85 protein-coding genes, 1 tRNA gene and 4 pseudogenes are annotated in these 94,922 nt (G+C 32.8%); 72 read left to right on the top strand and 18 right to left on the bottom strand.

Features of this window, described 5'->3' with window-relative positions:
• The first annotated feature begins 131 nt into the window (after positions 1-131).
• From EJN67_RS06215 to EJN67_RS06240, 6 genes are all read left to right on the top strand, one after another.
• Positions 132-305, top strand: coding sequence for a DUF1540 domain-containing protein (locus tag EJN67_RS06215; RefSeq protein ID WP_129723486.1), 174 nt, complete (start codon positions 132-134; stop codon positions 303-305).
• Positions 306-511: 206 nt separating this feature from the next.
• The gene (locus tag EJN67_RS06220) at positions 512-1,807 is read left to right on the top strand and encodes a phenylacetate--CoA ligase family protein (RefSeq protein WP_129723487.1); all 1,296 of its coding nucleotides are present in this window, start codon (positions 512-514) and stop codon (positions 1,805-1,807) included.
• A gap of 16 nt (positions 1,808-1,823) precedes the next feature.
• Positions 1,824-2,261: an ACT domain-containing protein gene (locus EJN67_RS06225; RefSeq protein WP_129723488.1), complete on the top strand. Its 438-nt coding sequence runs from the start codon at positions 1,824-1,826 to the stop codon at positions 2,259-2,261.
• A 106-nt stretch (positions 2,262-2,367) separates the two neighbouring features.
• A complete protein-coding gene (gene alr, locus EJN67_RS06230; protein ID WP_129723489.1) occupies positions 2,368-3,483 on the top strand; it encodes an alanine racemase in 1,116 nt (371 codons plus the stop codon).
• A gap of 107 nt (positions 3,484-3,590) precedes the next feature.
• Positions 3,591-4,808 (top strand): sensor histidine kinase, encoded by a 1,218-nt coding sequence (locus tag EJN67_RS06235; RefSeq protein ID WP_129723490.1) that lies wholly within the window; start codon positions 3,591-3,593, stop codon positions 4,806-4,808.
• Entirely contained in the window at positions 4,777-5,946 is a 1,170-nt protein-coding gene (locus EJN67_RS06240; RefSeq protein WP_129723491.1) for a response regulator, read from the top strand. The genes EJN67_RS06235 and EJN67_RS06240 overlap by 32 nt, the downstream gene beginning before the upstream one ends.
• 183 nt (positions 5,947-6,129) lie before the next feature.
• Here the strand turns inward: EJN67_RS06240 and EJN67_RS06245 are convergent, their stop codons facing one another.
• Positions 6,130-6,534, bottom strand: coding sequence for a four helix bundle protein (locus EJN67_RS06245; protein WP_129723492.1), 405 nt, complete (start codon positions 6,532-6,534; stop codon positions 6,130-6,132).
• Between the two features lie 546 nt (positions 6,535-7,080).
• On the opposite strand from EJN67_RS06245, the gene EJN67_RS06250 reads away from it, so the two are divergent.
• Positions 7,081-7,989 (top strand): ParM/StbA family protein, encoded by a 909-nt coding sequence (locus EJN67_RS06250; protein ID WP_129723493.1) that lies wholly within the window; start codon positions 7,081-7,083, stop codon positions 7,987-7,989.
• A 4-nt stretch (positions 7,990-7,993) separates the two neighbouring features.
• On the top strand, positions 7,994-8,284 hold the full coding sequence (locus tag EJN67_RS06255; protein ID WP_129723494.1) for a hypothetical protein: 291 nt from the start codon (positions 7,994-7,996) through the stop codon (positions 8,282-8,284).
• Between the two features lie 698 nt (positions 8,285-8,982).
• Here the strand turns inward: EJN67_RS06255 and EJN67_RS06260 are convergent.
• Both EJN67_RS06260 and EJN67_RS06265 read right to left on the bottom strand, forming a co-directional pair.
• The gene (locus EJN67_RS06260) at positions 8,983-9,270 is read right to left on the bottom strand and encodes a hypothetical protein (protein ID WP_129723495.1); all 288 of its coding nucleotides are present in this window, start codon (positions 9,268-9,270) and stop codon (positions 8,983-8,985) included.
• A gap of 240 nt (positions 9,271-9,510) precedes the next feature.
• Positions 9,511-10,341: a helix-turn-helix transcriptional regulator gene (locus tag EJN67_RS06265; protein WP_165000771.1), complete on the bottom strand. Its 831-nt coding sequence runs from the start codon at positions 10,339-10,341 to the stop codon at positions 9,511-9,513.
• 208 nt (positions 10,342-10,549) lie between these two features.
• Between EJN67_RS06265 and EJN67_RS06270 the strand changes: the two genes are divergently transcribed.
• Together EJN67_RS06270 and EJN67_RS06275 are read left to right on the top strand one after the other, a co-directional pair.
• A complete protein-coding gene (locus EJN67_RS06270; protein WP_165000772.1) occupies positions 10,550-12,049 on the top strand; it encodes a toprim domain-containing protein in 1,500 nt (499 codons plus the stop codon).
• Between the two features lie 403 nt (positions 12,050-12,452).
• Entirely contained in the window at positions 12,453-12,740 is a 288-nt protein-coding gene (locus EJN67_RS06275; RefSeq protein ID WP_129723498.1) for a stage V sporulation protein S, read from the top strand.
• Positions 12,741-12,971: 231 nt separating this feature from the next.
• Here EJN67_RS06275 and EJN67_RS06280 read toward each other — a convergent pair whose 3' ends face one another.
• Entirely contained in the window at positions 12,972-13,217 is a 246-nt protein-coding gene (locus tag EJN67_RS06280; protein ID WP_129723499.1) for a helix-turn-helix domain-containing protein, read from the bottom strand.
• A 105-nt stretch (positions 13,218-13,322) separates the two neighbouring features.
• On the opposite strand from EJN67_RS06280, the gene EJN67_RS06285 reads away from it, so the two are divergent.
• The 17 genes from EJN67_RS06285 (at position 13,323) to EJN67_RS06360 (ending at position 36,263) form a co-directional block, all read left to right on the top strand.
• Entirely contained in the window at positions 13,323-14,219 is an 897-nt protein-coding gene (locus tag EJN67_RS06285) for a diguanylate cyclase (protein WP_129723500.1), read from the top strand.
• Between the two features lie 554 nt (positions 14,220-14,773).
• Complete coding sequence (locus EJN67_RS06290; RefSeq protein WP_129723501.1) at positions 14,774-15,274, top strand: hypothetical protein; 501 nt, start codon at positions 14,774-14,776, stop codon at positions 15,272-15,274.
• 354 nt (positions 15,275-15,628) lie between these two features.
• Positions 15,629-16,240 carry a hypothetical protein gene (locus EJN67_RS06295; RefSeq protein ID WP_129723502.1) on the top strand — a complete coding sequence of 204 codons (612 nt, stop codon included), beginning with the start codon at positions 15,629-15,631 and terminating at the stop codon, positions 16,238-16,240.
• Between the two features lie 15 nt (positions 16,241-16,255).
• Positions 16,256-19,462 carry an Eco57I restriction-modification methylase domain-containing protein gene (locus EJN67_RS06300; RefSeq protein WP_129723503.1) on the top strand — a complete coding sequence of 1,069 codons (3,207 nt, stop codon included), beginning with the start codon at positions 16,256-16,258 and terminating at the stop codon, positions 19,460-19,462.
• Positions 19,463-19,519: 57 nt separating this feature from the next.
• On the top strand, positions 19,520-20,275 hold the full coding sequence (locus EJN67_RS06305) for a hypothetical protein (RefSeq protein WP_129723504.1): 756 nt from the start codon (positions 19,520-19,522) through the stop codon (positions 20,273-20,275).
• Positions 20,272-20,730: a hypothetical protein gene (locus EJN67_RS06310; protein ID WP_129723505.1), complete on the top strand. Its 459-nt coding sequence runs from the start codon at positions 20,272-20,274 to the stop codon at positions 20,728-20,730. The genes EJN67_RS06305 and EJN67_RS06310 overlap by 4 nt, the downstream gene beginning before the upstream one ends.
• 16 nt (positions 20,731-20,746) lie before the next feature.
• Complete coding sequence (locus tag EJN67_RS06315; RefSeq protein ID WP_129723506.1) at positions 20,747-24,892, top strand: hypothetical protein; 4,146 nt, start codon at positions 20,747-20,749, stop codon at positions 24,890-24,892.
• Between the two features lie 23 nt (positions 24,893-24,915).
• Positions 24,916-27,390: a PglZ domain-containing protein gene (locus EJN67_RS06320; RefSeq protein ID WP_129723507.1), complete on the top strand. Its 2,475-nt coding sequence runs from the start codon at positions 24,916-24,918 to the stop codon at positions 27,388-27,390.
• Complete coding sequence (gene brxD, locus EJN67_RS06325; RefSeq protein WP_165000773.1) at positions 27,338-28,663, top strand: BREX system ATP-binding protein BrxD; 1,326 nt, start codon at positions 27,338-27,340, stop codon at positions 28,661-28,663. The genes EJN67_RS06320 and brxD overlap by 53 nt, the downstream gene beginning before the upstream one ends.
• An 11-nt stretch (positions 28,664-28,674) precedes the next feature.
• Positions 28,675-30,822, top strand: coding sequence for a DEAD/DEAH box helicase (locus EJN67_RS06330; protein WP_129723509.1), 2,148 nt, complete (start codon positions 28,675-28,677; stop codon positions 30,820-30,822).
• Between the two features lie 15 nt (positions 30,823-30,837).
• A complete protein-coding gene (locus EJN67_RS06335) occupies positions 30,838-31,152 on the top strand; it encodes a hypothetical protein (RefSeq protein WP_129723510.1) in 315 nt (104 codons plus the stop codon).
• 214 nt (positions 31,153-31,366) lie between these two features.
• A complete protein-coding gene (locus EJN67_RS06340; protein WP_129723511.1) occupies positions 31,367-31,663 on the top strand; it encodes a DUF7686 domain-containing protein in 297 nt (98 codons plus the stop codon).
• Between the two features lie 75 nt (positions 31,664-31,738).
• Positions 31,739-31,948, top strand: coding sequence for a DUF7713 domain-containing protein (locus EJN67_RS14590; protein WP_449353842.1), 210 nt, complete (start codon positions 31,739-31,741; stop codon positions 31,946-31,948).
• Between the two features lie 88 nt (positions 31,949-32,036).
• Positions 32,037-32,375, top strand: coding sequence for a hypothetical protein (locus EJN67_RS06345; protein ID WP_129723512.1), 339 nt, complete (start codon positions 32,037-32,039; stop codon positions 32,373-32,375).
• 17 nt (positions 32,376-32,392) lie between these two features.
• Positions 32,393-34,798, top strand: a complete 2,406-nt coding sequence (locus EJN67_RS06350) for a DEAD/DEAH box helicase (protein WP_129723513.1) — start codon at positions 32,393-32,395, stop codon at positions 34,796-34,798.
• 327 nt (positions 34,799-35,125) lie between these two features.
• Positions 35,126-35,854 carry a DUF1444 family protein gene (locus EJN67_RS06355; RefSeq protein WP_165000774.1) on the top strand — a complete coding sequence of 243 codons (729 nt, stop codon included), beginning with the start codon at positions 35,126-35,128 and terminating at the stop codon, positions 35,852-35,854.
• A 142-nt stretch (positions 35,855-35,996) separates the two neighbouring features.
• Positions 35,997-36,263, top strand: coding sequence for a hypothetical protein (locus EJN67_RS06360; protein WP_091729329.1), 267 nt, complete (start codon positions 35,997-35,999; stop codon positions 36,261-36,263).
• 64 nt (positions 36,264-36,327) lie between these two features.
• Here EJN67_RS06360 and EJN67_RS06365 read toward each other — a convergent pair whose 3' ends face one another.
• Positions 36,328-36,624, bottom strand: a complete 297-nt coding sequence (locus EJN67_RS06365; protein ID WP_129723514.1) for a hypothetical protein — start codon at positions 36,622-36,624, stop codon at positions 36,328-36,330.
• A gap of 208 nt (positions 36,625-36,832) precedes the next feature.
• Between EJN67_RS06365 and EJN67_RS06370 the strand changes: the two genes are divergently transcribed.
• From EJN67_RS06370 to EJN67_RS06385, 4 genes are all read left to right on the top strand, one after another.
• Positions 36,833-37,216, top strand: a complete 384-nt coding sequence (locus tag EJN67_RS06370) for a helix-turn-helix domain-containing protein (RefSeq protein ID WP_129723515.1) — start codon at positions 36,833-36,835, stop codon at positions 37,214-37,216.
• Entirely contained in the window at positions 37,210-38,010 is an 801-nt protein-coding gene (locus EJN67_RS06375) for an ImmA/IrrE family metallo-endopeptidase (protein ID WP_243641243.1), read from the top strand. Before EJN67_RS06370 ends, EJN67_RS06375 begins: the two co-directional genes overlap by 7 nt.
• A 1-nt stretch (position 38,011) precedes the next feature.
• Positions 38,012-38,578, top strand: coding sequence for a hypothetical protein (locus EJN67_RS06380; RefSeq protein WP_129723517.1), 567 nt, complete (start codon positions 38,012-38,014; stop codon positions 38,576-38,578).
• A 397-nt stretch (positions 38,579-38,975) separates the two neighbouring features.
• Complete coding sequence (locus EJN67_RS06385; RefSeq protein WP_129723518.1) at positions 38,976-39,254, top strand: hypothetical protein; 279 nt, start codon at positions 38,976-38,978, stop codon at positions 39,252-39,254.
• 10 nt (positions 39,255-39,264) lie between these two features.
• Here EJN67_RS06385 and EJN67_RS06390 read toward each other — a convergent pair whose 3' ends face one another.
• Positions 39,265-39,606, bottom strand: coding sequence for a helix-turn-helix domain-containing protein (locus tag EJN67_RS06390; RefSeq protein ID WP_129723519.1), 342 nt, complete (start codon positions 39,604-39,606; stop codon positions 39,265-39,267).
• Positions 39,607-40,117: 511 nt separating this feature from the next.
• Here EJN67_RS06390 and EJN67_RS06395 point away from each other — a divergent pair.
• The 7 genes from EJN67_RS06395 (at position 40,118) to EJN67_RS06420 (ending at position 47,217) form a co-directional block, all read left to right on the top strand.
• A complete protein-coding gene (locus tag EJN67_RS06395; protein ID WP_129723520.1) occupies positions 40,118-41,599 on the top strand; it encodes an S-layer homology domain-containing protein in 1,482 nt (493 codons plus the stop codon).
• A 176-nt stretch (positions 41,600-41,775) separates the two neighbouring features.
• On the top strand, positions 41,776-42,483 hold the full coding sequence (locus tag EJN67_RS06400; protein WP_129723521.1) for a hypothetical protein: 708 nt from the start codon (positions 41,776-41,778) through the stop codon (positions 42,481-42,483).
• Between the two features lie 17 nt (positions 42,484-42,500).
• On the top strand, positions 42,501-43,535 hold the full coding sequence (locus EJN67_RS06405; RefSeq protein ID WP_129723522.1) for a hypothetical protein: 1,035 nt from the start codon (positions 42,501-42,503) through the stop codon (positions 43,533-43,535).
• A gap of 126 nt (positions 43,536-43,661) precedes the next feature.
• On the top strand, positions 43,662-43,829 hold the full coding sequence (locus EJN67_RS14115; protein WP_207207978.1) for a hypothetical protein: 168 nt from the start codon (positions 43,662-43,664) through the stop codon (positions 43,827-43,829).
• 33 nt (positions 43,830-43,862) lie between these two features.
• Positions 43,863-44,630: a hypothetical protein gene (locus EJN67_RS06410; RefSeq protein WP_129723523.1), complete on the top strand. Its 768-nt coding sequence runs from the start codon at positions 43,863-43,865 to the stop codon at positions 44,628-44,630.
• A 99-nt stretch (positions 44,631-44,729) separates the two neighbouring features.
• Entirely contained in the window at positions 44,730-46,670 is a 1,941-nt protein-coding gene (locus EJN67_RS06415; protein WP_129723524.1) for an S-layer homology domain-containing protein, read from the top strand.
• Between the two features lie 346 nt (positions 46,671-47,016).
• Positions 47,017-47,217 carry a hypothetical protein gene (locus EJN67_RS06420; RefSeq protein WP_207207979.1) on the top strand — a complete coding sequence of 67 codons (201 nt, stop codon included), beginning with the start codon at positions 47,017-47,019 and terminating at the stop codon, positions 47,215-47,217.
• A 104-nt stretch (positions 47,218-47,321) separates the two neighbouring features.
• On the opposite strand, the gene EJN67_RS06425 is transcribed toward EJN67_RS06420, so the two are convergent.
• From EJN67_RS06425 to EJN67_RS06435, 3 genes are all read right to left on the bottom strand, one after another.
• The gene (locus tag EJN67_RS06425; RefSeq protein WP_165000775.1) at positions 47,322-48,218 is read right to left on the bottom strand and encodes a tyrosine-type recombinase/integrase; all 897 of its coding nucleotides are present in this window, start codon (positions 48,216-48,218) and stop codon (positions 47,322-47,324) included.
• Between the two features lie 240 nt (positions 48,219-48,458).
• A complete protein-coding gene (locus EJN67_RS06430) occupies positions 48,459-49,280 on the bottom strand; it encodes a sigma-70 family RNA polymerase sigma factor (RefSeq protein ID WP_129723526.1) in 822 nt (273 codons plus the stop codon).
• A 248-nt stretch (positions 49,281-49,528) separates the two neighbouring features.
• A complete protein-coding gene (locus EJN67_RS06435) occupies positions 49,529-51,274 on the bottom strand; it encodes a toprim domain-containing protein (RefSeq protein WP_129723527.1) in 1,746 nt (581 codons plus the stop codon).
• Between the two features lie 516 nt (positions 51,275-51,790).
• Between EJN67_RS06435 and EJN67_RS06440 the strand changes: the two genes are divergently transcribed.
• The 18 genes from EJN67_RS06440 to EJN67_RS06515 all read left to right on the top strand — a co-directional run bounded on the left by EJN67_RS06440 (position 51,791) and on the right by EJN67_RS06515 (position 67,104).
• Positions 51,791-52,264, top strand: coding sequence for a hypothetical protein (locus tag EJN67_RS06440; protein WP_129723528.1), 474 nt, complete (start codon positions 51,791-51,793; stop codon positions 52,262-52,264).
• A gap of 196 nt (positions 52,265-52,460) precedes the next feature.
• Entirely contained in the window at positions 52,461-52,679 is a 219-nt protein-coding gene (locus EJN67_RS06445) for a hypothetical protein (RefSeq protein ID WP_129723529.1), read from the top strand.
• A gap of 23 nt (positions 52,680-52,702) precedes the next feature.
• Positions 52,703-52,912 carry a hypothetical protein gene (locus EJN67_RS06450; RefSeq protein ID WP_129723530.1) on the top strand — a complete coding sequence of 70 codons (210 nt, stop codon included), beginning with the start codon at positions 52,703-52,705 and terminating at the stop codon, positions 52,910-52,912.
• Positions 52,893-53,705 carry a hypothetical protein gene (locus tag EJN67_RS06455; RefSeq protein ID WP_129723531.1) on the top strand — a complete coding sequence of 271 codons (813 nt, stop codon included), beginning with the start codon at positions 52,893-52,895 and terminating at the stop codon, positions 53,703-53,705. Before EJN67_RS06450 ends, EJN67_RS06455 begins: the two co-directional genes overlap by 20 nt.
• A 256-nt stretch (positions 53,706-53,961) precedes the next feature.
• A complete protein-coding gene (locus EJN67_RS06460) occupies positions 53,962-54,402 on the top strand; it encodes a hypothetical protein (RefSeq protein ID WP_129723532.1) in 441 nt (146 codons plus the stop codon).
• A 163-nt stretch (positions 54,403-54,565) separates the two neighbouring features.
• Positions 54,566-55,021: a hypothetical protein gene (locus EJN67_RS14120; RefSeq protein ID WP_207207980.1), complete on the top strand. Its 456-nt coding sequence runs from the start codon at positions 54,566-54,568 to the stop codon at positions 55,019-55,021.
• 439 nt (positions 55,022-55,460) lie between these two features.
• A complete protein-coding gene (locus EJN67_RS14000; RefSeq protein WP_165000776.1) occupies positions 55,461-55,631 on the top strand; it encodes a hypothetical protein in 171 nt (56 codons plus the stop codon).
• A 30-nt stretch (positions 55,632-55,661) separates the two neighbouring features.
• Positions 55,662-56,519, top strand: a complete 858-nt coding sequence (locus EJN67_RS06475) for a TnsA endonuclease C-terminal domain-containing protein (RefSeq protein WP_129723535.1) — start codon at positions 55,662-55,664, stop codon at positions 56,517-56,519.
• Positions 56,506-58,776: a Mu transposase C-terminal domain-containing protein gene (locus EJN67_RS06480; protein ID WP_243641244.1), complete on the top strand. Its 2,271-nt coding sequence runs from the start codon at positions 56,506-56,508 to the stop codon at positions 58,774-58,776. Before EJN67_RS06475 ends, EJN67_RS06480 begins: the two co-directional genes overlap by 14 nt.
• 22 nt (positions 58,777-58,798) lie before the next feature.
• The gene (locus tag EJN67_RS06485) at positions 58,799-60,472 is read left to right on the top strand and encodes an AAA family ATPase (protein WP_243641245.1); all 1,674 of its coding nucleotides are present in this window, start codon (positions 58,799-58,801) and stop codon (positions 60,470-60,472) included.
• A gap of 9 nt (positions 60,473-60,481) precedes the next feature.
• Positions 60,482-62,530, top strand: coding sequence for a TnsD family Tn7-like transposition protein (locus EJN67_RS06490; RefSeq protein WP_129723536.1), 2,049 nt, complete (start codon positions 60,482-60,484; stop codon positions 62,528-62,530).
• A gap of 112 nt (positions 62,531-62,642) precedes the next feature.
• Positions 62,643-62,819, top strand: coding sequence for a hypothetical protein (locus EJN67_RS14005; RefSeq protein WP_165000777.1), 177 nt, complete (start codon positions 62,643-62,645; stop codon positions 62,817-62,819).
• A 97-nt stretch (positions 62,820-62,916) separates the two neighbouring features.
• The gene (locus EJN67_RS06495; RefSeq protein WP_129723537.1) at positions 62,917-63,666 is read left to right on the top strand and encodes a CPBP family intramembrane glutamic endopeptidase; all 750 of its coding nucleotides are present in this window, start codon (positions 62,917-62,919) and stop codon (positions 63,664-63,666) included.
• A gap of 103 nt (positions 63,667-63,769) precedes the next feature.
• Positions 63,770-64,117 (top strand): PadR family transcriptional regulator, encoded by a 348-nt coding sequence (locus tag EJN67_RS06500; RefSeq protein WP_129723538.1) that lies wholly within the window; start codon positions 63,770-63,772, stop codon positions 64,115-64,117.
• Positions 64,104-65,489: an FtsW/RodA/SpoVE family cell cycle protein gene (locus EJN67_RS06505; protein ID WP_129723539.1), complete on the top strand. Its 1,386-nt coding sequence runs from the start codon at positions 64,104-64,106 to the stop codon at positions 65,487-65,489. Before EJN67_RS06500 ends, EJN67_RS06505 begins: the two co-directional genes overlap by 14 nt.
• A gap of 70 nt (positions 65,490-65,559) precedes the next feature.
• Positions 65,560-66,267, top strand: a complete 708-nt coding sequence (locus EJN67_RS06510) for a VanZ family protein (RefSeq protein WP_129723540.1) — start codon at positions 65,560-65,562, stop codon at positions 66,265-66,267.
• 501 nt (positions 66,268-66,768) lie between these two features.
• A complete protein-coding gene (locus EJN67_RS14380) occupies positions 66,769-66,891 on the top strand; it encodes a hypothetical protein (RefSeq protein ID WP_279387721.1) in 123 nt (40 codons plus the stop codon).
• A 6-nt stretch (positions 66,892-66,897) separates the two neighbouring features.
• Positions 66,898-67,104: a hypothetical protein gene (locus tag EJN67_RS06515; RefSeq protein ID WP_129723541.1), complete on the top strand. Its 207-nt coding sequence runs from the start codon at positions 66,898-66,900 to the stop codon at positions 67,102-67,104.
• Here EJN67_RS06515 and EJN67_RS06520 read toward each other — a convergent pair.
• Genes EJN67_RS06520 through EJN67_RS06540 form a run of 5 tightly spaced genes read right to left on the bottom strand, consistent with a single transcriptional unit; the run spans position 67,065 to position 74,572 of the window.
• Positions 67,065-67,574, bottom strand: a complete 510-nt coding sequence (locus EJN67_RS06520) for a GNAT family N-acetyltransferase (protein WP_129723542.1) — start codon at positions 67,572-67,574, stop codon at positions 67,065-67,067. The genes EJN67_RS06515 and EJN67_RS06520 overlap by 40 nt on opposite strands.
• Positions 67,575-67,590: 16 nt before the next feature.
• Positions 67,591-68,571, bottom strand: coding sequence for an ornithine carbamoyltransferase (gene argF, locus EJN67_RS06525; RefSeq protein WP_129723543.1), 981 nt, complete (start codon positions 68,569-68,571; stop codon positions 67,591-67,593).
• A gap of 7 nt (positions 68,572-68,578) precedes the next feature.
• Positions 68,579-71,737 (bottom strand): carbamoyl-phosphate synthase large subunit, encoded by a 3,159-nt coding sequence (carB, locus tag EJN67_RS06530; protein WP_129723544.1) that lies wholly within the window; start codon positions 71,735-71,737, stop codon positions 68,579-68,581.
• Between the two features lie 17 nt (positions 71,738-71,754).
• A complete protein-coding gene (locus EJN67_RS06535) occupies positions 71,755-72,948 on the bottom strand; it encodes an aspartate aminotransferase family protein (protein ID WP_129723545.1) in 1,194 nt (397 codons plus the stop codon).
• Between the two features lie 55 nt (positions 72,949-73,003).
• Positions 73,004-74,572 carry a putative polysaccharide biosynthesis protein gene (locus EJN67_RS06540; RefSeq protein WP_129723546.1) on the bottom strand — a complete coding sequence of 523 codons (1,569 nt, stop codon included), beginning with the start codon at positions 74,570-74,572 and terminating at the stop codon, positions 73,004-73,006.
• A 159-nt stretch (positions 74,573-74,731) separates the two neighbouring features.
• Here EJN67_RS06540 and EJN67_RS06545 point away from each other — a divergent pair.
• From EJN67_RS06545 to EJN67_RS14525, 4 genes and pseudogenes are all read left to right on the top strand, one after another.
• A pseudogene (locus tag EJN67_RS06545) lies at positions 74,732-74,995 on the top strand (hypothetical protein); the annotation flags it as partial.
• Positions 74,996-75,042: 47 nt separating this feature from the next.
• Positions 75,043-75,243 (top strand): IS66 family insertion sequence element accessory protein TnpA, encoded by a 201-nt coding sequence (gene tnpA, locus EJN67_RS06550; protein ID WP_129723548.1) that lies wholly within the window; start codon positions 75,043-75,045, stop codon positions 75,241-75,243.
• A 97-nt stretch (positions 75,244-75,340) separates the two neighbouring features.
• Positions 75,341-76,895: pseudogene (gene tnpC, locus EJN67_RS06555) on the top strand (IS66 family transposase).
• 101 nt (positions 76,896-76,996) lie between these two features.
• A complete protein-coding gene (locus EJN67_RS14525; protein ID WP_394347509.1) occupies positions 76,997-77,149 on the top strand; it encodes a polysaccharide deacetylase family protein in 153 nt (50 codons plus the stop codon).
• Positions 77,150-77,746: 597 nt separating this feature from the next.
• Here EJN67_RS14525 and EJN67_RS06565 read toward each other — a convergent pair.
• The gene (locus tag EJN67_RS06565; RefSeq protein ID WP_129723549.1) at positions 77,747-78,445 is read right to left on the bottom strand and encodes a hypothetical protein; all 699 of its coding nucleotides are present in this window, start codon (positions 78,443-78,445) and stop codon (positions 77,747-77,749) included.
• A gap of 661 nt (positions 78,446-79,106) precedes the next feature.
• Between EJN67_RS06565 and EJN67_RS14595 the strand changes: the two are divergent.
• The 11 genes and pseudogenes from EJN67_RS14595 to uvrA form a co-directional block, all read left to right on the top strand.
• Positions 79,107-79,301, top strand: a pseudogene (locus EJN67_RS14595) (IS66 family transposase); the annotation flags it as partial.
• Between the two features lie 51 nt (positions 79,302-79,352).
• A pseudogene (locus EJN67_RS14600) lies at positions 79,353-79,708 on the top strand (IS66 family transposase); the annotation flags it as partial.
• Between the two features lie 277 nt (positions 79,709-79,985).
• Complete coding sequence (locus EJN67_RS06580) at positions 79,986-81,101, top strand: ABC transporter ATP-binding protein (RefSeq protein ID WP_129723552.1); 1,116 nt, start codon at positions 79,986-79,988, stop codon at positions 81,099-81,101.
• Positions 81,102-81,297: 196 nt separating this feature from the next.
• Positions 81,298-82,383 (top strand): PucR family transcriptional regulator, encoded by a 1,086-nt coding sequence (locus EJN67_RS06585; protein WP_129723553.1) that lies wholly within the window; start codon positions 81,298-81,300, stop codon positions 82,381-82,383.
• Complete coding sequence (gene ftsE / locus EJN67_RS06590; RefSeq protein WP_129723554.1) at positions 82,380-83,066, top strand: cell division ATP-binding protein FtsE; 687 nt, start codon at positions 82,380-82,382, stop codon at positions 83,064-83,066. Before EJN67_RS06585 ends, ftsE begins: the two co-directional genes overlap by 4 nt.
• Positions 83,056-83,964 carry a permease-like cell division protein FtsX gene (gene ftsX / locus EJN67_RS06595; protein WP_165000780.1) on the top strand — a complete coding sequence of 303 codons (909 nt, stop codon included), beginning with the start codon at positions 83,056-83,058 and terminating at the stop codon, positions 83,962-83,964. Before ftsE ends, ftsX begins: the two co-directional genes overlap by 11 nt.
• Before the next feature lie 16 nt (positions 83,965-83,980).
• Positions 83,981-85,222: a murein hydrolase activator EnvC family protein gene (locus tag EJN67_RS06600; RefSeq protein WP_207207981.1), complete on the top strand. Its 1,242-nt coding sequence runs from the start codon at positions 83,981-83,983 to the stop codon at positions 85,220-85,222.
• Positions 85,223-85,373: 151 nt separating this feature from the next.
• Entirely contained in the window at positions 85,374-86,609 is a 1,236-nt protein-coding gene (locus tag EJN67_RS06605; protein WP_129723556.1) for a S41 family peptidase, read from the top strand.
• A 17-nt stretch (positions 86,610-86,626) separates the two neighbouring features.
• Entirely contained in the window at positions 86,627-87,865 is a 1,239-nt protein-coding gene (locus EJN67_RS06610; protein WP_129723557.1) for a PDZ domain-containing protein, read from the top strand.
• A gap of 63 nt (positions 87,866-87,928) precedes the next feature.
• Positions 87,929-89,899: an excinuclease ABC subunit UvrB gene (gene uvrB, locus EJN67_RS06615; RefSeq protein ID WP_129723558.1), complete on the top strand. Its 1,971-nt coding sequence runs from the start codon at positions 87,929-87,931 to the stop codon at positions 89,897-89,899.
• Between the two features lie 6 nt (positions 89,900-89,905).
• Positions 89,906-92,746 (top strand): excinuclease ABC subunit UvrA, encoded by a 2,841-nt coding sequence (gene uvrA, locus EJN67_RS06620; protein WP_129723559.1) that lies wholly within the window; start codon positions 89,906-89,908, stop codon positions 92,744-92,746.
• Between the two features lie 4 nt (positions 92,747-92,750).
• Here uvrA and EJN67_RS06625 read toward each other — a convergent pair whose 3' ends face one another.
• Entirely contained in the window at positions 92,751-93,128 is a 378-nt protein-coding gene (locus EJN67_RS06625) for a DUF4363 family protein (protein ID WP_243641246.1), read from the bottom strand.
• Positions 93,129-93,133: 5 nt separating this feature from the next.
• Positions 93,134-93,814, bottom strand: a complete 681-nt coding sequence (locus EJN67_RS06630; RefSeq protein ID WP_129723561.1) for a DUF421 domain-containing protein — start codon at positions 93,812-93,814, stop codon at positions 93,134-93,136.
• Between the two features lie 166 nt (positions 93,815-93,980).
• Here EJN67_RS06630 and EJN67_RS06635 point away from each other — a divergent pair.
• A tRNA-Val gene (locus EJN67_RS06635) sits at positions 93,981-94,056 on the top strand.
• Positions 94,057-94,115: 59 nt separating this feature from the next.
• On the opposite strand, the gene EJN67_RS06640 is transcribed toward EJN67_RS06635, so the two are convergent.
• Positions 94,116-94,694 (bottom strand): hypothetical protein, encoded by a 579-nt coding sequence (locus EJN67_RS06640; RefSeq protein WP_129723562.1) that lies wholly within the window; start codon positions 94,692-94,694, stop codon positions 94,116-94,118.
• Positions 94,695-94,922: the final 228 nt, after the last annotated feature.

Consider the following 94,922-nt stretch of genomic DNA (forward strand, 5'->3'; position numbering starts at 1 on the left):
AGCCAAAAATGTATTTGATATTTAGATTAGATTGGTTTTGTTTGATGTGATTAACTATTAAATTTGCAGGTTTGATAGTGCTTTCATTCACTGATTAATACAATACTAATTATACAAGGAGGGATTAAAAGATGAAAGGCAGAGTAGAAAAGAATGATGCTCCATTACCTGGTGTAAAATGCGTGGTAAACAGCTGCCATTATTATATGCAAGGAGATTATTGTGGTGCTCAAAAGATAGAAATACAGCCTAGAGATGCTGCTTCAACAGAAGAAACAGATTGTGCAACTTTTATTAAAGAATAATATATGTATAAACCCAACCCCTTTATGTATATCTTTACATAAAGGGGTTTATTTTTTTTTATAAATGCATTATAATCTTCTTTAAGTAGCATGAATTGATATTTCTCTTTTTTGGATTTAATTCATAAAGATGGTATATATAATTAGCATTTCTATATTAAGGCTCAATTAAATATGTAAAAATATTTATGTAAAGGGGAATACAAATGTATTGGAATGGAACATATGAATGTATGGATCGTAATCAGCTTGAGAATCTACAGTCTCAGAAATTAATTAACACTATAGAACGTGTATATTACAATGTACCATATTACCGACATTTAATGCAGGAAAAGGGATTAATGCCTGAAGATATAAGAGGAATTGATGATCTTACTAAACTCCCTTTTACAACAAAACAAGATTTGAGAGATAATTATCCATATGGTTTATTTGCAGTCCCATTAAGTGAAATAGTGCGTATACATGCATCATCGGGTACTACGGGTAAACCCACTGTAGTAGGATATACCCGTAGAGATATAATTACTTGGTCAGAATTAATGGCCAGAACTCTTACGTGTGGAGGGACCAATAAAGAATCTGTTATACAAATAGCTTATGGATATGGACTTTTTACTGGAGGTTTAGGTGTTCATTATGGTGCTGAACGAATAGGTGCCTCTGTCATCCCAATATCCGGTGGAAATACAAAAAGGCAGATAATGCTTATGAGAGATTTTGGTACTACAGTACTTGCTTGTACCCCTTCATATGCTCTTCATATAGCAGAAGTTATGGAAACTATGACTATAGACCTAAAAGAGTTAAAACTAAAATATGGTATATTCGGCGCAGAGCCATGTAGTGATTCCTTAAGAAAAGAGATAGAAAATAGATTACACATATCGGCTATAGATATATATGGGTTAAGTGAAGTAATAGGTCCTGGTGTAGCAAGCGAGTGTCAAGAAAAAAACGGTCTACACATATTTGAAGATTATTTTATTCCTGAAATAATAGATCCTGATACTGGTGAAGTACTACCAGAGGGTAATATAGGAGAATTAGTGTTAACCACTATAAATAAAGAGGGATTACCTGTTATAAGATACAGAACAAGAGATATTACATCATTAAATTATAAGATTTGTACATGCGGCCGGACTCATGTAAGAATGAATAAGTTATTAGGACGCACTGATGATATGCTTGTGATTAGAGGTGTGAATGTATTTCCTTCACAAATAGAAAGTATACTTATGGATATTGGCGATACTGAACCGCATTATTTACTAATAGTTGACAAAAAAAACAATTTAGATAATCTAGAGCTATTAGTAGAAGTATCAAACAAACTATTTTCAGATGAAGTAAGAAAGCTGGAAGATTTAAATAAAAAAATAACTAGAGAAATACATAACATTTTAGGTATTAATGTTAATGTAAAACTTGTTGAACCGAAAACTATAGAACGCAGCACTGAAAAGGCTAAACACGTGATAGATAGAAGAAAATAGAAAGGTTTGGGAAATTATGTTTATTAAGCAAATTTCAATTTTTATAGAAAATAAGAAGGGTAAATTGGCTGAAATAACTAGCATATTGTCTAAAAACAATATAAATATATATGCTATTTCTATAGCTGATACCGCCAATTTTGGTATTTTAAGGATTATAGTAGATAAAATATCAGAAGCAGAGTATCTAATAAAAGAAAAGGGATATACAGTAAGTATAACAGAGGTAATAGCTGTACAAATTTCAGATAAACCTGGAGGACTAAATGAAGTCCTTAACATACTAGATAATCATGATATAAATGTAGAATATCTATATTCTTTTGCTCATCAGCCATCTAGAAATGCTTTTATAATTTTTAGGGTAGAAGACACACAAAAGGAGGAAGCATTAAATATATTAAAAAGCTCAAAGATTAGATTAATCTTACAAGAAGAAATACATCGGTTATGATAAAAACCAGCTGTTAGCTGGTTTTTATCAGGATTTTTAATATTAATAGCTAAAAATTTTGTACAATTTACTTAAATGGCGTTATAATACAAAAAGAGGTGATAATATGAGACCAACAAGAGCAATAATTGATCTAGGTAAACTAGACCATAATATAAAACAGCTAAAATCATTAACAGCAAACAATACAGAATTTATGGCAGTTGTAAAGGCAGATGCTTATGGACATGGCGCTATAGCTATATCAAAACAGTCCATTAAATCAGGAGCATCTTGTCTAGCAGTAGCGATTCCTGAAGAAGGAATACAGCTAAGAGAAGCCGGAATAGATGTGCCTATACTAGTATTAGGTCCTATTGATGAAAGTGAGGCAGAATTAGTTGTACGATATAACTTAGTCCAAACGATATTTAAAGCAGAAACAGCTTTAATATTAGACAAATTAGCCAAAAGATACAACAAAAAAGTAGATATCCATATAAAAATAGATACTGGTATGGGAAGAATAGGCATACGCAGCAAAAGAGAATTGATGGGATTGTGTGATATATTATACAATATGCGAAATATCAATATACAAGGAGTATTTACCCATTTTGCAGTATCTGATATCAAAGATAAAGAATATACATTATATCAATTAAAACAATTTAACGGTATGATTACTTTATTAAAAGATATGGGAATAAATCCAAAGTATATTCATGCTGCTAATAGCGCAGCTATAATAGATTGTCCTTATACCCATTTTAATTTAGTAAGGGGAGGCATTTCCATGTATGGATATTATCCTTCTGAACAAGTACTTAGAAATGCTATTGATATAAACCCAATATTACAATGGGAAACTCGTATAATGCATGTGAAATATATAGAAAAAGGTGAAAGTGTAGGATATGGAAGAAATTTTATTGCAGAACATCCTACAAAAGTAGCTACTATCCCTATTGGATATGCAGATGGATATAACAGATTGTTAAGTAATAGGGGACATGTACTTATAAATGGTCAAAAAGCACCTATTGTAGGGAATATATGCATGGATCAAACTATGATTGATATTTCTAATATAACAAATGCTTCAATAGACGATAAAGTGATATTATTAGGTAAACAAGAAAACGAGGAGATAACAGCTGATGATTTAGCAAAGCTTTGCAACACGATTTCGTATGAAATATTAACTAATATATCTAATAGAGTGCCAAGACTATATAAGTAATCAAAGAATAATTGGACATAATTGGAGGGTTTTTATATATTTATGTCGAATAATCATTGGTTAGATGGAAAATATGTTTCAAATAATCGTGTAAAAGGAGAGCAAAAATGGCAGATAAGGTTATGGACCCTTCCCAATTAGATCAAATTTTAAAATCGACTATTGACTCTCTAGAGAAAGGAAAGGAACAGATTTTTGAAATAGCAGAAGACTCTAGAAATGAATGGGAAAGATTGGAGAATAATTTAAAATGTGTTCAAGAGAAAGTTGTTAGAACAATAGGGGAAACTGAAAAGTTAGAATTTCTAGAACAAGAGAGCAGAAAACATTTGATGGTCGTCAGCAAAAATTTTGATCAATATTCGGAAAATGATATAAAAGATGCCTATGAAACAACTAGAGATCTACAGGTACAGCTGGCCTTAAAAAGAGAACAAGAACAGCAATATATACAACAGAGGACAGAAATTGAACTACAAATTCGCCGCATAAAAAACACTATGGAAAGGGCTGAATACTTAGTTGGTCACGTAGCTGCAGCAATGAATTATCTAAGTAATACGCTAATAAATATAAGTGATACATTACAAGACCTACAAGATAAGGAGATGTTAGGTGTCAAAGTTATTATGGCTCAAGAGGAAGAACGTCAAAGGGTCGCAAGAGATATCCATGACGGTTTGGCACAATCCCTTTCCAATATAGTACTTAGATGTGAAATATGTGAAAAATTATTTACAATGGATATTACTAGAGCAGGCAATGAAATAAAAGAGATTAAACAATTGGTTAGAGATAGTCTTAAGGAAATAAGAAGAATAATATTTGATCTAAGACCTATGTCGTTAGATGATCTAGGATTAGTACACACACTGCAACAGTATGTAGATAATTATTCTAGAGAATCAGAGATTAAAGTTATTGTAGACTGTTATGATGAAGAGCAACATATAGATTCAGTCATTGAAGTAGCAGTTTTTCGCATAATACAGGAAGCCTTGAATAATATACAAAAATATTCTCAGGCAACTAGAGCTATCATTAAGCTAGTTATTCAGGACAATATGCTAGTTGGCACCATTGTTGATAACGGTACGGGATTCGATGTCCCTAGTGTTCTCAAAATGCGTCCTCAAAATGCATATGAAGGCGGATTTGGTATAATCGGCATGAAGCAACGGGCTCAACTTTTAAAAGGAAAACTAGATATAGAATCTCAGCCGAATAAAGGCACTATAATAACTTTTGAGATTCCATTATTGCCGATTAAAAAACAAGAAAAGGAGGATACTAATGAAGAAGATAACAGTAATGATAGCAGATGATCATTCACTTATAAGAAAGGGTTTGACACAGATTTTAGAGTTAGAAGAAGATATTGAAGTAGTAGGACAGGCTTGTAATGGTAAAGAAGCAGTCGAACAAGGAATAAAGTTAAATCCTGATGTCATATTGATGGACATAAATATGCCAATACAAAATGGAATGGCTGCTATTAAAATGTTAAAAGAAAAAGAACAAAAAAACAATCTGACTAAAAAACATAGTTTAAAACAAAAAATAGATGATTTGAATAATTCAATACACGATGAAAAAAGAAAGATTAAAGAAGAGAAAATAAATAAGCAGGATTTAGAAGAAAAACTGCAATTATTAAATAATTGCGAATCTAAAATCAATATTCTAAAGGATTTTGCTAATGAAATTGAAGTAAATGGCGTTTACATCGAAAATAACACTTCTTTAACCAAGATTAGGAATTTTATACAAACAATATTAGATGAAGTTTTAATATTTACTGATAAAGTTAACAATGCTATACAGCAAAAAGAAGATAACAAAAAATTAGAACAATTAAAGCAACAAATTGATTTAAAGAAAAAACAAAAGGAGAAGTGTATACATGTAGTTGGTATTTTAAATAGCCTAAAACCGTCTTCGCAATATGCTGAGGAATTTATTAGGGAAAATATTAGTGATATAAGTGATTTATTTATAAGCCTGCATTCACCAAGAGAGTTTGACAAACTTGATTTGAATGAAAAAGAGGAAATTGTTGGGTATAGAAATATAAATAATGTTGAAGTTGAAGTGCCTATTTACCTAATGAGTGCAGGTCAGAGAACGGCGGTTGTATTATCCATCTTTTTTAAGATGCATATAAGTATGAAAACTGCACCTAAATTTATACTTCTTGATGAACCTGTTTCAAATATTGATGATTTAAATATCCTTGGATTATTAGATTTTTTAAGGGAAATGGCTATATCAAATGGAACCCAAATATTTTTCACTACTGCAAATTATAGTGTGGCCAAATTATTTAAAAGAAAATTTAGTTTTCTTAGAGATAAATTTTATGAATTTAAATTCATACGGTATGGTAATACAAAATCAAGAATACGAAGATATACTTATAATGAATATGAAGATGGAAAAGTAAAAGATGCAATTATTTCATAAATCCTTCTTTTTTATACTATGATAATAAACTTCGCCCTATAAAAATGAAGTTCGTTCCAATACCTCGCGGTAGATGCAAGGGAAATCTTGATTGCTGCAGGGTTCGCTTTTTTATTAGGGAGAAGGAATAAGACATAAAGGGTTAAAGTACAAATGGAAACCTTAACCCTTGTTGTACCATTATTAGGAGTCACTAAAATCCGAATCATTACCTATCTCCAGTTTCAACCTTTTTATGTAACCATAAAGCATTTTGATAATCTCGGTTGTTTTATTATCCAGAATCTCATATTGTTCTTTTGAAATATAATTATTCTGCAAAGCAGTAAGAAGATGATTTCTTACTTCTCCTGCACTGCCAAGGGCAGCATTTGCATGGAATAGTTCTCTTTTAATAAATAATTGGGTGTTTCCTTCTGCAAGATTTGCCCCTATACTCCTAACAGCCCGTACTAACTGGTCTGTAACCCTATATTGCTCACAATTTGGAAATCCTTTAACCAATTCCCTTATCTCCTGCTCAAGAACATTCGCCTTCTGCCATACTTTTAGGCTCTTAAAATCTTTTATATACAAATTTTCACTCATAGAATTCATCCTTTCAAAATTTGATTTTTAACATTATACGGAAGAGCAGGGATAAGTCAAATTTTAATGCTAGAATTTATGTAAAGAAATAACTAAAAAGGTATAAGGGTTAAGGCGTTGTAGTAAAAGTTAATATAGCGCATATATTTGTTCCTTAACCCAATAAACCTTTTTCCTAATATACCCTAAACTAGTTTTTGTCGCTTAAAAACTTCTACGAATGCCGTAAATTAAAGGGCTTGAAGAAATTTACTAAATACATAATATATAAAAGGGATTTAGGTAAAAGGAAATAAGGAAAAAGTTAAAAAAGTAGAAATTAGACTTGACTTTGTGGAGAATGATTTATTATAAAATATATGTTTACGTTTATGAAGGCATTTTACAATGTTAATGAAATAACCTCCGTATTATTTTATTTTGTATGCTTACCTAGTTTGCTGGGTGGGCAATTTTTTTTGCAGAAATACTTGAAATTATAAAAAATCATCGACTATAAAGAACGATAAGGAACTTAAATTTTATTAAAGAAATGGAGGAATTACTATGGGAAACAGGATTTTATTGGGACTTGATAATGGAAACAAATGTACAAAAACAAGTGAGGGCTATATTGTTGAGTCAGGATTTACTAAATCTAATAGTGAGCCAATTTCAACGAGCAACTTGTTAATTCATGAAGGTAAGTTTTATAGCATCGGAGGTAATAGATTGAGTGTCCAGATGGATAAGACAGTTAATCAGGATACTTTCATTATGTCTTTACCTGCAATTGCAGATGCTGTGGATAGAGCAGGAATAGAAGGTAAATCAGATGTAATTCTGGGAGTAGGGCTACCTATTGTGAATTATGGGACATTGAAGAAAAAGTTTCGTGAATACTTTTTAAGGCGGAATATAGAATTTAATTTTAACAAAAAAGGTTATGCAATTAATATTATTGATTGTAGGGTGTATCCACAGGGGTATGCTTCGCTTATTACGGTATTTAACAGTTATAAGGATATATTATGTAATGTTATAGATATTGGCGGTTATACTGTAGATATTTTTAGAGTGGAGAACGGGATAATTGACACTGCATCGTGTTACTCACTCCCTGACGGAATTATTACGCTAATTGCGAATATACAGCAGGAACTCTTAAAAACAAATATTAGGCTGACTGAAACTCAAATACAAGATATTATATTAGGAAGAGAACCTGTTATTTTTGAAGCAGATGTTAAAGAGATAATTAAAATAATGACGAATGAGTATGTAGAAAACATATTGGCCAAAATTGAGGAATATGGGTTCGAATTCCGTAACCCTACTGTTTTCACAGGTGGTGGAAGTATGTTGCTTCGGAAATATATTGAAGAATCCACAAAAGTAAGGTATGCGGATTTTCTTGACCAGTTTGCTAATGCACGAGGGTTCAAAATTTTGCTTGAACAAGAATTAAGAAGGTGATGCTATGGTAACAAAACGAATAAACCTGTCTTTTTCTATGGATAGAGAGGAAGATGTTAAGGTATATAACATACTTTCTGCACAGAAATATAAAACGGATTACGTTATTAAGGCAGTATTAAGTTTTACGGGGAAAAATGATAAGGATTTTGATAAGGAGAAAATAAAGGAGGCTTTAAAGGAAGCGATAGCGGAATGTGGAGGATTTACTATAGGGAACAGTAAAAAAGATAATGATGATTATGCTCAGCCTGTATTGTCTGATGACATATTCAGCATGTTTGATAGTCTATAGCCATTATGAGCAGTGAAGTTTAGAACTTCCTGCTTTTTTCTTGGATAATATATATGATAAGTATACAATAAGCCACAAATTTCATTAGGATATTTTTTTACCCCATATCCCTTATATCCTTACTATGGGGTTCCTAAATGAACTGGAATAAAAAGTTAGGTACTAAAAGGAACCAGGACTCTATCTCTAGGGAATAAAGGGATAAAACTCTTTACAATCAACATCTAATATGTTACTTTTAATGCAGACATTCTAGGGAGTGTTAGTAAGCGGACAAGATGGAGGAAATGGTTGCTCTGTAGCAATTTATTTCCTCTGTTTTGTTTTTATATTAAAATATTTTGCATTTTAAGGGGCGAAACTCGATTTTAGAATTGCTTTCCTTAATAAGAAGATAAATAAGAATGAATTATTAGAAAGCAGCCTTTTTATATAGGAAACGGAGCAATTTGATAGGTATTATATGCTTTGGCTAAGGGAAAAGGGTTAGAAATGGTTTTTAAGGATTAGGGGATAAAAAGGTGATTCTAAAATATAATTAGAATAGGTGGAGGAAGGTTATAAGGTAAAGGGAATAGGCGTCATGGAATATAGCGTAACGCAAATAATAACAGTTCGTTCTTTCTTACCCATCATCTTATAAAAAATCTATATAAAAAAGGCTTCCCAGTAATATACTGAAAAGCCTTTTAAATTTGCTAGTCTGTTAGATTGTTATTGAGATATTGAATCATCTCGTTTATACTTTGATAGTTTTCCTTAAACTGCTCTGGTTTCAGTTCAGGGATTTCTTTTGAGAGTTTCAAAAGCAAATTCTTCAATTCTTCCAATAAATCTTTTTCGGTATCGTAATTATATTCATATACGGTAACTAGAACATCAAGATAATAGTCTAAATTCTGATAAGATAAGGAATTCCGACCAAAGGATGTTTCTACAAGGTTAAATAATTCCTTGATTTCTGCTTTTAATTGTTTTAGTTTCATGAGCATCATCTCCTTTTGATTTTTGATAGTTTAGAAGATGATGTATACTAATGTCAAATAAAAATATTTTTTATGCATATTTATTTTTGTCGCATAAAGGAGGTTTCGAACTCTTTATTAATAAGTATCTATCCCTTTCTACTATATACGTATATAGTATTAGAACTTTGCGACACCAAGAAAGGAAATCAAACTAAACTATAGTAATAAATTTTCAAATATCATAAAATTAGTATTTCCTTATTTAGTATTGTATTTTGAAGGCAAATGGGTACGAAGTTTTTTAAAAATCCTTGTTTTTAATTGGCGGGAATACTCAGTTGTAATATTTAACTTTGCTGCTATTTCTGCATGGGTATACCCTTGTATAAATAAACCCCATAACTCCCATTCTCTACAAGTCAGTAGACTTTTTATGTCTGATAAAAGGGTTTCTGTGCTCTGAATTTCATTAGTTGAATTATATATATGGTTACTAAATAGAAACCTGTCAAAATAGTTAGGAGAGACACTACTATTACATTCATGCTTTATCTTATCTATGCTAAGTATCTGAAGGGCTAAATCCTTTCTTAGACATCTGCATATGTAATTCCAATAATCATCGCAGAATTTAATAGCGAGATAATAAGAGTATTCATTATTATATTGCCCAATTGATTTTTCAAGTTTTTCTAATGAAATCCTTTCTACAACTTCCCAAAACGGATAAATTAGAGAATAATTCCACGGGTTATTACTATCCCAATACCCAAATTGGTCAATATAATCTTTAAGATATTTTTCACAGGCAACGCTAAAGTTTATTTTAAATTTGTTCATATTAATATTGCTGGAAAAGGACTTCTGCAGGTTATAAAGTTTAGAATATTTTTGTTTTCTCATCTTTGGAGAATATATTTTAGTTATATTCCCTGTTATTGTCCATTTCAAAAGGGGCTCCATTAAATTGTAGAGATTAACTAAAACCTCGTTTTGCTGACTTTTACTTAAGGTGTTTTTACCTTCCCCTAGTTTATATTGATATAAAAGTTCTTTTACTTTCTCATCATCTATAAATGGTTTTTTCATAAACATTCCCCCACGACTGTTTTTGACATTTTAGCCACGGCAGGAAGGAAATCAAATTTTTACCTGAAAAATTATAAAAAATCAGATGAAAATTTGAAACATAACATAGTGAGCAATATAATGCCTCCAATCTGAAACGGAGGCGATGTATATGAAAAATAAATCATTTTCATTTGGTAAGGTAAACGGGATGGATATGCTGGAAATTATGAATATGGAAATTATCCATGCCAATTTTTCAGGTTTGCAGTACCTATGGGGACAATATAAGAGAAGCACGAACAATTTAGTAAAAGAAGAAATTGCAGAATGTTTTAAAACATATGCGGGTGATTATATTATTAGATTTGGAAAACATAAGGGACTAACACTCAAACAAATTGATAAAATAAATAGAAGTTATATAGAAAACTATCTTACCCATAATGATAACGAAGAAATTAGAGTAGTTGTTAAAACATACCTAAAATATCACCCAGAAAAGGTGAAGGATGAATATAATAACTATCAGCAGAAGACATATGCATACTATAATGAATTAAAACAGAAGATTTATGATAGCAGCCAATCAAATATAGAGTATGTAATTAGAACTATGGGGTATATAATAGAAAATGGAAAATTTGAGCACTGCCCCTGGGAGTGTGATATGCACAGCAAAAGATATCAACATGCAATTTTAAAGAAAGGTACAGATGATTCTTATTTCGTTGGCTGTTTTAAATGTGGAGAAAGAAAAAACTTTATTAAGTTTGTATGCGAAAAAAAAGGATATCGTTTTATTGAAGCACTAGAATGGATATCAGGAGTTTTAGGAATTACAGTTACTAATCCCCCTGAAATTAATGCCGAAGAAATAAAAAAGGAATTTATAAATATTGATGAAGAGATTATGCTTGAGAAACGAATTCTTCCAGAGATTAGTCTTAAAGGTTTTGGCTTTAATAAAGGGGTGTATCCTCCTATATTTTTTGAAAGAGGCTTTACAGTAAAGGATGCGGAAGAGATGGAAGTGTATTTTGCAGGAAGAGATTGTACTAATGACTTTAAAAATAGGATATGTTTCTTAGTTAGAGATTTAGAGGATAGGCTTGTAGGCGTTGTCGGTAGAAATAAATATAGCGAGGAAGGGCACTATGATTATTGGGCTAAAAGATTGGGATTAGAAGATATTATGAGCAGAGAAGAACAAATAAAAGAGATTGAGAATCAAAACTGCAAATATAAAAAGTATTATAATTTTGAGGGATTTAAATCAGGGTGCACTTTATATAATGCCAATCGGTTAGTTAATAGTAGTAAAGAAGAAGTTTTTATCGTAGAAGGACCCTTTGATGTAATGAAAATGGTTCTTAAGCATGGCTATAAAAATACGGTTGGGATGTTTGGTCATTCGATAAGCAGGGGACAATTATATCAACTTTATGAATTATGTAAAGATGCAAGAGATAAAATAAAGATATATCTACTTATAGACAACGATGAGGCTGGGTTAAAAAGTTTTGAGAATAACGTCAAGAGTCTTCAGGAGTTAGGGTTTAGATATATTTATAAGATGGTTCTCGAAGAAGCAAAGGATGCAGGGGAGGCCAAAAAAGAGCAGGTAGATAAAGCGTATAAAAGTGCACAACTACAGCCGATAAGATATGATAAAAAAAGAATAGTTGTTAAAGATTATAATACAGGACTGAAAAGTGCTGTAGAATAAAATCAAAAAAACCTTTAAAAAACTTCTAAAAAGTGTCACGTTTTCATTTTTGACGCCAGTATAATATATATAGAAATATAAAACGATTGTTAAATCCTTACAAACAGTTAAACTATGAAGTCTTTTATTTTTTATTATTAAAGTGTTTTTGAAAATATACTATTTAATAAGATAACTTTAATTGTTACTCCTTATCAAACAGTGGTGCAAATATATCTTAATTTGGCAAACACATTGTCACCACTGATTACAAGATAAAACAATAGAGTTCAACTGTTTATAAGAGGCAACAAACAAAGTTTAACTGTTTGCAAAAGATAACTATTTTACTTATTAAACTTGAAGTAAAATGAAATCCCTCTCTATAATGCTTGAAATAAGCATTAAGGAGGGACTTTGTTTTATGAATATACAGGTATTAAGAGTATCTGCAAGCAGTAATATTAACGCTGTTTCAGAGGCTATAATTGAATATGCCTCAAAGGATTCTATTGTTCACATAGATTGTATAGGAGTTAAGGCTGCCTATGTGACAGTAAAAGCACTTATACAAGCAAGTGAGTTTTTAGTAAAAAACAGTTACAAATTTAATCTAAGGCCCTATTATACTAAAGTGGATACATTGACAGAGGAACATGATTCTATCGCTAAAACGGCTATCCGCTGGACTATAATTGCAAAAAAGAAATAGTATAGTTCTTGTATAGCCAACTAAAACATGGTAACATGAAGGCATATTGCTGAAAGGGGCACACCTTTCTTATACTGCATCTAGAGGTATAAGGGGGTGTGCTTTTTGTTTATAAATTAGGTATAGAAGGTAAAAATAAAGGCACAAACAAATATCTGATAATGGCATAGGGGAGGTGGATGAAAGAATAAGTATTAGATTCATAAGAATAGGTGTATATTGAAACGAAACTTATTTATCAAGACCTAAGAGCCAATTGACACTTACTTTTAATACTTGAGATAAGGCTACTAGTTCAATATCGGTTATAATCCTTTTCTTCTGTTCGAGTTTTGAAATACTTGCTCTATCAACATAGACCGCCAATGTCTCAAGTTTTACTGACAGTTCCTGCTGTGTCATATTATTTTTTAACCGTGCAATTTTAACCCTAGAACCTGCTATATTGCGTTCTTCGGAATCTAATATTAATTTCATAATAGACCACCTTTTGTTCTTTATTGGAACGCTTGTATTTTATCCAAGGTTGTGCAACAATATGTTCTAATAAAGAACAAACAGAAAATTTGGGGGCAAATTGTAATGCATGAGGGAAAATGTGGAACTAAGGAGATAATTCGAATTGTTTTGAATCATGAAAACAAGATTCAGTACAGCAGCATTAATAATGGAGAAGCCTATAATTGTCTCCAAAAATTGCATATTTTAGATAGGCTATCTGAAAATTCATATGTTCAATATAGTTATGGCAAGCGTTGGGTGACCATTAGTGAAATTATTATTGCCAACCAAAAGTATTATGTAATTACCATTGATTCAAGTAACAATAAATGCAGTGAATGCAGTAAAGTATTAGTAGATTCAGTTACAGGATTATACAACAGAAACTATTGGAAACAGATTAACGATGGCTCAATATATCATCATCCTTATAGCAAAAAAGATTTCTCCCTAATATTCATCGATATAGATAATTTAAAAGAAATTAATGATTCTTTTGGACATTTAATAGGTGATAAGGCAATTGAAATAGTAGGACAGGCGATTAAAAATAGCATAAGAAAAGAGGATTTAGGGATACGGTATGGGGGCGACGAATTCATAATTTTACTTTTTAAGCAGGATAAAAAGGCAGCAAAAAAAGTAACTGAGAGAATTAGGGGGGAGATTCATAAACTAGCAGTAGAACAAGGGCTGTATATTCAAATTAGTGCAGGAATAGCCTGTACTGATTGTTTAGTAGATTTGGAGGATATGATAAAAATGGCAGATAAAAATTTATATAGAGAAAAGGAAATAAAAAAAGGACGAAAATGGCAGGATACTAGGGTTGATGATTTGCTGGAAGAAGTTATAGCAATAAGGAATGAATTGAATGAGAAGATTACCGAAGGGGACATAGTTACCAGTGCAGAGGTATTAGAATTAAGTCAAAGGTTGGATAATCTTATTGTAAGGCATATGAAGTTCTGGAAGTAAGATGCATGAATAATTATGGGCAAGTACATTTTCGTTTGAACGGAAGTACTTGCTTTTTGGTATTTATGTAATTTCCCCACATCTTTTTTTGTCGCATGAAAACTCACCAAAGCCCTTGCACCATAGGCGTTTACCCTAACTCCACTAATATAAATAATTATAGGGTTAAGGTATTAAGGATAAAGTGTTAAGGGTGTAAAAAATAAACTTGACATAGGGATATTATAGTAATTACAATATAAATCCAAATCCGATATCAGGTTTTGTCATAGTATCTTTTCCTTGAGGAACTGTCTACTTTTTTAGTAGGCAGTTTTTTTAGTACTAAATTAAAAACAGCATGGTTAGCAAAGGGGAAATAAAAATTTCCCCCAATATACAAAAACTAGACTAAAGGCCTATATAAAATCGATTCTACCTATTTTTTTATGTATTATGCTCAAAAATGTAGGGGATAAAAATGCATATAAATAAGTTAAAAGATTCTAGAAAGACTTTGTGAAGTCCCTTTGCTTTTTAAATAACAATTAAATCTCATGAAAGGATGATGAACTATGACCTATTATTATAATTTCAGTAAAAGTTATTTGGAAGAGTGTTTAGCGGAGTATAGGGAACTTCTGAATATTGAGAAGAAATTAGATAATTTATCAAGGAGAAATGAATTTGCAACCAATTATAATGAGTATCAACAATATATGAGAGAAATCCAAAACTATCATTATGATAATAACATTGAATATGCTAGAATTTTTGCTAATACAAAAGAAGAGTTAATAGAGGAAACAAAAAAATACATTAAAGAACTCAATTATTTTGATGAAGAGTGTGATGATGAGGATGAACTATCAGAATATGAAATGGTATTACAAGAAGCAGATATTAGTTTTATAGGGCAAGGATATTATGACATTTATTTAGTTGAAGGAGACCTATCTGTTTGTAGAATAGATGAAATGCTTAGGGATGTGCTTGATGCTGAGATGACTCGAATTCAGAGCATCGATGAGGTGTGGGAATATATTTGTGAACACTTGGATGAGGACGAAGTTTAGTAATTAAGTTTTATCATAAGGTAACTATGGATTATCTAAATAAATTAATTTAAATTGGATTAGAGATGTTATAAGAGCAAAAGTTGTGGATTTTGAAACTATTTTGGTTTATTTGGATGTACTAGATAACTATCAACTAGAAATAGTCTATTTATCAAAGATATAGGTATAAATATAAAGTGCATACCTCAATGGTATGTGCTTTTTTATGGAAAAGTTTAGAGATATAAGAGGATTTTTACTTCCAATAGTCGAATATAAATAAGGGACAAGTACGCATAAAAGTTGATAAGGAATATATAAACAAAATTATAACAAAATTTTAATACAATTTTTTATGGGCAGGTGTGTTTTATGGATATCAGTCATAATAAAGATAAATTTATAGAAATATTAACTGATTTTAAAAGAGATATTTTAAAATCAATTAGTGGTGCAATAACAAGTAGCGCAGAAGATGCTTTATTTTCAAGTGAATATCGTGGGAAGGTTAGTAAGGATAAGATAAAAGAATACATACAATTGAAGATTTCTGTACATATTGTCTTAAAATATATTTTGATTCGCCTAATTGAAGATACAAATAATAAAATTAATTCTAAACTTAATGTTGAAGGTATATCGAGATGGAAAGAGATGAGTAAAAACTTTAGAAATGACTATATAAAATTATTTCAATTTGCATGTGATGATTTAAGAAGAGAAAAAGGGATAGGAGAGGCGTTTGTAGAGACAGCATATGACGATTATTATTCAAGGTTAAAAAGTATTTTCAATACTTCACAAAATAGAAAAAATAACTATTTGGAATTATTAAAGGGTTATGACTTTAGAACATTAGACCCCAATACGGCTATAACAGTTGTTGAAAATATCTACCCTTCTGAAGAGAGGGAGAATCTCCAAAAGTATTTATTACCTTCGCCTGCAATTGACTTTTTGTTAAACAATCTTGGAATAAGGTAAGGAGGTAGAACTAAAATGGAAGCAGTTAGATTTAATAAAGATGCTTTAATAGACGAGTTAAAACAGATTCATAAAGATATGGTTTCTGTGTATATGGAACTTTTTAAGTATAAGTATGATAATAATGAAGAATTTAGGAATTTCATTGAAAAAGAGTATAGAGATAATAGTATAAGTAAGGATGACAAAGATAAGTGGAATGAGAATTTTTGTCATAGAACTTCTTACACGCTTATAAACAAGGTTTTGTTTATAAGGATATGTGAAGACAAAGGATTTATGTTTAATCCTGAAGAAGATTTTATTATGGGAGAACCGAAAGACCCTAACATTGGCAAAAAGTTATCTGCAAGGGGTAGGGATAAGTGGATAAGCCTGATTTCCAACTATACCCTTGGAGAACTATTGAAGTTTGCTTTTGCTGATATGAAGGAATCCTTTAAAAATATTGCTCTTTTCAAAGAGGATAAATATGAGAAATTAAATCCTACCAAACAGGAACTTGAACTAAAGTTCATACTGGATAGCAAGGAATATGGAAAAACACCAGTTTATAGTTATGAGGAAAATGTTGCTAAAATCATAGAAAAACTTGATACATCAAAATTTGACTTTAATGTTCCTACTGAAGGGAATATACTTGGTGATGTTTATGAAAAATTCATGGACAGGGAAACCCGTAAAGCAATTGGACAATTTTATACTCCAGATTTTGTTATTGAATATATTTTAAATAATACGGTTACAGAAGCAGATGTGGTAGAGAACCCTTTTGTTTCCGTTTTAGACCCTGCATGTGGTAGCGGACATTTTCTAATTATGGCGTATGACATATTGAGGAATAAGTTTGAGGAAAACATTGATAAGTTAAGAGGAAAATATGCCGATGCAGATTATATCTATAAAAATGAAAATATAAAGGGTAAGGAATATTGGATAAAGGATAGAATCCATTACCATATTTTAAAACATTGTATTTTTGGTGCAGACATAGATAGTTTTGCTGTTCAGTTAACTACAATTAATCTGCTGCTAAAAGACCTTGATAATTTTATAGATGAATTAAATATAATGGAATGTGATAGTCTGATTAAGTGGGAAGATGATTATGATTGGAAGGATTTAAAACAACAGTTAAAAGATTGTAATAGACTCTATTATACAATTAATTATAAAGATATTGCCGGAATATATAGACAAGATGATTTGAGTTGGAATAAGGCAGATGAGTTAGTAAGACTTTGCGAATTTTGGGCTAGGAAATATGATTATATAGTTGGAAATCCACCATATATTACTGTATTACTTGGAAGGGGGCAGGGAAAAGTTATCGCAGAGAATATTGAGAACTATTATAAGGAAATATATTTTAACTCTGTTCAATATAAGATTAATCTTTTTGCAATTTTTTTAGAAAGAGGCATTATGCTTGCTAAAGAAAAAATAAGTTTCATTGTTCCAAGTAGTATCTTGACTAATTACTATTTTGAAAAGATAAGAAAATATATATTAAATAGCACATGGATTGATAGTATATTTAAACTTAATTATGATGTATTTGAAAGTGCTATAACAGGTGGAAATGTCATACTCAATCTAAAAGTAAATAAAACAGTAAACGGTAATTCGAACTTGATGAAAACTTTTGAAGTAAAAAATTTATGTGACTATTTAACAAGAAATTATAAAATAAGTGAATTTTGTCAGGATGTATTTTTACAAATACCAAGTACTAAATTTTTAATAGATATAGATATTATTAACGTAATATTATCTATACAAAAAGAATCAAGAAGACTAGGAGACATTGCTGTTTTTTATAATGGTATTAAGACAGGAGATAATAAAAGGTTTTTAAGTAAAGAAAAGAAAGGACCTGAATACAAACCAGTAATTAGAGGACGAGATATATTTAAATATCAGGTAAATAATAGCACTATTTATGTTTTGTTTGATAAAGACAAATTATGGAGTAATACGAATGAATCAATGTATCTGGTGAACAAAAAAATTATAGTTAGACAAACTAGTGATTGTGTTATTGCTGCATTAGATGATAAACAGAGATATACTATGGATACGACTCACTTGATAATTCCTGAAAACACAGATGATATATTTTGCTTATTAGGTATTTTAAATTCCAAGTTAATGGACTTTTACTATAAGCAAATTGTTCCAGAATTAGATAAACCTTTTGCAGAAGTGAAAATTGCTAATTTAAAAGAACTACCAATAAAATTAGAAGATAGGTCTAAAATAAATAAAATCACAAATAATGTTAGAATCATCATTGAAAAATACGATTTAATAAATAAATTAGAATTTGATATGAAGAAGTGTATTAAATATATTAAGACAATCGGAGACGTTTTCCCAATTATAGATAAGATAGAAAAGACTCTATTGGATATAAATATTCTGCAGAATATAATAGATAATGAAGTGGTGGAGTTATATGGTATCGATACAAATAACACTAATAAAATTATTCCTTTTTCACTTAGTAAATGCAGAGATTGTAAAAAAAATAATGAATATAAAAAAGTATTTAGTGATTTAGAACAAATAATAAGCCCAAATAAACTTATAGAAGAGCATTCAGCGCTTTATAATAATAAAACTATTGGGATTATTTCGGAAGAATATGGGTTCGAGTATTATGATATTTATCTGCTTCGTAAAAAATATGCTCATGATTATGGAAAAGATGAGCCTTGGGAATTCTATAATTTATCAGATTTGTATATTGGTGTTAATGAATATTTAAAAAACGAAACGATTGAAATATTAAAGCAAAAAAATAAATATATTAGCCTTGATGATATTAGAAACATATTAGAAGAAGAATTATCCAATTTTAATGAACTTATGAACATTATGAGGAAAGATAATCCAACAAAAAAATCAAAAGACATAGTGAAAGAAGCATTAAACGAATTTGCTGATACATGGAATAGATATACAAAAAATATAAATGCAGATAAAGAACCAAAAGAACTTGTAAAATATTATGACAGCAATTATTATGGTTTATCTAAATGGGATGATGAAATTCATAAAGAATATTTTATTGATGCTATTAAGGAATATACAGAGATTAATCCAAACGAGAAAAAAGCAAGAGATATATTGAATTTATTTGAGGAACTTAATATTAAAGACAAAGAAGACTATATAGAAGTTCTTAATGGTCAGATTAAAAAGGTTTTTAGAAGATAGTTTATTTACACAGAACTGAAGGTGATAAGGATGAGCGATTTACGGAGGTTTTTGCCTTTGTCGGAGAGGGTACCTGTAGAAGAAACATTAAGTTGCATAAAATATATAGAACAGGACAGAAATAAAGAATCAGTAAGTCAGTATGTTGAATCAGTGATGCCCTTTGGAGAAAAGACATCACTGAAATACAGAAGAAGATTTTTTGAGCGGTTTATTGAAACTGAAGGGGACGATATAATATATACTCCTTTACTGAAGTATATAAATGAAATAATTAATTACCAGTCTAAAAAAGAAGTACTTTATTATGTTACCTGTACAAAGCATATTTGTGTTGGAGATTGCGTAAAATCATTTGCTAAAGGGGATTTGATGGATGAAATCTCAAGTAAGGATTTACTTGAGTATTTCAGATTAAAAATGCCTGATGCAAAAGAGAGTTCAGTTGAAAAAACTTTTAATGTTGTTGTTAACATACTAAAAGACTTTGGAATCTTAAATACAGTTTGTGATAAAGTTTCGAATGAAAAAAGGTATAGGTTGAATTGGAATATTAGACCTACTAATGAGACGCTTGTTTTTTGCTTATATTATGAGTTTAGAAAAATTAAAGATAATAAGATGCCGAGAGCAGATGTGTTTTTTAATGCAGATGTATTTAAGTATTTTTTAATGAGTGAACCATTAATTAATAAATATTTAAAGTGGATGGTGGATGAAGGGTATATTGAGAACTACATAATGGGAGATAATTCTCAATACCAATTTAAATATGACAACCTTGAACAATTAGTTGAGAAGGTGGTTAAATGATTCAAAAAGAAATTGAAAAGAAAATAAGAAGTATGGATAAAAGAAAGTTGTTGTTTTTATTTGGTGAACATTTGAGTGGTAAAACACGAGCAGCAATTGGTTTTCTTAAAAGTAGATATGAAGATGAATATAGTAAGTATTATATTGATGTTGGCTTATATTTACAACAGAAAATACTGGAAGGCTCCATATCTAAATATAGAATATATCCAGAAGAGTTTTCAGAGGATGCGCAAGACTTTATTGAAGAACTTATAAATGAGAAATTTGTAAATAACCCTAATAGCGTATATGTACTTGACCATCTAGAATTTTTGTTATCTGAAAAAAGTACGGATTGGATTAAGGTTCTTGCTAGAGTAACTTTAAAAAAGCATACGGTTATTGTTATTGTGCCTAATGAATATAGAAATATGATGCCAGTTAAAGCCTATGATTACATAGAGATTGTTTAAAGGGGGATAGGGGATAATGAAAATTAGGGATATTGTTGAAGTTCCGAAGATAGATACCATCGTTAAATTAACAGAAAATATTTCTAAGGGTGCAGATAGAGATAAGATTGAATCTTTATTAAAAGGATACGTTATTACAAACAATGTAGAAGAAAATATTAGCAGATTTTTTTATAAGATTACTCATTTTAAAGACCAGGGACACGGATTCTTAATTTCAGGTCTACCTGGGTGTGGTAAATCCCATTTTATGTCTGTTCTTGGTTTATTAATGAGCAATAATGAATTTTTTGATTTAATGAAAGGAAAAAGTAAGACAATAGATGATGCAAAGGAATATTTTGAAAACAAAAAGATATTTGTAGTTCCAATTATTGCAGAAGAAGGTGGACCCAATATTTCACTTGAAGGAATGTTTTTTAGAACCGCTGAAAATATTTCAGGCTTTCCATTTACCGATGAAAGTTACTACATAGAACAGTTTGAGGATGCTGTTGTATCTAATATAAAATATAAAGAAAAAGTAGATGAATTTGCAAGAACTGATTCTAAAGAAAAGTTTGTAAGTTGGGCTGATTTGAAGGCTAATGTCGGGTCAAGAACGTTAACAAAATTTATAAAGAGATTTATAACAGAATATGACATAAGGTTCTTTAACCCAGATAGAGGAAGAAAGGACAAACAGGATTATTTTTTCAAATGGTTATATGAAGAAGATTATGATGGTGTACTTATTTTGATTGATGAATTATCGGAATATTTGAACGATAGAGGCACAGATGCAAGGGATGATGCACTTTTCTTAAAGGTGTTTTTAGAAAATGCGGAAAAAAGAGAAGAGGATAAAATAATACCAGCATGGCTAGTTGGAGCATTTTTAGAGGATGTTAATGAAGTAAGGGTACCTGGGGTCTATGACCTGATGAAGGATAGATTTCCTTTCGAGAACAGGTTCAAGTTAACAGTAGAGGACATTGAGGATATTATTGACCAGAGGCTTATCATTAAAAAGAATCCTAGTAAGATAGAAGAAATATTTTTTACCCTTGAAGAAAAATATTCTGGATTTAAGAAGTCTGATAAGAATAAGTTTATGAAAATATACCCGTTGCATCCTGATACTTTGGAGGTATTATCAAAATCGCTTCGCTTTTTGTCAAGGCAGAGGTCTATTGTTGACTTCGTTTTAAGTCAAGTTAGGGGTAATATTGAGGAAGGTGGAAATATAAAAGGGGTACTAGATGGAGATTATCTGACTTTAGTTACTCCTGACAAAATATTACATCATTTTAAAGATAGAATAAGAGAATTATCGGATAAAAGGATTTATTTTGATGATATCTATAATTATTTTATGGGAGGGGAAGGAAGAGGAAAGGGCCAATTGGATGTTATTTTTAATGACAACCAGGAAGAAAAAGATATTGCAGTAAAATTGATTAATGTAATGACTATATTAAAAATTAATGATATGGAACAAAATTATACAGTTAGAGACCTGACAAATATGATTCAGTATCCAAAAATGAAAAGAGAGTTTGCAGAACTCAAGGTAGATACAATTCTTTCAAAGATTTATGAACAGGGAAAATATATAGAAAAGCAGGAAAGTAATACAGGTGAAAGTGAAAATATCTATTTCATTAATAAAGACCTAGGAATAAGTTCAAAAATTCGCCAAGATACAAAGAAAGTATTGGATAAACTTGAAGACGAAAATGTATATTCTATTGTTGATGATTTAATGGATGTACTTAATGCAGAGCCTGTTTCGTTGAATTCCTATAAAGAACCTACAGAAGTAAATATTAAATGGAATGATACTAACAGAAAAGGAATTGTTAAGGTATATAACCTAATAAAGAGCGAAACAAAGGATAATGTAAAGAGTGCGCTTACTAATCTTAAGCAATCTGAAATAGACTACTATATAAACATAGGAACGTTTTTCGAAATTGATGAACAAAAAAAGGCATTTGACAGGGAATTGATAGGTTTAAGTGGAGACGGGCAAACTACATTTGCTCTTTTTGCAAATTACAAAGATAATTACACAAAAGATTTAGAGAAACGTATAACAAAATGTATTCTTTACTGGCTACCTTCTGATACACTTGGAAAAGAAGAAGGGATGGAGCAGTTAAATATTTTAAAAGAATATTATGCCCATCTTGAAGTATTGAAGGATTATAAGAGAGAATATGGGATTTCTGCTTCTCCTGATGCATTGCAATTAAAAGAAAAAATTGAAGAAATGATTTATAAGGAAGAAGATGCGGTAAGAGAGATTTTAAAGAACTTATATTTAAACGGTACATTCTATAATATAGACGGGAAGATAGATATAAGTATTGCTGCATATAGCAAGGAATCTTTTTCTAAAATTATTCAGACTGTTGTTAACAAAATATTGAAAGAGGTTTATAAGGATAATCAGTTTATCAAGCCAGACGAGGATATAAGTTTGTCCGATGTCAGTAGCAATAAGTTTATAAGGGATTTCTTATTTAGCAACAAGGATAGGTTGTCCTTAACTTCTACAGATTCTAAAATAATTAATAATGTAATCAAAAAGTTTGGAGATGTTAGTTTTTCTGGAGATAATATTAAATATTCGTTAGATAGTAAAAATAATAAATTAGTAAAATTTGTTATCGATGAAGTAAAGGAAAAATGCGAGATAACCTATAAGGAACTATATGAAAAAGTTAGAAAATCAACTTTTGGACCAGACAAAAATACAGTGGAGATAATTTTTGCCTTAATGATTAAAAAAGGTTATTTGATTCCTATTAAAGGGGATGAAAGATTAAATATAAATCAAATAAAACTACCTTTGAATAGTTCCACACAAAAATTTAGGTTAGGGCAGTTTGTAGATAGTAAGTATTATGAAGGATTAATGAAAGTTTCTAAAATATTTCTAAATAGGAATTTTGAGAAAGAAGATTTGGCTGCCCAGGAAGAATTATGGGAAGATATGCTTAGTTTTAAGAAACAGACTCTAGAAAATATTGAGAAAATAAAATCAGAGTTAAATGAATTTATTAAAAATATGCAAATTGAAGAAAATGATTTTGAAAAAACCTATGAAGTAATAAACCAATTTACAATTATGTTGGATGCGGTTTCTGATGAAAACAACTCAAAGGATGGGCTAGAATATTTTATTGAGTTTAATAAAAAGTTACTTGAAAGAAAAAATGGTAGAGATATTATTGAGGCTTTATATGAGGATTACAATAGGGTTATAAATTGGATAAACGCAGGAGAATTTAACAATTATCCAATAAAACTTAGAAAGGTAAATGTAGAATTAAAAAATGAAAATTTAATTATTCCAGATGACGATTCTTATAAATGGTTAAAAGATAGTTACAATGAGATTCTAAAGAAATTAGAAAGCGGAGACGACTTCATTTTTGAGAACAAGAGTGAAGTTGTTATCAAGGCCTATGAAAATTTTAGAAAAGAGTATAACAAACAATATGTGATTGAGCATCTTGAGCAAAATGAAAAGCCAGAATTTAAAGAATTAGAATCAATATTTGAGGATGATAATTATAAATTCCTTGGCATGATAAGCCAAATTAAAAACATTAATATGGATTATGATTATATAAATATAACGAATGATATCAATAGAGAATTAGAAAAAGTGTGCCATAGGTCACCTTTAACTATATTAGAAAAAGGAGAAGGAGGCTGTGTTTGTGGGTTTAAGTTAGGCACAAAGAAGTACGTTGAAGATAAATCAAAATTTATTAAAGGGATATCTAATGCCATTAATGGATATATTGATGCCTTAAATAGCGAATTTAATAGACAAAAGATTTATAAGCATATGAACTATCTAAGAGAGATTGGCAAAAAACTTGATATGACAGAAAAAGTTGAAAGAATGTATTTGATACCTCTCGATGAAGATAAGGGTTCAAATTATAAGGGCTTTATCAGAGCAAATCCAGATATAATTCATTTTATAAATGAAGCATTAACCGTTAATGTTGATATCGTAATAAGGGATATTAATAAATTTATTGAAATGTTTAAGGATAAGCCAATTTCAAAGGGAGAGTTAATTGATAAATTTATTAAATACATTAATGGCAATGATAAAGTTAGTGATACTCATTATATTAAGTTAACTGACTTAAAATAGGTTTATACGAAAAGAGGGGTATAATGGAGGATACTTATAAGTATTATCTTGGTAGATTTACAGAAAAAAAGACTACATTTTCAAAGCCATTTATGATGTTTCTAGATAAGAATGGTGTTATGGATGGTATTGAGGAGATAAATGTTTATATCTATCCTTATAGGTTAGTACATATTGAAGAAAATGTATTATTTAGGACTAATTATGAACACATAAAACATAAAAGTGAAGATAGATACATCCTTCTCCTTAAGCATGAGGAATTACAAGAAAAACTTCAGGACTTTATTAAGAGAGCAGATGGTGGAAGAGTAAATAATATAGATATTAAAGATGTATTGGATACTGTAGAAGAAGATTTGTCATGGCATGAACGAATAAATCATTATAATGTCTCTGACATTAGGAATATTTTTAATGAACTTATTCATTATAGGAAACAGTTTAAGAAGAATATGATTAACATGGAAGAGATAGATAGGATAATCCTATCTGCCCTATATGACATGGACGCTATATCGATTAATGGAGATGCTGACTGTTATATATTTTATAAAAACATAATAGAATTGCATGGTGGAATTAATCAAGAGAATTATGTGACAAATATAAAAGAACTACTTTGTAAAGTCTTTTATGATAATGGCGGGGAATTCATGCACAGCGTAGTTCATCAAGAGATATTTAATGAATTTGAAAAACTGATGTGGACTTGCTATGTATTAGACTTTTTCAAGAAGTTAAATGGAGATAATATAAAAAAGGTTATAGGGCTAGAATTTATCAAAGTGGAAGTTTTCGAGAAATACTATAATGACTTGGTCACACTGGCTAAGATTATTGAAAAGAAAGACAAAAAATTATTTATATCTATGAAAGATAGAGCGGAAAAATGGGTATTAGATTCAGGAATAGACCTTTATTCTGTAGAACAGAACCATCTGGAGTTTATTAAAGAGAATATTGCTTCTTATATTTGTGTTTTGGATGGGATAAAAAATATTTTAAAAGACTTTAATATTGAAGGGTTTAAAAAAGTGTTTAAATACAACTTGGAAAATCTTTTAGAAGTGAAGGAAACACTAAAAAATATACCCTATGCAACTGAAAACACAAATAAGGTTAAGAGTTTTTTTAATGACTTTTTTGAACTTGTATCTACAATAGAAGAAATTGAAAAAGATTCTGCAAAAATACTAAGTCTAAATCTATATACTGATTGGGTGAAATTGTATAGAGATAAACTTTTAAATTTGCAGTATCTATTGAGTAAAGTGAGATTTTCTGATGAATGGAATATAATAGAAAAGAGTAGATACGCTGCTTTAGATAGGCGAATTAGTAACATTCTAAATAAATATAGAAAATCCTTTGCAGAATTCTATATCAAAAATTATAACTCATGGTTAACAACTGAATATGGACCATCTAGACCCATATTAAATAATGATATTGAAAAGTTAATAGATTTAAAGGATGAGAAGATATTTATTATCATTTTTGATGGAATGAGATATGATGCATGGGATAATGTGGTTTACAAGTATTTTGAAGATATTTTATTAAGTCGTGAAACAAGGATTAAATCATCTTTTTCACTTTTACCGTCTATCACATCGATATCTAGGGAAGCCATATATAAAAATATTATAGATAATAATAAAGCGGATGTTACTTATATGACCAAATCGGAATCCTATTTAAAGCAGGATGATATTAAAGAAAACCTGCTTCTAGATAAAAAGATTAATATTTTTATATATAACATGTTTGATAAAGACGGACACAAGGCTACTGAGGATTTATATTTATTTTACGCTAAACAGGACACAGTTTTTGAAAATAGTATAAAAAACCTCGTTAAAAAGATACCTGATGATGCAAGTATTATAATAGCAGCAGACCACGGCATGATGCGTTTAGATAAATACATAAACGTTAAAGATATAGATGGGTTAACAACTGTAAAATCAAGGTTTTTAGAATTAAAATACCCTAAAGAATTTGAAGATGGTATAACACTTGATAACTATATATTTTCATATACCAATAGAGGCTATTTTACCGGAGGTGGAGAAAAGGATTTTTATAGTCATGGTGGATGTAGTATGGAAGAAGTAATCGTTCCCTTTATATATGCTAGACCATTATCAAATAATCATTTTACTTCATATACAGTAACGAAAACAATCGATGAAAAGGGAGAAACAATAATCTTACATGATGGTAAGAGATTGAAATTACCGTTTAAGGTTAGTGATAAGGAGCAGGTATTTTTAGCCAATTTATATAAATTTAGTACTCTTAATACAACGGATATTGAGAAATTATTTAAAAACCAATTTGGTAGTGCAGGATTGATTGACGGTATGTTGAGAAGATTTATTAGGAAATTACAAAGGGCAGGAATCACAATAATAGATACAACAGCAGCAGGGGAATTTGTTGTTTATAAAATTAATACTGAAAATCTATTTGGAGGTGGATGGCTTGAGTGAAATTCTTAAAGATATAATAAATGCACTTCGTAATGGCACTGTTCCAGCGGAAGGAACGGAAAATATTGCCGTTGGCATCGATGCAGAATTAAAAGAGGTAGAAAGCCAGTTAGAATATGTTAAGAAAGACAAAAGTGCATTTAAGTTTATTATAGGGGATTATGGTTCAGGTAAAACATTTTTTAGTACAGCAGTTAGAGAAATGGCATTTAGCAAAAATTTTGTTGTATCTTCTGTTGTCATATCCTCTGAAGCCCCATTGCATAACTTTGAAGAATTATATAGAAAAATAATGGGGGGATTAAGAACCGTAGATAATAAAAAGGTACCTGCTTTTTCTATAATTCTCGAGGAATGGCTTTTAGATTTAGAAGATAAAGTTTCTGAAATTGAAGGAATATCACCTGAAGATAATGAGGAAGAGTTTAAAACGGCTATGGACAAAAAGATAAATGAGGAGTTGCTCATAGTAGGTTCAATAGCATCTTCATTTGCCAACTCAATACGAGCGTTTTACAATGCAAAATATAAAGGTGATACTATATTAGCACAGGCTGCCGTGGGGTGGTTAAAAGGTGAAAATATTGGCATTGAACTAAAACGAAAAGTAGGAGTAACTGGTTCTGTAAAAAAAGAAAATTCATTTGAGTTTTTTAGGGCATTACTTCATATGATAAAGAGTACAGGTTATGAAGGACTTGTAATAATATTGGATGAGGTAGAAACGGTTCAAAAACTTCCACGAAAAGATATGAGAGACCACGCATATGAAAATTTAAGGCTTTTTATTGATGAGGCAGATAGAGGAGGATTTCCAAATTGCTACTTCCTGTATACTGGTACGGAAGAATTGATGGAAAGTGAGAAAGGTTTTAAAAGTTATGAGCCTATTCATCAAAGAGTAGAAGTGAAAAAAGATGAAGAACATAGAAATTTGAGACAACCAGTAATTTATCTTGAGAAATTTAACAGCGATAAACTAATTCAGGTATCTAAAAAAGTAAAGCAAATACATGGACAAGTTTATAACTGGCAACCAGAATCAAAAATTACAGAGCATTTTATAGAAAAACTTGTGATGGAAGTGAGTTCGGGATTTGGAGGGGAAATCAAGGTAGGACCAAGAGGGTTTTTAAGAATTTTCGTTGATACATTAGATAAGGCTCAGATGTATGATGACTATATACCAGAAGAACAGTTTAAATTTAATGACGAAATAATAAATAGAGCAGTGGAAGTGGAAAAGGAAACTGCACACATAGTTAACTTTTAGGTGGAAGGGATATGAGTAATTTTAAACTTTTATGTGAACCAATTAAGAATGGAATTATAACAAAATTAGGGTGGAGAAATCTAACACCGGTGCAGGAGTTGACAATTCCTGAAATCATAGATGGTAAAAATATTGTTGTTCTTGCACCTACTGCTGGAGGCAAAACAGAAGCCGCTTTTCTTCCAGTTTTAAATGCAATGTATATAGAGAATTTAAAACCTATATCTATTATTTATGTATCACCAATAAAAGCACTATTAAATAATCAGGAAGAAAGGCTTGGAAAACTTTCTTCCTTTGTATATTCAGATGTTTTTAAATGGCACGGTGATGTAGAAAGTAGCGAAAAGCAAAAGTTTTATAAAAACCCGTCTCAAGTTTTGATGATTACACCTGAGTCCCTGGAAGTTATTTTGATGAGTCAAAAAATTGATAAAAAGCAACTTTTGGCAAATATAAGATTTATAGTAATAGATGAAATACATGCATTTGCTGACAGCGAAAGAGGAATACACCTGATGGCTGTGATGGAAAGAATCCAATCATTTTCAAGATTTGACATACAACGTATAGGACTTTCAGCAACGGTAGGAAATCCGCATGAAATTCTAAAATGGATGCACGGAAGCAGTACTAGAGAAGGAATAGTAATTAACCCTCCAAAAGAAAAGAAACCTAAAAAAATTGAAATAAAATATGTGGATGAAGCAAAGGATGATTTTCAGAAGGATATTGCAAAAAGGATTTTTGGTAAAAAGGCACTATTTTTTTCAAATAGCAGAACAGCAGCAGAAGAATTAAAACTGTTTATTGAAGGTAATGGTATAGATTGTCATGTGCATCATTCGTCTATTAATAAATATTTTAGAGAAATTGCAGAAGAAAAATTTAAGGTGGGCAATAATACTGCTATAATAGCAACAAGCACACTGGAACTTGGTATAGATATAGGAGACCTTGATATTGTTTTGCAGTTAGATTCACCTAATTCTGTATCTTCCTTTTTGCAAAGACTTGGTAGAACGGGAAGAAGGGAAAACAGCATTGCACATTTTGTGTTTTTTCCTACAGATAAGGGAAAACTTGTTTTCTCAATTGCAATATTGAATTTAGCAATTAGAGGATGGGTGGAAGATATTTACCTTGTAAGGAATGCTTATGATATTCTGTTTCAACAGATATTGGCAATTACCCTGTCAACTATGGGAACTGATTTAGAATCTATTTATGAATTATTTAAAAAAGTATACTCATTTTCAGAAGTATCTAAAGAGGATTTTATATTTTTAGTTAAGTATATGATTAAGAACAAGTATTTGATGTATGAAAGAGGAAAGGTATTTATCGATACTGAAACAGAGAAAAAGTTTGGAAGTCGAAATTTTATAACTTTATACTCTGCTTTCGATACTAATAAAGAGTTTACAGTTAAATATAAAAATCGTCCTATAGGAAATTTAGAAAGATGGTTTGTAAATGCACTAGGAGATAATTTTCAGTTTGTGCTTGCAGGTAGATGCTGGCAGACGGATAAAATTGATTATGATAGAGGTTTTATACATGTTATTGAAGCCGAATATGCAAAACCTCCAAAATGGATGTCTGAAGGTGGTTTTGTATCATTTGAATTGGCACAAGAGTATTTAAATGTACTAACTTCAAATGAGGCATACAATTTCTTAAATAAGACGGAACTTGATATGTTAAATGAAATTCGTTATGAAGAAAAAAGTTTTGGATTAGAAAGAGGTAAAATACTTATTGAGGAAAGTAAAAACGATTATATTTTTTATACATACGCAGGCAATAGAGTGAATTATACATTAGCAACAACATTATCTTTAATTAATATATACTATGATATTGTTGGATTAACTTGGAAAGGATTTAAACTCCGATGCAGAGATAAAGAATTTAAAATTGATTCTAATATTATATTAGAGGAAATAAAAAAGATTAGAACTAGTCCAAACTACTTTGGGCAAGAAAAAATATCAGAATTAATTGAAAAAGTACCTGATATTAATATATCGAAATTTCAAAAATATTTACCCCAGGAATTAAGGAGAAAACAGTTATTTGACTACATTTATGACATTAAGAAAACAAGAGAATTTATTAGATATAGTGAAATTAAGGTGTTAAAAATCTATTATTAAGCAAGGAGGGTCTCTATGAAAAATATTGAGAAACAATTAAAAGAACTTGAAAAGAAATTTAAAAAAGCAGATGGCCATGCAAGTTTTAATGAATTATTTAATCTGGATTTTATGAGGAAGTATACGGATTTCAGTAGTATAGAAGATTTTTTTGAATTTGGTGGATTTGAAGTAAACACTCAAGAGGATTACGAGAATCTTCTTCAGGAGGAACTTGATAAAATAGTTCGTGAGAAAACAAAATTTAAGACTTGGGAAGAGATGCTTCGCTGTGCTGGAAAAGAAGAAATGTTAAGAAGGTTAAGAATGCAGGGATTTGATGTAAAATAGATTTTGCACCTCTCCTTTTGTCTGTAAGGGTAGAAAAGAAGAATTTGCTGAAAATAAAGATATTCCGAAGCAGAAAGGAAGATTTAGGAAATACTGTTTTAGACTATTTAAAAAGAAGGAATGAGTATTGCTTCTGGAAAATCAGCAGTATTTATTATTGGATTTATGGAAGTGACAGAAAGAGATTGAAGGTTTTTTTAAGGAGATAATTTGCATGAATAGGTGTCAGTGGTGCGGCAAAGACTCTGGCGGGCATGGCATGGTTGTTTTAACTATAAAAGAAGATGAGCCATCTCAATTGATATGCGAAGATTGCTACAATAGATATACGGCAGATATGCTTGGAGTTGAAGACTATAAGGATTTTGAAAAAGAAGCAACCTTTAAAGATTGTGATGGTATAGACCACTGCTTTCAAATAGGAAAGAAGATTCATCCAACAGGTATTTGTTGGGATGCTATAGAATTTATTGAGGAAGATAAAGTAGGATATTCCTTTGAGATACATTAAGAGTTTGAAGAAGATTCAAATGATGCTTTAAAAAGGCTTTATAAAAAGATAAAAAAAGGATTATCGCAAAAGCACATAAAAAGAGAAGTATTCCGGGGACATGAACTTATCTCTTTTAAAGATAATCTAGTAGAAGGGCGTATTGAGTGGGATGATAGGTATGAGACTGATATGCCCAAATTTATTATAGACGGACAGGAATATAGCCTAGAAGAGTTCGGTATAATGATGATGTCCTGCGAAGGATGGAATTTTAAATTAGAAATTATAGAACCTACTGAGTAGGGTGTGATATCTGAATTAAGGGTATCAATGTAAGAAAGTAAAACAATGACTAGGTTAAGGATATTTTTACATAGTGAGGTTGATATACATGGGTAATTCAAAGGAACAAGATAAAATATTACAGGAAATGTTGGAAGCAGAACGGCGTAATATAGAAAATTATAATAATGGCTTGCTTAAAAAATCTAATTCTGTCATTGAAGTAGATACAAAATATGAAGAAAAAAAGTACCTAAAGTCTATATCTTGGCAGTTGCCTGAAATTGATAGAGAAGCAATTGAAGATTTTAAAAGGAGCCATGATTGCACCTACCAAGATATTATTAAGTACGCATTAAGGTATTACTTATCAGAAACAAATTATAATCATGCTAAAGAGATAATTGAACTACGGGAGAAGCATTATATTGAGCATAGGGGTGAATAGGGGGTTAAGTTACTGACATGGAAAAGCCAGAGCAGCAAATGTTACAGGAATATAATAATATAGAAAAAGATATAGAGAATGTTCAGAAAGTTAGTGAATACGTAAGCCTTAATTTTGAATTATATGGCGAGCCTATTGACGATATAGAAACACTTCAAGAATATAGAGAAAGGTTTAAGAAAGCCCGAGATTTTAGAAATAAATATGAAATAGGGTTTAATAAACTTAATAAAAGCATTAAAGAGATTTATTCTAATTGGGATGATATTGCTTTATGGAGTGATAAGGTATTAAGGCTAAAGGAGCAAGCAAGGAAAGAATTATGTAATTTAGATAATGCCTTAGTACAGTGGTATAAAAAAGGCAGCATATCTTCATTAGTTGAGAAGGATGATTTGGATGGATTAACAGTCACATTAGGGTATAAAGTAAAAGATATTCCTCCAGAAATAATTTACGAGACGTTGGAAAAGTGTAAAGAAGAACAGGCTTTTTTACCTAATATGAGAGAATTAACAGACGAAGAAGATATGGAATACTGCTATTTTTTATACTGTTTTGCACTTGCTGAAGAAAAAGAGCAGAAAGCCATTGAAATTCAAGGGTTTATAGATAAAATCTTTGATAATATGCTTGAACATGGGTATTTTAGAAATTATATTTATGGAGAATATAATTTAGAATTAGTTGACAAGGAAAATAAAAAGAGTGGAAAGAAGCAATGTTCCTTTCAAAACTTTAATCCTCGGCAATGGCAGATAGAAGCCTATGAGTTGTGGAATCAAAAAAATCAAGCCCATCATGGCACTTTTTCCGTAGCCACGGGGGCAGGTAAAACATTATTTGCTCTATATTGTTTACAGCAGGAATTAGAAAAAGATAATGATATTCTCACAATCATAATAACGCCTACTAAGGCCATTATGCAAAACTGGTACGAAAGTTTAATAGAAAAGTTTCATGTACATAAAGAAGCAATAGGAAGAAGGGGCGGCGGACATGGTAAATGTCTATGGAACACAAAAAAGTTTATTATTTACATATCTAATACCGCCCAAAAGGAATTAGCAGATTATACTGTAGCCTTTGAAAAAATGAATGAACTAAAAAACAGAGATATCTACCAGTTCTACATATGCGATGAATGTCACCGTTACGCCACTGAAAATAACCTTAAGATGTTTGATGGACTTAAGTACCTTAAAACTAAGCAAGAAGATGATATTGATTACTATTCAGTTGGGCTCTCTGCTACTCCCGAACGAGGCGATGGAAGGGAAGTATACTTTTATCGTGCCATAGGAGATGTGATATACAAATATAATATTTTAGAGGCATTGGCTGATAATGCTGTATCTTCATTTACAATTAAGAATGTTTATTGTAAGTTAACAAAAAAGGAGCGAAAGATACTAAAAGAATTAAACCAAAAAATATTCAGTTTAATAAAACAACTTAATGCCCTTACAAAAACAGTAAAAACAAAATTATTTACCAATACAGGCAATCTCGATACAGAAACAATAATCCGAGAGGCGTATATTATAATAGCCTCAAATAAAAAAGTTATTGATAAAATAAATACAAAAAAGGAAGGCTTCAAGAAAAAGCATGGAAAATTTGCAGAAGGTGCCCTTAATGATTGGCTGAATAAACAGCAAAATAGTGATATGAAAATAATATACCTATGTAATGCGCTTGTTTCTGGGATAAACAAGAGAAAACTATTAATCATGAATTCACACCATCGGAATAAAAAGTGCTTAAAACTGGTAAGGAAAAATATTAATAAGAAAATAATTATATTTTCAGAATTTATAGAATCGGCAGAGGCTATTTATGAGGAACTTGTACTTCAGTATGGAGGGAAAAAGATAAGGAGATATTATTCTTTAAATCCGAAACAAAGACAAAACCAAACGGAAGCCCAAAGAGAAAAAGAGAATATGGAGGCTCTTACAAGTTTTAAAAATGGTGAAGCAAATGTGATTGTAACCGTTAAAGCGTTTGATGAAGGAGTTGATGTCCCGGATGCCGACGTTGGAATTATTTATCAAAGCACTAAAGGAACAAGGCAAGCGATACAAAGGTTAGGAAGAGTTGTAAGAAAGGCTCAAGATGGAGATGAAGAGAAAAATCCAATGTTATATTATTTGTATCATCCAGAATACCAGGCGGAGTTTTTAAAAGGTTACTTTGAAAATCCCTATAAACTATACCGCAATGCATTTGACGATGATTCGGAGGATGATGTAGTAAATAATACAACTGAGGATAACGAAGAGTTAATTAAAGGTAGGGGTTCTTATGAACAGGCTGTGTGCAAGTATAAAGCAGGGCTAGATAAGATAGTATTTATCCCTAAGAATAAATATGATTTTTCTAAATACGATATAAAAAATGATAACAATGACACTATATAATACAAGACCTTCATACAGATTCATGATTCAAGAAACATGATTCTGTACAAAGGTTGCGTATTATTAATAGGTGGTGTGTAAGAAATAGAAAATAGGGATTTAGGGATATGGGATGTATGGCTATAGCGGTGTAAAATGATAAATGAGGATAATGGATAAAATAAACACGTTGCATTTATTAATGGACCAACGTAAAATATAAGCATACGGATGGAGGCATATCTCCTTTACGGCCAGTTTCATAACTGGAATTAAACGTAAAGGAAGGTATGCCTTTTGGTTTATCAAGATTAAGGATTAAGGGAAGATGATTTAAGGAGGGATAATGTGCTTAGAATTGAGGAGTTTACAGAAAAAATTACAAGAGATTTTAAGATGGAATTTCCCGAGGTGGAAGTAAAAGAAAAATATATTCGCTTGGGTACAGGGGTAACCCATGCAGAATTACCGATTGCAAGCATGTATAAAGAGTACCAGGTTACGGGCTACGATAATATAAGGGATTTATATATAAAGGTTGCATACGAGGTATTGAATCAATATAAATTTAAGGTTGATTATAATAATGTATTTCCTTTGCTTAAAAGTAGGGATTTCGGGAAAGGCGAAAAGGATTTAAGGTTTTGTAGGGAGCAAGCCTTTACCGATATAGATACACTATATGTATCAGACGAAGGGGAAGTGTTTAGATTTGTGCTGGAAAGTGATGATGTGGACTTTGATAAAATAAAAAAGAGAGCATGGGAGAACCTAAATAAACTTTCTAATATACTGGTACGACTGGATGATACCCTCAATATATTTTGCTTGCGATATTCTACTGATTATAATGCATCATTTTTACTTAGTGATTCATTACAAAAACAGATAAAAAGGAAAGTAGGACAGGATTATCTCTTTGCAATTCCTTCTTCAACTGCATTAGTTGTGGCTAAATATCAACCTGAATATATAAAAATTATGGAATCACTAATTATGGTAGATAAAGACCCGAATAAGGTCTCAGATAAAGTATATCAATATAAAGATGGGAAATTTGATATTGCATTTGTTTAACAGTATATTAAGAAGTAGAAGGAATAAGGGTTAAGTATAGTTATAGAGGAAATCACAAAGATTTATTCTAATTTGATTTAGAGATAGTAATTTCATATAATATAATAAGATATGTAATATGTGGAAGAGGAGATATGGTAATATGAATAAGGTGATAATTGAATGTGCCGAATTGGTTGATAAATATGAATTAAATAGAGATAGCATCCTGAAACAGTTACAGTCTATGGAAATAGATAAAGGAATAGAGGATTTTATTATTGCATACAATGATGACTTTCGGTATACTTTGATTGGTGAAATCAAGAGCAAACAGGTAGTTTTAACTAATATTGAAAAGGCTATCGCTTTTGAAAAGATGGATAATACGGATTTATACGAATTTATAAAAAAGGGACAAGGGAAATAGGAAAATTAGGACAAAAGAAAAGGCTTTGGGGATAAGGTTAGATATCCTGCAAAGCCTCATGTTTTTAGTATTTTGGGATTTCAGTTTTTACTTTTTCAATAAAGGTTCTAATGGTAGGAATATTATTTATCAGGAGTTGATAATCATCTAAATCTAGGGTTTGCTGAATCTGATTTAGATATTGTTCAATTGTTTGGAGATGGGACAGGGAAAAGGAATCATAGGAAGCAGGGTTAAGAAAACAAGTGACTAATGCTGTGATTGCTTTACCTAATTTCCTCGCATCCATATTTCCTAATATCCTATTCACAATCTGTTGTAGGTAATTTAGTTCCAATCTCAAAACTTCTAGATTTATCATTATTACGCCACCCCTTTACGGAAATTTGAAGCATTATAGCCATAGGTACACGAGAAATCAAATTATTTGAGGTAAAAGTTTTAAAATTAATAAAATAATTCATGGCATATAACTTAATATTATAGTAATAAAATGTTACATGAGTGGATATAATATTGACACATGACAAACAATAATGTAATATAATATTACAAAGGAGGGTTTAAAGATGGCAAAGGATATTCCTATTGGATTAAAAATAAAGGCTATTAGAGAAGCAAGGGGATTAAGTCAGATTGAAGTAGTAGAACGACTTGTTGAAAGAGATGTTAATATGAGCAGAGAAACATTAAGCAAAATAGAAAACGGCAACAGGACTGTATCGGCTGTGGAGTTAAATGCTCTATGCAAAGTTCTGAATATAGATATAAACATCCTTTTTGAAGAAGATGATGATTTGGTTACATTATTCAGGAAGAAAAACTTTTCAGAGAAAACGATTAAAGAAGTAGAAAAACTTCAGGATATGGTAAAGGTGTTTATTTATCAAAAGAAAATATATGCTGGGGAGTTTAAACCACAAGAGAGAAAGCCACTATGGGAGGAGTGTTAAGATTGCCAAAGAATAATTTGAATCTCCCAGAAGAATCTTTCAGGCTACAAATTAAAGACTTAGCAGAAGAAACGAGAATAAAGTTTGCTAGAAAAGGGCTTTCAGATATATTTGACATTCTATCGGAGGCTGCATTTTTGATAAGAAAGCCATTGGATACAGATGAATTATCAGGGTTTAGCACTTATTTTGAGGAACAGTTTATTGTCTATTTAAATAGTAATTTTACTTTGGGACATGAACGTTATACTGGTGCCCATGAATTATATCATCTTATTTATAATGCCGATATCCTGAAAAAAGAAAAGATTCTTTTAGATGATGAAAAGCATAAAGCAGAAGATATGAAAGCAAATGTATTTGCATCTGAATTTTTAATGCCTGAAGACTATGTAAAAGAAGTATTTTATAAAATTGTTAATGTGGATAAGGGCAGTATTTTACCAAGGCATATCGTTAGAATGCACAATTATTTTAAAGTAAGTTATAAGGCTATGTTAAAAAGACTTATCCAACTTGATTTATGCTCTATTAATAAATATGAGGAACTTGTAGATATCTGCTCACTGGAAAACATGGAGCAACTCCAATCTCTAACCAAGCGGGAAGGCTATAGCATTGAACTGATAATTCCATCAAAAGAAACGTATGTACCTACAGAATATATAGAATTTGTAAAGAGTAATTACGAACGAGGGAATATTTCATATAAGAACATGAAAAATAGTCTTGAATTTGTCGGACTGACTCCAGAGCAATTCGGATATGAGTATCCCCTAGAAGAGGATTATTAGAATGAGGTACGTAGGAGCCATTTCTGATGCAGATATTTTAATTAATTTAGCCAGAGTTAACAGATTGGATGTTTTAGAACTTTTATTTGAGGAAATCATCATTCCACAATTTGTGTATGATATTGAAATAAAGAAAAATGCAGGAAAGGGTTATGGTGTAATTAATCAAGCCATTCATAAAGATGGGAGCATATTTAAGGTAGTAGATAGGAAGAAAGATATATCTGTAAATATACTTGCAAGAAGTATTATTGAAGATAAGAAAAAGGTAATCGGTCCAGGAGAAAGTGAATGTGCAGGATATGCTCAGGCGTTGAGAATTCCAATAATAATATCAGATAATTATACTGAATTTAAGTGGCTAGATGAGTTCATTACCCTGACACACAATAATATTTTGGCTTTATGTGTGTATTTTGGCGAGATTACAAAAAGTGAGGCAGAAGATATTTTTAATCAAATTAATGATAATTTAACTCGTCCGACTAGAGATACCTTTGAAGACCAATATGGAAAGGCCTTTATAAGATTTGAGAGAAATGGTTGGAAAAAATATTTGGGTATATAGGGGAAGGTATATGTAATAAGGGATATGGGTTAAAGAATAAGGTTATATTGAAGTAGCAATTGTAAGAATGTAATTGTGTTCTTCCTTAATATGCGCTAAAATATCATTATCAATACAGACGGAGAGCATATTCTCTTTATACAGCCAGGTTCGTTTTGGCAGTAGTTAAGGAGAATATGCTTTTTATTTTTTGGAAGAGAATTTGGAATGATAAAATGTGAGGTAAGAGGTGAGGAATATGAGAAATCCTATTAGATTACTATTGCTTCTATAAACCATATTATTCCTTTGTTATTGTGTACAGTCAATAGGAATTCAGCATTCTATAAAGGATAAATTGGCTAATGCTAGTACTTTGTCGAAATATCCGCTGAAGTTTAATACTGAGGTGAAAAGTATGGGAACAGCATGTCAGGTTAATAATTGTTTTAGTAATTGCTTTAGAGAAAAGTTAATAAATACTGAATTGGGATTTTTAATAAAACAAGAAGGGGTTAAAGAAGGTATAAAGGAGGCAATACTAATACTTTTATTAAAGAAAGCATATACTCTGCCAGACGATATTTATGAAAGTATTATGAATCAGGAAAATCAGAGTGTTTTGATGGAATGGGTAAGACTGGTTTCGGAAACTCAAAATATGGAACAGATAAGAAAAGTAATAAATGCAAAATAAAAATAAGCCTTTACGGCTTATTTTTTTGCCCGCCTTGCTCCTCTAAAACGGCTTTAATCAGTTTTGCAATTAAACGTAAACTATCTTCAGAGCAGTCTTTTAAAAGGTTTGCTATTTCGTCATTTATATATTCTCTTGATTTATATAAAGAATCATAAAGAACAAAATCAGGGGTTATACCGAGGGCATTACAGATACCTACGAGGGTTTTAAGGCTTGCTTTTGCAGACCCGCTTTCAATGTGACTCACATAAACGCTTGAAATTTCAACTGCTTCAGCCAACTGCTCCTGGGTTAGGTTTTTTTTCAGACGTTCTTCCTTTATCCTTTTGCCTAATTGCTTATAGTTCATTTATAATCACCCCTTCATACAATTTAACAATCCTTATGGGCGATACTGAATAAACTATAAGGACATATTGTAATAATAGTTTAAATGTTATAAAATTGTATTGGAATGTTGAGCATGCTTTGGAAATATGACGCAATTAATATAAATGGGGGGATGCTATCAACAAAAGATAAACGGTAAAAGAGAGGGGTTGATATACAGATTAATCATAGTATTTTAAGAATTAGGGATTGAAATATGGATAGCAAGCAGTGTTTAACGAAAATTAGAAACATGTTTACATAGTTTTAACCGATTTGCTTTATTACAAAGAGAGTGATAAAGTAATATGAATTCTTTGTGCGTTATTAAAATATAAATTTATGGCTTATCCATACCTGTGGGATATTTAAAGGTGTGGGTTTATTTATGTAATAAGAAAAAAGCGAATAGTAATTTAGCACTTGCCAAGTAGGGCATACCTTTTAACTAATGACATTAAAATGAGAAAGATAAAGGAGGTATTTTAATTATGAAAAGGTTGATGTTATTTCTAATAGCAGCACTGCTTTTTATTAGTATTCCAGTGAATGCAGTTGCTGGACAAGCATCAACAAAACATCAATTCTCTGATGTAAAAGAGACAGACTGGTTTTATCCGACAGTAGCAAGGTTGGTAGAAAAAGGACATATTGCAGGGTACACCGATGGAACTTTTAAACCACAAAATAATATTAGAGTATCGGAGTTTACTAAGATATTGGTTTCAGCCCTTGATTATCAGATAAGTGTATCAAAAGGCGGGTATTGGGCAGAAGGTTATATAAATCAAGCAAAAGAAATTGGAATTATTCAAGATGGTGAGTTTGATGATTATGACAGGTATATAACCCGTGGTGAAATGGCAAGGATGGTTGTAAGGGCGGGGACAGGAATAAGTGCTAAGGATAAAGGAATTAGTTTCGATATTCCTGAAAACTACAAAGAATATGCATCTCTGATTACTGACTACTCAATTCTTAAACATGAATCACAGGAAATTGCCTTAAAAATATTTGCTTCTGGAATTATATCAGGATTCCCAGACGGAAGTTTCGGGTTTAATAAAAACGCAACGAGAGCCGAAGCATGTGCTATCCTTATTAGGTTTCTTGAAAAAGGCCAAAGAAAAGTACCTGAATTGCCTGAGAAGTTTGATTTAAAAAACGCTATTATAAATCATGTTGAACTAGATGAAACTAAAATAGACGAGGATTATGGAAAACATATTATTAATAATAGCGGTTCGAATGTTACTGTAAAACTTAAGGGATACACTTCTTATGTATATCCTTATATGGGTAGAGAATACGCTCGTGGTCCAGAAGACACCGTTTATTATGCCATTTATTATGATGGTAATGATGAAGCAAAATATGGTGAAATTATTAGACAGGCAGATGGTTTTGTTTTAGAGAGGGTATATCCAGACGGAACCTATGATGAATTTACCCCACCACCACTTACGGAAAAACAAAAACAGGATTTCATTAACAAATATGACCCAGCACAAGTCAAAAAGAGGATACTAGAAGAAGAAAAAGAAATGGCAAGGAAAGTAGATAAGACATACAGCGATTTAATAGAAAAAGACCTTGTAAAACTTACCAAAGGGGACAATTATATTATTTATACGTATACTAAGCCTGATAAAGAAGCATTTAAACTAATTTCAGGAGCAGATATTAATTATGGAAACACTGTTGAAAGAGATTATGATTTTAATGTGGAAAGTATAAAAAGTAATATTGATAAAATATTAAAAAATAACGAAATTAAAATCCATCTAAGAATATATCTTATTCCTTATCAGTGTAAAGATTTTCCCGAAGGTATAATACAATATAGAAATTTCAATAAAGATAAGAGTGAATATGAATTACGTATTTTACTTCTTAACAATGAAACTTCTATGGAAGAACAGTTTAATATTCAGTTTAAAAAATATTTACAAGAAGTTAAAAGGTATAAATAAAAGCCATATAAATAAGGCATATGGATTTTATAAAAAGATAGATGCTTGCTTAAAGTCATATTAGAACTTCGAATTATTAAAATATAAGTTTCAAAGCACTTTATATTTTTAAAGTATTTACTAAATTCATATTCCTGTTTAGATAGAATTTATTTTTTATAGGGGGAAATAATGAAATGCAAAAAAAACATAGAATTTCATATATTTTAATTTGTTTAATTATAATTATTAGTTTAGTAGGATGTTCTGAGAAAATTGAGCCTTTTTCCCATTCACCTGAAAATGATATTAAAATAGATTACATGGAAGATATTATCCAGAACCAGGATAAATATAAAGAAATGTATATGGATTATTCTTCTATGAGAATTGTTGGCACTATGTCAAAAGAATTGGAACAGTTTATTACTGACTTAGAAAAAGAATCTATCGAAACAGTAGGAAAGTTTGCTGATAATGGCGATAAGTTCATTGTTTTTCAAATATCGCTAGATGATTCTAAGGGAGTTATTGAAGAAGGGGCTAAAGCATTAATTGACAATTATTTAAAATATACTCGCCTTGACGATGAGAAAGCAACAGAATTTGGATTATCTTCCGAATTAGAAGCCCAAGACCCTATAGGAAAAGTAAAAAAATATATGGGAGATAAAAATATTAAGATAACAGAAATTGTTCTGCCTCAAGCCTTTGAAAAGGTTGATTATGACCTTTATCCAGTAAAATGTACCTATAGGTATGTTTTAAAAGGTACAGTAGGCAAAAAACCTTTCGAAAAAGAGGTAGTTCAAGATTTCTACATTGGAATTGATTGGAGCAAGGGGAAAGAAAAGGAAAATATGAGAGATACTATTGAGTATATTCGAGATATTTCTCAGAATTAATTTTTAGGAGGTGCCTTATGAGAAAATCAAAACTTGCAAATATATGTCTCTATAGTTCTTTAGTGATTATATTGTTAAATATATTCACTGTTATTTTATTAGCAGCAAAGAAACCAACTAACTTAGTGTTAGTAATTTCAAAGATATATAAACCAATTATAGTATTATCTATTATCGTTTTAATAAGCAGTATAGTATCTATAGTGCGAATTGCAGTTTCAAAAAAACAATTAAAGGGTACAGTAAAATCCATTATCTCGCTGATATTGTCTATAGTAATGTTTTTGGGTGGATTTGCTCAAGGACTATTTGCTGAGGCTGTGAATTCAACAAATGAATTGGGGAATTCTGATAAATTCATATCAACGATTGATGAACAGGCCGAGGGAGGACAGGAAGAGCCAGGATTTGATGAATGGCAAAAACAGAAAGAATTATTTGAAGAGATGTTTAAAAAGAGGATGAGCACATCGACTACTCCTGAAGGTCCTAATGAAATTTTAAAAGGTAAATGGGGGAGTACTGCCGATGAAATAAAGAAGGCAGAAAAGAATAGGGTGGTTGAAAAATCTAATGATAATGGAACACATTGCCTTACCTATGCAGAGCAAATAGATGATGTGTGGCTCTGCGGAAAGTTTTATAATTTTAATGAAGCGGGTGAATTGGATTCGTTATTTATCGAATACAATAATAATATAAGTTACATCAACAATGTTCAAAGTAATGTTGAAAATAATGTGGATGAATGGTCTGCTGAGGGGACCTATAAGCATTATACGGATTTAAAAGAAAAACTACAGAAGATATATGGTGAACCAATTTATGGCTTAACCGGAGAAATTAGATTTGAAAACGATGTGTCAGAGGAAGACAAGCATAATAAAAGTAAATGGGATGAACTAATAGTTACAGGTAAAATGGATTTAGGATGTAGATTTGCTGCAAAGGATACAAGTATTAAGTTATGGGTTATGAGTTTAGGAGCATCTTCAGATATGTTTGCACAAGGACAAGTACATATCAATTGCTTTATAGAGAAAGTTAAGTAGATAAAAAGTGTTTGATTGAGTATTATATCATGAAGAAATTAGTAAAATAGGGAGGATAATAACATTAAAGTAACAGATATTGTTTTACCTCAAACCTTTGAAAAAATTGATTATGACCTTTATCCAATGAAATCCACATATAGGTATATTTTAAAAGGTACAGTAGGTAAAAAACCTTTTGAAAAAGAGGTAGTTCAAGATTTCTGCATTGGGATTGATTGGTCGGAAGGTAAGGAAAAGGAAAATATGAGAGATGTTATTGAATACATCCAAGATGTGAAAGAGGAAATATAGGCAATATGAAATTAAACTAAGGAGTGGAGAAAAATGAAAAAGGTAATATCTTTGTTACTTGTTCTATTATTAGTATTAACAATGGTCACTGGATGTGGTCAAAGTGAAAAGAAACTAGAAACTTCGGGGGAAAAGACAATAGAAACTACTCCTGATGTAAAAACAAATAAAACTGATTCTAAAACTGCAAAAGACAATTCTGGAGATACTGAATTGTTTGGCGTTCCTATGAAAACTGAAGACTATTTTATTCAAGATTTATCAGACCCAAATAATCAATATACATTAAAGTGTATGACTGAAAAAATTTTTGGTATGGATGGATATATAATTAGTGGAGAAGAAGTAAAAGAGGGAGAATACAAGGAAGGTACTAGTTTTCTTGTCTATGCAAAAGACGGGAAGGCTTTAACTATTGAAGATATCACTTATTTAGATGAAACTTATCTTATCTCTTTGAAAGAGGTAGAAAAGGGGACACCTCAAAGCCATGAAAAATTATCTATTGTAACGAAAAAGCCTTTTAAAGACCAAACTATAAAATATGAAGATGGAACAATGGTGAGAAATATTAATCTTTTAGCCGAAGAGGTAGGTATAGAAAGAATTGAAGGAGAATTTCAAAGAGTAGAAGGGGATAAAATTGAGATTATATCAATGTATTCAACCCTTGCAAAAGTCTATGCTATGGATGGAGTAACACCAGAATCATTGGAAGGGTTACAAAAAGATGATACAATTGAATATATGCGTGGTCTTAGGAATGACACAGTTTATGCTATTAGAAAAATAGAAGAATAATATGAAGCAAGAATTAAGTACATAGGGTTTAGGGCTTAGAAAAGATACTTGTATAAATATAGTAGATAAGATTTAATTTGGGTAAAGGAGGTATTTTGTATGAGAAAACTATGTTCCCTCATATTGATTGGAACGATGCTAATTACTGGTCTATTAAATCCAGTTATGGTACATGCAACTTCAGGACTTCAATTTACGGATGTTAAAGAAAGTGATTGGTTTTACAAAGATGTAATGGAATTAACAAAAAGAGGGTTGATTTCAGGATATCCTGATAAGACATTCAAGCCAAATGCTCAAATTCATGTGGACGAGTTTACTAAAATTCTAATTTCTTCCGTGGATGCAAATATTGAACCTTCTAAAGGTGGTTATTGGGCAAACAACTATATCGAGAAGGCTAAAGAACTAAGTATTATTCAAAATGGAGAATTTCAAAATTATACCCGATATATTACCCGTGGTGAAATGGCAAGGATGATTGTAAGGGCTGGGGCGGGAACAAGTGCTAAGGGAAAAGGGATAAACCTTGATGTTCCCGAGAACTACAAAGAATATTCTTCCCTTATTACTGACTACTTGACTCTTAACTCTGAATCTCAAGATGTTGCCTTAAAAGTATTTACATCAGGAATTATTTCAGGATTCCCAGATGGAAGTTTTGGGTTCAATAAAAATGCTACAAGAGCCGAAGCCAGTGCTATTATGATGAGATTTCTGGATAAAGACCGAAGAAAAATTCCTGAGTTACCTAAAACAGTAGATTTTAGCAATACTTTAACTGTAAAAGAATTTACTGAAATGGCTTTAAAGACTGTCGGTAAAGAACCTACTATGGAATATGCTCAAAAAATGGAGTATGTAAGACCTTCGGCAGAATATCCATCTTATGAAAAGCCTATTTTAAGAAGAGAAGCCACTTTAACAATGGCAAGAATTATGGATGATTTAACAGACACGCCTGCTTTATTTACTTCGGGCAAAAATGATTTATTTGTAGAGGGTATTACCTTGAATCATAGACCTAATATTGGTAAATTGATTAATGGTTTCGGTAAGGAATATTTTACTTTATGTGATTGGAAAGATTACTGCGGTCATATTAGAGATATTCGTATGATAACAGAGAAATATCAAAAAGAAATGGTTACTTTGTATTTGGCGGGTATCATTAATCTTGATGGTAATAAGGAATTAAGACCATATGATTTTTTAACTAAGGAAGAAGCAAAAGAGTGGATTGATGTTTGTGAGGAATACCGTTCATTAAGTTCCGATGAAGTTTTGGCAAAATTGCTTAAAAATATTCGGGAATTAGAAAAAAAATCTATGCCAGAAGTAGAAAAACCATCAAATGCTAATTTGTGGCGTTCAACTTATCCTTATGTAAATAAAAGGCTGTATGAATATCCATTAAAGTTGGACAAAGAATCTTCTTTCTCGGTATTAAATTCCTATAATGTTGAGATTCCTTCTAAGATATTAAAACGATTTAAACCAATGTATGAAATATACTTTAATACGAGGTATACAGTTGATTACAGAAATTTAGATGCTGAAGCAAGATACTATAGCACATATATTAAAGAGAGTGGAACAGGCAATTACGAAAAAAGGGTGCTTTTTTATCATAATCCTGCACAATCTACTAATGGTTATGTAGATGAACACGGCAATAAAAGAAAACTTGAAGATATAATTTTAATAGATAAGGCAATTAAGAATGAAATTGAAAAATATAAAAAGTATAAAGTCGTTTCACAGGCAGAACTAATAACAGATGAATCATTAATCTATACAAGTTTTGCAGATAGGTGCAGGGCGACATTAAGAATAATTTATTATCCACCAACAGACCCTAACTTTTTAAAAGAACAAGGACTAGAGGTTGGTAAGTGGTATGAAAAAGATATATTGATAGATATGGCAATTGTGACTGATGGAGCAGAAGAGTTTAAAGATAGATGGAAGTTTTCTCCTTTTAATTATTCTGGACATTATGATTTTGGTCAATATAGACCTATGGAGTATCTTAAATAGTTTGATACAAAAAAGAAGGGAAGAACAAAGGAAAAAGGGGTTAGGGAAAGTTTAGGTATAAGATATTATTGAATATTTTTCATATATGTTAATCTATACATAAGAGAGCAAAAGCCGAGATACATAAGCATTACGGCTTGTGGGGCGTTTTTTAAAATTTTATATAGGGATATTAGGACTTTTAAAATGCTTTGGGGATTAGTGGTCTTCCCAAAGCATTTTTCCTTATAATCTGCTTTTACTTTAAGGGAGTTTATTGCAGATTCGTTACATTTTATTAAAAAGGACCTGACAAGTATTCCCACGCGCGCTACAATTATAATAAAAAGATAGGGAGTTGATTTTAGTGAAAAAGAGAATGAATATAATTTTAAATATGGTCATACCTACAGTGGCTGGATATGCAACATTTTTTCTACTTTTCTATTTGTATCAAAAACTACTTTTTGAATATAGATGGCTAGCAGTAATACCTCTTGCAATAGTAACAGGATATATGATAGTAGAGAATAGAAGAGAGTGGAAAGTGCTAACAAAACAGGGATAGGGGAAACCTTATCTCTGTTTCGTTGAGGGGAGGATTAGTGAATTTATATAGAAGAACAAAATACACTCATATACAAAACATGAGTGTATTAGTTTTTAAGATATTTAATAATCTGCTATAGCATCAATGCTCTTTTCTAAATCTTCTTGCCTTACTTTGAGATAAATAGCGCTACTCTCAATAGATTCATGTCCAAGTAAATATTGAACGGTATTTATATCAGCATTTGCATTGGGGTTGTTTAGAAGTTGAATTGCAAAGTGATGTCTGAACATGTGGGGGTGAATTTTAATATTTGTGTCGTTTTCCCAACGCTTGAGTATCTTAAAAATACCTGAACGAGTGAAGGGCGCCTTTCTTTCGCTAAGTAGAAGATAATCAGAAGAGATGGATTTTTCATCTCTTACTTTTAAATAATCAGCAATAGCCTTTCTCGCATCTACATGGAGAGGGACATTCCTTTCTTTTTGATTTTTTCCGATAACTCTCAGATTTCCTGACCTATCACCCATATTTATATCGGTAAGGCGGATATTGATTAATTCTGAGACCCTTATACCTGTTTTGGATAATAGTTCAAAAATTGAAATCCACAATTCATTTTGACTTTTATACACATATCTTTTGATTTTCTTAAAGTCTGAGTTAGAAAAACTTTTTGGAGCGGTAGGCTTATTTACCCTTATTTTTTTAATGTTTTCAGCAGGGTTGTTTTTAGTAATGCCATTGCTTTGCAGAAAGAAGAAATATTCCTTCAGTGCTGCAATTTTATTATTTATAGTAGATGCTTTTTGGCGTTTGACATTAAGAAGATAATTTCTATAATCCTGTAAGTCCATCATAATTACATTTTCAGGAGTAAATTCTTCAGAATAGGATTCAACGTAGTATCGTATGAAATATCTAATATTGGTGGTGTAAGTTGTTACTGTACCAGGTGATTTATCGTTTTTATTTAAATAATCTATAAAAGCATCCAAGTAATATTCCTTTGTATCCATGATTAAACTCCTTTCCATAACCTTTACCATGATTTTAAGAAGGTCTAATATAGATTTCAAGTTAATATGGCAGGTTGATTTAAGGGTTAAAAAGGAGACTAAAAGTTTTGTGGACAATTTTTAAGGGCTTATTACCCCTAATTGTTACAAAAGAGCATTAGATTTTTGCTATACTATCCACAAAACCCCAGTTTTGTTGACAAGTTTTGTTGAAACTATATTTGTATTGTTGTTAGCAGGTTAATCAGATATTAAAGGATGGATTTCCTTATTATAGATTTCGGTAAGTTCTTTAATAATTCTTTTCTTCCTATATTGAACGGTCCTTTCCGTTACACCACAAATATAGGCGATTCTTTTTAAGGACCACCTATTGTCAGTAAAATCACCATAAGCAATACCGTGTTTCATGAGGTGGTTAACTATAATTAGAGTATCAATTTTATCCTTACCCTTTAAATAATCGTCTATCACCCTGCGAATTATCATACGGGTTTCCTTCATAATATAGTTATTATCCATGTTATCGTCTCCTATGATAGGTCTATACTTAATATCTGAAAAATCTACAGGTATTGTACGGTTAAAAGATTTTATCGCCCTATCTAAATGTGCTTTGTGTTTAATGGCTATTTTTATGTAAGTTCCTAATTGGTCAAGGCCTTTTACCTTACTAACATCAAGTTTGTCTTTGAGAGTGTAAAATACATGGTAATAGGTTTCTTCAATAATTTCCTCAATGAAATTTTGTTCCTCAATTGATTTGCAAATATACCTATCAGTATTTTTGAAAAATGGGTAGATGCTGCATTCTTTTAGCCCCTTATAGACGGTTAAAAAGGTTTTAATAATACAATCTGGATTTTGCTCCTCTAAATCTGAAAGAAAGTCACTAAAACTTGAATATGATTCATATCCATTTTGCCTATAAAATCTATATACATTTTTTAAATGACTATCTGCAAAGTATCTGCTTTCAGAAGTTTGATGTTTACTTGGAGGTAGCACACGTATCAGTGCACCTTTGGAAAGATTGGTTTTGTTAATGTTTGATTCGTTCATTAAAATGCATCTCCTTTACATCGAAGTTGATGCATTTTAATAAGGATTTCTTTTCTTTTCAAATTATTGCCTAACTTTTTTGTTAAAAAATTAAAAATGCTCGAATAAGTACTTTGCTACTTAAGCCCTATTATATAAAGAATTATTGCTTTCTGTTTCGAATAAAAATGCGAAAGGGTTATATATGGTTTTAAATTAATATATATCTTCAACGGGCAACAAAAATAGGCGCAGGGATATTCCTACACCTATAATGTAAATCTTTTACTACTAAATAACAGTTGCTTATCCAGCAGTAGCCCTAATTTAATCATGTCCATAATGTAAATATTAAATGGTTTTCTGTTTTTTAAAACATCTACTATATAAGTACGGGTGCCCATATCTCCAGTAAAATCACCGAAGTCTTTTGTTCCGCTAGGATATTGAAGAAAAGTGATTTTATTAAAACCAGCATCAGTAAGTTTATTGTAGGCCTTAATATTTCCTTCAACCCCTGAATAGTCTTGGTCATAACCGAGAATTATTTCTGCACCAGGGAAGTATTCTTTTAGGAGTTCTATTTGTTCATCCGATAAACTACAGCCCATACTGCTTACCACTGCTGTAGAATTAAGATTATAGGAATAAAGTTTTACCGCATCCTTTAATCCTTCTACAATAATAACCCTTGTAGTTTCTTTATGATTTTTCTCGACATATCTATTAAGGAGATAGAGGTGTTCTGATTTATTGAAACCACAACTATTGAGCAACTTATTGTTTATTTTTTTCCATATTTGGGCACTGTATTTGTCTTCCAGAGTAGGTTCAGGATATAATCTGGCATCTGAATACCTTTCATATAGAGATATTTTAGTGACCGCTCCCCAATAAACTTTAAACAGGCAATCTTCCTTTAGGAATTCTGAACGGCTGTTATCATCATCAATAATACTTCTCGCCTGAATACCAACAAGTTCTCCAGTAGCAGAATAGACAGGAAAGCATATTCGGTACCGCATTGAATTAGTTTGGTAGTCTTTTGTAATATTTTCCCCAAGATAGAAGATATCCAATTCTTCCAGCACATCTTTTTTAAAACCTTTTTCCAAAAGATAGTCGTACTTTTTGATGCCGTTTCTCATAAGGATATGATTTTTAATATTAATATATTTTTTCTCTTTATTTTCTTTTTTAATAATCTCATCTAATTCTTTTTTTAGTTCAGAAACTTCCGTATTCAAATCTGCTGTGGTTTCTTCGCTAAGAGATGCTTTAATTAGTTTTTCTAATTCCTCTACCCTTGTCCTTATGCTTTTCTTCCTACCGATGTTTTTTACTATGCCTGTTTGGAGTTTTTCAATTTTAGGTAGGTTGTCCTTATAGTTATTTATTGCAACATCATAAATGGTGTTAATGATATCGGGGTATCTCTGTTTATGAGTAATTTGGATTAAGCCAATCACGTCAAGATTATTTGAAAAATTAGCCTTGCATTTGTCTTTATAACACCCAACCTGCATGTTATCAGGGTTTACATAGAAACTGTCATGACTACATAGGGGGCAGTTAGTTATAATAAATTCAGTTTCATATTCACTGCTACCTCTACTTGCCTGCTTAATTTTATAGCCGTTAGTTATAAAATGGAAGTGGTTTAAAATAAGCAGCATCCTATTTAAGTTTATTGATTTTTTTATAAATCCAGCCTTAAAAGGTACAATATATAGGTTTAGGGCATAGTTTAGGATGTCTTGAAGGGTAATATCATTATTTTGTAGTTTTTTTACCTGTATATAAAGTTCCTTCTCCAACAAAAATTCCTGATTATGATAATTTTTAATTAGATTATAATGTTTTAAGTACTTCATATTTCCATACTTTATGAAGTGGTCTACAGCATAAGGAAGAATAGAGGTTATGGTAAATTTTGTACTAAAATGCTCATTATAAAGTTTTAGCATGTCTTCATAGACTTCCTTGGTTTTTAAGTTTAATCTAAAGGTAAACATAGTATCCAACCCTTTCAAATAAATTTTGAAAGGATTTTAACTATAATAATGGCAATATGCAAATTATAATCTAAACTTTTTTATTATTTTAAATTTATTTTGTAGGCTTGTAAAATTGAGGTTTATAGCAATTGCCCATCATGAGGAAAAGAGTTCTTGTTGCCCGTTTCAGATATATAGGGGTTATTATTCTAAAATACGTTATTTAATTAAATATAAATAAATTTTTATTTTATCAAGGTTAGGTGTATTAAATTTCATGGTATTGTAGTTAAAGATATATTTCCCGATTATGGTTCAAGTATATACGAATTAATCTCTCTATATACTAATAGCCACTTCAAATGAAAAACACGAAAAGATTTTGAAAACTAAAATATTACATTTTTATTACATTATAAGAAAAAGGCCTAAATTCAGAAGACACCTAAAAACAGGTGTTATACTAAAAATAGTTAGGTTAAAAAACAGTGGCCGCTGTTTTATATAAAAATATTACAAAAGGAGAGATGAAATATGGTTAGCAAAGTTTATGAACTTTTTCCAAGATTAGTTTATTCAAACTCAAACATTAAAGAATGTGGTGGTTACTTCCAAAATAAAATTGAAAAAGATGAAGCATTAACTCAGGAGGAATTAACCATTTCTTCATATCTGTTGAGTTATCTACCGACACAAACCAATTTGACAAAGAATGAACTCAAAAACTATTTCACTAAGGAAGAAGCATTAGTGCTAATTTCACTATTCACTGGCACATATTTATGTAATTTTTCGTCAGCCAAGGAAAAACTTATTACAGAAGTTAGAGCCGCCATTTACTATGAACATATAGATGAAACTTATAAGATTGATGGCAAAAAACTTATTAATAAGTTAGAAAATCTTACAGAATTTCAGGCATTTACGGTTCTAAGCATGATTGAGGAATCATTTTTTCTGGGGAAAATGTCTGATGAAGAAATGAAAAAAATATTTAATATTGATTAGTTTACTGATACATCATTAGATGTTGTAGGAGTAAAAAGGCTTTAGTAGATAATCCAAGGTTACTGAAGCCTTTTTTAGTAATAATAATCGATATGATTTAAGGGGTTGAATTTAGAAAAAATCACTCTAAAAAGTTGATTTTCAAGGTAATGTTTATATAATACTTTCAAATAAAAACTGAATGGAGTGATTAATTATGAAAGGTGTAACGATTTTTGGTAATTTTACTGTATTAGAGACTTTTATGTTTAAGGGTGTCCAAGTTGATAAAGGTTTCGATGAGCGGCTGGATATATTTTATAGAATAAATCTTTGTATAGAAAATAGTGAAGACGATATTAACGATGCATTTATTGATTGCTACTACAGAAATATTGCTGATTTGAAGGAGGACTTAGTGAATTATATTGGATAAATTGAACATAGATGTTAGTGCTGATGAAAGCGATTATACCAGATGTGAATGGTGATATTCAGTGGATACCAGTAGATAAAATAGATGCATATTCTAATGAATGCTATTTTATTGTAGAATCTATAAAGGTTCTGAAGTTTAGGATGATTGTATCGTTTATGTATATTTTTAGTGTGAGAATCATTAATTTGTTAATTTGGAGGGAGCATAATTATGGTGGCTTGGTTATCTAAAAATATATTTTGGATAAAAGATATATTTTGGATTGTGTTTACTTTAGTAGCAACAATTGTAAGTATAAAAACATACATAAGAGCAAAAGCAACAATATTACAACCTTTAAGGACAGAAGTTATTAAAAGGCAAACGGATTTGCTTGTAGAATTGCTATCTTTTCTTTTAGATAAGCAAAAAGATTTTTTTAGAAAGATTGATTACCTTGGATTGGTTAATGCGAATGTTTTTTTATCAATGAGAGATTATGGTTATCTGTTAAATGATAATAAAATTTATAATGAAATTGATAAACATATAGTTGGATTTATGATTTTAAAGAATGAGGGACAATTGGATAATGTAGAACTTCCGCAAAGTATCAACATTGAAAGAGAAAAAGAAGATAATCTAAAAAATGAACAACATGAAAGAGGTAAGGGGAAATTATTATTGGCTCGTGAAGGAAAGGTTGATTTAGAATGTCTTTATTTAACGAATCAGTATAAAGATACTATTCAAAAGATAAAAGAATTCCAATGTAATCCTTTTATGCCTGCAAGTATTCAAAGTGAATTATCTAAATTGCTAAAGGAAATTAGTTATAATTTAACTGTCATACTTCCTCCTGAAATCGAAAAGTTTATAATACAAGTATCAAAAACACAATGTAGCCCAAACGCTCCTGCTAAAGTTAATTCTACTGCAATTTATAACAATTTTCAAAGGAGAAGTATACATCATAAAGATACTATTCAAAATATTGTAAAAACTATACGAGAATATTTAATGGTTGATAAAAAGTGGAAATAATAATTAGTATTATATATTAATTAAAGGTTATGACACAGTATTCTGGTTTTATGCCCCAAAGCAAATTAAAAAGATTGTATACTAATATGGTAACTATTGCAAAATTGAATTTGTTTCAGTTATTCAGATTCATTGATAAGAAATATGGAATACGGTCATTTAACCGATTAGAAAACTTGAAAATACCTTGTAGCCCTTCTTATATTATATAGAGTTTAAGAAATAGGAATTTTATAATATAGGGAGGGCTTATACTATGCATTTAAAACCAGAAGAAATTTATTCTAAGTTTAATGAGGTAAATATTAAGATTAAGATTCCCAAGGGATTGTTATTATTATTGCTACGGCAGATAAATAGGCATCTAGAAGTTTTAAGATATGAAGAGGGAGTTATAGATGACTTTGCAATCCATGAAAATATCGCCAATACAGAAATGATAATGACTAAAGTACTTATTTTAATGGCTGAACCGTACAATAGGAAGGAAATTTTACTTGAACTAAATATAGCAGAATTTTTAGTTTTTAGGGAGTGTGTACACTTAAATTTACAATTAATGGGCATATACAATAAGAAATATGAGGACCTTGTATGGCAAATAAAAAGTATATATTCTATGATTAGTAAAGAGGATATAAAGGAATATAGGGATTACATTAATAACTATCAAGAAAATAGGACTGCTTTGAATTGATATTGGTTTGGAATGTTGGCGATTTGTTCGCCAATATTTTTTTATAAGTTAGAATTAATACAATTGTAAAATAATCTTAATATTATTCTGCTTTTTTTGCAGTTCTAGAAAAATTTTGTGTTATGCTAAAAATAAATAAAGGAAAAAGTGAGGTATATACGAAATGGAAAATAATATAGTGAGCCTAGACAATTTTAGATTAAAAAAGATTGAACAAAAGCATAAATCCACCCGTGGTTTTCATCTTAAAGAAAGAAAAAAGAAATTATATCTTACTGAAAAAGAAGTAGAGATTTTATTAGATTTCCTCGATGAAGATATAGGCTATGCAAACGAAGAAGAGGAAATGTTTATAAAACAGAATGAATGGAAGATAGTGGAGAATTGCAGAAAAGATAGACAGGATTGTGAAAGAATTAAAAAGATAATAAAGGATAATATAGAAACCTACGAAGATTATGTTATGTTAGAACGTGATGACATAAGTTTTCTTGATTTAGAAATACACATACGTAATTCTAGCACAGATAAGGAAGAAGAAGAAAGAAATTTTAAAAAATATGAAACAATAATGAAAAAATTCGATGAAAAATTAATAGATAAAAGACCCATTATATGAATTCATAGGGGTAAGGGAGCAAAGAGTTTAGGATTATACCAGAAATTGCATTATGAAAGGCTACACTCTCCATTAAATATGGGAAAAGGCATTAGGGGATTATGTCCTGCTAATGCCTTTTGGCTTATTACTCTTTATTTTTTGTGTATATGGTTTCTATCTTAATAGTAAAGGACAAAAGTATAATAAATGAGATGCCTGCCAGTAGACCGAGAATAAAACGTATGATAATGTTCTGTACGACAATAGAAAAAGGAATTAAAAATATATTTCCAAGTATAACTAGTTTTACAGTCCTGAAAACACTAGATTTCATTGAATACCTCCTTATGCATGTATTACATAGAATTTTACTTGGCCACTATACCTTATTTCAAATTAAATTTTAGCATTTAAAATAAAGTCGTTCCACGTTATAATAAGAGCAGGAAATAGGTTTATGGGAAATGGACTAAGTGCCATTGACACAGGCACCCTTAGTGGTGTTCGACTGATGTCAGTGGCATTTTCTTTTTTAAGAAATAGGGAAATTAGGGATAGGGGGACAGAAAAAGGGGATAAGGTTTTAGGTACAAGGTGGATAACCGTTATGATAATCCTTACTCCTTAACCCTAATCCCTATTAACGGGGGGTGTTCAAGTGGCCAAAAAAAATGCTGGTTGGAATGAAGATAAATTAAATAGATGGATAAAGGAAGGCAGAGGACAGGGGGAAGGCAGGGATTATAAACCTTGGATTACGGTAACGGATTTTCCTTCACAGGGAAGGTGTGCCCGTGTAAAGGGAATTAAAACGGGTAGGGTTCATCATTTTCTATCGGATATACAAAGAGAATATTTTTATTTATTGGAATTCGATGAGGCAAATATTATTTTTGATATTAAAGAGTCTTATCCTTTGCTTGATTTTTATGATGTAGTTCAAGATACACAAGATTTGAATAAGCAATACTTTAAAGACAAAAATACAGGATTGCCATATGTTCTTACTACAACTTTTCTAATTACGATAAAATCTCTAAATGGAGGTGTAGAATATGTCGCCAGAAGCGTGAAGGCAGCATCGGAATTAGAACGAAAGACAACTCTTGAAAAGTTGGAAATGGAAAGGCGGTATTGGCAGGCAAAATCTATCGATTGGTCTATTGTTACAGAAAAAGATATAAATTCTGTAAAGGCGAAAAACATAGAATGGGCACTTTCTTCAATACATGCCATCCCAGATATGGGACTTTCCAAACAAGAGATAATAGAACTTGGTGCTGCACTTCAATTAAGACTTTATTCTAACAAAGATTCATCTATAAGAAGTATAGTAACTGGACTTGAGGTTGATTACGCCTTAGATGAAGGTACAGGCTTATTTTTATTTCGCTATTTAGTTGCCATAAAGGCTGTGAGACTTAATATGAACATACCTATAGATTTAAGCAGTCCTGCCAGTGTAATAAAATTTGATGAAATTATGGAGGAGGATTTAAAAAGTGTTAGTAGTTAATATGTTGGTTAAATGGGGAAGTGCAGGGATAAGGGAGATAGGGTGTGAGGTGCAAGGGGGCGGTGAAGGGTTAAGGGGACTGGGTTATAAGGCTCAAGGGGAGGATGAAAGGATAAATAAATTAGGATACGGGATACAAGGGGAAAGTATTATTGAAAGGGTTTTGTGGTTGGATGGGTCAAAGGATTTAGCGTATGCGATTGATATAAATGCTAATAGATTTCCCTATGCACGAGCAATAAGCGAATACGAAGATGCATTAGAAAGAGATATGGCCGTTATCCTAGATACTGACCCTTATATGAAGGCTGTAGATGAAAATTTACTTACTAAAAGGACTAAGGAAATAAGGGATAAGGCGTGGGAGGCAATTTCTCCGTTTGTTGTATTAGAGCCTGAAATTTATGATTCAAGGGAAAGAAGTGAGTATATAAGGAATGTGGCAGAAAAGCATCAGATGACCGAAAAAACCATAGTTAAGTACTTAAAAAGATATTGGATAAGGGGTAAGACTAAGAACGCCCTGATTCCAGATTTTTATCGGTGTGGGGGCAGGGGTAAAGAGAAAGAAAATACAGGAGTGAAACGGGGCAGACCTCGGAAACACGGTGATATCGTCGGTATAGGCGTAAATATAGATGATGAAATAAAACGAATATTTCGGATAGCAATAAATAAATTCTACTACAGTTCAACCCAATACTCCCTTACCCTTACTTATGAACTAATGCGGAAGGAATATTTTAATGAGGGATACAGGATTGAAAATGGTATAGAAGTTCCTATTTTAAAACCTTCTTCGGAGGTTCCTACATTTGGACAATTCCGTTATTGGTTTAATAAAGAGAGAAATATAAAACATGAAATATCTGCACGTTATAGCCCTAAAAAGTATCAGCAGGAATATCGACCTGTTTTAGGCAGTTCTAGTGTAGATGCAATAGGACCTGGCTCGCTTTATCAAATTGATGCTACTATAGCCGATGTTTACTTAGTTTCACGGTTTAACAGGACACATATAATTGGAAGGCCTGTAGTATATGTCATTCAAGATTGTTTTTCCAGGATTATTACGGGGTTATATGTAGGTTTGGAAGGACCATCATGGATAGGTGCTTCAATGGCTATTGCAAATAGTGCCTCGGATAAAGTTAAGTTTTGCAATGAATATGAAGTAGAAATAAAAGAGGAGGAATGGTCTATACATCATCTGCCACAGGCAATTTTAGCAGATAGAGGTGAAATGTTATCGGATAATGCAGAGAGTTTAATCATGAATCTTGGTATTACAATAAAAAATACTCCGCCTTATAGGGCGGACTGGAAGTCACTAATAGAGAGGTATTTTAAATTAACAAATGAACGTACTAAAGCATTTTTACCAGGAGCCATTAATCCAGATTTTAGAGAACGGGGAGGCCGTGACTATAGGCTTGACGCAAAACTCGACCTGCAGCAGTTTACCAAAATTATTATAAAGTGTGCATTATATCATAATAATCATTATCGTATGGATAACTATAATAAAGATGAGATGATGGTATCAGATGAAGTGGAACCCATACCAAGGGAGATATGGAACTGGGGCTTGACAAACAAGATGGGGAAATTACGGCAAGTAGACGAGGAAGTAGTGAAACTTAATCTTATGCCGTCAGATAATGGGGTGGTTACGGCAAAAGGTATAAGGTTTAAGGGACTTTATTACAGTTCTAAAACCTGTATGAAAGAGCAGTGGTTTGTTAAGGCTCGCAGCCGTGGAAGTTGGCAGATACCAATATGTTACGACCCAAGAAGAGTAGATTATATCTATATAAAAAAATCTGCAACGGAATTTGAAAAATGCTTCTTACTAGAATATCAAACAGCATTTAAGGACAAGTATCTTGAAGAAGTGGAATATCTTAATGAATGGGAAAAGGTACAAAAGGTTAAGAGTAGCGACGTGAGTATGCAGGCAAAGTCTGACCTTATGACAGAAATTCAAAATGTTGTAAAGAATGCAAAGAAAGAGACCAATAGTAAACTTTTCTTATCTAATGAGAGTGATACACAGCGAAAGAAGAATATTCGGGGAAATAGGCAAATTGAAAAGGAAATAAACCGTGAAACGGAAGTATTTGAACTGGACAAGAGAGAGATACAAGGTGAAGCAGAAATAATACCTTTTGATAAAGTAGAAGATGAGTTACCAGACAATCCATTGGAGTTATTGAGGAAAAAGCAGAGGGAGCAGTTGAGGGGCAGGGGTTACTAAGAGCAGGAATGGGGGGAGTATGGTGAGTAATGTAGATGGGGGTGCAGGTCTTATGGGCAAAGTGTTAATACCACATGGTGTTGTAGCAGAGGAAGCAGTGTATAAAGAGCAAATAATTGAAGGATATAGAGACAATCCATTTATAGAGGCTCTACCTCCCATATTTTCTCCAGAAGAGGTAATTGATAAAATGATAGTTTATCCACCATATAACGAAGGGGAAAGAGAACTGGATGCTCATTATAGAATTCACCTTGTACAAAAACTGTTTCAGTGTTTTCAGCCCTTACCGCAGCATTTGGATTTAGAAAGCAGGATTTCACGGGTCATAAGACAAGGTTATCTTGCGAGAAATCCAATTAGCAGAGATTATGTAATAAGTCTAAATGATGGATATAAGGCTATACAGAATTGTGATATTAATACAAACCAGCAGTTTAGAAGCACAGCCTGCGGTTTTACTACTATTGGTGTATCAGGGATGGGAAAATCGGTATCAGTTAATAGAGTTTTGTCTATGTATCCGCAGGTGATAGTACATAGTGGGTATAAGGGGCAGGGATTTAGTTTTTATCAAATAGTATGGCTGAAACTGGATTGCCCTTTTGATGGCAGTGTTAAAGGACTTTGTATAGATTTTTTTAATAAGATAGACCAGTTAATGGGTACAAATTATTACAGTAAGGTTGGAAGTTATAACAGGTCTGTAGATTATATGCTTACCCTTATAGCACAGGTGGTGAGGAGTACGGGGTTAGGGCTTTTAGTCATAGATGAAATCCAACACCTTTGTGAGGCAAGAGGTTTTGGTGATGAGAAAATGTTAAACTTCTTTGTAACTTTAGTTAATACAGCAGGTGTTCCCGTTGTGCTTATTGGTAATCCCAAAGCCATGTCTATATTACAAAGTGAGTTTCGTCAGGCAAGGAGAGGTTCGGGTCAGGGAGATATGATTTGGGACAGGCTAGGGCAAAATGATGATTATGAATTATTACTTGATGCCCTTTGGCAATATCAATGGACTAGAAAAGTGAGTCCTCTTACAGAAAACATAAAGGATGTACTATACGAGGAGAGCCAAGGGGTAATAGACATTGTGGTAAAACTTATGGTTATGTCTCAAACGGTGGCTATCACTACTGGTATAGAGAAAGTTACAGAATCCTTAATAAGCCAAGTGGCAAAGGAACATTTTAAATTAGTAAGGCCTATGCTTCTTGCACTTAAATCAGGTAACATGAAAGAGATTGCGAAGTATTCTGATATAAGTACACTGGAAATAGATTATAGCAAGGTAATAGACCAAGGAAAACAGTCGGCAAAAATGCAGGCAAAGATTAAAGCATTGAAGGAGAAAAAGGAAGAAAGGGATAAGGAGGAAAGGGGAACAAAGGCAGAAAAGGTTATAATGAAACTCTTGGAACTTGGAATAAAGCCGAAAGAAGCACAAAAGGCAGTTGAAGCCGTTCTCGGAACGGAAGGCCAAGATATAGATGATGGACAATTAGTTATAAAAGCAGTCCAGTCACTTTCTTCGATGCCGAGTAAAAAGAAAACTAAAGAGATTCCAAAATCTAAGGATGATGTCAGATATGTTGTTGAAGAAGGCAAAAAAGTGGGAAAAACGGCATATGAAGCACTGAAAGTCAAAGGTTATATTCAAAAGGAAGAAGATTGGATTTTTAAAGTGGGGTGAAGAGTTATCATGCATTTTTTCCCGAACCCGTACAACGATGAGATTTTATATAGCGTGTTAGCACGGTATAGCGTACGATGTGGCATTATAAGTCATAAAACTATAATAGAAGGCATATTTGGTAAAGCCAGTGCGAGGGCAGTCATGGAACTGCCTTTTAATATAAATGGGCTTATATCAAACCTACCAGTGAACAGTCCCTATACAGGAGATGTTTTTATTTATAACCATACACTATATACGTTTTTTACAGCATTTCTTCCGCCTGAACGTGCAGAAGGGATAAAGTGCTTGATGCTTGAAGAAAGTGGGGGCAGCAAGGCTTATGGGAAAGCAGGTATTTTAGGCAGCCGTCTTCCGCTAAATGAATATATGAAATTTTGCCCCAAATGTTTTGAGGAAGATACTGCACAATATGGCGAAGGTTACTGGCACAGGATACATCAAGTCCCATTTATAATGGTTTGCCCTTTGCATGAAACTTTGCTTTATGATAGTACCGTTTTAGTAAGAGGGCATAATCCTCAAGCCTATATACCTGCAAACGGTGATAACTGTAGGGTTAATGAACTGCCTTACTATAAACCTGATACAATAAAGAAGTTTATCAATATTTCTAAAGATGTACAAAATTTATTAGAGAGTAGTTTTCCCAACAAACCTTTTACTTGGTTTGCAAAGCAGTATGTTGAGAGATTTAAGGAATTGGAATATGCCAATATAAATGGCAGGGTGTATTGGGATGACCTGGTGCAAGATTTTAAAGATTTTTATGGCGAAGAATTTCTTAATGCTATGCAGTCTAATATAGAAGATAAGGGACAAGGGCAATGGATAAGGGAAGTTACGCATTCAGATGCAAAGGCTATGCATCCTATTAGACATTTACTGCTTGCCAGGTTTTTAGGGTTATCGTTGGATACACTTTTTAATAAAGAGATTTGCTATAAACCCTTTGGAGATGGACCTTGGCTTTGCTTAAATCCTGCTGCAGACCATTTTCTTGAGCCTGTAATTAAAGATGTAGAGATAAAGTACAGGCGTAGGAATAAGAATACTAATGGGTTTTTCAGATGTGGCTGTGGGTTTGAATACATGAGGTCAGTGGCAAGGAAGCAAGGTGAAAGGGTTATAAGGGGTGAAAGTACAGGAATTAGGGGTAAGGAAGATAGGGTAATTAGGGATAAGGGGATGGGTATTAGGAGTAAGGAAACGGGAGTTAGAGATGGGGAAGTAGAAATTGAGGATAGGGAGGCGGGATGTGAGGAGCAAGGTAGATTTGTAAGGGTTGTGAAATATGGTCATGTGTGGGAAGAGAAGGTACTGGAATTGATAGATGAGGGAGTTAGTGATGAGGAGATTGCAGTAAGGCTTAATGCAGATGTGAGGAAGATTAGGGGATTTAATAGGGGTAAGGGAGACAGGGATAATATGGGCGAGGATGAAAGGAGTAAGGGAGAAGGGGTTAAGGGTACTAGGATTATTGAGACTTTGGACAATAGTATTGATTTTATAGTAAAAAGGCAGAAGTATAGGGAAGAGTGGCTTCGGGTAGTCGGAGAAAACCCAGATAAGGGCAGAGTAGAGTTGCGGAGGCTAGGTAAATATACCTGTACCTGGTTATGCAGGAATGACAGGGAGTGGTGGGAGAAAAATACTCCTGCAAAGAAGTATGTACAGGCCGATAATACTGTTGATTGGGAAATTAGGGACAAGGAAATTTTACAGCATGTTAAGCAAACCGTTCAGGAGATTTTAGATAGTGAGGAAAAGCCCCAGAGAATCAGCCTACGACTGGTTAAAACAAAGTCAGGGCTTAAAAGTTTTGACCTTCAATTGGATAAATTGCCACTAACTAAAGCATTCATTGATTCCGCAATAGAGACCCCTATGGATTTACATAAAAGGAGTATAAGATGGGCAATTAATAAACTCAATGAAGAAGGTAAGGCATTGACTATTACTAATATTACTGCAATGACAGGAGTAGGGAACAAGTATAGGAAACAGGTTGTGGAGGAGATTAAGAGGGTGTTAGAGGGGCTAGGGAAAAGGTGAAAAGGGTTAAGGAAGTAGGTGCTTTTACGGGGTGTATGGTGTAAAATAAAGGTATATACTAGTAGAAAGGTATTAGGTAAGAAGTATTTATATGCGGCAAGAGAGTGCAAAAATGAAAAAAGAGGCAGCAGCAATTGGGATTATTGGAATACCTGATGATGAAAGCATTAAAATGCTGGAAAAAGAGTTAGGGGAGCCTATAAAGAAGATTGAGAAAAAAGGAAAGATTATTTTGTTGGTTGGCAAAGGATTATTTAAAAAGAAAATTATAATTCCTACCGAAAAATAGAAATGCTTGAAACTGTTTTACATTGTTTTTATAAGTCGCATTAGTAATTTAATGTGAAGGAGTATGTAAAATTACTTGCAGATAATGGAGAAGGAAAATGCAAAAAAGTAAACCTGTTTTATTATCAATTATATGGACAATAGTAATCTTGATTTTTCCAGTGATATCAGGTGTAATTGCCACTGTATTTAAAATGAACCAGATTGTGATATTTCTTATACAGGGATGTTTTATGTTACTTTCCATAAGTATCCCAGTCATATATGTATGCAAAAAGAAAATTGATGTCAAAGAAATTGGAGTGAGAAAAGCCAAATCAGGAAGTATCAGGAAAACGCTGTTATTTATACCCTTACTACTTGCTGAATTACCTCTTATACTAGTTGGTGTTGATTTTAAAGGTTTTACATATGTTAGCACACTTGCTTTTTTTACCTTAATGGTTGGAATCTCAGAAGAACTCTATTTTAGAGGTATCATTTTAAAGTTACTAAAAGATAACTTCTCTGTTAAGCAAACGATTATAATTTCTGCTTTGATATTTGGAATTGGACATAGCGCCAGTATTCTTGCCGGAGAAAGCATTGTGGAGGTATTACTACAAATTATTAATGCTATTATGTTCGGAATCCTTGCTGCTGAAATTGTCATACTTACAAAGAGTTTATTCCCCGTGATAATATGGCACTTTTTATTTAATTTTGTGAATTACATATCGTTAGCAATTAGTACAAGTGAATATATAGCGAACGGAATTCAAGAAATAATTATGATTATTTATTCGGTATACTTATGGAATATAGTATCTCAAGAAAATGCGCAAATAGATAAGAGATGTCAGCATTAGATTATGAGAGCAATCTTTAGTTCGCACATTTTTCTATTGACGTATATAGATTGACGATATATAATTTATATGTAGATAATCTATATATAAAGGAGGACTATATATGTCTATAGATAAGAGCCTGTTGACAGGTAGTACGACAACTTTGATTTTGAAGTTGCTTGAAGAAAAAGATATGTATGGGTATCAAATGATTGAAACTCTGGCACAAAAATCAGATGATACTTTCAACTTGAAAGCAGGTACACTTTATCCTATTTTACACAATCTTGAAAATAACGAAATTGTTGAATCTTACGAGGAAGAAGCGGATAACGGGCGAACAAGAAAATATTATCATCTTACTTCTAAGGGTAAAAAACTTTTACAAGAAAAACATCAAGAATGGATTACTTATTCTTCTGCGGTCAACAGAATTTTGAACGGAGGAGTAAGTTATGCAACCGTTTGATGAAATAAAACAATATAGCAAGGCTGTATGTGAACAAATACGTTGGAAAAAGGCTCATAATATTATTTCGGAAGAAATCGAAAATCATCTTTGCGACCAAAGGGATGCCTATATTTCTCAGGGCGAGGATGAAAAATTAGCAACACAAAAAGCAATATTACAGATGGGTGATGCAGCGTCAATCGGTATGGAGTTGGATAAAACTCATAAGCCAAAACCCCAGTGGACAATGATTATCCTGACTGCTGTGTTAATGTTAATAGGCATGCTTTCAAATTATTTTATTGCTTCTTCTGAATATTCCTTGGATAGATTCAGCCTTGCTCCCTATATTATTGCTTTGACTGTGTTTTTAGTATGCTATTTTCTTGACTTTTCCATTTTGGGGAAATGCGCAAAATATTTCTATTTTATTGCCTTAGTAGTTTCGGTTACAGGGCTTTTGTTTGGCAACCAAATAAACGGCAGAATTTTGTTTTTGTCAGGCAGATTATCTATAAGTTTATCCTATCTTTCCTTAATATTTCCCCTTGCGTATTCATTACTTATTTATGCTTTACGGCATAAGGGATATAAAGGTATTATATTATGCGGTATAGGTTATGTTCCATTTGCAATTATATTATTGCTTGTACCTTCAGTTACTGGTTTTGCTTTATTTACAATATCGGCACTTGTTATCCTTTGTACTTCTGTTGTAAAAGGATGGTTTGGAATAGATAAAAAGCGTGGTTTGTTATTAGTGCTGATACCTGCACTTATTGCGCTTATTGCTGCCATTATCTATATCATACAAAACTCCTATTTTTTAAACAGACTTAGTACTGCAGTCAACCCATATTCCGACCGCAATGGTTCTGGTTACATTCATTGTCTTGTACGGGATTTATTAACAAACTCTCAATTTGCTGGCAAGGGAACTGTACCTTCTCAATTTGGCAATAATGTTCCCATAATACCTGCTTTAGATACAGATTATATTCTTACTGCATTGACGCACAATTTTGGCTGGGTTGCATTTTTTGGAATATCAGTAGTTATTATAGTATTTTCTATTTTAGGATTATATTATGTTACTAAGCAAAAAAGTGTTTTGGGAACTATAGTATCGTTATCGATAATGCTTACCTTTGTTTTGCAAACAATAATTTACATTGTGAATAACCTTGGGTTTGGAATATTGTCAGCATTGTCATTACCACTGGTCTCTTATGGGAACGTAGCACTAATAATAAATTCTGCTTTAATAGGATTTATGCTTTCAGTTTTCAGAACAGGGGATATTTTAAAAGATAGTATAAAGTCTCCCGTAAAAATCAATTCAATATTTTCATACGAAGATGGAAAATTGATAATCAATTTTAAAGGATAACTAACTTTTATGAGCATAATGTGTAACTAAGGTAATGCATATATTATTTATATTTTATGGGGTGTGAATTTTGAAGAAAAATATATTTAGAAGTATTGCTGGTTTACTGTATTTATTTTCAATTATAGTATTTTTTACTTATGTTATAATGTCTGTTAATCCAAGAATTCGCATTTCACCAGTTGCCCGATTGGTTTTGCTTTGTTCTTGCTGTTTAGCAATTTATTTTGGAAGTTTGCTAATATCAAAAACTATTGGTGCCGAGCAAGGTAAAAAAGTTATGAAAAGAACATTTTCACTGTTTTTTGTCATATATTTAATATTAATTTCAACCTTTACTTTATTTGATTCTTATTTTGGACGTAGGGGTGCAGTAATGGCTTTCAAATGGAATGTCGAAACTTTTGGATGTTATATTAGAAATTCACTGAATATTATTCCCTTTGCAACAATATTTGGATATATTTCAAAATTGTCATCAGGTCAGATAAACACTAATATAGTTATTACAAATATATTTGGAAATCTAATAGCATTTGGTCCATTCGCACTGTTTTTACCGTTGCTTTTTAAAAAAATAAATACATTTAAAAAATTTTTTATCACAATATTGTGCATTGTTGTAATGGTAGAACTATTGCAATTTGCTATGCTGACAGGCTCTTGTGATATTGATGATGTTATTTTGAATGTTGGTGGTGCTTGCATTTTCTATTGGGTGTTCCATATAAAACCAATCCATGCATTTATTAATAAATTAGCGATGATAACTTATTAAACTGTATTATGAGCATAATGTTTGGTTGAATTAATGCACATTTTTTATAAGATGCAGCATAAAGAACTTAAATATTTTGAAATACATTTAAACAAAGCAAAACTCTTCCCGAAAGATTTTATTTCCATTTTGGAACGACACGACTTATTCAGGAACAACATTATTTTCTTTTTGGAATAAGTTTTTTTACTTTGGAACAGGTTTATTTTCCTTGGAACGACTTTCGGGCTTATGGAACAACTTTATTTTCTCAACGAGGTCATAAGTGAGGAGAGAGAAGTAAATAAAGTCTTTCCTTTTTGCAAATAGAGTCTTTCCAAAGTTGCAGAAACCAGGGTTTTGGAACAACATTATTTCCATTTTGGAACGACTTAACCTGATTTTATCAAAAACCTTAACCCTTACCCCTTAATTCCTTAGTCCTATCTATGTGATTATCAAATAAAGTCTTTCCAACCTCATCCCCGCAAACCCGCATGGCTGATGGATGGGTAAAAATGGATGAAAATAAAGATGTTCCTCAAAATGGATGGTTTGATTGAATTAAATGGGAAAAATGGAAGGGATAAAAGTAAAAAAAGGTGTTCTTTTTTAGGGATAAGGAATAAGGAAAAAGGGATATAGGGGAGGATGGAGGGAAAAGAAAAAACCTTTGTAACCTATATGATAAATGGATTACAAAGGATTGATTATTTGATTGGAAGGCTATCCTTGCCCCTTGAACCTATCCCCTTAACCCTGCAGTTAAGGAACATGTTTATTTGCAGTGGAACGAGTTTATTTACAAAGGAAAGAGTTTATTTGGTGTTTACAACATCAATATTTTCAAGACAATAACCATTTAATTCTTTGCACAGGAGAGCTCTTATATATCCACGATCTGTATTGGTGGAATGAATATAAAAATTCATTCCATAGTAGAATCGGATGAGAGAAGGCATTTTTGAAGCGGTGTGTAAAGCAAGAATCTGAGCCCCTTGTTTTTTTGATTCTTCCTCCACAATATCTATGAGTCCTCCTCCAATCCCATGGTTGTGAACAATGGGACGTACTCCAAATCGGGTTATATATGCTATATGATTTGGTAACATTTCAAATCGTATGCTACCTACAGCCTGCCCATTAAGATATGCTATAAATACGTTTTTTTCCAATATATCTTTTTGTATAATATGAGGTGTTTCCGAAAGGGCAAAAACTTTATTAGGCATACCTAGCTCATGGGCATATTTTTTAAAAGCTTCCTGTGTTATTTCATATATGATATTAGCTTCATCTAAATTGGCCTTCCTTATAAAAAGCTCCATGCAATCTCCCTCCTCCTTATAAAACTATAAGGCTATTATTTCCCATAAGTAACGTCATTACTGCTTTTTGAGTATGCAGTCGATTTTCCGATTGGTCAAATATTACTGAATGTATTCCATCTATTACTGATTTAGTCACTTCTTCTCCACGATGAGCAGGTAGGCAATGCATGAAAATATAGTCTTCTTTAGCTAAATGCGTGAGACAATCATTTATCTGATAGGCTGAGAATGCTTCAAGACGCTCTTTTGTTTCGTTTTCCTGGCCCATACTTGCCCATACATCTGTATAGATTATGTCTGCATTTGCAGCGGCTTTTTCTATATCGTTTCTTACTTCTACTTTGCATCCACTCTCATGGGCATTTTTTATTGCCATATCTATTATTGACTTGCTAGGTTCATATCCTTTTGGACAGGCTATTGAGATGTCCATGCCTATCTTAGAGGATGCAATGAGGAGCGAATGGGCCACGTTATTGCCGTCACCTATGAATGCTAACTTTAATTTTGAAAAATCACCTTTGTGTTCATATATAGTCAAAAGATCTGCTAGTATTTGGCATGGATGATATGTATCTGTAAGGCCATTTATAATTGGAATAGTGCCGTATTTTGCGAGATCTTCCACATCCTTTTGTGCAAATGTTCTTATCATAATGCCATCTACATAGCGGGATAGGACTTTTGCAGTATCGGCAATAGTTTCACCACGTTTCAGCTGTATATCCCGATCACTTAGAAAAAGTCCATGCCCTCCTAATTGATGTATTCCTACCTCAAATGATACACGAGTACGGGTGGAACTTTTAGTAAATATCATAGCCAAAGTTTTTCCCTCTAAAAGTCTATGGGGAATATGCTCTTTTTGTTTTTCTTTTAGCCTTAAGGCAAGGCTTAGTATTTGATATATTTCATCTATATCATAATCCTGCAAGGTCAGGAGATGTTTTTGCGAAAAGCTTTTTTTAGATTGATATTCATAAAGGTTAAGCATTTATTTTTCACTCCTTGTTATATTGATTCAGGGGTATAACATTATAGTCACTTGTATCTTTTTCAATAAGGGCTTTTAACAGGGCATTTGCAGTATCAAGGCATGTGATAGAAGGAATATTATATTCTATCGCCTCCCGCCTTATGGTAAATCCAAACTTTTGCGGATTTTTTCCTCGGGTAGGTGTGTTTATCACCATATGGATCTCTCCGTTTTGTATAGCTGCTGGCACATTTGCCTTTGTAATTAAGCTAGTATTTATATCACTATTTAGCAAGAAATCATATGTTTTAGGTGTAGAGACTATATTAAATCCCATGCTTTTAAGCATGGTAGCTGTTTGAAGTACATCTATCTTATCTTTGTCTGCTATGGATAGAAGCACTGTACCTTTCTTTGGCATATCCATGCCGGAAGCTAATATAGCTTTATATAGTGCTTTGCCATAGGTTTTATCGCATCCCATAACTTCTCCAGTGGATTTCATCTCAGGTCCCAAATAAGTGTCTACAGAAGATAGCTTTGAAAAGGAGAAGACTGGTGCTTTAACTGTGACAAGCTTTGGATATGGGGTCAACCCTGTTTCATATCCAAGTTCTTTGAGAGTTTTCCCAAGTATTATATCTGTAGCTATGGACACTATAGGGAGCCCTGTAGATTTACTTAAGATGGGCACTGTACGACTAGCTCTAGGGTTTACCTCTATTACCATTACATTATCGTTTTTATCTATAACGAATTGTATATTAAATAGACCTTTTATATTGAGCTCCCGCCCGATAGCAATGGTATATTCTATTATTTGATTCTGTGCTTTTTCTGACATATGCTGTGGAGGGTATATGCCAAAGCTGTCTCCAGAATGTATGCCGGATCTTTCTATATGCTCTATTATGCCTGCTATTAATACGTTTGTTCCATCACATATCCCATCTATTTCAGCTTCCATGCCTAGTATATACTTATCTATCAATATTGGATGATCATTTGACAAACTAACGGCTTCCTTTAAATATGATGAAAGTTCTTTTTTATCATATACGATCTCCATGGCTCTCCCGCCTAGTACATAGGATGGTCTTATAATAACAGGGTATCCAATTTCTTCTGCGATTTCTATGGCGTGTTCAGGTAGATAGGCTGTGCCTCCTGCAGGGGTTGGTATATTTAAATCTTTCATAAGGTTTAAAAATCTATCTCGGTTTTCGGATTTATCCATATTATCCACATTAGTACCTAATATATCTATACCTGCATTGCTTAAATACCTTGCAAGATTTATGGAAGTTTGCCCCCCAAATTGCACGATTACACCTTTTAATTGTTCCTTATTGATGATATCTATTATACATTCTGGGGTAAGGGGTTCAAAAAAAAGAGTATCCGATGTATCAAAATCAGTGCTCACCGTTTCTGGATTATTGTTTACCATTATTGCCTTGATACCCTGTCTTTTTAATGCTTTTACGCAATGGACGCTGCAATAGTCAAATTCTATCCCTTGTCCTATGCGTATTGGACCAGAACCTATTACCAGTATTTTATCCACGCCTTTCGTAGTTGTATATGAATTATTGGTATTATTATAGGTAGAGTAATAGCATGGTGTACCATTTATAGCTTTGTATGATGGAAAAATATCGTAATATTCCCTAAAATGGTATACATCTTTTTCATTTGTACCTAATATATGTGCTATATAACTGTCTGCCAGTCCGTAGGTCTTGCCTTTTTTAAGCATATAATCAGGTATAGTGTCTATAGTATATTTACTTAAGTTGATGGTTAGATCCACTATATTTTTTAATGCTTGTATAAAGAAAGTATCAATCTTGGTAAGAGAGTGTATATATTCTATAGAAACACCCCTTTTAAGTGCTCCCGATATGGCAAATATTCTTTCATCATTTGGTGTTTTTAGAGAATCAATTATCTTTGTATCATCCCACGACTTTACTTCTTTCATGCCAATATGATAATTCAATTTGGTATCTAGAGAGTCTATTGCCTTCAATAGGGATTCTTCCATGCTTCCCCCTATAGCCATGACTTCTCCAGTCGATTTCATCTGGGTACCTAGGGCTTTATTAGCCTTTATGAATTTATCAAATGGCCATCTCGGCACTTTTGTAATTATATAGTCGATTTGGGGTAAAGGATAACATATTTCATCTAAATTCAGACCTATTGCTATCTTAGAGGCTACCCGAGCGATTGGATATCCAGTTGCCTTTGACGCCAGTGCACTTGAGCGACTAACCCTTGGATTTACTTCTATTACAGCATACTTTGATGTGTCTGGATTCAGGGCAAATTGTACGTTACATGCCCCTTTAATATCGAGTGAGGTTGCTATGTTAATGGATGCTTTTTTGAGCATATAATATTGCTTTGATGTTAGGGTCTGGCTTGGTGCTACTACTATGCTGTCTCCTGTATGTATGCCTACTGGATCGATGTTTTCCATATCACATACCACCAAGCATTTACCCACATTGTCCCTTATAACCTCAAACTCTATTTCCTTCCATCCAGCTATACTTTCTTCCAGGAGTACCTGATGTATTATACTTGATTTTAGACCTTTGGAAAGGGTATCTATTAGATCATTCATTGTATGTACCATGCCCCCTCCAGTACCACCTAATGTATACGCAGGTCTTACGATCAATGGCAAACCCAATTTTTTTGCAAATTGTATACCTTCATCAACTGTGTTTACTATTGTGCTCATAGGTACTGTTTCACTTATGGATTGCATGGCATCCTTAAAAAATTTTCTGTCCTCTGCCTTTTTTATACTCCAAAGGGAAGTGCCTAAAAGCTCTATATCAAGTTCATCCAATATCCCAGATTGGGAGAGCTCTACCGCCATATTAAGCCCCGTTTGCCCCCCAAATGTTGCAAGTATGCCATCCGGATGTTCCTTATATAATATTTTAGATATAGAGTTAAGGGTAATTGGTTCTATATAGACAGTATCGGCCATATCCATATCGGTCATTATTGTTGCTGGGTTACTGTTTATAAGTACTACGCTTAAGCCTTCTTCTCTAAGCGCCTTACAAGCCTGTGTGCCTGCATAATCAAATTCTGCTGCTTGCCCTATTATTATTGGACCAGAACCTATCACCATTACTTTTTTTATTTTAGGATTTATTGGCATGCTAAAGCTTCCTTTCTTTAATATGGCAACACTTTATCGAGTACTTGCACTAATACATCTATTTCCTTATAGTCTATTATTAGGGGAGGAACAAATCTTAGGGTGTTATGTCCTGTACAGTTTATTAAAATACCATATTTAAGTACATCCTCTACCATTTGTCTACCGGAGATATCATTGTTAAGTTCTAGTCCTAACATGAGTCCTTTACCCCGCACATCCTTTATTGCCTTATGCTCCTTTTTTAGCTTAATAAGTTCATTCTTGAAATATATACCTTTCTTTGATACATCGTTTAGAAAACCATCCTGTAGTATTGTATTTAAAACTGCATAAGAAGCTGCACAGCATAGTGGATTTCCACCAAACGTAGTGCCATGATCTCCTGGTGTGAACGATTTTGCTATTTTATCTTGAACGACCACTGCTCCTATAGGTATTCCACCACCTAATCCCTTGGCCAAGGTAAATATATGGGGTTTTACATCGAAATGTTCATATGCAAATAATTTGCCTGTTCGGCCAATACCTGTCTGCACTTCATCGAAGATGAGAAGTATATTATGTTTTTTGCATAAGTTTTCAAGGCCTCTTATGTATTCGAAAGTACCTTCTATTATCCCACCTTCCCCTTGAATAGGCTCGATCATTACAGCACATGTCTTGTCTGTTATGGCCATTTTAACGGCTTCAAGATCGTTATAGGGTACGTGTTTAAACCCTGTGGGAAGGGGCTTGAAGGGATCTTGATATTTTGATTGGCCGGTAGCTGCTATAGTGGCAAGTGTTCTACCATGAAACGAATTTGATGCAGTGATTATTTCATATTTATTCATGTTTTGATCGCTAAAGTATTTTCTAGCTAGTTTTATGGCAGCTTCATTTGCTTCTGCACCACTGTTTGCAAAGAATACCCTATCTCCACAGCTGTTTTCCACCAATAGTTTTGCCAGTTCAGCCTGTGGAATATTGTATACTATATTCGAGGTATGTATTATTTTTTTAGCCTGGCCTGTTACCGCTTTTATTATGGCTGGATGGTTATATCCAAGGCTGTTTACAGCTATACCTGCCAGAAAATCTATATATGGGTTTCCGTTTATATCATATAGAATGCATCCTTCACCATGGGTTACGACTATGGGTAGGCGTTTTCCAAATGTATTGATGTAGTATTTTCCATCCAACCCCATAATATATTGTGTATCCATATATTTCAGCCTCTTTTCAATTATGTTACAGATAATTATACACAAACATGAATAATTATGCAATACCTTTTTTGAAATTTTCCCTAAAAAAGTTTTTAATAGCAAAACTGGGTATAGCCCCGGTAGCCCATAGGCTGATTAAGAATATTATGCATCCTGTCAATCCCGATATGATTATATTAGTCATAGGAAGACATAAGGTGGAAGACAGCGAATTGAATAGAAAACGGGTTATGGAAAGCATTATACATGCTGAAAAAGCCGGTTTTATAAAAATATCTAGGAAATTTATATGCAGTTTGCTTATTCTTATTACTTGTATCAAGTTTAAAATAGCGGTTATGGCACTACTTATGACAAAGGCTATTATAAATCCTTTTATACGAAATTCTGGATTGGCAATTAAAAAATAAATACATAGTAGTTCTATACTGTTGCCGATTATGGCATTTATTGATGCAATATTTTGTTTACCTATGCCGTGCAAAGTACTGCTTAGACTTTGCTGGAGACATGGGAAGATAAGAAAACATGACAGGGGAATTAAAATTTCTCCTACTTTAGACTGTTCATATAACAAAATACCTATGGGTTCCCCGAGGGCTACTAGTATACCAGTGGCCATAAATGCAGTTATGGATGTTATAGCGAGAGTTTTGTTTATTTTTATCTGTAGATTTTTAAAGTTTCTATTTGCCATATCCTCTGATAGATTGGGTATTATAAGGGTAGATAGGGCGCTTATCATAGGAAATGGCAGGAACAATAGAGGCAGTACCATGCCTGATATTATGCCATACAAGGATACAGCATCTCTATTTGTTATTCCGGATACTATAAGGCGATTTGGAATTAATATGGAGTTTATAGACGACATAATACTTGATAAAAGCCTTATTGCAGTTATGGGCAGGGCAATATTTATTATATCTTTTGCCGTATATGGGCTTTTATTATTGGAATGTTCAACTTTGCTTCTAGTTTCTTGATTTCCATACTTGTAATGCAAATAGAGTAGGCTTAGGAGTTCGCCCATTACCATACTAAATGTAGATATATATATAATTTGTTCGTTGGATAGAGGCCATAGAAGATATAATAGTCCTATGGATATACCCATTCGAATGAGCTGTTCTATTATTTCAGACATGGCGGGAGGAGTTATATCATTTAAACCATAAAAATATCCTTTGAATACAGATTTCATGGCGATTATTACTATGTCGGGGGACAGTATAAAAAGGGGTATTCTAGTTCTGGAATCGTTAAGTATCTTACTGCTTATTAGATTGATACTTGAAATTAGTAATAGAAATAGAATTATTGATATAAAAGCTGTCAGTATAAAGGCTTTTTGCATAAACTTTTTTATGGAATACCTACCGCCTATTGCCTTTTGCTCTGCCACCAGTCGAGAGACAGCAATGGGAAGTCCTGAGGATATTATGCTTATGGCGGTAAAATATATGGGGAAAATAAGTTGAAATACCCCCATACTATAAGAGCCTAGTTTACGACTGAGAAATATTCTATATGCAAATCCTAGTGCTCTTACAAATACATTTGTCAACGTTAACATTATAGTTCCATATATAAGAGATGTTTTATTATACCTATTTTTCAATTAAATCACCCATTAATAATTAATTTATGTTAAATTGTATTTAAATTTAACAAACAATAGAAGTAAAAATAGCTATATAATATAATAAATCGAGTATATTATATTTTTAGAAATAAGGTTCTGTTTTTATAAGGTTGGCAATGGTGTAATGAAGGTAAATTTCAGGACAGGGTTATTCAAAATATACGGGATATGATAAGACAGCATAAAAACCATGCATGTGTTATCATGTGGGAGGCGAGCTTAAGTAAAACTAGTTTTTGGATGGCGGGAGCAGATGGTTCAGATTGTGTATTTGTATATGCTAAAGTAGTGGATAAAAATGGCACTGTTGTGCCTTATGCAAATAGCAAGGTTAAATTTGAAGTCGATGGTGCTGCATCATTAGTAGGTGCAAATCCAGCCCATATTTTAATCAATTAATATCTATGAGATAATGTCTTCAGAACCAACAAAGGAGGTTATCTCCAATGAAAGAAGATGAAAGGAAACTCTGGACTGAAAGAATAAATGACTACAGATCTAGTGGTCTGACAGCTGTGAAGTGGTCTGAAGTAAATAACTTATCTGTACACAAACTTAGATACTACATAAATAAATTCAATAAGGAAAACAAGCTAGAATCTAATGGAACATCTAGCGAAATAAAATGGGTACCTATTGTTGCCTAAGGGCCAACAACCCTGGAAACATCTACTAAGCCATTAATAGTTATATAGGTAAAGCAATAAATGAAATAGGCTTTGATTTTGATAAAGATATCTTCGAATCAGTAGTAAGGATTCTTTAGATAAAACAATAGAAAAACAATTAAATATAGATGAAAATTCAAATATTTTTCTTGAAGATTTATGTAAGCTCCAAGCACATCAAATCGAAGAATTAACTGCTAAACTAAATTGGTATGAGGAGCAATTTAGGCTAAATCAACAAAAAAAGATTTGGTTCTTCAAGCGAGAAAACTAATCTAGATCAATTATCAATCTTCAATGAGGCAGAAAAAGAATCATGTACAGAAAAGGAAGAGCTTACAATTGAAGAAATTACATATAAGCGTAGAAAATCAAAAGGTTTAAACAAAAAATCCTTCGAAGATCTTCCAGTAGAAGTAATTGAGTACCGTTTAACTGAAGAAGAACAAACCTGCCCTGTTTGCAATTCCCATCTACATGAAATGAGCAAGGAAATCCGCAGAGAATTAAAATTTATTCCTGCAGAAGTTAAAGTAGTAGAACATGTACGATATACTTATACCTGTAGAAATTGTGAAAAAGAAAATATATCTACACCAATAATTACAGCTAAAATGCCAAACCCAGTACTCCCTTGTAGTTTTGTGTCCCCTTCTTTAATGGCATATACAATGGATCGTAAATATTCAGAAGCGGTACCACTTTATAGGCAGGAGCAACAATTCAAAAACTTTGGAATAGACCTATCGCGCCAAAACCTTGCAAACTGGATAATTCATGCAGATGAAACCACCATGCAAGTACTGGATGAGGTTGGTAAAAAGCCTACAAGTAAATCATATATGTGGCTTTATGCAACAGGTATGTATTCTAACCCAATTTTCTCGTATGAATATCAGTCATCAAGAGCAAAGAAACATCCAAAAGAATTCTTAAAAGGATTTAATGGATTTTTACAGACAGATGGATATCAGGCCTATAACGCAGTAGAGGATGTCACCTTAGTAGGTTGTTTTGTACATGCAAGAAAAGGATTTACAGATACCTTAAAGGCATTACCAAAGGATGCCACCACATCGAAGACAAATCAAATGCTGAAGAAGGGCTTAGGTTTTGCGATAATTTATTTAAACTTGGACGAGGATATAGAAAAAAACCTAACATCCGGAGAAGTCTATAAAACGAGATTAGAAAAGACTAAACCAGTACTTCAGGACTTTTTGTCATGGCTAAATACAAAAGAAAAACAAGTTTTACCCAAAACTAGTCTTGGAAAAGCCATTAGTTATTGTCTAAATCAATGGGACAAACTTACTGAATTTATGCAAGATGGAAGACTCGAAATAAGCAACAATAGAACTGAAAGAGCCATAAAGCCATTTATAATAGGAAGAAAGAATTTTTTATTTTCAAAGTCCCCAAAAGGTGCACAAGCTTCTGCTATATTTTATAGTGTAATAGGGACAGCCAAAGCTAATAACCTAAATCCATTCTATTATTTAACATATCTATTTGAAAAACTACCTAATATAGATCTAGAAAACATAGATGAACTAGATAAATTACTACCTTGGTCAGATTCAATACCAGAAAACTGTAAAGTTCCTAACAAGGAACAGGATAACATATAGACTGCATCGATTAAAGGTATGGCCTATTTGACGCTTACATTGCAAAGGTGTATCACGGTAGCGCAGGATACATATTCATCAAAAATCAATTATCCGCCCATGTGACCACACCCCAAATAGTAGATATATTGGATAACTATAATGTGCCTGCTACCTTCTTTTTTATAGGAAAGAACATAGAAAAATATCCTAGCATATGTGAAAAGATAATATCATCTGATCATCAAATTGCAACTATAGCTTTTCTCACTTGAGTTTCCGCGAAAAATTATGACCGTTATATAAAATCGATTTTATGTAGATAAAATATATCAAAAAAGACTAGAAAACCTATAAATAACACTAAAAACGTAGAAAAGCCCCTGAATGTTTAGTATAACTAATTGCAACAAAAAATCCTACTAAACAAAATCAAAGGAGGCTTTTCTATGTGCCATTCTACCATTGATGTCTATCAAAGCAAAAGAAAAATCATAAATTTTGCAAAATATTTAGTTATGGTAGAAAATAAAGTTGAACGCAAATTTGTTGCTGATAACGTGTTCGGGATATGTAGCACTTTTATAACTCAAAGATGTATTTTTCTTTCTACCTATTTTTATTGATTTTATCAGCAATATATTCCACTGTGCCAATTACTATAAATATTATCAGAAAAACATTAACTATCGGATTGCCAAATGAATTAGATATAAAAATATCCATATTGGGTCTCCTATTTACAATTACAATTGCTACACATAATGCATGTCCCAGATACAAAAGAACACTTAAAAAAAACCAAGATATTGATCGGTTCTTCATATAAAACAACAACCTTTCATAAGATTAGTTATAAAAGAATGTATTTGCTATTTTTTTGTAAAGGTTTTTTTGACCCATAATGATGAGGGTTTATATGCCCACTCATTTGGTGCAAAGTCCACCCAAATACCTGGGCGAAATTCCGTCAGTATATCAAATTGCTTTTTATAATACATCTTGAATACTTCTAGATGTAACCGTTCGTCTGCTTTAACCGGAGTATTACTCTCCCAGTATCTTGTGACTTCTTGACCTATCTGCCATCCAAGAGCAGCTGAGACCTTACTATTAAAAGTAATTCCTGCAGTATGGTAGCATTTGTATTTTTCTGAATCCCCATATTTAAAATTATCAGGCCCATCGACGTGAATAGAGAATATTCTATCAGTACTAGCATTATAATATTCCCCTGAATAACTCCTGACGTTTGTAATCTTATACTTAGGCAGTGCTTCTGGAAAATTCTCATTTATTCCAATATTCATGTTATCAGGGTTTAAGTCTATCTTCTTAATTGGTAGGTACTCATACTCTATCCTAACGATCTCATCTTTTGGTATTGACATATTGTCTCGTTTTACTATTTCCGCTATTTCTGCTGGATCAGTGATAATAATATTCCTTTGTTGATCAACTTTTATGTCCTTACCTTCATTTATTGCATTTGCTAATGCAATATTACCCATACCAAATAACAGAGTTATTATGACACCTAAACAAATTACTCTCTTAAAATCATTAAACATTTTATCCAACTTTCCCTATTTGAATTTTTACATATCAACAAGTCCACTAACTAAGTCCATATTTAAGCATAACCACATAAAAGTATGTTTATAGCCCTCTACCTCATATAACTCTAGACTGTAAAATCATTGATGTGTTAATAAATTAAAATATTGAGAAATAAATGGTAAAGTTATATTTATATGGTATCATACTCATCGAGTGTCTGCAAGTAATTTTTGCACTTAAGTTTCCGCAAAAATTTGTGACTATGATATAAATTCACTTTTATGAGGATAAAATATGCTTAAAACACGAAAAAACATATGAAATGCACACGAAATATGGAAAACCCCTGAATGTTTAGTATAATTAGGTTGAGAACAAAATCCTACTAAACAAAATCAAAGGTAAGCGTCAAATTGTACCCACGTTCAACTTCCTATAGAATTATGAGATAATGCCTCCATATATGGTATAATCGATCCATGGAAAATATAATTAAAACCCCGAATACAATTGAACAGCTTTGGGAAGAAAATGAAAGCCTAAGCAGAAGAAATGCCCTCTTAGAGCAAGAAAAGTCCGAACTGGAATTGAAGCTTAAGTGGTATGTTGTTCTGCCATTGTGGTGGCGAGCTCCATGTCATGAGTGAAGAAATCTGAAAGGAACTTAAAATAGTGCCTGTAAAGATAAGTGTTGAAGAACATGTGCAATTTGTTTATGCCTGCCGTAATTGTGAAAAGAATGAAATAACAACAACCATTAAGACTGCATCGATGCAAAAGTCCCCCATACCGGGAAGCTTGGCTTCGCCTTCTTCTATTGCATATGTAATGACGGATAAGTTCGTAAAGGGATTCCCCTTGTATCGGCAGGAACAGGATTTTAAAAGGCAAGGCGCCGAAATATCCCGCCAAACCATGACCAATAGCGAAGCCATACAGTACTGCATAAATCAATGGGACAAACTGGAGGCATTTTTGTTGGATGGGGTAGGTTAGAGATTGATAGGAACCGAAGTGAAAGGCCTATAAAGCCATTTGTAATCGGAAAAAATTGGCTATTTGCTAATACCTCCAAGGGGGCTAAGGCCAGCGCCACCATATACAGTATTGTGGAGACTGCCAAAGAGAACAGATTAAATCCTTTTGAGTATCTTAAATATCTCTTTGAGCAACTGTCTAATATAGATGTCAAAGATCAAGGGGCTTTAGATAACTTATTGCCTTGGTCGGAAAGTTTGCCTGACCACTGCAAAGCGCCCAATAAGAATATATAACAAGTTGCAAAGGAAGTATAGGTGTGTTCTATTTGACGCTTACTTAAAGTTAATGCTATAAGCCAAGGACTATTGCTAGCTAATGCCAAAATTGAAAGTATATAACATGTTTTCAAATACATTATATACTTTATGCAATCCACTCAAAAAATTATTACGTTTTTTTGTTAATAATAGCTATAGCCATATGAGCAATTGACAGTTATAATATAAATATGATAACGATATATAGTTTTGCATCCAAAGGATGCAAATAAATTATTATGGAGGGGTTTTAATGGCAAGTGTAACTTTAAAGCACATTTACAAGGTTTACCCAGGCGGTGTTACTGCTGTTAGTGACTTTAATCTTGATATTGCAGATAAGGAATTTATCGTATTAGTTGGTCCTTCTGGATGCGGTAAATCCACTACTTTAAGAATGGTAGCAGGTCTTGAAGAGATCACCGAAGGGGAACTTTATATTGGTGACAAATTAATGAATGATGTTGCTCCTAAGGATAGGGATATAGCAATGGTTTTCCAGAACTATGCATTGTATCCACATATGACGGTATATGACAATATGGCTTTTGGCTTAAAATTGAGAAAAACTCCAAAGGCTGAGATAGATCGTCGTGTAAAGGAAGCAGCAAGAATTTTGGACATTGAGCATTTGCTCAATAGAAAACCAAAGGCTTTATCAGGTGGTCAGAGACAGAGGGTTGCATTAGGCCGTGCTATAGTTCGTGAGCCTAAGGTATTCTTAATGGACGAACCTCTATCTAACTTGGATGCAAAACTCAGGGTACAGATGAGAACGGAGATTACAAAACTTCATAATAGACTACAGACTACATTTATCTATGTTACCCACGACCAGACAGAAGCTATGACCATGGGTACTAGAATCGTAGTTATGAAGGATGGATTTGTACAACAGGTAGATACACCTCAAAATCTATACGATTTTCCTGTAAATCTATTTGTTGCAGGATTTATTGGCAGTCCTCAGATGAACTTTATAAATGCCAAATTGGTCAAGGAAAATGACGGCGTTTATGCTGTATTTGATAATAACAAGATAAAAGTACCAGAGGGCAAGATAAAGAGATTAAAGGATCCTTCCTATATTGGTAAGGATATAATAATGGGTATTCGTCCTGAGGATATGCATGATGAGGAGATTTTCCTACAAAATGCTACAGACAGCACTGTAAAGGCATATGTAGATGTAGTTGAGTTAATGGGTTCTGAAACTTATCTATATCTAACAATTGCAGGTCAAAATGTTACAGCAAGGGTTGATCCAAGATCTACAGCAAGAGCCGGTGATACTATACGTATTGCCCTTGATCCTAACAGATTGCATTTCTTCGATAAGGATACCGAGGAAACCTTGCTTACTAGATAAAGTATATAAAAAGTAATCTTAATATAAAAGCAGAAATATTATCCAATAGATAATGTTTCTGCTTTTATTTAAATGGTCAGCAAAACCACTAAAAGCATATTTCAAAAAAAGGTTATACTGGTAAATTAAATTGATTTTAAATAAGGGCTTTTTTTATTTTGCAAAATTGTGTATAATCTAGTTGGTGGGTGATTTTATGTTAGCAGAGAAAAAAATCCAAAAAGTAATTGATATAGTTGTTAAGAACATAGATATTGATATAGATGTGGTGGACCATGGTGCTGTGATAGTTGCTAGTAGTATGACCGACCATATTGGAAAAGTGCGTCCGTTTGTAAAAGAGATAGTTCATAAGGGAAATGGAGTGACTATATCCCATGGGGGATATACATATACAAAATTTTTGGTGGATCGAAGTTTAATCTATTATCTTGTGCTTGAAGGGGAAGGGGAGGATATAAACAATTACTGCTATTTAATAGCATCGTTGTTTGAGACCAATTTGAAATCACTATACCAAAAAATGGACAAGCCAGAGATGGTGAGACGGGAAGCTTTAGGACAGCTCACAGAAATGGAATTTAGGTCCATGTGTAAGGAATATAATATAGATATAGTAACGCCTATATGTGTGTTTGTAATAAAGGCTAATGCAATGCAGGCAGAAGATATGTATAATATTTTATTGAAGGCATTTCCAAAGATCCAAGGAGATATTTTATCTATTATAGATAATTCTGCAGTTATGCTTGTAAAAAATATATCAGAAGAAATAGATGGAGATGACCTATTGCAATTGGCGGCTGCCATAGAGGATACAATATTAAACGAAACTTCTATAAAACCATGTATAGGGGTAGGGACATGTAAAAATAATATTCTTTATATTAGAGAATCGTATTTGGAAGCGTCGCAGGCTATTCAGGTAGGTAGTATATATGATGCAAATGAAAAGATATATTTATATGATGCACTTATTCTAGAGAGATTTTTATATACGGTTCCCATGGAAACATGCAAAGAATTTTATGAAGATGTAGCTACTGATGAATTTAAAAAGATATTAAATGATGAAATGATACTTACAATAGAAAAATTTTTTGAAAACAGTTTGAATTTGAGTGAAACATCCAGACAATTATATATACACAGAAATACATTGGTCTATCGACTGGATAAGATCCAAAAGGTAGTGGGTCTGGATTTACGCAATTTTCATGATGCTGTAACGTTTAAGATTATGATGATGCTAGAGAGATACATACAGGGGTGTTGCAATTGATAGAATTTAGAAGGGTAACCAAGGTATATGATAACGGAATGCGTGCATTATCTGATGTAAGCTTTACCATTGAGGATGGAGAATTTGTATTTATAGTAGGGGCTAGCGGTGCGGGTAAATCTACCCTCATAAAACTGCTTATGAAGGAAGTTGAGCCTACATCTGGAGATATAATAGTAAAGGGGAACAACCTATCATCTATTAAGAGACGGGATATACCCTATTATAGGCGTAGTTTTGGTGTGGTTTTTCAGGATTTCAGATTGCTTCCAGATAGAACTGTATATGATAATGTGGCATTTGCCATGCAAATTGTTGAGGCTAGTTCCAAAGAGATACGCAGACGAGTGCCTATGGTGCTTAGTATGATGGGACTATCTTCAAAGGCAAAATATTATCCACATCAACTATCAGGTGGAGAACAACAAAGGGTATCGCTAGCCAGGGCAATAGTTAATAATCCCTCCATGCTTATTGCCGATGAGCCATCAGGAAACCTTGATCCTGCTACTGCTAATGAGATAATGGACATTATAGATAGTATAAACCGTAGGGGGACTACGGTTATTATGGCAACCCATGCAAAAGAAATAGTAAATACCATGAAGAAGCGGGTAATAACTGTTCAGAAAGGTCTTATAGCAAGGGATGAGGAGAGGGGTGGCTATTTCGATGAAGATTGATACATTGAAGAATTTTGTAAAACAGGGCATAAAAAATGCCTATGCAAATGGCACTATGTCCGCTGCATCCATTGTAGCTATTATTGCTGCCCTATCGGTTTTGGGTATGGTCATGGTTGCCGTATTGAATTTAAACTATATGGTAGATGGATTGGAATCAAAGGTAGAGGTATCTGTATTTTTACAAGATGATGTTACATATGGTGATGTTATAACATTGAAGGATGACATAAAAGCCTGGCAGGGTGTAACTGATGTAGAATTTATATCTAAAGAACAGGCTTTGAAAAAGTGGAAAGAGGAATGGGAAGACAAAAAATACTTGCTTGAGGGCTATAGTGGGGATAATAATCCGCTCCCGCCTTCTTTAAATATAAGGATTGCAAAGCCTGAATATGCTGAAGAGGTAGTAAAAAAGGCTGAGGGCTTAGAAAAAAGTGTAAAGGTAAGGTATAGTAAGGCAGCAGTAGATGCAATAGAAAAGCTATCAGGTGCTACAAGGCTTGTGGGCTCTATTATTGTATTAGTACTTATATTAATATCTGTGATAATAATTACCAATACGATAAAGCTTACTGTATATGCTAGACGTAGAGAAATAAATATAATGAAATATATAGGTGCCACAGACTGGTACATCAGATGGCCATTTGTAATTGAAGGTTTTACAATAGGTGTTACCGGGGGAATAATGGGTACTTTGCTAATTGCGTTATTATATAATATCCTGCTCAATAAATTGACAGTCATGGAAGGACAGCCTAATTTTTTAGATATTTTTCGCTTACTTCCCTTAAATGGAATTATAAGCCAGGTGTTTGCTGTCTTTGTATTAGTAGGAGCTGCTGTAGGTATATTATCCAGTATAGTTTCAATGCGTAGATATTTAAGGGTATAGAATTGGAGGTGCTGTTTTGAAAAAATCAATAAAAGTAATCTCGATTATTTTGACATTAGCACTTGTCACCTGTTTTGCTAATGCTGCGTTTGCGTCAGGGCTTGATGAAAAGAAAAAGGATCTTGCTAAACAAAAGGGAAATATAAAAAACAATATAACTGAAACAAAAGATAAGTTGGAAAGTGTAAAAGATGAGCAAAATCAAGTTGTAAATCAGCTGGATACTATACAAAAAGATCTGGCAAACAAGGAAAAGGAACTTGAGAAAGTAGAAGCCCATTTAAGCGATACTCAGGAGAAACTTATACATACACAAAAAGAACTGGAAGAAGCAAAGGAAAAGGCAAATGAGTATGAAAATGATACAGCTGAGCGTTTGAGAGCCATGTATATGAATGGTACTTCATCCTATTTGGAGGTATTGTTGGAAGCTAAGAGTATGCATGATCTATTAAACAGGATAGTTATGGTACAGGAACTGGTATCCTTTGATGCTAAAACACTGGATAGACTTGAAAATTATAAGGGTGAGATAGCCCAAAAGCATGCTATTCTCAAGGAGCAGGAAGAAGAGGTTACAAAGACTAAAACATTGGTATCAAGGCAAAAGCGTGAGATTGAATCTAAAAAACAGGAAAAGGCGGTATTGCTAGAAGAGCTTAAAAAAGAGCAGGAACGATGTGAAAAAGAACTTTCAGATCTTGAAGAAACATCAAAGGGTATAGAGGCGGAGATACAAAAGATAGAGAAGGAATTGGAGAAAAAACGTAAGGAAGAGGAGGCAGCTAGGAAACGTAAACAGCAGGAATTGACTCGTAAGAATAAAAAGCCAAAGAATGAGCGCAGTTCCTATCCTGTATATTCTGGAGGTGTTCTAGCATGGCCAACCCCTAGCACACATCGAATAACTTCCGGCTATGGATATCGCTATCATCCTATCTTGGGCTATAAAAAGTTTCATAGTGGGATAGATATAGGAGCTTCCTATGGCAGTACAATAATAGCTGCGGAAGATGGTGTGGTTATTCATGCAGGCAATAGAGGTGGATATGGTAAGTGCGTTATAATTTCCCATGGTGGTAGCATAAGTACCCTTTATGGGCATGGTTCATCTATTCTGGTTGAGAATGGGCAAAGCGTTAAACGTGGGCAGGCCATCATGAAGGTGGGAAGTACTGGTGTGTCTACAGGGCCGCATCTACACTTTGAAGTGAGAAAAAATGGTTCACCAGTTAATCCAATGACATATCTTAAATAAGGTCTTATAAAAAGAATACGACTAGGTAGCAGCCTGGTCGTATTCTTTTTGACAATAAGTAACAAAAAGAATTTTGAAAAGGGTAATATAAGATGGTATAATAAAATAATAGTTTATAGATACCTAAGGTCTATAGAGGAGGATTAATTATATGATAAGCAAAAAGAAGGCAGCTATAGGTGCGGCCATATTGATAGTAGTTACAGCTATTGTTTCATCTTTTTTTGCGATACAGATAGACAGATATGCAAGCTTTAAAAATGGTACAGCTGTTGTACCAAGGAAAAATTTTGCCCGTATGCAAGACTACGGGAAGTTGGATGCTGTTCGCAGTATACTGGAAGGCGAATATATAGAAGAGCCTGATAATGATAAAATGCTGGATGGGGCTATAAAAGGTTTAGTAGCCTCATTGGAGGATCCATATTCATATTATTTTACTCAGGAAGAATTTAGGCAATTTACTGAAAGAACACAGGGCAGTTACGCTGGCGTAGGTATGGTAGTTACTGTAGAGCAAAAGGATAATACCATAACGGTAGTTAGAACATTTAAGGGAAGTCCAGCTGCAAAGGCAGGTATTGTTGCTGAAGATAAAATTGTAAAGGTATCAGGAGAAGAAGTGGATGGAAGTATGCTGGATAATGCAGTAGCTATGATGCGGGGAGAACCTGGATCAAAGGTTAAGGTTACTATAAATAGAAATGGTGAATTAAAGGAATTTGAACTGGAACGGGCCATAGTAGAGATACCTGACCTTGAATATAGAATGCTCGAGGATGATATAGGCTATATATGGCTTTATTCCTTTGATGAAAACTCGGCAAAGAATTTTGAAAATGCTTTAAATGATATGAAAAAGCAAGGTATGAAGGCCTTTATATTGGATTTAAGAGGCAATCCAGGAGGACTATTATCTACATGTGTTGACATAGCGGATATACTTTTACCGGAAGGACTTGTAGTCTATAGGATGGATAGAAGTGGAAATAGAGAAGATTATAAATCAGATGCAAAACAATTAAAGCTTCCTATGGCGGTCTTAGTTGATGAGAACAGTGCTAGTGCATCTGAAGTGCTTACTGGAGCTATACAGGATTATGGTGTAGCGACTATAATAGGCAAAACCACCTTTGGCAAGGGCGTAGTACAGGATGTAAGGCCATTTAAGGATGGTTCTGCACTTAAATATACTACATCTAAATATTATACTCCTAAGGGTAGAGATATAAACAAAAAGGGATTAAAACCTGATATAGAAGTGGATATGACAGATGAAGCAAAGAATTATCTAATTAAAAACCCAAATAATGATCTGCCTTTGGAACTAGATGCACCGCTTTTAAGGGCTATTGAGGAAGTAAAACACAAGAAAAACTCCAAATAGTATGGGAGGGCTAAATATTGTCTTTTATAAAGCTGATACTCTCAGTATTCATGCGGTCCTTTACCAGTTTTTTCTTCATGTTTTTGCTTATGATGGTTTACTGGAATGTAAAGTATAGTGTGGGTATAGAGGAGTCATGGGTTGGATTTATACGCAATCGTCCAATTGATCAATTTTTGGATGTGGTTCTATATGGCATGATAGCCGGTTTGTTGGCAAGCTTTATTATTGCTATATTGGGTATTACAATAGATTATAAGGCTATATTGGTCATATGGCCATTAGCACTCTTACTTATGTTATTTGATGAGAGATATATGTGTTTTTCATATGCAGGGGGGATAGCATCATTAAGCAGTCTGATGTTTGGTTGGCCTAAGATGGATGTATCATCGGTGATAGCTCTTGTAGGCATCTTGCATCTTATGGAAAGCATGCTCATATATATGGATGGATACAAGTATAGCATACCTGTATATATGGAGCATAGAACATTTGATCCTATGGGCGCTTTTATAATGAGGAAGATGTGGCCTATACCGTTAGTAGTATTAGTTCTTCCTGAGTCATCTACAAAAATTGCAGGTAGTATAGGACTTGAAATGCCAAATTGGTGGCCTGTTTTCAGTCCGCAGTATGTTCCAGAGAATCCGCTGGTAGCGCTACCTATTGTAGCATTATTAGGTTATGCAGATATTGCGATTACTGATACGCCGAAAGGGAGAACTAAAGAGTCCGGATTTTGGCTTTGTGCCTATAGTTTGTTTATATTAATATTGGCTGTTGTTTCATCGAGGATTTTTTGGGTTAAATATATAGCGGCCATATGTATGCCCATTCTCCATGAGGCAATAATAATTTTCAGTAAAAAGAGCCAAAAGAAAGGTCAGCCTGTTTTTACTGCACCATGGAGAGGCGTCAGGGTGTTGGATGTGTTTCCCGATTCACATGGACAGAAGATGGGTATGATGCAAGGAGATATAGTGCTTAGCATAAACAATAGTCAGGTAAACAGTATGGGCGGTATAGATGAAATATTAAGCTACAGACCATATTTTATATGGATAGAGATAAAACGTAAAGATAAGACTTTGGTTTTGGAAACTATGGATTATGTAGAAGGTATACAGGATTTAGGTGTTATGTTTGTACCTAGAAATACCAGTAGATATTTTTTGATGGAGGAGCGAAAGGGATTAATATTCAGGGCATGGGAAAAAATTTCAGTGAAATTTAAGAAAAATAAGATGGCATAATATATATTTTAAGCAGAGCATATGCTCTGCTTAAAATATATTGATGGTGCTGGAGGGGAAAATATGAAATTTAAGATACACTCAAAATTTAAACCTCAGGGTGATCAGCCTAGGGCTATAGAAGAACTAGTAGAAGGTATAAAAAAAGGTGAACAGTTTCAGACACTTTTAGGTGTTACCGGCTCGGGGAAAACATTTACAATGGCAAACGTAATAGAAAAAATACAGAAACCTACATTGGTATTGGCACATAATAAAACATTGGCGGCGCAGTTATGTAATGAGTTTAAGGAGTTTTTCCCGGAAAATGCAGTAGAGTATTTTGTGAGTTATTATGATTATTATCAGCCAGAAGCCTATGTACCTGTGACTGATACCTATATAGAAAAGGATGCTTCCATAAATGATGAGATAGATAAGCTTAGACATTCTGCCACTTCTGCTCTTTTTGAGCGGGAAGATGTAATTATAGTATCGAGCGTTTCCTGTATCTATGGTCTTGGTAATCCCCATGAATATGGATCACTTACATTATCCCTAAGGCCGGGTATGGAGCGGGACAGAGATGAAATATTAAAGAAGCTGGTAGATATACAATATGAGCGAAATGATATAAATTTTGTAAGAGGTACATTTAGAGTCCGTGGCGATGTATTAGAGGTATTTCCAGCCTCATCTTCTGAAAAAGCTATCCGTATAGAATTTTTTGGTGATGAAATAGACAGGATTTCTGAAATAGATGTGGTAACCGGTGAAATACTCGGAACCAGGAGTCATATAGCAATATTTCCTGCATCTCACTTTGCTTCTTCTAAGGAAAAATTGGAGAGGGCTATAGGTATGATAGAGCGTGATCTAGATAAAAGGATTAAATATTTAAGATCACAGGACAAGCTTCTTGAGGCTCAAAGGCTCATACAGCGTACTAATTATGATATTGAGATGATGAGGGAGATAGGGTATTGCACAGGCATTGAAAATTATTCAAGATATTTAGATGGTAGACAGCCCGGTGAGCCGCCATATACACTTTTAGATTATTTTCCAAAGGATTTTTTGCTGATGGTGGATGAATCTCATGTAACATTTCCGCAAGTGCGGGCCATGTACGCCGGTGATAGATCGCGTAAGGATAGTCTTGTGGATTATGGTTTTAGACTGCCAGCTGCATATGATAATAGACCTCTTACCTTTGAAGAATTTGAAAAGAAATTAAATCAAGTTATCTGTATAAGTGCTACTCCTGCAAAATATGAGCTTGAGAGATCATCAAGGGTAGTAGAGCAGGTAATACGACCAACTGGTCTTATAGATCCGGAGGTTATTGTAAAACCGATAGAGGGTCAGATAGATGATCTCATAGCCCAGATAATTAAGAGGACCGAGAGAAATGAGCGGGTATTAATAACTACTTTGACTAAGAAGATGGCAGAGAGCCTTACTGATTATTTGAAAGAGATGAACATAAAGGTTCGCTATCTCCATTCAGATGTTGTTACTATGGAGCGTATGGAGATTATAAGGGATTTACGTATGGGCAAATTTGATGTATTGGTAGGCATAAATTTATTGCGTGAAGGATTGGATTTGCCAGAGGTGTCTCTAGTAGCCATATTGGATGCCGATAAGGAAGGATTTTTGCGTTCCGAGACATCACTTATTCAAACTATAGGGCGAGCAGCCCGCAATGTAAACGGACAGGTTATAATGTATGCAGATAATATAACCGATTCTATGAAACGTGCAATAGATGAGACAAACAGGAGGCGTGATATGCAGATAGCTTACAATAAAGCCCATGGTATAACGCCAAAGACTATAACAAAGGATATTCATGATATCATAGAAGTTACAAAAGTTGCGGAAGCCGGGACAGGCTATGTGTCTGATAAAGCTATATCTATAAAAGATAGGGAAAAAATTATAAGTAATTTGGAAAAGGAGATGCAAAAGGCTGCTAAAGGGTTGGAGTTTGAGAAAGCTGCAAAGCTTAGAGATGAGATATATAGACTTAGGGAGGAGCTGAATATATAGTAAGATATGAGTAGCGATGAAATTTATATAAAGGGTGCAAGGGAGCACAATTTAAAGAATATAGATGTAAAGATCCCTAGGGACAAGTTAGTGGTGGTAACTGGATTAAGTGGTTCCGGAAAGTCATCACTCGCATTCGATACCTTATATGCAGAAGGACAAAGGAGATATGTAGAATCTTTGTCATCATATGCGAGGCAGTTTTTGGGGCTTATGGAAAAACCAGATGTGGATTATATAGAAGGGTTATCTCCCGCCATATCAATAGACCAAAAGACTACCAGCCGTAATCCACGTTCTACCGTAGGTACGGTAACCGAGATATACGATTATTTAAGGCTGTTATTTGCTCGCATAGGCATACCTCATTGTCCTAAATGTGGGCGGGAGATACAGCAGCAAACGGTTGACCAGATGGTTGATAATGTGATGGAATTTCCTGAGCGTACCAAGATACAGGTGTTGGCTCCTATAGTCCGGGGTCGGAAAGGTGAACATATAAAGCTGTTGGGTGATATAAAGAAACAGGGGTTTGTAAGGGTCAGGATAGATGGGAATATGTATGATATGGGTGAAGATATAACAATTGAGAAAAACAAAAAACACAATATCGATATAGTGGTGGATAGGCTTATAGTAAAGCCAGATATGGGAAAAAGGCTGGCAGATTCAATAGAAACGGTATTGGAATTAACCGACGGATTGGTAACGATAAATATATTGGATGAAGATAGGGATATAATATTTAGTTCAAACTATGCCTGCCCCGATTGTGGGATAAGTATGGAGGAACTTAGCCCGAGAATGTTTTCATTTAATAGTCCATTTGGTGCCTGTGATAATTGTAATGGATTAGGTGTGCTGATGGAGATAGACCCTGATCTTATCATTCCAAATAGATCACTTACATTATCAGAAGGTGCTATAAGCGCTCCAGGGTGGAATACTATAAATGGGGATACAATAGCTAGTGCATATTTAGCTGCCCTATCTAAACGTTATGGATTTGGATTGAATACTCCGATTGAGGATTTGGATCCTAAGGTGGTGGATATAATTCTTTATGGGACAGGGGATGATGCTCCTATAAAAGTGGAATATGAAAGCAGATTTCGTTCAGGAACTTTTATATCTACTTTTGAGGGTATAATACCAAATCTTCAAAGGCGGTATGCAAAGACCCAGTCTGAGTCTAGTCGTGAAGAAATAGAGGGTCTTATGAGCAACAAATCATGTCCCAAATGTGGTGGCGCTAGATTAAGACCTGAAGCATTGGCAGTAACTATAGGCGGCAAAAGCATACAGGATATAACGGATATGAATATAGGCGAAGCATTGAATTTCTTTAGAGAATTGAATCTAAATACGAAAGAAGAGATGATAGCCCATCAAATACTTAAGGAGTTAAGGGCAAGATTGGGTTTTTTAGTAGATGTAGGTCTTGATTATCTTACCCTTTCAAGGGCAGCAGGTACCCTTTCAGGTGGTGAGGCACAGCGAATAAGGCTTGCAACCCAGATTGGCTCGGGACTTATGGGTGTATTATATATTTTAGATGAACCTAGCATAGGTCTCCATCAACGGGATAATGCCCGTCTAATAAAAACGCTTAAAAATCTTAGAAATCTCGGCAATACTTTAATAGTGGTAGAGCACGATGAGGATACCATGCTGTCAGCAGATTATCTAATTGATGTGGGGCCAGGGGCTGGTGCCCATGGTGGGAAAATAGTGGCTGCCGGAACCCCAAAAGAGGTAATGGATGATGAACATTCAATAACTGGTCAATATCTAAGTGGCAGATTGCGAATAGATATTCCAAAAAAGCGTAAAAAACCAGATGAAAAGTGGCTTGAAGTAGTGGGTGCTAAAGAGAATAACTTGAAAAATATAAATGTAAAGATACCGCTAGGTGTTATGACCGCCATAACTGGTGTTTCTGGCTCTGGAAAGAGTACTCTTATAAATGAAATACTTTATAAAGCGTTAGCTAGGGATTTAAACCGGGCAAGTATAAAACCTGGACAGCATAGAAAGATAAAGGGCATAGAATATCTTGATAAGGTAGTAAATATAGATCAGTCTCCCATAGGCAGAACCCCAAGATCTAATCCCGCTACCTATACTGGTGCATTTGATGGCATACGGGAGTTATTTTCCATGACCAATGAGGCTAAAATGCGGGGCTACAAAAGTGGCAGATTTAGTTTTAATGTAAAAGGCGGGAGATGTGAAGCTTGTAGAGGCGATGGTATAATAAAAATTGAAATGCATTTTCTACCAGATGTATATGTGCCTTGTGAGGTATGTAAGGGAAAACGATATAATAGGGAAACTTTGGAGGTCAAGTACAAAGATAAAAATATATCCGATGTGTTGGATATGACTGTGGAAGAGGCTTTAGAGTTTTTTAAAAATATACCTAAGCTAAAAAGAAAACTGCAGACATTGTATGATGTGGGTCTTGGATATATAAAATTGGGTCAGCCTTCTACTACTTTGTCAGGTGGTGAGGCACAAAGGGTAAAGCTAGCTACTGAGCTGAGTAGAAGGAGTACCGGTAAGACACTTTATATATTAGATGAACCTACAACTGGGCTTCATACTGCAGATGTGAGCAAACTTATAGATATATTAAAACGCCTTACCGAAGGTGGTAATACAGTTATAATAATAGAACATAATCTTGATGTCATAAAAACTGCAGATTATATAATTGATCTAGGTCCTGAGGGAGGGGATAGGGGAGGTACAGTAGTAGCTACTGGTACTCCCGAGGATATTGCGATGGTAGATAATAGTTACACCGGTCAGTTTTTAAAAAAGATATTGGAAAGGGGTTATTAAGGCTTCATAATATATTGGTAATTCTTAATGCTTCTTTATCGGGGATGTGCAGCAGAAATAGCTTCAATGTGGCTATTTCAGCGAGTGCATCCTCTTTGCCATTTTCTTTTGCTTTAACATATGATTCTACCTTTGCCAATGTAGACTCTATATTATCTATTTCTTGATGGTTTATTAGCATTTGCCATTTGTTCTTTACATTTTTCCATTCTTTGTGCATATCTTCCAATATGTTGGAGGCCATATCCCAGTTGTCATCTTTGATAGCAGCTTCAAGTTTATCTATATCTTTAGCCATAGATTCAGCATTGTTTTTTAGTGTCCATTGTGCCCACCAGGCAAATATTATGAATAGTATTAGGGCTAATATAACAGGTGTCATAACCTTCAATTTACCACTCCTTCCTTGGGCTGCATATGGAAAACGCCCGTGCTGTCTAGGTAGGCAAAAAAGACATCTTCTGGTTTTATATTTTGAGACTTTAATTGATCATATAACCAAGGTATGTCCAGATTAGCTGTTTTAAGGTTTTTATGTTGTATATGGCCATCCATTATTATAGTTAATGGAATAGCTTCATATTTGGTAGATATATTTAGATCTTCCGGCGTTACAGGACGTTTCTGTGATTTTGGTATGACATTTAATTGTCCTCCAGTTTCTAGAATGGCAAATTCTACATCAGAGACATTTGCCATATCCTTAGAACGGAGCTGCTCCAATAGGTCATTTAAATTATAACGAAGTTTCTCCAATTCCTTTTCTTTAATTTTTCCGTTTTCAATGACTATGTTTGGAGAACCACATATGAATGCCCTGAACTTTTCGCTTTTAAGGCTGAAGTATGACAGTGTAACTTGTGCAAGTGCCAAAGCTAATATTGGTACTAAACCATGGATAAAAGGGACTCCTACGTCTTGCATGGGTATGGCAGCAAGCTCTGCAATGAGTATGGTAATGACCAATTCAAAGGGCTGGAGCTGACCAATTTGTCTTTTACCCATTATTCGCATTACAAATACAACTACTATGTATAGGATCAATGAGCGTACAAAAATGTTTAGCATAAAATATACTCCTTTCTATAGTTATATTGCCAGAAAGGAATATATTTTATACAAAACAATTGTATAGAATATACCTAAAAAATTATAAGCAAAAGGTGCTTGACATTAAAAATAAATAGATGTAGAATAGTCCTAAACATTGATATGTTAATAAAAGGTGAAATTTGGGATTTTAGCTCAGATGGGAGAGCACTACATTCACATTGTAGGGGTCGCTGGTTCGAGTCCAGTAAGTCCCACCATACTAGTAAAATGTTTATAAAATGCGGTTTGCAAATGTTTTTGTAAACCGCATTTCTATTTATTTGACCGATTTCAATTTTGCAATATCATGCCAGTTACTTGCGGTTACGACTTCAATTTTAGATAAATCTTGTTTTACATCTGAAATGTTATCTTTTGTCAGGTTTATGATATTCATCATGTCGATATGTCTTTCAGCATTCTTTACTTCAAGGTCATCAAGCTTGTTTTGAATATTATGAACGGTAGTTTTTATGTCTGTAATATCATCTTTTATATTAGAGAGATCATTTCTCATACTATCTTGATTGCCAGATAAAGCCTTAATATCATTTCTCATACTATCTTGATTGTCAGATAAAGCCTTGATATCATTTCTCATACTATCTTGATTGTCAGATAAAGCCTTGATATCATTTCTCATACTATCTTGATTGTCAGATAAAGCCTTGATATCATTTCTCATACTATCTTGATTGTCAGATAAAGTCTTAATATCATTTCTCATATTATTTTGATTGTTAGATAAAGCCTTGATATCATTTCCCATACTATTTTGATTGCCAGATAAAGTTTTGATATCATTTCTCATGTTTTTAATTTCACTAAGTATCTGTTCTAGTATTTCTTTTTCCATAGTCTCACTCCTTTCTATTTTTAGAATGTTAATTAATAACGTATCCTCTAAATTAAATTCTAAAATAGTTTTTACGAAAGGTCAAGCTCAAAATCAAACAAGTTAGTGTATAATTTTCATGGGCATCGGGCATTAAATTCCAAAAAGAGGAAGACCCCACTAAGGGGTCTTCCATATGCATAGTCAATCCTATATAATGTAATCAACACCGAAAAACATTAAGGAGTG

Origin of the sequence: Xylanivirga thermophila (genome assembly GCF_004138105.1) — a bacterium.
GTDB lineage: Bacteria > Bacillota > Clostridia > Caldicoprobacterales > Xylanivirgaceae > Xylanivirga > Xylanivirga thermophila.

What these genes read in the sequence shown, in the direction of transcription:
- EJN67_RS06255 (WP_129723494.1), top strand. Translation starts at nt 7,994, where the DNA reads ATGGTAACAAAACGAATAAACCTGTCTTTTTCTATGGATAGAGAGGAA.
- EJN67_RS06400 (WP_129723521.1), top strand. Translation starts at nt 41,776, where the DNA reads ATGCAAAAAAAACATAGAATTTCATATATTTTAATTTGTTTAATTATA.
- EJN67_RS06315 (WP_129723506.1), top strand. Translation starts at nt 20,747, where the DNA reads ATGAAAATTAGGGATATTGTTGAAGTTCCGAAGATAGATACCATCGTT.
- EJN67_RS06285 (WP_129723500.1), top strand. Translation starts at nt 13,323, where the DNA reads ATGCATGAGGGAAAATGTGGAACTAAGGAGATAATTCGAATTGTTTTG.
- EJN67_RS06430 (WP_129723526.1), bottom strand. Translation starts at nt 49,280, where the DNA reads ATGAACGAATCAAACATTAACAAAACCAATCTTTCCAAAGGTGCACTG.
- EJN67_RS06460 (WP_129723532.1), top strand. Translation starts at nt 53,962, where the DNA reads ATGCATTTAAAACCAGAAGAAATTTATTCTAAGTTTAATGAGGTAAAT.
- EJN67_RS14120 (WP_207207980.1), top strand. Translation starts at nt 54,566, where the DNA reads ATGGAAAATAATATAGTGAGCCTAGACAATTTTAGATTAAAAAAGATT.
- EJN67_RS06585 (WP_129723553.1), top strand. Translation starts at nt 81,298, where the DNA reads ATGTTAGCAGAGAAAAAAATCCAAAAAGTAATTGATATAGTTGTTAAG.
- EJN67_RS06320 (WP_129723507.1), top strand. Translation starts at nt 24,916, where the DNA reads ATGGAGGATACTTATAAGTATTATCTTGGTAGATTTACAGAAAAAAAG.
- EJN67_RS06520 (WP_129723542.1), bottom strand. Translation starts at nt 67,574, where the DNA reads ATGGAGCTTTTTATAAGGAAGGCCAATTTAGATGAAGCTAATATCATA.
- carB (WP_129723544.1), bottom strand. Translation starts at nt 71,737, where the DNA reads ATGCCAATAAATCCTAAAATAAAAAAAGTAATGGTGATAGGTTCTGGT.
- EJN67_RS06290 (WP_129723501.1), top strand. Translation starts at nt 14,774, where the DNA reads ATGACCTATTATTATAATTTCAGTAAAAGTTATTTGGAAGAGTGTTTA.
- EJN67_RS06265 (WP_165000771.1), bottom strand. Translation starts at nt 10,341, where the DNA reads ATGAAAAAACCATTTATAGATGATGAGAAAGTAAAAGAACTTTTATAT.
- EJN67_RS06235 (WP_129723490.1), top strand. Translation starts at nt 3,591, where the DNA reads ATGGCAGATAAGGTTATGGACCCTTCCCAATTAGATCAAATTTTAAAA.
- EJN67_RS06250 (WP_129723493.1), top strand. Translation starts at nt 7,081, where the DNA reads ATGGGAAACAGGATTTTATTGGGACTTGATAATGGAAACAAATGTACA.
- alr (WP_129723489.1), top strand. Translation starts at nt 2,368, where the DNA reads ATGAGACCAACAAGAGCAATAATTGATCTAGGTAAACTAGACCATAAT.
- EJN67_RS06455 (WP_129723531.1), top strand. Translation starts at nt 52,893, where the DNA reads ATGGTGGCTTGGTTATCTAAAAATATATTTTGGATAAAAGATATATTT.
- uvrA (WP_129723559.1), top strand. Translation starts at nt 89,906, where the DNA reads ATGAGTAGCGATGAAATTTATATAAAGGGTGCAAGGGAGCACAATTTA.
- EJN67_RS06630 (WP_129723561.1), bottom strand. Translation starts at nt 93,814, where the DNA reads ATGCTAAACATTTTTGTACGCTCATTGATCCTATACATAGTAGTTGTA.
- EJN67_RS06220 (WP_129723487.1), top strand. Translation starts at nt 512, where the DNA reads ATGTATTGGAATGGAACATATGAATGTATGGATCGTAATCAGCTTGAG.
- EJN67_RS06535 (WP_129723545.1), bottom strand. Translation starts at nt 72,948, where the DNA reads ATGGATACACAATATATTATGGGGTTGGATGGAAAATACTACATCAAT.
- EJN67_RS06345 (WP_129723512.1), top strand. Translation starts at nt 32,037, where the DNA reads ATGGGTAATTCAAAGGAACAAGATAAAATATTACAGGAAATGTTGGAA.
- EJN67_RS06440 (WP_129723528.1), top strand. Translation starts at nt 51,791, where the DNA reads ATGGTTAGCAAAGTTTATGAACTTTTTCCAAGATTAGTTTATTCAAAC.
- EJN67_RS06245 (WP_129723492.1), bottom strand. Translation starts at nt 6,534, where the DNA reads ATGAGTGAAAATTTGTATATAAAAGATTTTAAGAGCCTAAAAGTATGG.
- argF (WP_129723543.1), bottom strand. Translation starts at nt 68,571, where the DNA reads ATGCTTAACCTTTATGAATATCAATCTAAAAAAAGCTTTTCGCAAAAA.
- EJN67_RS06310 (WP_129723505.1), top strand. Translation starts at nt 20,272, where the DNA reads ATGATTCAAAAAGAAATTGAAAAGAAAATAAGAAGTATGGATAAAAGA.
- EJN67_RS06425 (WP_165000775.1), bottom strand. Translation starts at nt 48,218, where the DNA reads ATGGATACAAAGGAATATTACTTGGATGCTTTTATAGATTATTTAAAT.
- EJN67_RS06350 (WP_129723513.1), top strand. Translation starts at nt 32,393, where the DNA reads ATGGAAAAGCCAGAGCAGCAAATGTTACAGGAATATAATAATATAGAA.
- EJN67_RS14380 (WP_279387721.1), top strand. Translation starts at nt 66,769, where the DNA reads ATGAAAATAAAGATGTTCCTCAAAATGGATGGTTTGATTGAATTAAAT.
- EJN67_RS06625 (WP_243641246.1), bottom strand. Translation starts at nt 93,128, where the DNA reads ATGACACCTGTTATATTAGCCCTAATACTATTCATAATATTTGCCTGG.
- EJN67_RS06390 (WP_129723519.1), bottom strand. Translation starts at nt 39,606, where the DNA reads ATGAACTATAAGCAATTAGGCAAAAGGATAAAGGAAGAACGTCTGAAA.
- EJN67_RS06490 (WP_129723536.1), top strand. Translation starts at nt 60,482, where the DNA reads ATGCATTTTTTCCCGAACCCGTACAACGATGAGATTTTATATAGCGTG.
- EJN67_RS06300 (WP_129723503.1), top strand. Translation starts at nt 16,256, where the DNA reads ATGGAAGCAGTTAGATTTAATAAAGATGCTTTAATAGACGAGTTAAAA.
- EJN67_RS06360 (WP_091729329.1), top strand. Translation starts at nt 35,997, where the DNA reads ATGAATAAGGTGATAATTGAATGTGCCGAATTGGTTGATAAATATGAA.
- EJN67_RS06340 (WP_129723511.1), top strand. Translation starts at nt 31,367, where the DNA reads ATGAATAGGTGTCAGTGGTGCGGCAAAGACTCTGGCGGGCATGGCATG.
- EJN67_RS06370 (WP_129723515.1), top strand. Translation starts at nt 36,833, where the DNA reads ATGGCAAAGGATATTCCTATTGGATTAAAAATAAAGGCTATTAGAGAA.
- EJN67_RS06500 (WP_129723538.1), top strand. Translation starts at nt 63,770, where the DNA reads ATGTCTATAGATAAGAGCCTGTTGACAGGTAGTACGACAACTTTGATT.
- EJN67_RS06450 (WP_129723530.1), top strand. Translation starts at nt 52,703, where the DNA reads ATGAAAGCGATTATACCAGATGTGAATGGTGATATTCAGTGGATACCA.
- EJN67_RS06335 (WP_129723510.1), top strand. Translation starts at nt 30,838, where the DNA reads ATGAAAAATATTGAGAAACAATTAAAAGAACTTGAAAAGAAATTTAAA.
- EJN67_RS06505 (WP_129723539.1), top strand. Translation starts at nt 64,104, where the DNA reads ATGCAACCGTTTGATGAAATAAAACAATATAGCAAGGCTGTATGTGAA.
- EJN67_RS06295 (WP_129723502.1), top strand. Translation starts at nt 15,629, where the DNA reads ATGGATATCAGTCATAATAAAGATAAATTTATAGAAATATTAACTGAT.
- EJN67_RS06240 (WP_129723491.1), top strand. Translation starts at nt 4,777, where the DNA reads ATGAAGAAGATAACAGTAATGATAGCAGATGATCATTCACTTATAAGA.
- tnpA (WP_129723548.1), top strand. Translation starts at nt 75,043, where the DNA reads ATGAAAGAAGATGAAAGGAAACTCTGGACTGAAAGAATAAATGACTAC.
- EJN67_RS06225 (WP_129723488.1), top strand. Translation starts at nt 1,824, where the DNA reads ATGTTTATTAAGCAAATTTCAATTTTTATAGAAAATAAGAAGGGTAAA.
- EJN67_RS06445 (WP_129723529.1), top strand. Translation starts at nt 52,461, where the DNA reads ATGAAAGGTGTAACGATTTTTGGTAATTTTACTGTATTAGAGACTTTT.
- EJN67_RS06415 (WP_129723524.1), top strand. Translation starts at nt 44,730, where the DNA reads ATGAGAAAACTATGTTCCCTCATATTGATTGGAACGATGCTAATTACT.
- EJN67_RS06605 (WP_129723556.1), top strand. Translation starts at nt 85,374, where the DNA reads ATGATAAGCAAAAAGAAGGCAGCTATAGGTGCGGCCATATTGATAGTA.
- EJN67_RS06275 (WP_129723498.1), top strand. Translation starts at nt 12,453, where the DNA reads ATGAATATACAGGTATTAAGAGTATCTGCAAGCAGTAATATTAACGCT.
- EJN67_RS06215 (WP_129723486.1), top strand. Translation starts at nt 132, where the DNA reads ATGAAAGGCAGAGTAGAAAAGAATGATGCTCCATTACCTGGTGTAAAA.
- EJN67_RS06580 (WP_129723552.1), top strand. Translation starts at nt 79,986, where the DNA reads ATGGCAAGTGTAACTTTAAAGCACATTTACAAGGTTTACCCAGGCGGT.
- EJN67_RS06380 (WP_129723517.1), top strand. Translation starts at nt 38,012, where the DNA reads ATGAGGTACGTAGGAGCCATTTCTGATGCAGATATTTTAATTAATTTA.
- EJN67_RS06385 (WP_129723518.1), top strand. Translation starts at nt 38,976, where the DNA reads ATGGGAACAGCATGTCAGGTTAATAATTGTTTTAGTAATTGCTTTAGA.
- EJN67_RS14005 (WP_165000777.1), top strand. Translation starts at nt 62,643, where the DNA reads ATGAAAAAAGAGGCAGCAGCAATTGGGATTATTGGAATACCTGATGAT.
- EJN67_RS06395 (WP_129723520.1), top strand. Translation starts at nt 40,118, where the DNA reads ATGAAAAGGTTGATGTTATTTCTAATAGCAGCACTGCTTTTTATTAGT.
- EJN67_RS14000 (WP_165000776.1), top strand. Translation starts at nt 55,461, where the DNA reads ATGGGAAATGGACTAAGTGCCATTGACACAGGCACCCTTAGTGGTGTT.
- uvrB (WP_129723558.1), top strand. Translation starts at nt 87,929, where the DNA reads ATGAAATTTAAGATACACTCAAAATTTAAACCTCAGGGTGATCAGCCT.
- EJN67_RS06495 (WP_129723537.1), top strand. Translation starts at nt 62,917, where the DNA reads ATGCAAAAAAGTAAACCTGTTTTATTATCAATTATATGGACAATAGTA.
- EJN67_RS06515 (WP_129723541.1), top strand. Translation starts at nt 66,898, where the DNA reads ATGGAGGGAAAAGAAAAAACCTTTGTAACCTATATGATAAATGGATTA.
- EJN67_RS06405 (WP_129723522.1), top strand. Translation starts at nt 42,501, where the DNA reads ATGAGAAAATCAAAACTTGCAAATATATGTCTCTATAGTTCTTTAGTG.
- ftsX (WP_165000780.1), top strand. Translation starts at nt 83,056, where the DNA reads ATGAAGATTGATACATTGAAGAATTTTGTAAAACAGGGCATAAAAAAT.
- EJN67_RS06270 (WP_165000772.1), top strand. Translation starts at nt 10,550, where the DNA reads ATGAATATGGAAATTATCCATGCCAATTTTTCAGGTTTGCAGTACCTA.
- EJN67_RS06410 (WP_129723523.1), top strand. Translation starts at nt 43,863, where the DNA reads ATGAAAAAGGTAATATCTTTGTTACTTGTTCTATTATTAGTATTAACA.
- EJN67_RS06640 (WP_129723562.1), bottom strand. Translation starts at nt 94,694, where the DNA reads ATGGAAAAAGAAATACTAGAACAGATACTTAGTGAAATTAAAAACATG.
- EJN67_RS06565 (WP_129723549.1), bottom strand. Translation starts at nt 78,445, where the DNA reads ATGTTTAATGATTTTAAGAGAGTAATTTGTTTAGGTGTCATAATAACT.
- EJN67_RS06365 (WP_129723514.1), bottom strand. Translation starts at nt 36,624, where the DNA reads ATGATAAATCTAGAAGTTTTGAGATTGGAACTAAATTACCTACAACAG.
- EJN67_RS14115 (WP_207207978.1), top strand. Translation starts at nt 43,662, where the DNA reads ATGAAATCCACATATAGGTATATTTTAAAAGGTACAGTAGGTAAAAAA.
- EJN67_RS06280 (WP_129723499.1), bottom strand. Translation starts at nt 13,217, where the DNA reads ATGAAATTAATATTAGATTCCGAAGAACGCAATATAGCAGGTTCTAGG.
- EJN67_RS06330 (WP_129723509.1), top strand. Translation starts at nt 28,675, where the DNA reads ATGAGTAATTTTAAACTTTTATGTGAACCAATTAAGAATGGAATTATA.
- EJN67_RS06260 (WP_129723495.1), bottom strand. Translation starts at nt 9,270, where the DNA reads ATGAAACTAAAACAATTAAAAGCAGAAATCAAGGAATTATTTAACCTT.
- EJN67_RS06435 (WP_129723527.1), bottom strand. Translation starts at nt 51,274, where the DNA reads ATGTTTACCTTTAGATTAAACTTAAAAACCAAGGAAGTCTATGAAGAC.